Source organism: Nitrosospira briensis C-128 (assembly GCF_000619905.2).
GTDB classification, from domain to species: domain Bacteria; phylum Pseudomonadota; class Gammaproteobacteria; order Burkholderiales; family Nitrosomonadaceae; genus Nitrosospira; species Nitrosospira briensis.
This window is the reverse complement of record NZ_CP012371.1, coordinates 978,963-1,094,305: the sequence shown is the minus strand read 5'-3', so window position 1 is coordinate 1,094,305 and position 115,343 is coordinate 978,963. Positions and strand designations below refer to the sequence as shown.

The 115,343-nt window shown below is 52.9% G+C and carries 97 protein-coding genes (2 of these 97 cut by a window edge); 67 read left to right on the top strand and 30 right to left on the bottom strand.

Translation table 11 applies throughout. From position 1 onward, the window contains the following. The 5 genes from ligA to def form a co-directional block, all read left to right on the top strand. Positions 1–1,705, top strand: partial view of an NAD-dependent DNA ligase LigA gene (ligA, locus tag F822_RS05000; protein WP_025040336.1) — the 3' portion only. Its footprint begins 371 nt before the window's first position; 1,705 of the gene's 2,076 nt are visible here — the last part of the coding sequence; its start codon lies beyond the left edge, outside the window; its stop codon occupies positions 1,703–1,705. Between the two features lie 45 nt (positions 1,706–1,750). Further along, entirely contained in the window at positions 1,751–2,635 is an 885-nt protein-coding gene (gene galU, locus F822_RS04995) for a UTP--glucose-1-phosphate uridylyltransferase GalU (protein WP_025040335.1), read from the top strand. Positions 2,636–2,681: 46 nt separating this feature from the next. Next, the gene (locus F822_RS04990; protein ID WP_025040334.1) at positions 2,682–3,227 is read left to right on the top strand and encodes a hypoxanthine-guanine phosphoribosyltransferase; all 546 of its coding nucleotides are present in this window, start codon (positions 2,682–2,684) and stop codon (positions 3,225–3,227) included. A 155-nt stretch (positions 3,228–3,382) separates the two neighbouring features. Next, on the top strand, positions 3,383–4,129 hold the full coding sequence (locus F822_RS04985; protein ID WP_025040333.1) for an S-methyl-5'-thioinosine phosphorylase: 747 nt from the start codon (positions 3,383–3,385) through the stop codon (positions 4,127–4,129). Beyond that, complete coding sequence (gene def, locus F822_RS04980; RefSeq protein WP_025040332.1) at positions 4,119–4,652, top strand: peptide deformylase; 534 nt, start codon at positions 4,119–4,121, stop codon at positions 4,650–4,652. The genes F822_RS04985 and def overlap by 11 nt, the downstream gene beginning before the upstream one ends. Positions 4,653–4,758: 106 nt before the next feature. Here the strand turns inward: def and F822_RS04975 are convergent, their stop codons facing one another. From F822_RS04975 to F822_RS04955, 5 genes are all read right to left on the bottom strand, one after another. Further along, positions 4,759–5,319, bottom strand: a complete 561-nt coding sequence (locus F822_RS04975; protein ID WP_036575258.1) for a shikimate kinase — start codon at positions 5,317–5,319, stop codon at positions 4,759–4,761. A gap of 291 nt (positions 5,320–5,610) precedes the next feature. Continuing rightward, on the bottom strand, positions 5,611–5,907 hold the full coding sequence (locus tag F822_RS04970; protein WP_025040330.1) for an EF-hand domain-containing protein: 297 nt from the start codon (positions 5,905–5,907) through the stop codon (positions 5,611–5,613). A gap of 411 nt (positions 5,908–6,318) precedes the next feature. Beyond that, complete coding sequence (locus tag F822_RS04965; protein WP_025040329.1) at positions 6,319–6,666, bottom strand: hypothetical protein; 348 nt, start codon at positions 6,664–6,666, stop codon at positions 6,319–6,321. Then, positions 6,663–7,031, bottom strand: coding sequence for a phage holin family protein (locus F822_RS04960; protein ID WP_025040328.1), 369 nt, complete (start codon positions 7,029–7,031; stop codon positions 6,663–6,665). The genes F822_RS04965 and F822_RS04960 overlap by 4 nt, the downstream gene beginning before the upstream one ends. A 40-nt stretch (positions 7,032–7,071) precedes the next feature. Continuing rightward, entirely contained in the window at positions 7,072–7,482 is a 411-nt protein-coding gene (locus F822_RS04955; RefSeq protein WP_025040327.1) for an ElaB/YgaM/YqjD family protein, read from the bottom strand. A 479-nt stretch (positions 7,483–7,961) separates the two neighbouring features. Here F822_RS04955 and rpsB point away from each other — a divergent pair, with 479 nt between their 5' ends. The 13 genes from rpsB to F822_RS04890 all read left to right on the top strand — a co-directional run bounded on the left by rpsB (position 7,962) and on the right by F822_RS04890 (position 20,295). Then, positions 7,962–8,702, top strand: coding sequence for a 30S ribosomal protein S2 (gene rpsB / locus F822_RS04950; RefSeq protein WP_025040326.1), 741 nt, complete (start codon positions 7,962–7,964; stop codon positions 8,700–8,702). Between the two features lie 102 nt (positions 8,703–8,804). After that, a complete protein-coding gene (gene tsf, locus F822_RS04945) occupies positions 8,805–9,713 on the top strand; it encodes a translation elongation factor Ts (protein WP_025040325.1) in 909 nt (302 codons plus the stop codon). Between the two features lie 13 nt (positions 9,714–9,726). Further along, on the top strand, positions 9,727–10,443 hold the full coding sequence (pyrH, locus tag F822_RS04940; RefSeq protein WP_025040324.1) for a UMP kinase: 717 nt from the start codon (positions 9,727–9,729) through the stop codon (positions 10,441–10,443). 98 nt (positions 10,444–10,541) lie between these two features. Continuing rightward, a complete protein-coding gene (frr, locus tag F822_RS04935) occupies positions 10,542–11,099 on the top strand; it encodes a ribosome recycling factor (RefSeq protein ID WP_025040323.1) in 558 nt (185 codons plus the stop codon). A 106-nt stretch (positions 11,100–11,205) separates the two neighbouring features. Next, entirely contained in the window at positions 11,206–12,003 is a 798-nt protein-coding gene (gene uppS / locus F822_RS04930) for a polyprenyl diphosphate synthase (protein ID WP_025040322.1), read from the top strand. 48 nt (positions 12,004–12,051) lie between these two features. Continuing rightward, the gene (locus F822_RS04925; protein WP_025040321.1) at positions 12,052–12,873 is read left to right on the top strand and encodes a phosphatidate cytidylyltransferase; all 822 of its coding nucleotides are present in this window, start codon (positions 12,052–12,054) and stop codon (positions 12,871–12,873) included. Then, entirely contained in the window at positions 12,870–14,057 is a 1,188-nt protein-coding gene (gene ispC / locus F822_RS04920; RefSeq protein WP_025040320.1) for a 1-deoxy-D-xylulose-5-phosphate reductoisomerase, read from the top strand. The genes F822_RS04925 and ispC overlap by 4 nt, the downstream gene beginning before the upstream one ends. A gap of 146 nt (positions 14,058–14,203) precedes the next feature. Then, entirely contained in the window at positions 14,204–15,571 is a 1,368-nt protein-coding gene (gene rseP, locus F822_RS04915) for an RIP metalloprotease RseP (protein WP_025040319.1), read from the top strand. A 3-nt stretch (positions 15,572–15,574) separates the two neighbouring features. Next, positions 15,575–17,857 carry an outer membrane protein assembly factor BamA gene (gene bamA, locus F822_RS04910; protein WP_025040318.1) on the top strand — a complete coding sequence of 761 codons (2,283 nt, stop codon included), beginning with the start codon at positions 15,575–15,577 and terminating at the stop codon, positions 17,855–17,857. Between the two features lie 26 nt (positions 17,858–17,883). Continuing rightward, a complete protein-coding gene (locus F822_RS04905; RefSeq protein WP_025040317.1) occupies positions 17,884–18,414 on the top strand; it encodes an OmpH/Skp family outer membrane protein in 531 nt (176 codons plus the stop codon). 89 nt (positions 18,415–18,503) lie between these two features. Continuing rightward, positions 18,504–18,941: a 3-hydroxyacyl-ACP dehydratase FabZ gene (gene fabZ, locus F822_RS04900; RefSeq protein ID WP_025040316.1), complete on the top strand. Its 438-nt coding sequence runs from the start codon at positions 18,504–18,506 to the stop codon at positions 18,939–18,941. A 63-nt stretch (positions 18,942–19,004) separates the two neighbouring features. Beyond that, a complete protein-coding gene (rnhB, locus tag F822_RS04895; protein ID WP_025040315.1) occupies positions 19,005–19,595 on the top strand; it encodes a ribonuclease HII in 591 nt (196 codons plus the stop codon). Between the two features lie 220 nt (positions 19,596–19,815). Further along, positions 19,816–20,295 (top strand): FKBP-type peptidyl-prolyl cis-trans isomerase, encoded by a 480-nt coding sequence (locus tag F822_RS04890; protein ID WP_025040314.1) that lies wholly within the window; start codon positions 19,816–19,818, stop codon positions 20,293–20,295. Positions 20,296–20,561: 266 nt separating this feature from the next. Here F822_RS04890 and mutS read toward each other — a convergent pair whose 3' ends face one another. The 4 genes from mutS to F822_RS04870 all read right to left on the bottom strand — a co-directional run bounded on the left by mutS (position 20,562) and on the right by F822_RS04870 (position 29,175). Beyond that, positions 20,562–23,207, bottom strand: coding sequence for a DNA mismatch repair protein MutS (gene mutS, locus F822_RS04885; RefSeq protein WP_025040313.1), 2,646 nt, complete (start codon positions 23,205–23,207; stop codon positions 20,562–20,564). A 360-nt stretch (positions 23,208–23,567) separates the two neighbouring features. Continuing rightward, a complete protein-coding gene (locus F822_RS04880) occupies positions 23,568–26,267 on the bottom strand; it encodes an MGH1-like glycoside hydrolase domain-containing protein (RefSeq protein ID WP_025040312.1) in 2,700 nt (899 codons plus the stop codon). 6 nt (positions 26,268–26,273) lie between these two features. Further along, positions 26,274–28,316 carry an amylo-alpha-1,6-glucosidase gene (locus tag F822_RS04875; protein WP_025040311.1) on the bottom strand — a complete coding sequence of 681 codons (2,043 nt, stop codon included), beginning with the start codon at positions 28,314–28,316 and terminating at the stop codon, positions 26,274–26,276. Positions 28,317–28,365: 49 nt separating this feature from the next. After that, entirely contained in the window at positions 28,366–29,175 is an 810-nt protein-coding gene (locus tag F822_RS04870; protein ID WP_025040310.1) for an inositol monophosphatase family protein, read from the bottom strand. Positions 29,176–29,403: 228 nt separating this feature from the next. Here F822_RS04870 and F822_RS04865 point away from each other — a divergent pair, with 228 nt between their 5' ends. From F822_RS04865 to galU (F822_RS04830), 8 genes are all read left to right on the top strand, one after another. Continuing rightward, positions 29,404–30,186, top strand: coding sequence for an RNA methyltransferase (locus F822_RS04865; protein ID WP_025040309.1), 783 nt, complete (start codon positions 29,404–29,406; stop codon positions 30,184–30,186). A 280-nt stretch (positions 30,187–30,466) separates the two neighbouring features. After that, on the top strand, positions 30,467–30,937 hold the full coding sequence (gene iscR / locus F822_RS04860) for a Fe-S cluster assembly transcriptional regulator IscR (protein WP_025040308.1): 471 nt from the start codon (positions 30,467–30,469) through the stop codon (positions 30,935–30,937). 81 nt (positions 30,938–31,018) lie between these two features. Next, the gene (locus F822_RS04855) at positions 31,019–32,173 is read left to right on the top strand and encodes a cysteine desulfurase family protein (RefSeq protein WP_025040307.1); all 1,155 of its coding nucleotides are present in this window, start codon (positions 31,019–31,021) and stop codon (positions 32,171–32,173) included. 363 nt (positions 32,174–32,536) lie between these two features. Beyond that, positions 32,537–33,346 (top strand): MlaA family lipoprotein, encoded by an 810-nt coding sequence (locus tag F822_RS04850; protein WP_025040306.1) that lies wholly within the window; start codon positions 32,537–32,539, stop codon positions 33,344–33,346. Between the two features lie 105 nt (positions 33,347–33,451). Then, a complete protein-coding gene (locus tag F822_RS04845; RefSeq protein ID WP_025040305.1) occupies positions 33,452–33,859 on the top strand; it encodes a DUF4870 family protein in 408 nt (135 codons plus the stop codon). 361 nt (positions 33,860–34,220) lie between these two features. Then, complete coding sequence (locus tag F822_RS04840; protein ID WP_025040304.1) at positions 34,221–35,000, top strand: Crp/Fnr family transcriptional regulator; 780 nt, start codon at positions 34,221–34,223, stop codon at positions 34,998–35,000. Positions 35,001–35,400: 400 nt separating this feature from the next. Continuing rightward, the gene (locus F822_RS04835; protein WP_025040303.1) at positions 35,401–36,930 is read left to right on the top strand and encodes a cytochrome b6; all 1,530 of its coding nucleotides are present in this window, start codon (positions 35,401–35,403) and stop codon (positions 36,928–36,930) included. A 141-nt stretch (positions 36,931–37,071) separates the two neighbouring features. Further along, positions 37,072–38,112 carry a UTP--glucose-1-phosphate uridylyltransferase GalU gene (gene galU, locus F822_RS04830; protein ID WP_082204598.1) on the top strand — a complete coding sequence of 347 codons (1,041 nt, stop codon included), beginning with the start codon at positions 37,072–37,074 and terminating at the stop codon, positions 38,110–38,112. A 134-nt stretch (positions 38,113–38,246) separates the two neighbouring features. Here galU (F822_RS04830) and asd read toward each other — a convergent pair whose 3' ends face one another. From asd to F822_RS04805, 5 genes are all read right to left on the bottom strand, one after another. After that, positions 38,247–39,116, bottom strand: coding sequence for an archaetidylserine decarboxylase (gene asd / locus F822_RS04825; protein ID WP_025040301.1), 870 nt, complete (start codon positions 39,114–39,116; stop codon positions 38,247–38,249). A 399-nt stretch (positions 39,117–39,515) separates the two neighbouring features. Then, positions 39,516–41,351: an ABCB family ABC transporter ATP-binding protein/permease gene (locus F822_RS04820; protein WP_025040300.1), complete on the bottom strand. Its 1,836-nt coding sequence runs from the start codon at positions 41,349–41,351 to the stop codon at positions 39,516–39,518. A 186-nt stretch (positions 41,352–41,537) separates the two neighbouring features. Next, on the bottom strand, positions 41,538–42,497 hold the full coding sequence (gene cbbX, locus F822_RS04815; protein WP_025040299.1) for a CbbX protein: 960 nt from the start codon (positions 42,495–42,497) through the stop codon (positions 41,538–41,540). Positions 42,498–42,729: 232 nt separating this feature from the next. Beyond that, complete coding sequence (locus tag F822_RS04810) at positions 42,730–43,164, bottom strand: ribulose bisphosphate carboxylase small subunit (RefSeq protein WP_025040298.1); 435 nt, start codon at positions 43,162–43,164, stop codon at positions 42,730–42,732. Between the two features lie 25 nt (positions 43,165–43,189). Beyond that, positions 43,190–44,659, bottom strand: coding sequence for a ribulose-bisphosphate carboxylase large subunit (locus tag F822_RS04805; protein WP_025040297.1), 1,470 nt, complete (start codon positions 44,657–44,659; stop codon positions 43,190–43,192). Between the two features lie 143 nt (positions 44,660–44,802). Between F822_RS04805 and F822_RS04800 the strand changes: the two genes are divergently transcribed. Then, complete coding sequence (locus F822_RS04800; RefSeq protein ID WP_025040296.1) at positions 44,803–45,726, top strand: LysR family transcriptional regulator; 924 nt, start codon at positions 44,803–44,805, stop codon at positions 45,724–45,726. A gap of 86 nt (positions 45,727–45,812) precedes the next feature. On the opposite strand, the gene F822_RS04795 is transcribed toward F822_RS04800, so the two are convergent. From F822_RS04795 to F822_RS04770, 5 genes are all read right to left on the bottom strand, one after another. Continuing rightward, positions 45,813–48,986 (bottom strand): multidrug efflux RND transporter permease subunit, encoded by a 3,174-nt coding sequence (locus F822_RS04795; protein ID WP_025040295.1) that lies wholly within the window; start codon positions 48,984–48,986, stop codon positions 45,813–45,815. Beyond that, entirely contained in the window at positions 48,983–50,221 is a 1,239-nt protein-coding gene (locus F822_RS04790) for an efflux RND transporter periplasmic adaptor subunit (RefSeq protein ID WP_025040294.1), read from the bottom strand. Before F822_RS04790 ends, F822_RS04795 begins: the two co-directional genes overlap by 4 nt. A gap of 524 nt (positions 50,222–50,745) precedes the next feature. Continuing rightward, positions 50,746–52,143: an efflux transporter outer membrane subunit gene (locus F822_RS04780; protein ID WP_025040292.1), complete on the bottom strand. Its 1,398-nt coding sequence runs from the start codon at positions 52,141–52,143 to the stop codon at positions 50,746–50,748. Beyond that, on the bottom strand, positions 52,130–55,267 hold the full coding sequence (locus tag F822_RS04775) for an efflux RND transporter permease subunit (protein WP_025040291.1): 3,138 nt from the start codon (positions 55,265–55,267) through the stop codon (positions 52,130–52,132). The genes F822_RS04780 and F822_RS04775 overlap by 14 nt, the downstream gene beginning before the upstream one ends. A 12-nt stretch (positions 55,268–55,279) precedes the next feature. Beyond that, positions 55,280–56,485, bottom strand: coding sequence for an efflux RND transporter periplasmic adaptor subunit (locus tag F822_RS04770; protein WP_231623571.1), 1,206 nt, complete (start codon positions 56,483–56,485; stop codon positions 55,280–55,282). Positions 56,486–56,676: 191 nt separating this feature from the next. On the opposite strand from F822_RS04770, the gene F822_RS04765 reads away from it, so the two are divergent. The 23 genes from F822_RS04765 to F822_RS04655 all read left to right on the top strand — a co-directional run bounded on the left by F822_RS04765 (position 56,677) and on the right by F822_RS04655 (position 78,845). Beyond that, complete coding sequence (locus tag F822_RS04765; protein ID WP_025040289.1) at positions 56,677–57,321, top strand: TetR family transcriptional regulator; 645 nt, start codon at positions 56,677–56,679, stop codon at positions 57,319–57,321. Then, on the top strand, positions 57,322–57,612 hold the full coding sequence (locus F822_RS04760) for a hypothetical protein (protein WP_025040288.1): 291 nt from the start codon (positions 57,322–57,324) through the stop codon (positions 57,610–57,612). Positions 57,613–57,733: 121 nt separating this feature from the next. Next, positions 57,734–58,255: an Rrf2 family transcriptional regulator gene (locus F822_RS04755; protein WP_025040287.1), complete on the top strand. Its 522-nt coding sequence runs from the start codon at positions 57,734–57,736 to the stop codon at positions 58,253–58,255. 65 nt (positions 58,256–58,320) lie between these two features. Further along, positions 58,321–58,662 carry a HesB/IscA family protein gene (locus F822_RS04750; RefSeq protein WP_025040286.1) on the top strand — a complete coding sequence of 114 codons (342 nt, stop codon included), beginning with the start codon at positions 58,321–58,323 and terminating at the stop codon, positions 58,660–58,662. 96 nt (positions 58,663–58,758) lie between these two features. Continuing rightward, complete coding sequence (sufB, locus tag F822_RS04745) at positions 58,759–60,195, top strand: Fe-S cluster assembly protein SufB (protein WP_025040285.1); 1,437 nt, start codon at positions 58,759–58,761, stop codon at positions 60,193–60,195. Next, positions 60,192–60,980, top strand: coding sequence for a Fe-S cluster assembly ATPase SufC (sufC, locus tag F822_RS04740; RefSeq protein WP_036575118.1), 789 nt, complete (start codon positions 60,192–60,194; stop codon positions 60,978–60,980). Before sufB ends, sufC begins: the two co-directional genes overlap by 4 nt. Next, positions 60,977–62,293 (top strand): Fe-S cluster assembly protein SufD, encoded by a 1,317-nt coding sequence (gene sufD / locus F822_RS04735; protein WP_231623570.1) that lies wholly within the window; start codon positions 60,977–60,979, stop codon positions 62,291–62,293. Before sufC ends, sufD begins: the two co-directional genes overlap by 4 nt. A gap of 2 nt (positions 62,294–62,295) precedes the next feature. Then, positions 62,296–63,555 carry a cysteine desulfurase gene (locus F822_RS04730; RefSeq protein ID WP_025040283.1) on the top strand — a complete coding sequence of 420 codons (1,260 nt, stop codon included), beginning with the start codon at positions 62,296–62,298 and terminating at the stop codon, positions 63,553–63,555. Next, the gene (sufU, locus tag F822_RS04725) at positions 63,555–64,037 is read left to right on the top strand and encodes a Fe-S cluster assembly sulfur transfer protein SufU (protein ID WP_025040282.1); all 483 of its coding nucleotides are present in this window, start codon (positions 63,555–63,557) and stop codon (positions 64,035–64,037) included. Before F822_RS04730 ends, sufU begins: the two co-directional genes overlap by 1 nt. 253 nt (positions 64,038–64,290) lie before the next feature. Beyond that, positions 64,291–64,851: a NifU family protein gene (locus tag F822_RS04720; protein WP_025040281.1), complete on the top strand. Its 561-nt coding sequence runs from the start codon at positions 64,291–64,293 to the stop codon at positions 64,849–64,851. 307 nt (positions 64,852–65,158) lie between these two features. Further along, positions 65,159–65,572, top strand: a complete 414-nt coding sequence (hemJ, locus tag F822_RS04715) for a protoporphyrinogen oxidase HemJ (protein ID WP_025040280.1) — start codon at positions 65,159–65,161, stop codon at positions 65,570–65,572. A gap of 98 nt (positions 65,573–65,670) precedes the next feature. Beyond that, positions 65,671–66,771 (top strand): 3-dehydroquinate synthase, encoded by a 1,101-nt coding sequence (gene aroB, locus F822_RS04710; protein WP_025040279.1) that lies wholly within the window; start codon positions 65,671–65,673, stop codon positions 66,769–66,771. Next, a complete protein-coding gene (locus tag F822_RS04705) occupies positions 66,764–67,885 on the top strand; it encodes a deoxyguanosinetriphosphate triphosphohydrolase (protein WP_025040278.1) in 1,122 nt (373 codons plus the stop codon). The genes aroB and F822_RS04705 overlap by 8 nt, the downstream gene beginning before the upstream one ends. Positions 67,886–68,568: 683 nt before the next feature. Continuing rightward, on the top strand, positions 68,569–69,630 hold the full coding sequence (gene hemE, locus F822_RS04700; protein ID WP_025040277.1) for a uroporphyrinogen decarboxylase: 1,062 nt from the start codon (positions 68,569–68,571) through the stop codon (positions 69,628–69,630). 224 nt (positions 69,631–69,854) lie between these two features. After that, a complete protein-coding gene (locus tag F822_RS04695; protein ID WP_025040276.1) occupies positions 69,855–70,538 on the top strand; it encodes a response regulator transcription factor in 684 nt (227 codons plus the stop codon). Continuing rightward, entirely contained in the window at positions 70,498–71,793 is a 1,296-nt protein-coding gene (locus tag F822_RS04690; protein WP_036575112.1) for a sensor histidine kinase, read from the top strand. Before F822_RS04695 ends, F822_RS04690 begins: the two co-directional genes overlap by 41 nt. Positions 71,794–72,443: 650 nt before the next feature. Then, the gene (locus F822_RS04685) at positions 72,444–73,424 is read left to right on the top strand and encodes a sodium-dependent bicarbonate transport family permease (RefSeq protein WP_025040274.1); all 981 of its coding nucleotides are present in this window, start codon (positions 72,444–72,446) and stop codon (positions 73,422–73,424) included. Between the two features lie 128 nt (positions 73,425–73,552). Further along, a complete protein-coding gene (locus F822_RS04680; protein WP_036575107.1) occupies positions 73,553–73,882 on the top strand; it encodes a P-II family nitrogen regulator in 330 nt (109 codons plus the stop codon). A gap of 292 nt (positions 73,883–74,174) precedes the next feature. Further along, positions 74,175–74,381 carry a hypothetical protein gene (locus F822_RS04675; protein WP_025040272.1) on the top strand — a complete coding sequence of 69 codons (207 nt, stop codon included), beginning with the start codon at positions 74,175–74,177 and terminating at the stop codon, positions 74,379–74,381. 29 nt (positions 74,382–74,410) lie between these two features. Then, complete coding sequence (locus F822_RS04670; protein ID WP_025040271.1) at positions 74,411–74,917, top strand: winged helix-turn-helix domain-containing protein; 507 nt, start codon at positions 74,411–74,413, stop codon at positions 74,915–74,917. A gap of 1,100 nt (positions 74,918–76,017) precedes the next feature. Continuing rightward, a complete protein-coding gene (locus F822_RS04665) occupies positions 76,018–77,364 on the top strand; it encodes a SulP family inorganic anion transporter (protein ID WP_025040270.1) in 1,347 nt (448 codons plus the stop codon). An 80-nt stretch (positions 77,365–77,444) separates the two neighbouring features. Continuing rightward, positions 77,445–77,879, top strand: coding sequence for a universal stress protein (locus F822_RS04660; protein WP_025040269.1), 435 nt, complete (start codon positions 77,445–77,447; stop codon positions 77,877–77,879). 384 nt (positions 77,880–78,263) lie between these two features. Further along, positions 78,264–78,845 carry a gamma-glutamylcyclotransferase gene (locus F822_RS04655; protein WP_025040268.1) on the top strand — a complete coding sequence of 194 codons (582 nt, stop codon included), beginning with the start codon at positions 78,264–78,266 and terminating at the stop codon, positions 78,843–78,845. Between the two features lie 178 nt (positions 78,846–79,023). Here the strand turns inward: F822_RS04655 and rsgA are convergent, their stop codons facing one another. From rsgA to F822_RS04640, 3 genes are all read right to left on the bottom strand, one after another. Beyond that, positions 79,024–79,911, bottom strand: a complete 888-nt coding sequence (gene rsgA / locus F822_RS04650) for a ribosome small subunit-dependent GTPase A (RefSeq protein WP_025040267.1) — start codon at positions 79,909–79,911, stop codon at positions 79,024–79,026. After that, a complete protein-coding gene (locus F822_RS04645; RefSeq protein WP_025040266.1) occupies positions 79,908–80,249 on the bottom strand; it encodes a 4a-hydroxytetrahydrobiopterin dehydratase in 342 nt (113 codons plus the stop codon). The genes rsgA and F822_RS04645 overlap by 4 nt, the downstream gene beginning before the upstream one ends. A gap of 212 nt (positions 80,250–80,461) precedes the next feature. After that, positions 80,462–81,718: a M48 family metallopeptidase gene (locus F822_RS04640; protein WP_025040265.1), complete on the bottom strand. Its 1,257-nt coding sequence runs from the start codon at positions 81,716–81,718 to the stop codon at positions 80,462–80,464. A gap of 98 nt (positions 81,719–81,816) precedes the next feature. On the opposite strand from F822_RS04640, the gene orn reads away from it, so the two are divergent. Further along, a complete protein-coding gene (gene orn, locus F822_RS04635) occupies positions 81,817–82,362 on the top strand; it encodes an oligoribonuclease (RefSeq protein WP_025040264.1) in 546 nt (181 codons plus the stop codon). Between the two features lie 271 nt (positions 82,363–82,633). Beyond that, positions 82,634–85,186, top strand: a complete 2,553-nt coding sequence (glgP, locus tag F822_RS04630) for an alpha-glucan family phosphorylase (RefSeq protein WP_025040263.1) — start codon at positions 82,634–82,636, stop codon at positions 85,184–85,186. Positions 85,187–85,335: 149 nt separating this feature from the next. On the opposite strand, the gene glgA is transcribed toward glgP, so the two are convergent. Continuing rightward, positions 85,336–86,817, bottom strand: coding sequence for a glycogen synthase GlgA (gene glgA / locus F822_RS04625; RefSeq protein WP_025040262.1), 1,482 nt, complete (start codon positions 86,815–86,817; stop codon positions 85,336–85,338). Positions 86,818–87,186: 369 nt separating this feature from the next. Then, positions 87,187–89,400: a 1,4-alpha-glucan branching protein GlgB gene (gene glgB / locus F822_RS04620; protein WP_025040261.1), complete on the bottom strand. Its 2,214-nt coding sequence runs from the start codon at positions 89,398–89,400 to the stop codon at positions 87,187–87,189. A gap of 298 nt (positions 89,401–89,698) precedes the next feature. Between glgB and F822_RS04615 the strand changes: the two genes are divergently transcribed. The 10 genes from F822_RS04615 (at position 89,699) to F822_RS04575 (ending at position 104,726) form a co-directional block, all read left to right on the top strand. Beyond that, positions 89,699–90,052, top strand: coding sequence for a carbonic anhydrase (locus F822_RS04615; protein ID WP_025040260.1), 354 nt, complete (start codon positions 89,699–89,701; stop codon positions 90,050–90,052). Positions 90,053–90,294: 242 nt separating this feature from the next. Then, the gene (gene glgC / locus F822_RS04610) at positions 90,295–91,554 is read left to right on the top strand and encodes a glucose-1-phosphate adenylyltransferase (protein ID WP_025040259.1); all 1,260 of its coding nucleotides are present in this window, start codon (positions 90,295–90,297) and stop codon (positions 91,552–91,554) included. Positions 91,555–91,670: 116 nt separating this feature from the next. Then, positions 91,671–93,374, top strand: coding sequence for a glycoside hydrolase family 57 protein (locus F822_RS04605; RefSeq protein ID WP_025040258.1), 1,704 nt, complete (start codon positions 91,671–91,673; stop codon positions 93,372–93,374). Between the two features lie 179 nt (positions 93,375–93,553). Continuing rightward, the gene (locus F822_RS04600) at positions 93,554–95,374 is read left to right on the top strand and encodes an alpha-amylase/4-alpha-glucanotransferase domain-containing protein (RefSeq protein WP_331458282.1); all 1,821 of its coding nucleotides are present in this window, start codon (positions 93,554–93,556) and stop codon (positions 95,372–95,374) included. After that, entirely contained in the window at positions 95,352–95,588 is a 237-nt protein-coding gene (locus F822_RS15910; protein WP_407938229.1) for an alpha-amylase/4-alpha-glucanotransferase domain-containing protein, read from the top strand. The genes F822_RS04600 and F822_RS15910 overlap by 23 nt, the downstream gene beginning before the upstream one ends. Positions 95,589–95,841: 253 nt before the next feature. Then, the gene (fdxA, locus tag F822_RS04595) at positions 95,842–96,165 is read left to right on the top strand and encodes a ferredoxin FdxA (protein ID WP_025040257.1); all 324 of its coding nucleotides are present in this window, start codon (positions 95,842–95,844) and stop codon (positions 96,163–96,165) included. 25 nt (positions 96,166–96,190) lie between these two features. After that, positions 96,191–98,959, top strand: a complete 2,769-nt coding sequence (locus F822_RS04590) for a PD-(D/E)XK nuclease family protein (RefSeq protein ID WP_025040256.1) — start codon at positions 96,191–96,193, stop codon at positions 98,957–98,959. Beyond that, positions 98,956–102,567, top strand: a complete 3,612-nt coding sequence (locus F822_RS04585; RefSeq protein WP_231623569.1) for a UvrD-helicase domain-containing protein — start codon at positions 98,956–98,958, stop codon at positions 102,565–102,567. Before F822_RS04590 ends, F822_RS04585 begins: the two co-directional genes overlap by 4 nt. Before the next feature lie 186 nt (positions 102,568–102,753). Then, positions 102,754–103,749 carry a lytic murein transglycosylase B gene (gene mltB / locus F822_RS04580; RefSeq protein ID WP_025040254.1) on the top strand — a complete coding sequence of 332 codons (996 nt, stop codon included), beginning with the start codon at positions 102,754–102,756 and terminating at the stop codon, positions 103,747–103,749. An 8-nt stretch (positions 103,750–103,757) separates the two neighbouring features. Then, positions 103,758–104,726, top strand: coding sequence for a glycosyltransferase family 2 protein (locus F822_RS04575; RefSeq protein WP_025040253.1), 969 nt, complete (start codon positions 103,758–103,760; stop codon positions 104,724–104,726). A 65-nt stretch (positions 104,727–104,791) separates the two neighbouring features. Here F822_RS04575 and F822_RS04570 read toward each other — a convergent pair whose 3' ends face one another. Together F822_RS04570 and F822_RS04565 are read right to left on the bottom strand one after the other, a co-directional pair. Then, positions 104,792–105,577, bottom strand: coding sequence for a GNAT family N-acetyltransferase (locus tag F822_RS04570; protein ID WP_156304340.1), 786 nt, complete (start codon positions 105,575–105,577; stop codon positions 104,792–104,794). A gap of 470 nt (positions 105,578–106,047) precedes the next feature. After that, entirely contained in the window at positions 106,048–106,707 is a 660-nt protein-coding gene (locus F822_RS04565) for a thiopurine S-methyltransferase (protein ID WP_025040251.1), read from the bottom strand. A gap of 506 nt (positions 106,708–107,213) precedes the next feature. Between F822_RS04565 and F822_RS04560 the strand changes: the two genes are divergently transcribed. The 3 genes from F822_RS04560 (at position 107,214) to F822_RS04550 (ending at position 109,988) form a co-directional block, all read left to right on the top strand. Then, the gene (locus F822_RS04560) at positions 107,214–108,644 is read left to right on the top strand and encodes a sensor histidine kinase (RefSeq protein ID WP_025040250.1); all 1,431 of its coding nucleotides are present in this window, start codon (positions 107,214–107,216) and stop codon (positions 108,642–108,644) included. Between the two features lie 12 nt (positions 108,645–108,656). Further along, positions 108,657–109,313, top strand: a complete 657-nt coding sequence (locus tag F822_RS04555) for a response regulator transcription factor (protein ID WP_025040249.1) — start codon at positions 108,657–108,659, stop codon at positions 109,311–109,313. Positions 109,314–109,598: 285 nt separating this feature from the next. Further along, positions 109,599–109,988 carry a hypothetical protein gene (locus F822_RS04550; protein ID WP_231623568.1) on the top strand — a complete coding sequence of 130 codons (390 nt, stop codon included), beginning with the start codon at positions 109,599–109,601 and terminating at the stop codon, positions 109,986–109,988. Positions 109,989–110,106: 118 nt separating this feature from the next. Here F822_RS04550 and F822_RS04545 read toward each other — a convergent pair whose 3' ends face one another. The 3 genes from F822_RS04545 to F822_RS04535 all read right to left on the bottom strand — a co-directional run bounded on the left by F822_RS04545 (position 110,107) and on the right by F822_RS04535 (position 113,882). After that, complete coding sequence (locus F822_RS04545) at positions 110,107–111,183, bottom strand: ABC transporter ATP-binding protein (protein ID WP_025040247.1); 1,077 nt, start codon at positions 111,181–111,183, stop codon at positions 110,107–110,109. 14 nt (positions 111,184–111,197) lie between these two features. After that, a complete protein-coding gene (locus F822_RS04540; RefSeq protein WP_231623618.1) occupies positions 111,198–112,757 on the bottom strand; it encodes an ABC transporter permease in 1,560 nt (519 codons plus the stop codon). 138 nt (positions 112,758–112,895) lie between these two features. Beyond that, entirely contained in the window at positions 112,896–113,882 is a 987-nt protein-coding gene (locus tag F822_RS04535) for a Fe(3+) ABC transporter substrate-binding protein (protein ID WP_036575227.1), read from the bottom strand. Positions 113,883–114,212: 330 nt separating this feature from the next. Between F822_RS04535 and F822_RS04530 the strand changes: the two genes are divergently transcribed. Both F822_RS04530 and F822_RS04525 read left to right on the top strand, forming a co-directional pair. Beyond that, complete coding sequence (locus F822_RS04530) at positions 114,213–114,557, top strand: hypothetical protein (protein ID WP_025040244.1); 345 nt, start codon at positions 114,213–114,215, stop codon at positions 114,555–114,557. Positions 114,558–114,640: 83 nt separating this feature from the next. Continuing rightward, complete coding sequence (locus F822_RS04525) at positions 114,641–114,961, top strand: heavy metal-binding domain-containing protein (RefSeq protein ID WP_025040243.1); 321 nt, start codon at positions 114,641–114,643, stop codon at positions 114,959–114,961. Between the two features lie 132 nt (positions 114,962–115,093). On the opposite strand, the gene F822_RS04520 is transcribed toward F822_RS04525, so the two are convergent. Next, positions 115,094–115,343: the final stretch of an SDR family oxidoreductase gene (locus F822_RS04520; RefSeq protein ID WP_025040242.1), read on the bottom strand. 449 nt of this gene lie beyond the right edge of the window; only the last 250 of its 699 coding nucleotides appear in the window; the start codon falls outside the window, past its right edge; the stop codon is at positions 115,094–115,096.

The following is a 115,343-nucleotide window of genomic DNA, read 5'->3' as shown; positions in this document are numbered from 1 at the left end:
TCTGGCGGTAAGCCTGTGTTATGAAAACGGTATGTTCAGGACGGGCGCCACCCGGGGCGATGGCTACGTTGGCGAAGATGTCACCCTGAATTTACGCACAGTCCAATCTATTCCTTTGGCGCTTAAAACCGGCGCTGGTATCGGTGACACCCCTTCCTTTCTCGAAGTGCGTGGCGAGGTACTGATGTTGAAGGCTGATTTCGAGAAACTTAATCGGCAACAGCGCACAAAAAATGAAAAGGAGTTCATCAATCCCCGCAATGCCGCAGCAGGTGCTCTACGCCAGCTCGATCCCGCCATTACGGCAAACCGTGGACTGAAGTTCTTCGCATATGGCATCGGCGCTTTTGAAGGCGAAAGCGTGCCTCGTGATAAACATCATCATATAACGGACTACCTTGCGTCGCTGCGTTTTCCGGTTGCGCAAGAACGCAGTACCGTCACCGGTGTGGCGGCATTGCTGGAATATCACCAGGAAATACGGATGAAGCGCGAACGCCTGCCGTACGATATCGATGGCACCGTATATAAGGTCAACGATCTCGCGCAGCAGGAGAAGCTCGGGTTTGTGTCACGTGCCCCCCGGTTTGCCCTTGCTCATAAATTTCCGGCGCAGGAAGCGATAACGGAATTGCTGGGAATCGACGTACAAGTCGGTAGAACCGGCGCCATGACGCCAGTTGCGCGATTGAAACCGGTGTTTGTGGGGGGCGCCACCGTTACCAATGCAACGCTGCACAACGAGGATGAAATCAGGCGTAAAGATGTCATGATCGGGGACACGGTAACAGTGCGGCGGGCGGGCGATGTGATTCCCGAAGTGGTGTCAGTACAGAAGGAGAGCCGGCCGCCGCATGCAAGGCCATTCGTCATGCCTGATCACTGCCCGGTATGTGGCTCGAAAGCGGTGCGCCTGCCTGGTGAGGCGTTAACACGTTGTACGGGTGGACTGTTCTGTCCGGCGCAGCGAAAACAGTCAATTTTGCATTTTGCCTCACGCCGCGCCATGGATATCAACGGTTTGGGCGATAAGCTCGTGGAGCAACTGGTAGACAACGCCATTATCAGAACGCCGGCGGATCTTTATAAACTGGGTATAAGCGGACTTGCCGCCCTGGAGAGAATGGCCGATAAATCCGCAGGCAATACCATAAGCGCCATCGAAAAAAGTAAAAATACCACGCTGGCCCGATTTATTTATTCGTTGGGTATTCGTAATGTGGGCGAGACCACTGCCAAGGATCTGGCCCGGTACTTCGGCAGTCTGGACCGGTTGATCGCAGCGGATGCGGAAAGTTTGCGCCTGGTGCCGAACATTGGTCCCGTAGTCGCTGAGAGCATTGCCGATTTTTTCGGCGAAAGACACAATCTCGAAGTGATCGAGCAATTGCGCGCCAGCGGAGTACAGTGGAAAGAGGATGAGGGCATCCAGGCGAAGGCGAGTTCCGACAGTACCTCGGATATGGGCAAAGCCGGCGGCAAGATTTTCGTGTTGACGGGGAGTCTGCCGAATCTGACACGGGAGGATGCCAGGGAAAGAATAGAAGCCGCTGGGGGAAGAGTAACAGGCAGCGTTTCGGCGAAAACCGATTATGTTGTGGCTGGTGCGGACCCGGGCAGCAAGTATGACAAGGCTATTGAATTGGGAATAACGGCCCTTGACGAGGCAGGATTGCTACAATTATTGCGAGATTCACAGGGTTGATTCAAGTTCATTTTCCTGAAATTCCAACACTAAGTGAGTGCGTTCATGGCCAGAATAACTAAAGCGGTTTTCCCCGTGGCAGGGATGGGCACCCGTTTCCTCCCTGCCACCAAGGCGAGCCCCAAGGAAATGATGCCCGTGGTGGATAAGCCGTTGATCCAGTATGCGGTTGAAGAGGCTGTGGCGGCGGGCATAACAGAGATGATTTTTATAACCGGCCGTCATAAGCGTGCTATCGAGGATCATTTCGATAAAGCTTACGAGATGGAAGCAGAGCTGGAAGCGCGTGGTAAAACGGAAACGCTGGAAGTACTGCGAAATATTCTGCCGAAAAATGTTTCCTGCATCTATATCCGTCAATCGGAAGCGCTCGGGTTAGGCCATGCAATATTATGTGCTCGTCCCGCAGTGGGTAATGAACCATTCGCAGTACTGCTTGCGGACGACTTGCTTGTGGATGACGAACCGATCATGCAACAGTTGTGCCGAGTGTATGAACAGAACGGTTGTTCGATACTGGCCGTACAGGACGTCGAGTTGGAAGATACGGTGAATTACGGTATTGTGAAATGCGGGCCGGGGATGAACCGCCTGCACCCTATTACCGGTATTGTCGAAAAACCCGAGCCAGAGAATGCACCTTCAACACTAGGTGTTGTGGGCCGTTATATTTTGACTCCCAAGATTTTTGAGCATCTGGAAAAAATCGATCCCGGTGCGGGTGGGGAAATCCAACTGACGGACGGCATCGCCTCGCTATTATTGGAAGAGCGCGCGTTGGCGTATGAATTCTCGGGTACCCGTTACGATTGTGGAAGCAAGATAGGTTACCTCAAGGCCACTATCGCGCTGGCGCTAGAGCATCCGGAAGTGCGCCAGGAATTTTCCGACTATCTGGATGCCAGATGCCGCGACATTCCTTCTGTGTGATGATTTTTTTCTTTTCACGGTTTCAGCTGATATCCATATTGACCTGATGCTTTCTTGCGAAGAAGCAAAGAAGATCCTCGGTGCGGCGGAGCAGATATTTTCTGCTGACGTGGTATCCCAGACGGTCAAACACATGGCGGTTGAGATTACTGCGGCACTATCGCATCGGTATCCATTGGTATTGAGCATAATGGGCGGCGCTGTGGTGTTTACCGGTCAATTGCTGCCGCTGTTGGAATTTCCGCTCAATTTCGACTATCTCCACGTCAGCCGCTACGATAATGCTACTCGGGGTGGTAAAATCAATTGGAAGGTATCACCGCCCGAGAACGTGCGAAACAGGGTGGTGCTAGTGCTGGATGACATCCTTGATGAAGGGATCACGCTTGCGGCAATCCGTGAACGGGTTATGAGCCAAGGCGCAACGGCCTTCTACAGTGCTGTTTTTGCTGAGAAGGTCATAGGTAAACCCAAGCCCATCAGCGCGGATTTCGTGGGTGTCATGCTGCCGGATCGCTTTGTGTTTGGCTTCGGAATGGATATCTATGGCGCATGGCGGAATCTCCCCGCGATTTACGCCTTGAAGGCGTAGGGGAAACCTGAAAAAATATGCAGCTGCAAAATCGCTAACGTCGCTAATTCGCTAACACGCGACAAGAACGAAAACTGCGGAGTGAATGCTCGCGAACCATGGCTTTTTAAAAGTGGTCAAAGGCACTTTTCAATATCTCTGGATTTCTGAAAGACATGCTTGCAATCATCGGTGGCACAGGTATGGCCCAGCTTGCCTGTCTTGAGATATCGCATCGGCGCATTATGACGACACCCTATGGCGAACCGTCGAGCCCGCTGACTTTCGGCAAAATCAATGATCATGAGGTTGTATTCCTGGCACGCCACGGCTATGGGCACACCATTCCACCCCATGAGGTAAATTACCGTGCCAACCTCTGGGCGTTACACTCATTGGAACTGACCCGGGTGATAGCTGTCGCTTCGGTAGGCGGCATCCGCTCGGATTTAACACCCGGCGTGGTTGCCATTCCCGACCAGATTATCGATTATACCCACGGTCGCAAGTATACTTATCACGACAACACAGCCAAGTCGGTTACTCATGTCGATTTCACGGAACCCTATTGCCAGTTGACTCGTGGACGTTTGCTCGAGGCGGCAGGACGCGCCAATGAAAATGTGATTGATGGTGGTGTCTATGGCGCAACTCAAGGGCCACGGCTGGAAACCGCAGCCGAAATCAATCGCATGGAACGGGACGGGGTGGATATGGTAGGTATGACCGGTATGCCCGAAGCGGCACTCGCCAAGGAATTAGGCCTCTGCTATGCGTCTATCACGGTAGTGGCCAATTATGCCGCAGGACGTAAAACGAGCGCACATTCGATTCGTCTGGAAGATGCTCATGCTGTTCTGGAGAAAGCGATGGTGGGTGTCCGGAATATTCTCGAGCATGCGGTGGAGCTCGATGTCGATTAAGCCGGTCTTGAGAATGGGCGATCCCGGATTGCTCGAAGTGGCCCGCAAGGTGGAGGCGTTCGGCACCTCCGAGCTCGAGGCCCTGATTCGTGATATGCATGACACCATGGAAGCCCTCAACGGCGCAGGACTGGCTGCACCTCAGATTGGGGTCGACCTGCAAGTCGTGATCTTCGGGGTGAAGCGCAATCCACGCTATCCTGATGCGGAGGAGGTGCCTTATACCGTGCTGGTGAATCCGGTGTTAACGCCGCTCGCAACGACCCTGGAACAGGGTTGGGAGGGTTGCCTGAGTGTTCCAGGCATGCGCGGCATGGTTCCACGCTTTACCAACGTGCGCTATCAGGGTTCGGATCAGTATGGTGAATCCATAGATCGCAGTGTCGACGGGTTCCATGCCCGTGTCGTACAACACGAGTGCGACCATTTGAATGGCATTCTCTACCCCATGCGTATTACTGATTTTCGTACATTCGGTTTTACCGACGTTCTGTTTCCCGATGAGGCGCCAATGGACGAGTAAGCCGAGCTATCCGTCCCCATCCCTACTTATCAGCCTGTCAATTTATAGGACGCCGGGCCTAAGCAATGTACATCAATGTACATTGCTGCTGTGGCAACCTTTCTTTTCAAATTTCATCCATTCCCAAACCGGAGCAGGCCAGTTGCTGTGCCAGCAATTGCGCCAGGTGGCGTGCACTTCGTTTCCCGCTTTCAACAATGATATGCGCTGTCTCCCGGTAAAGCGGATCCCGTTGCGTATAAAGTTCAGTCAGTTTCGTGCGAGGATCCTGAGTCTGGAGCAATGGACGATTCTTGTCATGTCGCGTTCGACGCCATAAATCATCGATTGTGGCTCTCAAGTAGATCACGGTGCCGCTACGCTTCAGCATTTCACGGTTTTCTGCGCTCAGCACTGCTCCACCTCCTGTGGCAAGCACAATATTTCCGGTTTTCATCAGTTCGGAGAGCATTTCTGTCTCCCGCTTGCGGAAACCAGCCTCGCCCTCAATTTCAAAAATAAGGGGTATGCTGACGCCGGTTCGTTTCTGGATTTCCCGGTCCGAGTCATAAAACTTTTTTTCCAGAAAATTTGCCAGAAGCCTGCCAACCGTTGTTTTTCCCGCACCCATCATTCCGATCAGAAAAATATTTCCGCTTGTCTCGCCCAGGACGGGTTCGCTTACCATGTTATCCAGCGTCACTATTGCTTTAATTGCATACATTCGCGAATTGTAGCCGAAATGCCCGATCCACGTTAAATACAAGATGTTCAGGTTTTGGCTGCCAGGCTAAAACGATACCCGCTTGGTCAGACCGAGTATGAATGTATTTTGATGACAGTGCCCGACTACCGATCGTCCGCAAGTCAAGGGATGACTTCCAGCAGAACGAGGGAAACGAGGAGAACGAGGAGAACAAAAGCTACAACCGATGACCCACAGCCCAAGCGGCGTTCGGGTAAGTTCAGGTGGGGGATATCACTTCAACCTGATGCGAGGCGCCTTAGCGAACTCATCCCGATTCAGCCGTCCATCCCGGTCAATGTCCAGATCTTCAAAAGTCCGAGCGGACATTCCCTGGGCCGCTGTTTCGTCAGTGCTGATATAGCCATCCTCATTGGTGTCGTATAACTCCCATGGGGGCGCTACTGCCTCCGGTGTATTTTGGTTTGCCTCTGGAGGAGGTACCTCTGCAACAGCCGGCCCTGTGGCGCCGGCAATCAGCATTGCCAACCACTGCAGTTTGAAGATATGGCATGTTGAAAAATATCTCATGGGACCGCCTTATGATATGGCTCGCGCCCCAGCCGGAAGAAATACCTAGCTAGAGCAGCAATGCAGATCAACATCGCTCAATTCATCAAGAAGTAAATTATTATTGAACCCAGATAATCCATTAGGACGCGAGATGATGGCGAGGCAGGTTGCGGCCAGTTTTGCCGGTTGGGAGAAGTCCATAGCCTGGTCTATGGACGCCGAGCAAGCGGCGAAAATGGCCGCAAACTGACCGCCAGCACTCGCGTAGGCTCGCAGAGCCGCCTAATGAATTATCTGGGTTAAGACAAACGCGGGTACGCCCAGAATCCAGGCAAGAACATATTTACCCATGACAACTCTCCTCAAAAAAAGCAGAAGCGGCTTGTTTCGGTCACACCATATTCACATTCGCGTTTTTTCGTTGCTGAATCACGGGCGGCGGTTACGCGATCGCAGCGAGCTTATCACCGAGGGCAGGACCTGACGCATCACCAATGTTCTTGCGCTGCTGCCCAGTATTCCTGCCGTGAGCGCTATGCTGCCTTTTACCGCTTTGTTCAGCCGTCCGCGTGAAACCAGCGACAGCGCAACAAGCGCGCTGGAGACGTAATACGGATGTCGCGTTATGAATTTGAATGTATGGCTGCGTGGGAACGCATGCGTATCATGGACCTGCTCGTGTTCATCCTCATTGACAAACATGGCTCGATAATTTTTGCGACTGGCATCCATCCGCTCCAGTAGCGCTTTTTGTTCATTTTCGAGAGCGCTGCTCATACCACATCCTTCATCAGCTTTATATCCTGCTGCAATTCGTCACGCACGACATCGAAAGCTGGAACAGAAGCTGTCTGTTTTGGCGCTGCGGCGTAGACCAGAAAAGCTATCAAAGCGTAAATGCCGGCAACACCCCATGCGGAGAGTATGCGATAAGGGGTGTCCCAACAGGTGATGATGACGGCCAACCCCAGGAAGATCAGGCTCAAGGCAGAAAAAAGCGCTACCATCAGATAACTGATCGCTTGCTTCTTCCAATTCTGAACCTGAATCTCCGCTGATAACTTCACCAACTCGAGATAGTCGTCGACGCGCTCCAGGGCAAGTGCTCCGAGTTGTTTGGCTTTTTTGATGGACTCAAACATGGCGATTATCTCGACTGATGTGCTGGGGCTGGAAGGACGGTTAACGGCGCGTCATCAGCAAGCCGATCAGCAAGCCGATACCGGCGGCGTAACCTACCGATTGCAGGGGATGCTCCTTGATACACTCCCTGGAACATTCAACACCGTAGTCGAACTGTTCGCGCGCATCATGGGCCAGGTCCGCAGCCGCTTCACGGGTGGAGGCAACCTTTGCCATCAGTGTTTCCTTGGCTTCCTCGAGGTCAACATCCGATAAGCTGGGTATTCGTGAAATCAGGTCGTCAAGATCGGCTCTGAGATTGGCAAGTTCTTCACTCGCGACGTCACCCACCTGCTTACCAGCGGATTTGGCCGCATTTCCGACCCGCTGAGCTGCGGTGCCGGCCCGATCCGCCATGTTTTCCGCTGCGGCTTTTGCGTCATCAATCTTATCCGAAGTATTCTGTTCCATAATGGCTCCTTCAATTGTTAGTCAGAAGATATACGCAGTACCCGGTTGCGAGCGCCTTGTCATCAATGATCAGTTTCTCACAATTGTTGACATGGCTATGTACGTTGACACACATAATCCCGAGTCCGGCGGTTGACCGCTCACTCCACCCCGTCCAGTTGCCGAATTCAGGATAATTGAATCGCTATCAACGCGATCCTACTATTTCTCTTCTGTGATCTCAATATACAGGCCCTTCTGCGCCGGAAACGTAACACACGCCAGAGGTATATATTGTATTTCGCAGGTTCAAATTGAGTGAATCCCGGCAAAAATGATATAATTTCGCGCTAATCTGGCTTTGCGCCAAGTTCGTTCCCGAGTTTCGGGAGGCGTTTTTCGTAAGTCAGCTTAAATTCGCATATCCGTCTGTTTCAAATAGGGTGCTCTTGAGAAGAGCGACTATGGCGGATAGAGGCTCAACCCCAAAGGAGAAATTCATGTCAGTAACCATGCGGCAAATGCTGGAGGCAGGCGTCCATTTCGGGCATCAGACCCGTTTCTGGAATCCCAAGATGGCACAGTACATTTTCGGCCATCGCAACAAGATACACATCATCAATCTCGAAAAAACCCTGACGATGTACCAGGACGCGATGAGCTATGTGCGCCAGTTATCGGCCAACAAGGGCAATATCCTGTTTGTCGGCACCAAACGCCAGGCGCGCGATATCGTCCGTGAGGAAGCCCTTCGCTGTGGTGCGCCCTATGTCGATCAGCGCTGGCTCGGCGGGATGCTCACCAACTTCAAGACGATAAAGCTGTCGGTCAAGCGTCTGCATGATATGGAGGCGATGGCGGAGGATGGCACTCTCGACAAGCTTTCCAAGAAAGAAGCGCTGGATATTCAACGCGATCTGGAAAAGCTCGATCGCAGCCTCGGCGGCATCAAGAACATGAAAGGTTTGCCCGATGCCATGTTTGTGATCGATGTCGGCTACCAGAAAGGAGCGATTACCGAGGCCAAGAAGCTCGGCATACCGATAGTCGGCGTGGTGGACACCAACCACAGCCCAGAGGGATTGAACTACATTATCCCCGGCAATGACGATTCGAGCCAGGCGATACGCCTTTACGCACGTGGTGTCGCCGATGCGATTCTGGAAGGGCGTAACCAGGCTTTGCAGGAGATCGTTAAAAATGAGCTGGCAGAGTCGGATGAGGCAATAGTCGCGGAATAACAAGGGCTGCCGTTAGCTGGTCAGATGGACTTTCCTCTGCGAAGCGACGCTGGCGATATGATCCACGCCCGGCTACTTTAACAAATTATATCTGGAGTGAATATGGCGGACATCACCGCAAAAAGGGTGAAGGAATTGCGCGACATGACCGGTCTAGGCATGATGGAATGCAAGAAAGCGTTGACCGAAACCGGCGGGGACATTAAAGCGGCGGAGGATCTGCTGCGCATCAAGAGTGGCGCCAAGGCGAGCAAGGCCGCCGGGCGTGTTGCGGCGGAAGGAATGGTGGCGGCGTATATTACGCCGGATGGCAAGAGCGGCGCCCTGGTGGAAGTCAACTGCGAAACCGATTTTGTCGCCCGAAACGAAGACTTTATCGGTTTTGTCCGCGATCTTGCGCAACTGGCAGCGACGAAAAATTTAGCCGATACCGAAGCATTGGCGAGCGCTGCGCTACCGAGCGGGGAAAACGTGGATGCGTTCCGGGAAGCGCTGGTAATGAGATTAGGCGAAAATATCAGCCTGCGCCGTTTCGCGCGCCACGTAACGCAGGGGCATCTTGCGTCCTACCTGCATGGCGCAAAAATTGGCGTAATGGTCGATTACACGGGGGGTGACCAGACGCTGGGCAAGGATCTGGCGATGCACATCGCGGCCAGCAAGCCGATATGTGTGTCAACCGAGCAGGTATCGCCCGAGTTGCTGGCGCGTGAAAGGCAGATCTATACGGCACAGGCGGCGGAAAGCGGTAAGCCTGCTGATATCGTCACAAAGATGGTTGATGGGCGTGTTGTTAAATATCTTGCTGAAGTGACTCTTCTCGGCCAACCATTCGTCAAGAATCCGGATCAGACCGTGGAGAAACTGCTTACCGCAAAGTCTGCGAAGGTTAATGGCTTTACCTTGTTTATCGTGGGTGAGGGCATCGAAAAGAAAACTGGTGATTTTGCCGCCGAAGTGATGGCGCAGGTAAACCAGGCCAAAGAAGACAACACATCGCAGCCAAATTGATTATTCACTATTCATGACGATCGCCTCTTACAAGCGTATTCTGCTTAAGCTCTCCGGCGAAGCCCTTATGGGCGATGATAGCTATGGTATCAATCGGGCGATAATTGAACGAATCGTAGCCGAGATCGCCGATGTAATTCAGTTGGGCGTTCAGGTGGCCGTGGTAATTGGTGGCGGCAATATTTTTCGCGGAATAACGTCCGCTGAAGATGGGATGGATCGCGCCACCGCGGATTACATGGGGATGCTGGCTACGGTTATGAATGCCCTGGCCCTGCAGGATGCCATGCGCCGCGGCGGTTTGGTAAGTCGGGTACAATCGGCATTGCGTATTGATCAAGTCGTGGAGCCTTATATCCGTGGAAAGGCCATACGTTATCTGGAGACCGGGAAGGTGGTGATTTTTGCCGCCGGTACAGGTAATCCTTTTTTCACGACCGATACGGCTGCCGCGCTGCGCGGGATGGAAATGAACGTCGATATCGTGCTCAAGGGCACCAAGGTGGATGGCGTTTATACCACTGATCCCAAGACGAATGCCGACGCCATCCGCTATCAAAAGCTATCATTTGATGTGGCCATTGCTCAGAATCTCAAGGTGATGGATGCGACGGCATTGACCCTGTGCCGCGATCAGAAGTTGCCGCTCAATGTATTCAGCATCTTCAAGGCCGGTGCGCTGAAACGGGTGGTGATGGGGGAAGATGAGGGAACGCTCGTGCAGGCTTGAAATGGCCAATTTTTACTACTCAATTCCCATTGGAATCACCGTAAAATAGGGGCTGTCAACGAACAGCGCAAAATCCCGTTATTCTGTAAACGACAATCATGATCGCCGAGATAAAAAAATCCGCTGAACAAAAAATGCAGAAGAGCCTGGACGCGCTGAAACTGGATCTGGGCAAGATACGGACCGGCCGGGCTCACACGGGTCTGCTGGATCACGTTACGGTCGACTATTATGGCGCACCCACGCTCATCAACCAGGTCGCGAACGTCAACCTGGCGGACGCCCGCACTATTACCGTCGCGCCATGGGAAAAGAAAATGCTGGGTGCGATTGAAAAAGCGATTCGGAATTCCGATCTGGGGCTAAATCCTGTCACCGTCGGCGAGTTGATCCGCGTGCCCATGCCGGCACTCACCGAAGAGCGTCGTCGCGATCTCACCAAAGTGGTAAAGCATGAGGGTGAAACTGCGCGGGTGGCGGTGCGAAATATCCGCCGTGACGCAAATACGCATCTGAAGGATCTGCTGAAGGAAAAAGAAATAGCCGAGGACGACGAACGCCGCGGACAGGATGAGATTCAGAAAATCACCGACCGCCATATCGCGGAAATAGACAAACTTCTACAGATCAAGGAAGCCGAACTGATGGCGATCTGAGGTTAAGCAACGTAGCACAAAGATATTGTGGAGGTTAGCATCCGCTTTCGCGAACCGGTGCTGCGAATCACTGGATTTTAAATGTCCTTGACTCAACCGTATCCCCATGCCCGTTACCACCAGTTCAACCCGGGAAATACCTGAAACCGACCTGATTCCGCGGCATATCGCCATCATCATGGACGGCAATGGCCGCTGGGCGAAAAATCGCTTCATGCCGCGAATGGCTGGGCATAAACGTGGAGTGGAAACAGTACGCACGGCGATCAAAGCTTGTATGGAGCGTGGTGTGGAATATCTCACCCTGTTCGCGTTCAGCAGCGAAAATTGGCGCAGGCCAACGGACGAGGTCGCATTCCTGATGCAACTTTTCATCAGCGTGCTCGAGCAGGAGGTTACAAAACTGCACGAGAACGGCATTTGCTTCAAAGTGATCGGCGATTTGTCTAAATTTGATCCAAAAATAGTCGAATTTGTGCGTAATGGCGAGGCGCTTACAGCCGGGAACAGTCGATTTACACTTACCATCGCGGCCAATTACGGGGGGCGCTGGGATATGATGCAGGCTGTTCGGAAAATGCTGGAGCAAAGCCCGCAATTAATTGATTGTTTTGATGAAAATGATTTGATGAGGCATTTTTCTTTGAACTATGCTCCCGAACCGGATCTATTTATCCGCACCGGCGGCGAAAAACGCATCAGCAATTTTCTGTTATGGCAACTGGCTTATACCGAGCTTTATTTCACCGATACGCTTTGGCCGGATTTTGATGCGCGTGCGCTGGACCTCGCGATTCAGTCTTATCAACAGCGTGAACGCCGGTTTGGGCGCACCAGCGAGCAACTTCAAACGACGCCATCCGTTCATGGAGGAAGAGAAGCTGTCGTCAAAAAAACGGCATAACTTCTACGCCTTTCCAATCCGTGCCGTTTCTTCTTTACCTTCCCAGTCATGCTTAGGGCTCGGATTTTAACCGCCGTCGTTATATTATGCCTTTTCCTGGCGGCATTATTTTACCTGTCGCCTATTTTCTGGATGGCATTGCTGCTTCTCCTGACTGCGGCAGGCTCACTGGAATGGACCCGGCTCGCACAGTTTTCCCTCAAGCATTCCATCATTTATCTTTTATTTACCGTGTTGCTGACGGGTGAACTGCTGTTCCTGTTAAGCGGCGCCGTTTTGGCTGATCCATACACCACGTCATTTCTCTGGATTTACGTCGCATCACTGGTGTTCTGGACGCTGGGTGTTCCGTTTCTGTTGAAATCAAGACGTCCGATCGGAAATACGACCTTGCTGGCCTTGGCGGGTTGGTTGCTGTTATTGCCGACATGTTTTGCCCTGTACCAGTTGCGGGCTATCAGTCCGTTTCTCCTGCTGGGGTTCATGTCCACCGTCTGGATATCCGATACGGCAGCGTATTTTTCCGGTCGTGCCTGGGGAAAGCATAAGCTTGCACCCACCATCAGTCCGGGAAAGACCTGGGAAGGCGTGGCGGGAGCGCTGGCCGCGGTGTTTATTTATGCGCTGATATGGAGTTACGCCGGGGGAAACGAAGTTCCAGCCAGGCTACTGATACCACTGTTACTTTTACTTGCCGCAATGGGGATCATCGGAGATTTGTTTGAGTCTTTGATGAAACGTCATGCCGGACTCAAGGATAGCGGGAATATTTTGCCGGGCCACGGTGGTATACTTGACCGTATTGATGCGCTGACTTCAACCCTGCCCCTAGCCGTTTTGTCACTTCTATTGTTACAGTCCGAATTATGAAAGCAGTTCGTCACCTCACTATTCTTGGTTCTACCGGCAGCATCGGCGTAAGTACCCTTGACGTGGTTTCACGCCATCCTGACCGATTTCGTATCGTTGCCCTTGCTGCCAATAAGAGCGCCAAAAAAATGCTCGAGCAATGCCTTCGCTTTCAGCCGCGTTATGCAGTGCTGCTGGAGGAGGCGAGCGCTGAATGGCTGCGGGCAGAAGCGCATGCGGCAGGGCTTGCTACCGAGGTGCTCTGCGGTGTCGAGTCTCTGGAAAAAGTGGCGTCGCTAGCAGAAGTCGATACCGTGATGGCTGCGATCGTTGGTGCGGCGGGCATACGTCCCACGTTTGCCGCCGCCCGTGCGGGCAAGCAGGTACTGCTCGCCAACAAGGAAACCATGGTCATGGCGGGGCGGATTTTTATGGATGTGGTCAAAGAGAATAACGCCACCCTACTGCCGATTGACAGCGAACATAATGCGATTTTCCAATCGCTACCGCAGCATTTCAATGGTGATTTAGGCGCAATCGGCGTACGCCGCATTTTACTGACCGCATCCGGCGGTCCGTTTCGGCAGTCTCCGCTGAGCTCGCTGGAGCAGGTAACGCCGGGGCAGGCATGCGCTCATCCCAACTGGGTAATGGGGCGGAAGATTTCAGTCGACTCCGCTACCATGATGAACAAGGGGCTGGAAGTCATTGAGGCGCATTGGCTGTTTGAAGCCCCGCCGGACCAGATCCAGGTAGTGATTCATCCGCAAAGCATCATCCATTCCATGGTCGAATATGTGGATGGTTCGGTATTGGCACAGCTTGGTAATCCGGATATGCGTACGCCGATTGCACATGCCCTGGGTTTTCCGGACAGGATTGAAACGGGTGTGGCACCCCTGGATATGTTCAAAGTCGGCCGGCTGGATTTCGAAGCGCCGGATTTCAGACGCTTTCCCTGTTTGAGGCTGGCATACCAGGCGCTGGCAACCGGAGGCAGCGCACCAGCGATACTCAACGCAGCGAACGAAGTAGCGGTAGAGTCTTTTCTGGCATGTAAAATGCCTTTTACCGCGATCCCGGCCATGATTGAAGACGTCATGCAGACTATCGGTCGCCAGGATATCGCCACCCTTGACGATGTACTGGATGCGGATAGCATAGCGCGTGAAGCCGCACATGAGTGGCTGACGTGCCTGGCATAAAGTATCGGCGTTTCCCCCGTTGTGCCTGACGCCAATCTGATCATTTCTCACCGATCACGCTGCCATCCTGCCTTGCGGAAGACAGCAAGCCGTTTCTTCCGGATATTTGAAGCTCCCTTGGGCCGCGTTAGTCGCCGGCATGCCGCATGACATTCATTTTTACCATCGTTGCTTTCGTTGTCGCCTTGGGGCTGCTGATCGTATTTCATGAATTTGGCCATTTTCTGGTGGCGCGCTGGTGTGGAATAAAGGTGCTACGTTTTTCGATCGGCTTTGGTCAGCCTTTATTACGGAAGCGCTGGGGAAAAGACCAGACCGAGTGGGTAATAGCTGCCTTTCCTCTCGGCGGTTACGTGAAGATGCTCGATGAAAGCGAAGGCGCCGTTCCACCCGAGGAACTGACGCGAACCTTCAACCGCAAGCCCGTGGCACAGCGGCTAGCGGTTGTGGCGGCAGGGCCTATCGCCAACTTTCTTCTGGCCATCGTGCTTTACTGGCTTCTGTTCGTGCTCGGCGTCAGCGCTATGAAACCCGTCCTGGGGCCCGTGGTGCCGGCAACGCCAGCAGCGGTTGCAGGTTTCGAGAAGGGTGACACTATCATGAAAATCGAAGCTGAACCCGTCGCTACCTGGCAGGATGCTCGCTGGCTATTGCTGTCGAGTGCAGTGGAAAGGTCACCCGCCGTGACCGTGGAGATACTTGATACACACGGACAACTTGTCTCGCGGCAAATAGACTTCAGTGGCATTCATGCCGACGATCTGGACGGTGATTTTCTGAAGAAAGTCGGCTTGAGCAGCTATCAGCCCGCGGTGAAACCCATCATTTCGCAGGTGACGCCGGATAGCGCAGGTAGTCGCGCCGGCTTGCAGGCGGGCGATGAGATTCTGGCAATAGACGGTAAGCGGATTACGCTTTGGGAAGATCTGGTGCAAAAGATACGGGCCAGTCCGGGAATTCCACTAATGCTGGATATTCACCGTAATGACACGACGCTGAGTATGGAAGTCATTCCCGATGCGACTACCGACAGCGGAGAGAAAATCGGCAAAATAGGTATCGGACCCCGGATCGACCATGACGAACTGAAAAAGCTGCTTATAGAAGTCAGTTATCCGGCGGGCACAGCCATGGTCAAGGCCATGAGCAAGACCTGGGAAACGTCGATATTTACTTTGCATATGCTGTGGAAAATGGTCGCGGGTGAAGTATCCTGGAAGAATGTGAGTGGCCCCATCACGATCGCCGACTACGCAGGCAAGTCGGCGCAGATGGGCCTGTCATCCTATCTGGGTTTTGTCGCCCTCATCAGCATCAGTCTGGGTGTGCTGAACCTGTTACCTATTCCCGTACTGGACGGGGGGCATTTAATGTATTATGTGATCGAAATCGTCAAAGGCAGTCCTGTTTCTGCGAAAACCATCGAAATGGGTCAGCAGGTCGGGATGATACTGTTATTTGCCCTGATGGCTTTTGCCATATACAACGATATCAGTCGGCTTATCCCCAGTTAAAGTATGAAAGTCAGGTATCTCGTCGCGCTCGTTTCTGCCTTCTGCGCTTCGGTTTCATGGGCGCGTGAGCCATTCGTAGTGAGAGACATACGGGTGGAAGGCATACAGAGAACCGAGGCGGGGACAGTGTTCAGTTATCTTCCCGTGAAGGTGGGAGATACGCTTGACGATGAAAAGGCCGCGGCTGCCATCAAGGTGCTCTATGCCACTGGTTTTTTCAAGGATGTACGGCTCGAATCTGAAAACGGCATTTTGATAGTTGTGGTTGAGGAGCGTCCCGCTATTGCACAGATCAGCATTATCGGCGCGAAGGAATTCGAGAAAGATAAACTGAAAGAAGGGCTGAAACAGGCTGGGTTGGCGGAATCGCGGATATTCGATCGCTCAGTGCTGGAAAGAGCCGAACACGAACTCAAGCAGCAGTACATCAGCCGTGGTAAATACGGGGTAAAAATTACCACTACCACAACACCGCTTGAACGTAACCGCATCGGAATCAATTTCCATGTGGATGAAGGCAAGACCGCCAAAATTCGTAAGATCAATATCGTCGGGAACCGGGCTTTCAAGGAAAAAGAGTTGCTGAGCGCGCTCGTGTTGAGGACACCTGGTCTGCTCACCTGGTTCACCAAGGAGGATCAATATTCAAAACAGAAGCTCTCCGCTGATCTTGAGTCGCTACGATCCTATTATCTCAATCGGGGTTATCTGGAGTTCAGCATTGAATCCACCCAGGTTTCCATTACCGCCGACATGCAGGATATTTACATTACGGTAAATATCGTTGAGGGTCCCCAATATAAGGTTTCCGAGATAAAGCTCGCCGGTGAACTGCTGGTACCGGAAGAAGAATTGCGCAAGCTTATAAAAATTGAAGAGGGTGCAGTTTTTTCACGCGAGCGGTTGACTGAATCCATCAAGCTCATTACCGACCGGCTTGGCGACGATGGATACGCATTTGCAAATATCAATGCGTCGCCTCAACTGGATAAGGAAACGCAACAGGTAGCGTTTACTTTTTTTATAGATCCCGGGCGGAGGGTGTACGTAAGACGTATCAACATAACGGGCAATAACCGCACCCGTGATGAAGTGATACGCCGGGAAATGCGCCAATTCGAAGGAGGATGGTATTCGACCAGCAAGATAAATCAGTCCAAGACACGTATAGACCGGCTGAATTTTTTCCTTGCCGTTAACCTTGAGACCCCGGCGGTTTCGGGTACTACCGATCAGATTGACGTGAACGTCGAGGTTAAGGAAAAGCCCACTGGCGCGGTAATGTTTGGAGCGGGTTATTCCAATATGGAGGGACTGATACTGAGCGGTTCCATTGCCCAGGACAACATTTTCGGTACAGGTAAATTTGTCAATCTCATGATCAATACCGGTCGTGTAAACAAGACCTATTCGCTATCTTATACCGATCCTTATTTCACCCGCGACGGCGTTAACGCCGGGTTCGATCTTTATAAGCGAGTTCTGAATACAAGTTCGCTTTCGTCTGTGATGAACTTCAATACCGACACCACCGGTGCCGGTGTACGCTTTGGCGTTCCGATCAACGAAAACGACAGAATCATAGGTGGATTGGGGATCGAGAATACGGTGATCGATCTAGGTGCCAACAGTCCACAGCGTAACATCAATTTTGTGGAAAAATTCGGGCGGAGCACCATTAATATACCGCTAACGTTCAGCTGGCGGCGCGATGGCCGCAATAGCGCCATCTGGACGACTGAAGGCACCACACAACGGGTATTTGCGGAAGCAGGTTTGCCGGGAGGCGATCTGACCTATTATAAAGTGAGTTATGACCTCAGTTGGTATTATCCTATTACGGAACTCTTTACTCTTATGTTGAAGGGCGAATTCGGATACGGTGGCGGTTACAACGGCAAGGATCTTCCCTTTTTCAAGAACTTTTTTGCCGGTGGCAATACCTCGGTTCGAGGCTATAACATCAGCTCGCTGGGTCCACGTGACGCGACCAATAGGGCTCTTGGCGGCAATAAGCGGGGTGTAGGCAGCGTGGAAGTACTGTTCCCGATGCCCGGCATGAGAAACGATCGAACAGTGCGCCTGAGCGTATTTCTTGATGGCGGCACGGTCTGGGGTCCCGATGGAGAAAGGCCGCAGCAGGAAGGCTTGCGTTATTCCGCGGGGGTCGCAGTAATGTGGATTTCACCGATGGGGCCACTTAAAGTCAGCGCCGCACAACCGTTGAATGATAAACCAGGCGACAGTCTACAGCGGTTTCAGTTTCAATTTGGGCAGCAGTTCTAAATTAAATGAACAATCCGGAGATAAAATTGAAACAAAAGGTTCTAAGGCTAAGAACTTTAACGGCGGCAGCATGCGTGATCCTTGCATCTGCCTGGGGATCGACGGGTGCCCTTGCGGATGAGATCAAGATCGGCGTTGTCGATACCGAGAGAATTCTAGCCGAATCAGCGCCCGCGGTAAGAGCGCTGAAAAAAATAGAAAAGGAATTCTTGCCGCGCGACCAGGAAATCAAGAAGTTGGCTTTACAGGCCAAGGCGCTGCAGGACCTTCTTGAAAATGAGGGAAAAGCGATGCCGGAAGCGGACCGGCGCAGCAAGGAGCGCGAACTTGCCACCCTTAACCGCGAACTTCAGCGCGCTCAACGGCAGATGCGCGAAGACTTGAGCCTGCGCCAGAACGATGAAGTCGCCACACTTCAGTTGACCGCCAGTAAAGCCATTCAAATAATCGCGGAGGCAGAAAAGTACGACTTGATATTGCCCCTGCGTGATCTCGTCTACCGTAGTGCGCGTGTCGACATTACCGAGAAGGTGATCAAGGCCTTGGCGGACAAATAGCAGTCCGGTAGTTCCTCTGCGGAAATACGCGGGGTCGGCATTGCTTATCCAGACTGTTACCATTACGGACTCAGGAGATATTATCACCCATGGATATTCAGGAAATTCTAAAGTATCTCCCCCATCGCTATCCTTTTTTACTCGTTGACCGCGTTTTAACCTGCGATCCGGGGAAGAACATCACCGCGCTCAAGAATGTGACCATTAACGAGCCGTTCTTCGGCGGTCATTTTCCTCATTACCCGGTTATGCCGGGCGTTCTCATAATCGAGGCATTGGCACAAACGGCTGCCATTCTGACGCTCAAGACCGCGAATCTGGAAACCGACGAGAATTCGGTTTACTATTTTGTCGGCATAGATGGTGCTCGTTTCAAGAAGCCGGTAGTGCCGGGTGACCAACTGATACTCAAGGCCACGATTCTGCGCGAGCGGATTGGAATCTGGAAATATGCTGTCCAGGCGGAAGTGGAAGGCCGGACTGTTGCCGTGGCCGAATTGATGTGCACAATGCGCCGCAAGGAGTAATGGTGCCGAAAATATTTTGGCCAGGCAGTTGCCAGCATTGAGAAAGGGAAGCCGCAAGAAGTGATGGCAATCGAATCTAGCTGGGTTTGCGGCGTGGATGAGTCCGGCAGGGGACCGCTGGCAGGACCGGTATTCGCCGCCTGCGTAATACTCGATCCAGACTATTGCATTGAGGGCCTGGCGGATTCAAAAACGCTAAGCGAAGCCAAACGCAACAGTTTGACTGTTGCCATTAAAGCGCATTCCATCGCCTGGGCTATCGGTTTCGCATCGGTTAAGGAAATCGATCGAATCAATATTCTTCAGGCAAGTTTGCTGGCTATGAAACGTGCTGTAGAGAGTCTGTCTCTGGTTCCTTCCAGGGTATTGGTGGATGGGAACCAGAAACCTCGCCTGCGATGTCCCGTGACCACAATCGTCAGAGGCGATAGCCTGGTACCCGAGATCTCCGCCGCTTCCATACTGGCAAAGACGGCGCGTGACGCGGAGATGGTGGCGTTACACCAGCGCTTTCCACATTATGGCTTTGACCAGCATAAAGGATATTCCACAGAACGACACATTGCGGCGCTAAGGACTCATGGGATCTCGGTAGTGCACCGACGCAGTTTTGAGCCAGTCAGAGAATTGATTGGAACTTGTAAAAACCTGTGAACCTGCGGATAAGGCTGCATTGGCCATATACAGATTCCCTCGAGGCAGAACTTTATTCATTTCATAATTACTAATGCAATTATGGTTGCTCTCGATAAGCCACATTGATAGCATATGCGCATACTTGGGAGCGAGCGGTTTTCTTGAGAATAACGCAAGAAATATTATCGCTTATCTTTATTGCAACAATTAACCTATATTAACCTGTGGCCTTGATAATATGAGAATCGAAAAAGACAGCGTAGTGTCACTCAACTATAAATTATCTGATCTGGCCGGCAAGATCATGGAAGAGCCCGATGCGCCAATCAGCTACCTGCATGGAGGCTACGATGGAATCTTCCCGATGGTGGAAGAAGAATTGCATCGCAAGGAAGTGGGCTATAGTTGCTCAGTTTTGATGGAGCCGGAAAATACTTTTGGTGAATACGATAGTGACTTGGTGCGAGTGGAGCCTCGTGATCTTTTTCCGGACAACGTAACGGTCGGAATGCAGTTTGAAGGAGGCGAAGAAGGTTCTGACGATGCCTTTATCTATACCGTAACCGACATTGCCGAAGACAAGGTGGTAGTAGACGGCAATCATCCATTCGCGGGCGTGACACTGCGCTTCGATTGTACGGTTACCGCAGTACGGCCCGCCACCGCAGAGGAACTGGCTCACGGCCACGTCCACGGTGCCCATGGGCACGAACATTGAACCTAAATCCGGTAGTTGACCGCTCATTTAATAGATCAGTGTTATGATTAATAACAATATTTCATATTATTTGACGCTTACCTTCCGGGTGAGGGCGCTACGGGGTGAATTGCACAGTTTTTGGGGCACATGGCTGCGTTGCAACTCCTTGGAATGGAACGACCATTCCGCGTCGTTGCGTCTTGCCCTGCACCCCAAAAACCGTACACTTCACCCCGTCCAACTACCGGATTTAGGTTGAAGAGAAATCCGCGAACCCGCAGTAACTAGAACCGGTCTTTCTCTGCGGCTTTTTTCAACGCATAGAGTTCTTCCAGCGCTTGCTTCGGGCTTAGCTCGTCCGGGACGATGGCGCGTAGCAGTTTGAGTACGGAGTGTTCGGGCAGGGTTTGCGGGTTTTCTTTTGCGGTGGCCGATGCTGCCGCGAACAAATCCCGTTGTGGGTGTCTGCCAACCGCTTCTTCCTCAAGTTTCGCCAGATATTTTCTTGCGGTTCTGATCACTTGCTCCGGCACCCCGGCCAGCGCAGCCACTTGAAGCCCGTAGCTCTGACTCGCAGCCCCCTCATCGACCGAGTGCAGGAATACAATATGATGCTTGTGTTCCACTGCACGCAGGTGCACGTTGGCAGCCTGCGTAAAATCCTCCGCGAGCCTCGTCAGTTCAAAATAGTGGGTCGCGAACAATGTGTAACAGCGGTTGTACTTCAATAGATATCTGGCAATCGCAAAGGCCAGCGCCAAGCCATCGAAAGTAGAAGTTCCCCGTCCTATCTCATCCATCAACACCAGGCTTTGTGCAGTGGCGTTATGCAGGATATTGGCGGCTTCCGTCATTTCCATCATGAAGGTCGAGCGCCCCCCGGCCAGATCATCCGAAGCGCCGATACGGGTAAAAACCTGATCCAGCGGACCGAAGCGCGCATTTTTTGCCGGTACGTAGCTGCCGCAATGTGCGAGTAACGCAATCAGTGCGACTTGTCGCATATAGGTGGATTTTCCACCCATGTTAGGGCCGGTAATAACGAGCATTTGCCGTCCGGCATCGCCGTAAGCGCCGAGCCGAACATTGTTGGCAATGAAATTTTCCACCTGTTTTTCCACCACCGGATGACGGCCCGCTTCAATTTCAATAACGGCTTCATCGGTGAAGGTCGGCACGATATAGTCCAGAGCCAGTGCGCGTTCGGCGAAGGCGGCTAATACATCCAGTTCGGCAATACTGCGGGCGACCTGCTGCAAATGACTGATATGTGGCAAAAGCCCTTCCAGCAGCTCATAATATAAAAGCTTTTCCCGTTCCAGCGCGCGGTCCTGCGCGGAGAGCGCCTTTTCTTCAAAAACCTTGAGCTCTGGCGTAATATAGCGCTCGGCATTCTTCAGCGTTTGCCTTCTACGGTAGTCCTCCGGGATTTTCTCGGTGTGCGCGTGCGTCACTTCGATATAAAAACCGTGCAGCCGGTTGTATTCCACTTTGAGATTCGGAATGCCGGTGCGTGCTTTTTCCTGTGTTTCGAGTTGCAGCAAAAATTCACCGCAATTGTTCTGTATGGCGCGCAACTCATCTAGCTCGGCGTCGTAGCCATCCGCGATCACGCCGCCTGTGCGCAGCACAACCTCTGGCTCTTCGCGCAAGGACGCTTCCAGAAGCCCGACAAGCTTGGTATCCGGGGTCATCGATCGCGCCAGCGCGGCAATATGTTCGCCAATGCCGTTCATGACTTCAGCAATAGCGGCGATATCAGCGATAGCCACAATCGCTTCCGGCAGCCGTTTGAGACTATCGCGCAATCCGGACAAATCCCGTGGACGGGCCGATCCCAGCCCGATACGGGCGGTGATACGCTCGATGTCGGCAACCCGCTTGAGGCATCCTCGAACGGAAAGGTAGGGTCCTGAGCCCGCTTCGCCGATTAAAAACGATACGCTGTCAAGCCGGTTCTGAATCGCTGCCCGGTCGCGCAGGGGATGATGCAGCCAGTGCCGCAACAGACGGCTGCCCATATTGGTCGAGCAGGTATCGAACAGGGATAACAGAGTGGGCGACGCACCGCCAAGTATGGTTTCGGAAATTTCCAGATTGCGGCGAGTGACAGCGTCCATGCGCAAATAGGCGTTGTCCCGCTCCACCCGCAATGCCTTGATATGGGCGATACTGCTGCCTTGCGTGAGGCGGGCGTATTCCAGCAACGCACCGGCCGCGCCCAGCGACGAATGCAGGCCTTCGCAACCGAAACCGGAAAGGTCATGGGTTCCCAGTTGGCGAGAGAGAATGCGAACAGCAGCCTCGACGTCGAACTGCCAAAAAGGCAGACGCTTAAGAGACGTTTTGGATGCACCCGCACCATTGAGCCCGACAAGCGTATCCAGCGAATCCGGCAAAAGAATCTCCGCCGGCTTCAGGCGTTCAAGCTCGTTTGCCAAATTATCGAGCGATGTTTCCAATACCCAGAATTGCCCCGCCGCCAGATTGAGCCATGCCAGCCCCAGCGTTGTTTCATGCACGCACAGGGCAAGCAAAATGCTTTCCCGTTTTTCATCCAGCAACGCCGAATCGGTCAGCGTACCGGGCGTAAGAATCCGCATGACCTGGCGTTCCACCGGGCCCTTGGACGTAGCGGGATCGCCGGTCTGTTCACAGATCGCCACCGATTCGCCAAGCTTGATGAGTTTTGCCAGATACTGCTCGGCGGAATGATAGGGCACGCCCGCCATCTTGATCGGCTCGCCCCCCGAGGTGCCGCGCCGGGTAAGGGTAATGTCAAGCAGCTTGGCCGCCTTTTCCGCATCTTCAAAAAACAGCTCGTAGAAATCCCCCATTCGATAGAACATCAGCATGTCGGGATGTTGCGCCTTGATGCGCAGGTATTGCTGCATCATGGGAGTATGTTTTTCTATCCCCGGAGTTTTCATCTTTGATCTCTTTTCGGTTCTTCAAAAGAGGAGGATTATATGGGAGACCACTTCAGAAACCCATTTCGCGGAAGTATCTGCTGATAGCTTCGTAAAAACCTGATTCCTAACCAGCCATTCAGCCATTTGTTGTTTCCGGCATGATCGAAGTCGGCGGAGCAAGGTAATGAGAGGATGGTTGTTCAAATATTGGTTCGATGCTTCGCATCCCTTCCAGGCTCGGCCTGGGTGGCGCCAGGATAAGGAGTATTACTATCGGCTGCTTCACGGTCGGAATGAGCAACCGCTGTTTTCCACGTATTACAGAAAGGGCGTATCAACGCAACAGGGGTGATCTGCTTGATCCTGGTTGTTGCGAATTTATCGTTTCGACGGATCAGCAGTCTGCTGTCTCCAGAACTCCGGTATGTCTGAATGATAGCGGCGCATAATCAAGTTCGCCACCAGCCCGCTCCAGCCGGTTTGATGGGCAGCGCCCAGGCCTTGGCCCGTTTCCCCATGAAAATATTCATGAAACAGCAGCAGGTCACGCCAATGGGGATCGGTTTGATGCGGACTATCGACAGGAAAGGCTGGAATCAGGTCGGATTCGTCGCGGCGGAAGATATCTGCAAGCCGCTCGGCCAGCAAATTGGCGGCGTATTTGAGATTAATCTCGTAGCCGTTCAGACAGGGTGCCGGAAAAGTAAAGGCATCGCCCAGGTAACGATACATTTTTTCGATAGCCTGAACCAGTAAATAGTTGGTTTGCATCCATATCGGCCCACGCCAGTTTGAATTTCCGCCGAATAGTCCAGAGTCGGATTCCCCCGGCACATACCGGATGACGGCGTTGCCGATACCGGGAATATGGCCCAGATTCCGGTCCGTGGCATGGCGTTTGGAGACGCTGCGCATGCCAAACGGGGAAAGAAACTCCGATTCGTTAAAAATACGCGGCAGCATTTTCACCAGCATGGAAGGGGCCACCACCGACAACAAGTGCTCCCCGCGCTCATTCGTATCTGTCGGGCAGGCGCAGATGATGCTTCCGTCAAACATGCCGCCTTTATGCTCCCAGAGGAGCGCATTGAAGCGGGCACAATTTGCAAGCAGCCGCGCGTCTATCACCTCGCAGGCAAATAGTGGAATGATGCCAACCCAGGAAAAAACATCGATACGATGTATGTCGCCATTCGGTTCGACCACGAGATCCTTGAAGAAGCCATCTACATTGTCCCATAGCGATACGCCCGCACCGGTATGACCGGCAATCGTATTGGCAATCGCCAAAAACTGGCTGTAGGACTGAATTGCAATATTTTCATAGGCTGGGTCTTCAACGGCGATTTCTAGTGCCATCACCGTGAGTTGCAGGGAAAACATCGCCATCCAGCCGGTAGCGTCGGCTTGCTTCAACGTATAGCCGGGCGGCAACGGTCGGGAGCGATCGTATACCGAAATGTTGTCCAACCCGAGAAAACCGCCTTCGAACACGTTTATGCCAGTGGCATCCTTCAGGTTAATCCACCAGGTGTGATTCAGCAATAGCTTGTGCAGCACGCGTTTGAGAAAAGCAGTATCGCCTTTGCCGCGCTGTACCCGCTCCGCGCGAAATACCTTGAGCGCGCCCATCGCCTGCACTGGGGGGTTCACGTCGCCGAACGCCCACTCGTACGCCGGGATCTGGCCGTTGGGGTGCAGATAGTTTTCATTCAGCAGCAGTTCGATTTGCTCTTTCGCAAAATCAACATCGACGAGCGCCAGCACTGCGCAATGGAAGGCGAGATCCCAAGCGGCAAACCAGGGAAATTCCCAAGTGTCCGGCATGGAAATAACGTGGCTTGCCTTGAGATGACTCCAGTTGTGATTGCGTCCGTGCTTCCTCGACGGCGATGGGGTTGCTCCGTCGCCTTTCAGCCAGTCGGAGACATCATAGTGAAAGAACTGCTTGTTCCATATCATGCCTGCTAATGACTGGCGCAGGATGCGCTTATCCTGACTGGTAGCATCGGGTAGCAAGGTCTTGAAAAAACCATCCGCTTCGGCGCGACGTTGGACAAAAATCTGATCTTGGTCTGCGAATGGCTGAGGCAGGGGTGCGGCCGACAGCACCAGGTCGATCATTCCGGTCTTGCCTGGCTCAATAGTGAGTCTGTGCATTGCACCGAACTTGGTTCCCTGCTGTGCCGGATTCACTGCCGTATGTTCACCATCCACCAGGTAGCGATGAAATGCGTCTTTGACATAAGGCCCTGCATTGGGCGCGCCCCACAAGCGGGAGCTGTTGCTCTCATTTTCGGTATAAAGGACGTTGGCGCGCTGTTGCCCGTAGAGATTGTAATTTCCGAGTGCCGGATGCTCGGCCATGACTGCCCAGGCAGCGCCGTCGGGTGCGGGCATGGCGTGCAAGACCGGTTTCACTTCGTTTTTTCCCGACCACGACCAATAATTTCGAAACCAGAGTTGCGGCAACAACCACAGGATAGCTTCATCTGGTCCGCGATTACTGGCGAGTATGCGGATGCGTAACTCGTCGGGAGATGCCTTTGCGTAGAATACTTCCACGTCCCAATAGCGTCCGTCGGCGAAAGCGCCGCTATCGATCAGACTAAAAGGGGGATCTTTGCGGGAACGGCGAGCGTTTTCATCCACCAGTCGAGCATAGGGGAATGGAGACTGGGGATATTTATAGAGGTAATGGAGCCAGGAATGCGAAGGCGTCGCATCAAGATAGAAATAGCATTCTTTTACATCTTCGCCTCGATTTCCCTGGTTTCCGGTAAGGCCGAAAGCGCGCTCTTTGAGAATGGCATCCTTGCCATTCCAGAGCGCCAGTCCGAAACAGAGATGCTGTACCTCGTCCGAAATCCCGCCGAGACCGTCCTCATTCCAGCGATAGGCTCGGGAACGGGATTGGTCGTGATCAAAATATTCCCAGGCGGTGCCATCCGGACTATAGTCTTCGCGAACCGTGCCCCAGGCGCGCTCGGACAGATAGGGTCCCCACAAACGCCAAGCTTCTCTGCCTTGCCGCTGATTCTCCAGCCGTTGCCGTTCGGCATCCAGTTTCGTGGACATTGACCATTACTCCTCTTCTTTTGCCGTGCTTTCTTTCCCCACCGATCGAGCACGCTCCAGCTTGACCCAGGCTTCTAGTACGCAGGCCACGCTCCATGCTTGTGACGGGGCGCCACGCGAAGCATGAGGTGGTTCGCCGTCGAAAATTTCCGATATTGTACCCAGCCCCGCATCCAGCAGGTGATCACGAAAGGGAGCCAGGCGGGATTGAGCCATCTCGGCATCGCCCGTGACCCGATACTCCGCCATCGCATAATGAGGCAGTAACCAGCTCCAGACCGTACCCTGATGATACGCGGAATCTCGCTCCCATACACCGCCTCCATAGCGGGAACGGTAACCGGGATATTCCGGGGACAACGAGCGTAAACCGTAAGAAGTGAGCAAATGCCGCCTTGTCTCGGCCACCACCCGCGCCTGTGCCTGTGGCGCAAGCGGGGAGTAGTGCAGGGTCACCGCCATGATCTGGTTGGGGCGCACGCTGCCGTCATTTCCATCCGGGCCGTCCAGCACATCGTACAAACCCGCGTCCGGCTTCAGAAAACGGGAGAAACCGGATTGCGCATGCGCAGCCAGCGTTTTGAAGACTTGATTCTTTCTTTCCAGCAAGCGGCTGAACTCCGTCATGCACATGAGCGCGTTGAACCATAGCGCGTTGATCTCCACCGGTTTTCCGCACCGCGGCGTGATCACCTGATCGTTCACCTTGGCATCCATCCAGGTCAGTTGCATGCCGGGTTCGCCCGCACGCAACAGGCCATCCGCGGAGTCGACAATAATACCGTGGCGGGTGCCTCGCACATGCCACTCCACCATCGCCTGGAGTAAGGGATAAATTTCCCGCAGTGCCGCGATGTCATGGCTGGCGGCGATATAGGCGCGCCAGGCCTCGAAGTACCATAGCGCACCATCGACAGTATTGTATTGCGGTAGTCCGCCACTATCCGGGAATGTATTCGGAAGCATGCCCTGATCGATAAAACGGGCAAACGTCATGAGGATGCTCCGGGCAGAAGCATGGCGTCCGGTAACAAGCATCAACCCTGGCAGCGCGATCATCGCATCGCGCCCCCAGTCGCTGAACCAGGGGTAGCCCGCGATAATCGACTCTCCGCGCTTCTGTTTGTTTCCCTCTTCTTCCTTCAATGGCCGTACTATCGGAAAACTGTCTGCGGCCACGACAAGCTGATGGATCCACGGCGGCGCACAGCGTAATTCCGATGTTTGCGCCACGGCGGTTGCCAGCCGCGCGGCATCATGAGCGCGGCGGCGCAGCAGCAGGGTATCGCAGTGCAGTGGAGAACCATCCGCCAAGGTCGCGATCAGGCCGCTCCATTCAATGCTTAGCTGCAAACGCAAATGCGCAGCACAAAAGTGCGCGTCGCGGTCTGGAAGCCCCCGCTCGCGTTCCTGCGGAAGGTCGAAATCCTTGATCCACTGATGCCTGCGGAAGAGTTGGCCATCATGGGTGTGAAAATGTAGTGGCGGTCCACCGGGGTGCCTGACGCTGATATGCTTTTCATCGCCTTCAATAAGGGGGGCGAATTCCTGTGGCTGGCTTTCGCCATGATGATCGCGGCTATTCACGAGCAGGTCGATGCCGAGATGCACGGGACGCTCCACGGCCTGAATCAGGCGCCAGGCAATACAGGTCGTCTGCTCCGCCCGTTCCATCCAGATGCATTGCTCCAGGATCAGATCGCCAACGGCAAAGCGCCAGACCGGTATACCGCCATCCAGTCGGAACGATTCGATATGTATGAGTCCCTGGGGCTCAACCGCACCACTGCCCCAGCAATTGGTGAACAGCGGCCAGCTACGCTCGTTGTCATGCAAGGTGGCGTCGGCCTTGGCAAAAACCAGGCGACGGCCGAGAGGAGGATGTGCGGCAGCGATCAGGAGACCGTGATAACGACGAGTCAGACATTGCGCAATCGTGCCGCCAGCATACCCGCCGAGGCCATTTGCGAGCCACCATTCGCGCCGGCTGGCTTGGTCAAGATCGCAGCAGATGGCACGGCCGAAGTGAACGAATTTGGGCGGCTCCATTTTCGCTACTTCAAATCAAATGCATGAAAATTCCTTTCCGCTTGTGTCTTTAGTTCGTTTTCAGTTCGGCTGTCAGATGCGGTGCAATCACCTGCAACAGTTGTCCGAAAATTCTCGGATTTCCCGCAAGCACGTTACCGCTCTGCAAATAAGAGTCGTTACCTTCCATGTCACCCACGAGTCCGCCGGCTTCGGTAATAAGAAGGCAACCGGCAGCCATATCCCAGGGAGAGAGACCAAATTCCCAGAAGCCGTCATAGCGGCCCGCGGCTACGTAGGCCAGGTCCAGCGCGGCCGAGCCGGGGCGACGAATGCCGGCGACCCTGGGCATGATATCCTTGAACATCGCAAGATACGCTTCAGCATGCGTAAACTCGCGGAACGGAAAGCCCGTGCCAATCAGGGAATCAGCGAGCTGAGCGCGCTTGCTCACACGTAAACGATGATCGTTCAGATAGGCCCCCGCACCACGGCTGGCGGTAAATAGCTCATTGGCGGCCGGGTTGTAGACAACCGCCTGAAATAGTACATTTTTATGCATCAGTCCGATGGATACCGAATAATGCGGAAAGCCATGGAGAAAATTGGTGGTGCCATCGAGCGGGTCGATAATCCATTGGTACTCGGACTTGCCCGGATCACCTTGAGCGCCGCTTTCTTCTGCTAGAATGGAATGATTCGGGTAGGCATCCAGCAGTACCCCGATAATGGCTTCTTCAGCCGCACCGTCCACTTCACTGACAAAATCGCTGTGCGCTTTACGCGAGACATGCAGCAAATCGAGATTCTGCGCGGCACGATTGATGATACTGCCTGCGCGGCGTGCGGCTTTTACCGCAATGGTGAGCATAGGATGCATTGGCTGGATTCAGAGTGGATGAGCGTGAATCTTAACCTAAATCCGGCAATAAGGCGGGGTGGAGTGCTCGATCTGTCCTGTAACGGTTCAGCCCACCGGGCAAAGTGAAGGTCAAGTGGCACAAAAAGTCTTTGCTCTGCACCCCAAAAACCGCCCACTCCACCCCGTCCAACTGCCGGATTTAGGTTGAACTGAAATGAGCGATCAATTGCCTTATCCGGACTTGATATGAATCTTACCGATCCACTTGACAATGTTCGCGTGGTATTAAGCCATACCAGCCATCCGGGCAATATCGGCGCGGCGGCGAGAGCAATGAAGACGATGGGGCTGGATTCGCTCTATCTGGTGAATCCCAGATCGTTTCCAGACAAGGAAGCGGAAAGACGCGCCGCCGGCGCGTGGAGCGTGCTCAATAATGCCAAGGTTTGCCGGGATCTTGACGAGGCTCTAAGCGGCACGGTTCTGGCGGCGGCAATTACCGCACGCCAGCGCGATCTTTCGCATGAAGTTTTTGATGCCCGCCGGGGAGCGCAGGAACTGCTCTGTCATGCTCGGCAAAATCCGGTAGCACTGGTTTTTGGTACAGAAATGTCCGGTCTCACTACGCCGGAAGTAAGCAAGTGCCAAATTATCCTGCATATTCCCGCGAATCCCGAATATTCCTCCCTTAATCTCGCCAGCGCTGTGCAATTGATGGCGTATGAATTACGTATGGCGCTCCCATCGATCGAGCCTTTATCAACGACTGGCGTGCCAGCAGGCTTTGATGAAATCGAATTACTTTACCATCACCTGGAGCGGGTCGCGATCAATAGCGGTTTTCTGGATCCGCTGCAACCAAAACGGTTGATGCAGCGAATTCGACGGATGTTTGCCCGCACCCACCTGGAAAAGGAAGAAGTCAATATTTTGCGTGGTATGCTGGGTGCTTGCGAAAAACAGATGCAGGCCGCGCATCAGCGTATTTCTTCAAACAGTTCGACCGCTACTCCGGAAAATCTGGATTAGAACCTGTAGTTATCTGGCAGCCTGTCGGATTTCCCTATCTTTGCTTTCACCCTCATCATCCAATTACTTTTGCCGCAACGCGCTCCGCAAGAACCAAGCCAGAGGTTATCAGGCCGGTAAAGCGGAGAAAAGTTGACAACGGTCAAGTTTGATTCAAATTAGCTGAACAAAATAGTTGACCGGGATGGAGGGGATTCATATACTTGACTAACGTTGTCGGGTATTAAGCCGATAACTCCGGCAGATGTTAATTTGGTATAAATCCTATTGGGAGCGAAAAATGCGATTAACGACTAAGGGGCGTTTTGCGGTAACCGCGATGATTGATCTTGCGTTGCACAGTGCGCAGGGGCCGGTTACGCTGGCGGGTATCAGCGAACGGCAGAAAATTTCGTTGTCCTATCTGGAGCAATTATTTGGAAAACTGCGTCGTAATAAGCTAGTGGGTAGTGTGCGCGGACCGGGCGGCGGCTATCGCTTGACGAAACCGATGAACGAGGTATCCGTAGTAGACATCATTTTTGCGGTGGATGAGCCGATCGATGCAACGCAATGCGGGGGCAAGGAAAATTGCCATAACGATCAGCGTTGTATGACCCACGACCTGTGGGCCACTCTTAATGCCAGGATACGAGATTATCTGGCGTTGGTTACGCTGGATCAGCTCGTGGCAAATCCAAAGGTAAAGGATATTGCTGTACTGCAAGACATGAGGGCCTGCAAGAAATCTCATGAAACGGTTCTGGCTTGAGTGAGGGCTCATATCGACAAACGGCTCATATCTATCCAAACCAGATGTTCCAAAAATCAGTATTTGCCGGGAGCGGAGAAAGTGACTTACGCTTATTTCGACCATAACGCCACGACCGCGGTTGATGACGCAGTGCTGGATGCAATGCTGCCATATTTTCAAAAAGAGTACGGCAATCCTTCCAGTCGTCATGCGCCAGGCGTGGCTGCCCGCCGCGCAGTGAATCAGGCGCGGGAGCGGGTGGCGGATTCGGTAGGTGTGCAACCGGCGCAGGTTGTTTTCACGAGTGGCGGGTCGGAAGCGAATAACCTGTTCATCCAGGGAGCGGCAGGTTACCTGAAGCCGGCGCGAATTGCCGTGAGCGCGGTTGAGCATCCCTGTGTGATGCGATCCGCCCAAGCACTGGTCCGGAACCCGTATGGCTGGAATTTGCATCGGTTGACAGTAGATAGCCTGGGGCGGGTAGATGTGGCCGATCTGGATAATGCCTTGTCGGAACGGCAACCCGGCCTGGTATCGGTAATGCTCGCAAACAACGAAACGGGTGTTATTCAGGATGTAGCGGCGATTGCCGAGAAAGCGCGATCACTTGGCGCTTGGGTCCATACTGACGCAGTACAGGCGTTCGGCAAAATACCTGTGGATTTTGCTTCGCTCAATGTGCATGCGCTGACGTTGTCCGGCCACAAGATTTATGGACCCAAGGGCGCGGCGGCGTTGATTATCGATAAACGGTTATTACTTAAGCCCCTTATCTATGGTGGCGGTCATGAGAATGGGCTGCGCTCCGGTACTGAGAATGTTCCTGCCATTGTGGGACTTGGCGTGGCCTGTGGATTAGTCAAGGCAAGGATAGCGGAAAGAACGGGGCACATTTCGGCGTTGCACGTCCGACTGGAGCAAGGGTTGGTTGAGATGGGCGCTGTTATTTTCGGGTTAGGCGCCGCGCGTTTGCCCAATACCTGCTATTTTGCATTGCCTGACATCGAAGGCGACACGCTGGTCGTGCGCCTCGACAAAGCAGGTTTTGCAGTCGCAAGTGGAGCGGCTTGCTCCAGCGTAAATCCCGGCAGAAGCCATGTCCTGGACGCGATGGGGGTGGAATCCGCCTTGGCGCGCTGTGCGGTGCGTGTAAGCTTGGGCGGTGGCAATTCAGCGGCACAGGTGGAGGATTTTCTTAAGGCCTTAAGTAGCGTGGTTCAGGAATTAAAGCAAATGAACATGGCCTCGATTTGAGCACTACCTTGATTATGGATGGGCTCCTGGTGGGATTTATGGTCGAGCGCGGATCACGGCATTTGTCTTGAATGCCGGTCTCTTCCGGGTCCGCCCGTATCGTAGTCTTACAACTGCAAACTGCAGAATGAGTCGATGCTTAGCCTATCAGTCGAAAAGATGATTGACGGTATATTTTCCGTTCTCGCCGGAGGCACCAGGAAGCGTTAAACGGGGAAATATTGTCTTCCGGGAATAATTGAATAATCTTATCCGTTATCTGACTGTTTATGGTTATACTCTGATCTCATCCAGAGGGAATCGATGCCTCAATGATTCTCGGAAGTTCTAATCAACCGTGTCATTTCACTTAATTATCCAATCGTGAGACATAATTATTCTACTTCCCTCCTGTTGTTGATATGTATAGCGCTGCTATCGGGTTGCGCTACCACACGCCCGCACGATCAGAGTACAGAGTCGTTCGATCCGATCGATCCTTACGAAAGAATGAACCGCAAGTTCTATACGTTCACCGATGTACTTGACCGAAAGATCATGGAGCCGGTTGCCAATTTCTATATCGATTACCTGCCCAATCGTGCACAGCGGTCCGTCGGGAATTTTTTCGACAATCTCCAGTATCCGAATGTCATTCTGAATGACTTCCTGCAAGGCAAGGTACGGCAGGGATTTCGGGACAGTCTTCGTTTTGCCATCAATTCGACCATTGGCGGCGTTGGACTCTTCGACATGGCGTCACCTATGGGTTTGGCGCAGCACGACGAAGATTTTGGGCAAACACTGGGTGTATGGGGTGTTGATGCAAAAACCTATCTGTTTGTTCCTCTGCTTGGCCCCAGCAGTAACCGCGATGCACCGGGGATTCCTGTCACCGCCCTTACCAATGTTCTCTTTTGGACCGGTATTTTCGTAATCGGCGCACCTGTTACCGTGCCGCTTGGCGTTCTCGGTGCCATTGACAAGCGGGCGAGGCTGGCCGGCCCCATGCGCATTCGTGACCAGGCAGCGCTGGAGCCTTATCTCTTTGTGCGCGATGCGTACTTGCAGCAGCGCAAGCACGTGATTTATGACGGGGAGCCGCCACCCGAAGCTTACGATCAACCCGCCGAGGATCAGTCTGAGGATAAATCTGCCGATAAATCGACGGATAAATCTGTGGATAAATTATAGTAGCACCAAAGGTACCCAAGGGTGTTTGCGCGATGATATCGCAAACACCTCATCTTCCAGGCCGGGTTTCGCGCGATTATTCACCCGGAGGCGGATATTCAAAACATGAGCGAATTCAACCCCCGAGTTGTGCTTACCGTCCCTCCGGCGGGCCTCGTTCGTCTTACGCACATCATTTATTTATTGTATGGTTTCAGCGTCCTGATGGGTATTCTAGGGCCGGCGCTTATCATTGCGACATTTCTCAGCGGCTGGCCTTCAATTATCGCTGTGATCCTTAACTATCTGAAGCGTAAAGAAGTACGCCACACTTATCTTGATTCCCATTTCCGCTGGCAAATACGGACGTTCTGGTATGCCTTGCCCTGGTTGGTCATTGCGGCAATGCCTTTTGCAACAGTCATCGGTATCACATTTGCATACATACTCGCGGTAGGTACGGGTATCTGGGTCATCTACCGCGTCAGGCGCGGCTGGATGGCTCTTAATGAAGGCAGGTCCATGCCGCTCTGAACCGGCATCCCATCGGATCGAAACATTCCCCGATCCGCTACACGTCCTCAATTCAAGTTTGTACGGTGGGCTGGGTATGCTCGACTCGTTTATCCCATCCATTGATGGTTTTACTGCCATCATGGTCACCCCGAGCTTTCTTCCACTGATTTGATCCACGAGGCCTCGTACCTATGTGTGTCGCCGTACAGAACCACCTGTTCTCGGGCATTAACATCTCACCAGCCTAAGCTTTCAATAGCAGAGATGGTGTCCTGGAAACGAGCCTAAAAACGTCAATACATCGCGGCTAAACGCACACTCTCGGCTATGCATTGCGAGACATATTCTTCCGATACGACAACCGATACTGGGATTTATCATGCCTCCGCCTCAAAGCCCCAAGCAGAACAGAATGCTGGCAGCACTTTCCCTTGCGGACTACACACATCTGCTACCTCTCCTTGAGCTGGTATCGATGCCGGCGGGTTACGTAATTTATGAGATTGGGCTCCCCATAAGGTATCTATATTTTCCGACGAGCTGCATCGTCACGCGGCTGTATGAGACTGAAAACGGCGCGTGCACCCAGATCGGCATCATCGGTAATGAAGGCGTGGTCGATATTTCTGTTCTTTTTGGCGGCGAGAGCAGCCACGCTCGCGTGATAGTGCAGAGCACAGGTGAAGCTTATCGGATCAAAACTGGCTTATTAAAAAGTGAATTTGAGGCGGGAACCGAGCTACGACATTTCCTCCTGCGTTTTGCACATGCGCTGATGATCCAGACGGAACAGATAGCGGTTTCAAATCGATATCATACTGTCGATCAGCAGCTTGCCTACTTTCTGCTGATGAGCCTGGACCGCCTCTCGGGCAATGAGCTTCACATCACGCATGAACAGGCTGGAATTATGCTGGGAGTACGCCGGGAAAGCGTAACGGTAGCAGCGAACAAACTACACATGGCCGGTGCGATTCATTGCAGACGAGGCCACATCGCGATAGCGGACCGCAATCAACTGGAAGCCAGCGCGGGCGAGAACTACAAGATCGTAAAAGAAGAGTATGAGCGGTTGCTGGAAACTTATCTATCGTCCGCCACCTATTTTGGACGGCTTCCCGAGAAACAATTCAAGCGGTTTTTCCAATCAATCGAGTAGGTCACAACTTTTCCCGAACATGACAGTCGCCTTGAGAAAGGAAACAAGGCGAGGCGTCTACTGTCGAGCGTGAGATCGGAAGAGAGAATGCTCAATCCCCAGCAGTCTGTCGGACTTAAAGGAAATCGGTTGCAAAAGCGTCTGGGCGGTTCATATTTCGCCGCTTTTTCGGCCAATAGAATAACTATTAGCCTTCAAAATCCTCAAAATCTGCCCTCGCCCAGTCACTTTTTCGCTGTGATTCTTCAAGCCTGACAGGCTGCTAGTGTGCGGTTTCGCACAGACCTGTTACCTGAGGCATGGGACTATTCACGCTGATTAATTAAACGTGTGGGATATCCGAAAAAAATGAACGTGAAGAGCTGATAACGCTTCCCGCGATCAAGAATGGAGATCTACCATGAAAAGACTGGGTTTTCTGATGTTTGGCTTAGGGTTGACCACGGGAAGCGTTTTCGGCCAGAACGATTACGACACCCGCTCGGCAGATCCGCAATCGCAGGATGCTGTCGTTCGCGCTCAGACCGTGCGCGAAACACGCGTTACCCGGCCAGAACAGCAGAAGAATGAGCACGACCGTTCCAGCGAATTTGCTGCCCCGAATGCGATGCCTTCTTCGCCCGCTTTTGAAAATCAGCCCGACAAGGGAAAGACATTGGGATTCGAATTTTATCGTGATCCCCTGAACGCGAAAAAGCCGATGCAGACCTTCGAGGAAACCATGAAAGCCGATGTGGCCGCTCGTCCCAAGGTCATGAAAACACAGCGAGAACTCCTCTTGCGGCGATACGATTTAACTCCCCGGCTTGATAGAGAAGCGAAAATGTCGCGTGGAAAACCTCTGGCTGTTGGGCCGACAGCGCGTCTACCCGCGGGAATGACCTGGCAAAAATTAGCCGACATGTCTCCACCGGAAATACGGGTAAAAAACATGTTCCCGTATCCGGCGTTACCTCACCCGAAGCAATCCCCAGGGGGACAAGTCTTCACCCAGGCTCAGATCGACATGTTTCCACGCCTGGAGCGGTTTGACGTCGAACATGATTTGCCCGAAGCATTTCTTCCGGAATTCCCTCCGGCCATGTTTCTTCAGAACCGGCCTGAACTAGGAGACGTCTCGCGGGGCGAAGTAGTATCGATCAACAATTATTATCGCCTGTTCAAGGATATCCTGACACCAGTACAACTGGATGGTCTGAGGATGCTGCTCACCCCTTTCCCGCAGGAAGAATTCAACCCGACGGACGATCGCAAAAGTGCCCAACCCAGCCTGGGAGTGACTTGTCTCGACTGCCATGTAAATGGTCATACGACAGGGCAGTTTCATCTCAGCCCCGATATCCGGCCCGAGGAGCGGCGTTTTCGCCTCGATACGGTCAGCTTGCGCGGGTTATTCAACCAGCAGATTCATGGTTCCAAGCGCAGCCTTCGTTCGGTGGAAGACTTCACCGAGTTCGAATTCCGTACCGCCTACTTCAATGGAGACGCGATCCATTCGATGAAAAAGGGCCTTACGATATTCGATCGAATTCACGTGAGTCATATGGCGCAGCTTCAGAATATGCTGGATTTCCCCCCCGCGCCAAAACTCAATACGCAAGGTCGGCTCGATCCGTCCAAAGCGACCGCACATGAACTTCGCGGTGAAAAAGTTTTTTTCGGGAAGGGTCAGTGCGTGAGCTGTCATCAGCCGCCCTCTTTTCTTGATCAGCAAATGCACGACCTGAAACTCGAACGCTTCGTAAACGAGCCAGGAGACGGACCAATAAAGACCTTCACGTTGCGAGGCATCAAGGATAGCCCCCCTTATCTGCATGATGGCCGTTTGCTGACCCTCGAAGATACGGTTGAATTCTTCAATCTCGTGTTGCAGCTCAAACTGACAGATGAAGAGAAATCCGACTTGGTAGCTTATATGCGCCAACTATAGTTAACGCTTCGCAGCTTCGGCGCAAGAGAAAAAATGGATTTATATGTATTGAATGAAACACAGTGAACACATCCTTAGAATTTTATGACTGGAATATAAACGATCGATGTAAAGATGACGACATAATCAGGGAGAGGACTCATGAGTATTTCCGCTGCAACTGCAACTCCAAACCGAAAAGAAGTCGTGTCATTTAGTGGCGCATCTATTCGTAAATCGACAAAATTGGTGCGAAAGGCCGTATTCCCCGTCGCGGGGCTCGGCACGCGTTTTCTGCCTGCAACCAAGGCGGTAGCTAAAGAAATGTTGCCAATCGTGGATCGGCCACTGATTCAATATGCGGTGGATGAAGCAGCGGCGGCAGGTATCGAAGAGATCGTTTTTGTCACTCATCGCAGCAAGCGATCTATTGAAGACCATCTCCATCGTGCGGTGGAACTGGAAAACGAACTGGCTTCACAAGAGAAACATGCGTCATTGAAGATGTTGCGGCAACTCACACCCAACGGGGTCCGTTTCACTTTTGTGCGCCAGGAAGAGCCCAGGGGACTGGGACACGCGATTTTATGCGCTCAGCATCAAATCGGGAACGAGCCTTTTGCTGTGCTGCTTCCGGATGATCTGATTGATGCCCAACCCCCTGTACTGGCGCAGATGATTTCCCAGTACGAGCAAGCACCGAGCAGTCTCGTGGCTGTCCGGACGGTGCCCCGCGAAGACACCTGTCATTATGGAATTGTGGACGCTTTCGGGGAGGATGCCGAAAGCCGCACCATGAAAATTCGAAACGTAGTGGAGAAGCCTTCGCCCGATGTGGCCCCGTCCAACTTGGCTATCGTAGGTCGTTATATTCTTTCGCCCACGATTTTCGAATGCCTCGCAAATCTGGACCCTGGGGTAGGGGGAGAAATCCAGCTTACGGACGGCATCGCGCGTCTTCTCAAACTGGAATCCGTGGTGAGCTACCGTTACCAGGGCAGGCATTATGATTGCGGCAGCAAGATAGGTTTTTTGGAAGCCACGGTAGCTTATGGTTTGCAGCATCCCGAGGTAGGCAGGCAATTCCGGGAAGTGATACTGCGAGTAGGGCGTGAACTCGCGTCCGAACGTTCCTATCCATCGAATCTCGCTATCGACAAGCCTGTTGCTCGTTCGGTAGTGTTGAAGAGTGCCTCAGCCTGAACAATCCAGACTAGGCTTCCGGATCAGTGCTGAGTTGGGGGGCGCCGTGCTTCTGATGTAGTTTGTTTCGGGACTTTTAATAACAGTGGGATTTCAAGAAAGCGGTCCATCTCATTTCATGGAACCAGGTGTGACTACACATCCCGATTGTTGTCGCTGGTTCCGATGGCCATCATTTCGCCGAAACGTATGGCTCGCATGGGCGTCCAAAATGAATTGAATTGCATTGTATTTTTGGGAAATAACATCACCACCGTTGAGCCTAGCTGAAAACGGCCCATTTCATCGCCTTTTCTGAGGATCAGGTTTTGCGAATCGTACCGCCATTCGCGAACACGTCCAGGGCGTTTAGGATTCACGACACCATGCCACGTCGTGGCAATACTTCCAACAATGGTGGCGCCTACCAGCGCTAGCACAAATGGCCCACGCTCCGACTCGAATACACAAATGACACGCTCGTTGCGGGCGAAAAGGCTTGGAATGCCGCGGGCTGTAAGAGGATTTACGGAGAACAACACGCCTGGGACATATATCATACGAGTCAATCGGCCATCGCAAGGCATATGTACCCGATGGTAGTCCTTAGGGCTCAGATACAGCGTCGCAAACTTACCTCCGCGAAATTTCTCAGCCAACTCGCTATCGCCGCCGACCAACGCGGTCGTAGAATAATTATGCCCCTTGGCCTGAAATATTTGATCGCCGCGAATAACGCCTAGCTGACTTATACTGCCGTCGACCGGACAAATAAAGTCCGCTTGGGCCAGGGGCCGCTTCCCGGGGAGCAACGCGCGAGTAAAAAAATCATTAAAGGTCCTATAACTGTGAATATCCGGATTAATCGTTTCGTCCATATTCACATCGTAGCGCTTGATGAACCAACGAATCAAAAATGCCGTCAGACGACCCGCGCGGGCGCTTGCAACCTTTCCGGCAAACACGGTAATTGCCTGCTTGGGTAGCAGATATTGCGGAAGAACCGAAAAAGACGCCTTGGACACTTTGGGTACCTTTGGAAGCCGGACGGTAATTATATTAGGTTGGGTAAATTAAGTCTTGCTAAAACGCCTTGTGGATTTCGTTTGTGCTCTATGGATCAAAAATATTTTGACCGCTCAATATTTTTTCGACACGAGTAGGTCATAAAAAATTCCCACCGGATTCCACACAGCGATATCGTACACCGGGCAAGTCATTTACCGTAAATGACTTGTACTATGCTTAATAGGAGAACCTTTTCAGGTACATCGTATTTTTTCCAGTAGTAGGGATTGGAGCCACGCTGATTTTTGGAAGCGCTTCAGCCGTTATCCGAACTGACCAATGGCGTGCCCGATATTGTCCGGATACATCTGGCGCCATCTATCCTCGACAATAGCGAATGATGGTTGACGGAAAAACTAACCCGAGCTCGCAATGGTATCCACGTGCGCTTCGGTACCATCCAGCAGTTGTCTTGTTTGTTCTTCCTGCTGTTGCAGTTCCCACATGTGGGCATAGGTACCGTTTGCTGCAAGCAGCTCCCAGTGGGTGCCACGTTCAATAATACTACCGCTGTCCATGACCAGAATCTGGTCGGCATCCGCGATAGTGGACAATCGATGCGCAATGGTCAGTGTAGTCCGATCCACGGCAATACGCTTCAACTCTGCCTGGATGGCTTTTTCCGATTTTGAATCGAGTGCCGACGTGGCCTCATCGAAAATAATAATTTTGGGATTTTTCAGAATTGCGCGTGCAATCGCGACACGTTGTTTTTCTCCACCCGAAAGTTTCAATCCTCGTTCTCCTACCGTAGTTTCATACTTTCCCGGCAGGCTTTCGATGAAGTCGTGAATGTGCGCCAGCCTGGCGGCTTCGAGTACTTCTTCGCGGGCAGCATCCGGGCGCCCGTAGGCAATATTGTAATAAATACTGTCATTGAACAGCACGGTGTCCTGGGGCACGATGCCCACCGCTGCACGCAGGCTTTGTTGAGTGACATCGCGAATATCCTGATTGTTTATCAAAATACGGCCGCTGTTGATATCGTAGAAACGGAACAGCAGGCGGGCCAATGTCGACTTACCGGATCCGCTATGTCCGACCACTGCTACGTTACGCCCAGCCGGTATGTCGAAGCTCACGTTAAACAGAATCTGGCGATTGGGCTCATAGCTAAAATTCACTTCCTCAAAGCGAACCGCTGCATGTTCGGGAATGAGATCGGCTGCGTCTGATTTGTCTTTTATCTCCTCATTCTCCGCCAATAAGCTGAACATTTTTTCCATATCCGCCAGGGAATGCTTGATTTCGCGATAAACGAATCCCAGAAAATGCAGAGGCATATATAGCTGGAGCATAAAGGTGTTGACCAGTACGAGATCGCCTAACGACATGGTGCCCTCGATGACGCCATCCGCTGCCAACCACAGCAGCAGGGTGACACCGACCGCGATGATGGCACTTTGCCCGGAATTGAGCGCTGCCAGCGAAGTCTGGTTTCGCACGGCCGCAGTCTCCCACTTTTGCATATGCTCGTCGTAGCGCCGCGCCTCCCATGACTCATTGCCAAAATATTTGACTGTTTCATAGTTCAGCAAACTGTCTATGGCCTGGGTATTGGCTTTCGAATCCATGTCGTTCATGGTGCGACGAAAGATCATGCGCCACTCGGTAACGATCAGCGTGAGTGCAATATAGGCAGCCAGCGTCGCAAAAATAACCACGGAGAACCAAATGTCGTATCTGGAGAGAAGAATAGCGGCTACCAAGCCGATTTCCAGCAGCGTAGGCAGAATGTTGAACAACATGAAGTTAAGCAAAAACGAGATACCTCGCGTGCCGCGTTCGATGTCGCGGGAGACGCCGCCTGTTTGACGTTCCAGGTGAAAACGCAGCGACAATGCATGCAAGTGGTTGAACACTCTGATTGCTACCCGCCGAATGGCGCGCTGTGTCACCTTGGCGAATACGGCATCGCGCAGTTCACCGAACAGCGTGCTGCACAGGCGCAAGATACCGTAACCCAAGAGCATCAGAGCCGGCAGAACCATCAGCGCGCGCGGACGGTCAAGCGCGTCTATGATTTCCTTGAGAATCAGCGGTACAGATACGTTGGCGAGCTTGGCCAGGATCAGCAGTGTCAGTGCCGTGATTACCCGGCCTTTGAATTCCCACAGATAGGGCAGCAAAGAACGAATAGTCTGCAAATCGTTGCGATTGGCGGATGGTTTTTCCAGGCGGGTGGGACGCATCAGTTATTTTTTTGAATGAATGTCAAATGGTTGAATAAGTATAACGTGGTGCTGTCGCTAATGACGTGGCAGATGACCCGCAGGCATGTCGTTCCGCTATGCAAAAAAAAAGGGCGCCCGAGTGGGCGCCCTCATGTCACGCTTTGATAATTTCAGTGTTGTTTTATTATGAATTGATATATCAGATCAACCGATTGACGGTATCACATTCGCTCCCTCATCGCCATCCAGATCTACCGCGCCTTCCTTGAACACCCGGCTTGCGCGGATGTCTTCGGCTTCGATAGTCATCAGATCTATTCGCGAAAGGTTTTTCTTCGCCCCGGCGAACAGGCGATTGGCTTGGCGCAGCCGCGCTCGATCAAGCGCATTGCGAACGGAACGGGCATTCGCAAAATGCTCCAGCTTCATTCTTAGCCCGATATATTCGCGAAAAGCTTTCTCGCCCTCCGGGCTGAAGCGGTAGTTTTGCGCAGCCAGCATGAGCTTGGCGATGGCGACCAACTCATCGGCGCCATAGTCCGGGAAGTCGATATGATGCGCTATGCGCGAACGCATGCCCGGGTTGCTATGGAAAAATTTATCCATCCGGTCTTTGTAGCCAGCCAATATTACAACCAGGTCTTCCCGGTTGTTCTCCATGGCCTGTAACAGAATCTCTATCGATTCGGCACCATAGTCGCGTTCATTCTCGGGTTTATAAAGATAGTAGGCTTCGTCAATGAACAGGACGCCGCCCATTGCTTTCTTCAATACCTCTTTGGTTTTAGGTGCGGTGTGGCCGATATATTGACCCACCAGGTCATCACGTGTGACCGAGACAAGATGCCCTTCACGCACATATCCCAGGCGGTGCAGGATTTCGGACATGCGTAACGCCACGGTTGTCTTCCCGGTACCGGGGTTGCCGGTGAAACACATGTGCAGGCTGGGTGCGCCGGCGGTCAGATCCAGTTTTTTGCGCAGGCGATCGACAAGCAACAGCGCAGCTGTTTCGCGAATACGCGTTTTAACCGGCTTAAGGCCGATCAACTCGAGATCCAGCTTGTCCAACACCTCCTTGATGTTGGAGTCGCGAAATTCCGCAGCCAGATCGACCGGATTATCATCATCCGAAGAAATGGGTTCTTTTGAAGGTTTTTTCACGTTTGATCCATACAAAATAGCCATACAAAGCTTGTACGGGGAAAATTATAAAGTTATTCGCGCCCGCCAGACACCATAGGTGTCGCGTGTGCCGCCTTGCTACTAATTGAAATCAGGGTAGTGCTAAGAGCAACCAGGGAAGAGGCAGAAGGCGATTGAGCGCTGTTGGCTACCCATTCGTTTCCTGCCCCCAATCAACCCCTATCCGTCAAAAGGGATAGGGGAGATCTGATTAATACCGCTCGGCTTCCGGTTTGTCGGTTGCGTAGGAATGAATGGTGTAGCGAATGCAGCGACCTTCCGTTTCCTGACGTACCACGCCAAAGCCCGGTTCGGTTTTGGGACGGTTGACGATGTACGACATGGTTGGACTCTCGACTCCACGAGTGGAGTTGAATGCCGTTACCCGTATGTAATGATTCGGATAGGTTTTACGGCAGTCATTGATCTCGCCCAATATGCCGGCGGGATCCTTCAGATCGAACATCGGATTGCCAAACATCTCCCAATAAGTGTTGCGTGGATGCGGGTCATCGGTATATTCAATGCCTATTGCCCAATTGTTCTTCAGCGCATATTTAATTTGCGCCGAGATTTGTTTGTCCGTCAATGGGGGCAGGAAAGAAAACTGCCCCTGCGTGACGAGATTTCCTACATTGGTCATCATGGTTTATATATCTCCTTGAATATGATTAAACGCTGGCCGTGGTGGACGGCACAAAATCGGCAGTATCAGTGGATTCGTAGTTGAAGGTGATGTCTTTCCAGGTATCCAGCGCTTGCTTGAGCGGCGTGCACCATTTGGCTGCGGCTTCGAGAATCTTGGGGCCTTCATTCACGTAATCGCGACCTTCATTACGCGCCAGGACCATCGCTTCCAGCGCAACACGATTGGCAACAGCACCGGCCTGTATGCCCATTGGGTGACCGATCGTTCCACCGCCAAACTGCAATATCACGTCTTCGCCGAGATAATCAAGCAACTGGTGCATCTGACCCGCGTGAATGCCGCCTGAAGCGACCGGCATGACCTTGTTCAGAGAAGCCCAGTCCTGCTCGAAGAACAGGCCGGTTTCGAGATTCTTCGGAGTATGCGTGTCGCGCAATGTGTCGTAAAAGCCTTTGATCATGAGTGGGTCACCCTCAAGCTTCCCAACGACCGTACCCGCATGTATATGATCCACGCCCGCCATACGCATCCATTTGCAGATCACGCGGAAATTCATGCCGTGATTCTTCTGGCGCGAGTAGGTTGAGTTGCCGGCACGGTGCAGGTGCAGAATCATGTCGTTCTGGCGTGCCCATTTGGCCATCGACTGGATGGCCGTGTAGCCGATCACCAGATCAATCATGATGATGATCGAGCCCAGCGATTTAGCGAATTCAGCGCGCTCGTACATTTCTTCCATCGTGCCTGCCGTGACGTTCAGGTAGTGGCCCTTGACTTCACCTGTCGCAGCGGACGCCTTGTTGACAGCTTCCATGCAATACAGAAAACGGTCGCGCCAGTGCATAAAGGCCTGAGAATTGATATTCTCGTCGTCTTTCATGAAGTCGAGACCACCCTTGAGCCCTTCATAGACTACGCGCCCATAATTACGTCCTGATAAACCCAGCTTCGGTTTGGTGGTGGCGCCCAGCAACGGACGTCCGAATTTGTCGAGGCGTTCGCGTTCTACCACGATCCCGGTAGCGGGACCCTGGAAAGTTTTCAGGTAAGCGACCGGAATGCGCATGTCTTCCAGACGTAGTGCTTTTACGGCCTTGAAACCAAATACGTTGCCAATGATCGATGCGGTCAGGTTGGCAATGGAACCGCCTTCGAACAAGTCCAGATCGTAGGCGATGTAGGCGAAATACTGAGGCTCGTTCTTGGTGCCTGGCCCGGTGTTGGGCACCAGCTCGGAGCGATAGGCCTTGGCGCGGTAGAGCTCGGCGGCGGTCAGCCGGTCGGTCCATACCACGGTCCAGGTTGCGGTGGAAGATTCGCCGGCAACAGCGGCGGCGGCTTCCTCATGGTCCACCCCTGGCTGAGGGGTAATACGAAACACAGCAATGACATCCGTATCTTTGGGTACGTAATCGGAATCCCAGTAACCCATTTTTTTGTAGGGCAGTACGCCGGATTTGTAGCGTTCCTTGCCGGTTAATTCTTCACTCATGTCGATTCTCCTCATAGGGGTAGATAAAAGTACTACAGGGTGCATTGTAACCGGAATTATCATAAACAACAGTCACGTGTTTTGATTGTTATGATAATCTTTATCTTATATTATTCCTCAAAATCGACCCCGGCAAAACGACCATGCTACATCTCACTCTGAGGCAATTAAAGGTTTTCGAATCCGTGGCCAGCCACCTGAGCTTTTCGCGTGCGGCCGAAAGCCTCTTCCTGACCCAACCCGCGGTCTCGATGCAGATCAAGCAGTTGGAGCAAAGTATCGGTCTGCCGTTGTTTGAACAGATGGGCAAGAAAATCTATCTGACGGATGCCGGACGCGAACTTTATCATTACAGCCGCGCGATCTCCCAGCAACTGGCCGATATGGAACTGGCGCTCGATGAGTTGAAGGGCCTGGAGCGAGGCAAACTGAATATCGCGGTAGTGAGTACTGCCAATTATTTTGCCCCGCACCTGCTCGCAAGATTCTGCCAGCGCTATAGCGGTGTTACCGTCAGCCTGAATGTCGCTAATCGGGAGACGGTCCTGAAGCAATTATCCGACAATGCGGTTGATATGGCCATTATGGGGCAACCACCGGATGGCCCCGACATCGCTTCTGAGTCTTTTATGGAGAATCCGTTGGTGGTCATTGCGCCACCGAATCATCCCTTATGCAAGATGCGCCGTATTCCCGTAAAACGGCTGGAGCAGGAAACTTTCCTCGTGCGTGAGCCCGGTTCGGGCACGCGTGGTGCAATGGAACGTTTCTTTGCGGCGCATCATATTGCCATTAACCGGGGGATGGAAACGGATACCAGCGAGGCGATAAAGCAGGCGGTACAAGCGGGGATGGGGCTGGGCATCATGTCGTTGCATACCGCTGAGCTGGAACTGGAGACAAAGCGTCTCTCGATTCTGGATGTGCAGGATTTTCCAATCATTCGCCATTGGCATGTGGTGCACCGAAAAAACAAGCGGCTTTCTAGCGTAGCGCAAGCATTCAGGGAGTTTTTATTGAAGGAGGCCCCAGCGCTGATGCCGGAAATAACAGGAGTGAAACACTGAAGTAGCAGTGTTGTTATCCACCTGTTTTATTGAGTCTGATTCCGGCTACCCTCCGCTGCCATTCGATGCGGTATTCGCATTGGACGCTATGATTTTTCTTCAGGATATAAATCGCCAGCCTCAATCTGTTGAGGCTCAGCGGTTGGTTGCTTACCTCGCCGAGTGATCTTGCCTATCATGACAAAAAAGAGCGGTACAAAAAAAATGGCCAGGAATGTGGCGGCCAGCATCCCGCCGAACACGCCCGTGCCGATGGAATTCCGGCTTGCTGCGCCTGCCCCCGACGCCACCACAAGCGGAAACACCCCCAGGATGAAGGCCATGGAGGTCATGATGATAGGTCGGAAACGAAGGCGTGCCGCTTCGAGCGCGGCATCGACCAGCGGCACGCCTTCAGCATATCGCTGATTCGCAAACTCGACAATCAGGATTGCGTTTTTTGCCGTGAGACCGATCAACGTTATCAATCCGATCTGAAAATAGATGTCATTGGTTAACCCGCGAACCCATATGGCCAGTAGCGCTCCCAGGACCCCGAAAGGTATCGCAAGAATGACTGCGAAGGGAACGGACCAGCTTTCGTACAGCGCGGCCAGCACCAGAAAGACCATGAGCAGAGCGAAGGCAAATACCATGATGGACTGTCCTCCAGCCTTCTGCTCCTGAAATGATATCCCGCTCCAGTCGATCGTATAACCGCGAGGTATCAGGATTTCATTTGCTGCTTGCTCCAGCGCTGCCAGCGCCTGTCCCGAGCTGTATCCCGGCGCGGCGCCGCCCAGTACGAGCGCGGTATTGAAGCCATTGAAATGCGTAACCGGGTCCGGGCCGCTGCTGAATTCGGTTGACACGACCGAGTCCAGCGGGATCATAGTATGTTCCGTACCATTCTGGGCGCGCACATATACTTTGCTGATGTCGTCCGGGCGGGAACGATACTCCGGTAGCGCCTCTGTTTGCACCCGGTAGACGCGGCCGAATTTCACAAAATCGTTGACATACAGATTTCCAAAATAAGCCTGCATGGTATCGAAGACTTCAGAAATGGGCACCCCCAGCGCTTTAGCCCGCTCACGGTCTACCTGGGCATACAGCCGTGGGGTGCTTACCCGAAAATTTGTATTGGCAGCCGCGATCGCAGGGTATTCCACCGCCTTGGCTACAAACTCCTGAGCGACGGCGGCGAACTCGGTAAAATCGCCGCCGCTGGGATCTTGCAATTGAAGCGAGAAACCTCCTGTGGAACCCAGACCCGGGATGGAAGGCGCATTAAATGCAAGAATCAAGGCCTCGGGGATTTTGGCAAATTCCCCGAGAGCCGCCGCAATAAGACCCGGGACCTGGTCGCTGGGATCTGTTCGCGTATCCCAATGTTGCAGCGGCACGAACATCGTTGCTTGATTCGTTCCCCGTGTGCCGAACACAAAATTCTGACCCGCCAGGACATCCGTCGAATGGACCGCGGGATTTGCCCGGAAATAGGTTTCTATTTTTTTCAGGACCTCGATCGTCCGTGTTTTGGATGCGCCCTCCGGCAATTGGACGATCGTAATAAAATAGCCTTGATCTTCTTCCGGAAGGAAACTGCCCGGAATGGTTTTGAACAGCCCGAGGATGACGATTATCAGCGCTCCGAAGATGGCCAGAGCAATCAAGGATCGCTTCAGGATCGTCCCGACGGTTCCAACGTAGCGGCCCTGAATCCAGTCAAACGACCGGTTGAAAATATTCCAGAACTTATTGGCCGAGTCGTGACCTGGCTTGAGGACCAGTGCGCAAAGCGCGGGGCTGAGCGTAAGCGCCACGAACCCGGAAATGGCCACGGACAGGGCAATGGTGATGGCAAACTGTTTATACAGCTCACCGGTAATTCCGCCTAGAAAAGCGACCGGAACAAACACGGCAGCCAGCACAAGGACAATTGCAACCACGGGCCCCGTTACCTCGTCCATGGCTTTTTTGGCTGCGTCCCTGGGTGACAAACCTCCCTTGGTCATATGCCGCTCGACATTCTCCACCACAACGATCGCATCATCCACCACGATGCCGATTGCCAGCACCATGCCAAACAAGGTCAGCGTATTGATCGAGAATCCCAGCGCTTCCATCCCTGCCAGCGTTCCAATGAGGGAAATTGGAACGGCGACGGCCGGGATGAGCGTCGCACGCCAGCTCTGCAGAAAAAGAAAGACGACCAGGATGACCAGGAGCGTCGCTTCAATAAGGGTTTTCACCACTTCTTTGATAGAGACATCAATGAATGTGGTCGTGTCGTAGGGAATATCATAGGACACGCCCGCCGGAAAGCTTCTGGCCAGTTTTTCCATTTCCTGGCGAACATGCTTGACCGTCTCGAGCGCATTGGCGCCCGGAGAAAGAAAGGTCAGCAGGAACGCGTTCGGCTGCCCGTTCCATCGCCCTTCAAGGTCATAGGATTGAGCACCCAGCTCCACCCGTGCGATATCCCTCATTCGGACCATGGAACCGTCCGGATAAGCTCGAACGATCATATCCTCGAATTCCTTGACCTCGCTCATTCGGCCACGCGTAATGACGGGAATGGTAAGCTCGGTGCCTTTGGGCGTGGGTTCGCGACCTATTCTCCCGGCTGGGAAATCCCGATTCTGCTCGCGAACCACAGCCGCAATTTCGGTCGGCGTGATATCGAGTTGCGCCATGCGGACGGGATTGAGGATCAACCGCATCGAATAATTTTGCGCGCCGAAGATGATGGCGTCGCCGACACCGGGGATTCGTTTGACGTTGTCGAGAACGCGAAGCAGGGCATAGTTCGAGAGAAAAACCGTCTCATGCCTGGGATCGGTGGAGCTCAGCATGATGACCGCCAGCAGATCCGGCGACGTCTTTTTTACGGTCACCCCCTGACGGATGACTTCATCGGGCAGTTGGGGTTCGGCAAGGCGTTGCCGGTTCTGCGTCTGGACCTGCGCGATATCCACATCAGTTCCGATCTCGAACGTGAGCCTCATCGTCATGTGCCCATCATTCGTACTGGTGGAGTCGTAGTAGAGGAGATTGTCGATTCCGGGAAGCTGTACCTCGATCGGACGCGCTACCGCTTCGGCGACAATTTCCGCGCTTGCGCCGGGATAATCCGCATCAATCTGCACCATGGGTGGCGTAATTTGCGGAAATTGCGCTATCGGCAGCTTTTGCAAAGACACCAGACCCAGCACGACAATAATGATGGACAGGACCGAGGCAAAAATTGGACGATCGATAAAAAAATGGGAACTCATGGTGCGTTCTGCGTGGGTTTTTCCTCCAGACGACTATTTGGAGTCTTTCCATCCTGGAATGGGACAGCGGTCACCTGAGCCCCTGGTCGAACCCGATGGAAGCCCTCCACCACCACCCGTTCTCCTGGCCGGAGGCCGTCGTCGATCAACCACTCGTTTTCGTACCATAAACTTGCCTGAACCGGGCGAAGCTCCGCCTTGTCACCCTCGCCGATCACATAGACAAACGATCCGGTAGGCATCTGTTGAACGGCTCGTTGCGGGATGAGGATCGCATCAGGTCGGATATACCCCTTGAGGCGAATTTTGACGAACTGCCCAGGATAAAAATAGGACTGCCCCGGCGCAAAGCCTCCTTCCGGATTGGGAAATGTGAATCGCGTCTGTAGCATGCCTGTCTCGGATCGTAAGTTGACATCCGCAAAATCAAGTAGTCCTTCTCCCGGGTATACGCTCCCGTCGGAAAAGGTCATCACGCCCCGTAACTGAAAAATACTCGGTCTCTCGATCCTGTGTTCGGCAAGATCGCGGCGCCGCCGGAGGAGATAGCTTTCCGGGACGCTCACATTGACGTACATGGGGTCCAGCTGATCGATAGTCGTCAAAAGGGTCGTCTGTGCGGAGACGAGCCTTCCTTCGTAGAACTGGCTACGGCCGACTCGGCCGCTTACCGGCGCCGTGATCAGCGTATTGTCCATATCGAATTTTGCCTTCACCAAGTCGCTGCGCGCCGCTTCCAGCGCGGCTTTGGCCGCCAGTGTCTCGGCTACGGCATCGTCGACGTTTTTTTTGCTGACAGCCTGTTCCTCGAGAAGGGGCTTTACACGGACCAGATCCTGCTCCGCCTGCACCAGGCGCGCCTGAGCCTGGGCCACGCGTGCGCTGGCGCTGAGATAAGCGGCTTTGAAGGGAACAGGGTCGATAAGGTACAACTGTTCACCTTTGCGAATATTCCGGCCTTCGGTAAAAAATATTTTTTGAATGATGCCGGTAACCTGCGGCCGAATCTCCACCGGGCGGAAAGCCTCCGTTCGTCCGATAAACTCCGGTTCGTCCGGGACCGTTTGCGTGGTTACGGTAATCACTTCTACTTCAGGGGCAGGCTGGGCCGAGCTGGGCGGTGCTTTCTCCGAGCAAGCGGCGAGGACGATCAGGAGCGACCCTACGCTCATGCGAATGATGCGGGTTCCGTCCCGGATGACTGATGCTGTTAACCGCTGAATTGTCAGATTCATATCCCGGCTCTTGGGTTGCCCTGAATAGAGGACAGGTTTCCAGGGCTGAGTTACCCGGCGATCGGATTTTTCCGGGAATTCAGCTGCTGAATGTGCATTTCTGTTTCGGTTGAGGCCGCGATCGACGCATAGCGGGAAGCCATGGCTATGAATGTCGTATTGTTCAGCCTTGCTACTCTTGATTTTCGCTGCGGCTCACGCCGCAATTGACTGTGAAGCTTGGGTTGGCCGCAAATGCGGATTCAACTGAAGAAAGTTCTGGATAAAAACCAAACGTTTCCTTGCATCTTCTTCCATTATGAGCGATCCACAGCAGAGCAGTGAAGCAATATAACGTGAAGCATATAAAATGTATCGCAGCTTGCCAACGGTACTGATGGGCGAAACGTCTGGCCGGTGCTTGAAATATCGGACCGGCCAGTTTTTGCAAAAAAAAACGGATATGGAGAAAATACGTTCAGAACTGAAGCGGCGGTGCCATCCGCCAACCGCCAACCGCGACGACCTGGTGCGGATGATGCTCGTTAGGCTGGCAACCATCCTCCGCCCAGCGCCTTATAGAGTTGAATGACGGACACCAGATGCATCCGGCGTGTTGCCGAAAGCCCAAACTCGGCATCGAACAGGTTGCGCTTGGCAAGAAGTACGTCCACATAGCTGGTAATGCCGCCCTTGTAGCGGAGGTCTGCCACGCGTAAAGCCGAGCGCAACGCTTCGACCTGTTCTTGTTGTGCCGTACGTTGATCATTAAACGTACGAACAGCCACCAAGGCATCTTCAACCTCCTTGAAGGCCACAAGAATGGTCTGTTCGTACTTGGCCAATACCTGTCTTGCCACCGCTTCAGCCGCCCGCTGTTCGAACCCCAGGCTTTGCGGATTCAGCAACGGGCCTGCCAGCCCGATTCCCGCTGCCCCAAATTCGCTTCCCGCAACGAGTAGCTTGGACAATGCCGGACTGGCCACGCCGAGAAAACCGGTGATCGTAATCCTGGGAAAGCGTGCCGCTTTGGCCATTCCAATCCTCGCGGTAGCTGCTGCCAGCGTTTGTTCGGCTTGCAAAATATCCGGGCGCCGCTGCAACAACTCGGAGGGAAGGCCGGCAGGGACTGCGGGCGGCAACAGTTGTTCTGTCAGCGAAATGCCTCGCCCGATCGGCACCGGATTCTTGCCTAACAACACGCTCAGCTCATTCTCTTTCTGAACCATTTGACGCTGGATCTCCGCCACGCGCGTGGCCGCGTTGGCCCGCTCTGCCTCGAACTGATCCAGATCGAGCCGCGAGATGAGGCCTCCACGCAGTTGTGCCCGAGAGAGGGCAACCGATTCCTCCCAGGACCGCAGTGCATTTTGCGCAATGTCCAACTGCATGTCGAATTGCAAAAGATCGAAATAGGATTGTGCTACCGAGCTCACCAGTGTGAGGACAACGGCCCGGCGATTTTCCTCGCGCGACATCAAGTCCGCACGAGTGGCCTCGTTGGCGCGGCGGAGCCTGCCCCAGATATCTATTTCCCAGGCCAGGTTATTTTGTGCGAAGTAGCTGTACGGTGTGGGAAACCCGGGGAAAAGGAATCCGCCGAGGGTGCCGAATGCAGGCGCGTTGATGTTGTAGTCCAGCTTCGGGAGCAGGTCAAAACGGCTGATGGCACTGCGGGCCTCGAGTTCCTCGACGCTTGCCACGGCCTGCTTGAGATCCTTGTTTTCCGCTAAAGCCTGCCGGATAAGCTGTTGAAGCACATCGTCGTGAAGCAGCTCCCACCATGGAAGATTGGCAATGGAGTGTCCTTCGTTTTCAGCCATGCGAAACGCATCAGCGGTGTCGATGTGGGGCCGGACATAGTCGGGCCCCATGGCGCAAGAGGTTACGACCAGGGTCGGGAGTAAGAACAGTATTCTGATCCATGCATTATAGTGGCGCATTTGCCCTTTCCTCTTGTACATGTTGTACATCTTCAGCCCGCTTTCCCGAGTTCTTGCGAGTAAGCCAGGTGAAGAACAACGGAATGAATATGGTTGCGATAAAGGTCGCGAGCAGCATGCCGCCAAAGACACCGGTTCCCATTGAGCGGCGTGCGGCGGCTCCGGCCCCGGTCGCGATGACCAGCGGTACGATCCCCAGCACGAAAGCCATGGAAGTCATGACGATGGGACGGAAACGCAAACGCGCAGCTTCAACTGCGGCTTCTGCAACGGGCATGCCTTCCCTCATTTTCTGACTGGCGAATTCCACGATCAGGATTGCATTTTTTGCCGCCAAGCCTATCAGTGTAATCAAGCCCACCTGGAAGTAAATATCGTTTGGCATCCCGCGTACCAGCACTGCCAGAAGCGTACCCGTCAGCGCAAAAGGCACGGCCATGATAACGGCCAGCGGCAATCCCCAGGTTTCGAATTGCGCAGCCAGAATCAGAAATACCATAATAATGGCAAAACTGAAAGCGAGAGTTGCTGCGGAACCGGTACGTTTCTCCTGGAAGGCCTGTGCCGTCCAGCTAATCTGATAATTATCCGGCAGGTTTTTTGCCGCGATCTCTTCCACGAGTTTAATGGCGTCACCCGAGCTTACGCCGGGTGCGCCACTTCCCATGATTTTTGCGGCAAGAAGCCCATTATAGCGTTCCAGTTGTTCCGCACCGACGATGCTTTTTATCGTGCTCAGCGCTGACATGGGCACCATCGCGCCGGATTCGGAACGCACGTACACCCTGCCGAGATCTTCCGGCTTCATACGGTATTGAGGTTCCGCCTGCAGTTGCACCCGGTAGGTACGGCCGGACTTGTTAAAATCGTTGATATAGAGCGAACCCATGGTGCTTTGCAAGGTGGCATACAGGTCGGCGATCGATACTCCCTGCGAAATCGCCTTGGCCTCATCCACTTCAATGAAAAATTGCGGTACTGTAGGACGAAAGAAAGTATTGATGCCGGCGAGGCGCGGTTCCTGGTTCAATGCGTCGATGAGGTTGCTCACGACACCTGACAATCGTACGGGGTCCGATCCGCCGCGGGCTTGCACATACACTTCAAACCCCCCCGCGGTTCCCAGTCCACGGATGGCGGGGGGATTAAATGCTATCGCGATGCCATCAGGTTGCTGCATGCCGATACCGAACAGTTTGTTGACAATATCCTCCGCAGTGGCAGTCCGTTCGGACCAGTCTTTGAATGTCACGAACATGGTTGCGGAGCTTGTCTTATTTCCGCCGCCGATAAGATCGTAACCATTAACCACAAACTGGTGGGAAACTGCCGGGTCTTCCGCAATGGCAGCGCGCACAGCTTCAGCCGTCCTGGTTGTTCGAGACAGCGTTGCACCATCAGGCAGAATCGTTGCGGCCACCACATACCCCTGGTCTTCAGGTGGCACGAAGCTTTCAGGAACCGTTTTGCCCAGATAAATTGCCACGCCGACGATCCCTGCGAATACGAGCGCGCCAATAATGGGATGATGTAATGTCAGGTTGACCGTATGCGTATAGAAATTAGTCAGGCCCTTGAATCCGCTGTTGAATTTCCGGAAGAACGCAGATTCGCCATGAGTGGTTTTCAGGATGATGGCACACAACGCAGGCGTGAGCGTCAGCGCTACTATGCCGGAAATTACCACGGCGACGGCAACCGTCACGGCAAACTGGCGATATAGCTCACCGGCGATGCCGCCCATGAAGGCTACAGGCACAAACACTGCACACAGCACCAATACAATGGCTACAACGGCCCGTGAAACCTGCTCCATGGATTTGATGGCAGCTTTCATCGGTGATAATTGTTCCTCGTCCATCAAGCGCTCGATATTTTCCAGCACGACTATCGCATCGTCCACCACAATGCCGATAGACAGCACCATCGCAAACAGCGTAAGCGTGTTGATCGAGAAGCCGAACAACCATAATCCCGCAAACGAGCCAATGAGAGAGATCGGTACCGCGACAAGGGGAATGAGCGTGGCGCGCCAGCTTTGCAGGAAAAGGTACACAACCAGTATCACCAGTACCATCGCTTCGCCCAGCGTTTTAACGACTTCCCAGATCGAGGCGGTAACGAACAGGCTGGTATCGTAAGGCACTACATAGTCCATTCCATCAGGGAAATGAGTCTTCAATTCCTCCATCTTGGCGACGAGGGCTTCTTTCGTCTCCAGCGCATTTGCACCGGGCTGCAAGAAGATGGGGATGCACGCGCCGGGTTGACCGTTGAGCGCGGTGCGCACATCGTAGCTTTGCGCGCCCAGTTCGATACGGGCGACATCCTTGAGATAAAGCGCACCGCGCGGCCCATCGGCGCGCAGGATAATATTACCGAATTGCTCAGGTTCCAGCAGGCGGCCTTTGGCGTTAACGGTATAAATCAGCTGCTGATCCGCAGGTGCAGGTTCCTGTCCTATCTTGCCGGCAGCATATTGCGCATTTTGAGATCGAATGGCTGCGGCAATATCCGTGGTAGTAACGCCTAATTGAGCCATGCGGTCAGGGCGCAGCCAGATACGCATGGAATAATCCTGTCCCCCGAAAACTATCGCGTCGCCAACCCCCTTGGTGCGCTTTAGCTCGTCCAGCACGTTAAGCGTCGCATAATTGCTCAGGTACAACGGGTCAAACTTGCCCTTCTCCTTGGAGACGAGCATAAAAACCAGAAGAATATCGTTGGAACGCTTTTGTATTATCAGACCGGTGCGGCGGACTTCCTCCGGTAAGCGCGGCAGAGCAATATTTACCTGGTTGCTTACATTGAAAGTTGCCTGATCGACATCCGTGCCGACTTCAAAGGTCACGGTTATTGTCAGCGTACCGCTCGAATCGGCGCTGGAGTTGAAATACAATAGATTCTCGACACCGCTCAACTGCTCTTCAATCGGCGCCGCGACCGTTTTAGCCAAGGTATCGGCACTGGCGCCTGGGAAGGTCGCCGTGATCAGCACGGTCGGCGGCGCAATTTGCGGATACTGTGCGATAGGCAATTGCATCGCGGCTGCTAACCCGGCAAGCACGATGATAATGGATACTACGGACGCAAAAATAGGTCGCGTGATGAAGAATCTTGTCATGATGATTTCCGCCTAAGTCTGTTTCTCTGGGTCGGGCCGAGCAGGAGTCTCAGCAGGCGGTGATCCCGGAGCATGGGTCGCCACGGGTGTCTCTGAACGAAGCGGGTTAGGCGCCACAGCGGCCCCGGGGCGAAGCTTGATGATATTGTCGACTATGACTTTATCACCCGCTTTGAGACCGCCCAGGATGACCCACTCCTTGCCCAACCAATGGCCGGTTACTACCGGTTGTACGGTGGCTTCATTTTTGTCATTGACGATATACACGATATTTCCCAGATCGGACGTCTGCACCGCAACCTGGGGTACAAGAAAAACGCCATCACGTTCGCCTGTGGTTACGCGCGCACGCACAAACTGCCCCGGCAAAAGCCGCTGATCCACATTTTCGAACGTTGCGCGCAATTGCTGTGTACCCAGCATCGGATCGATTTCACTAGCTGCAAAATTCAGTTTGCCCTTTTTACCGTATTCCGAGCCATCCGGCAGTATCAAGGTTACCTGCTGCACGTTTTGTTCATGCAGCGGACCGCCGATCTGCGCCAGTTCGTTATCCGATAAACTGAAGCGTACCCAGATGGGTGATAATTGGACTATCGTCGTCAGAAGACTGGTATTGGCCTCAACCAGCGTCCCCTCGGAAAATTGGAAGCGGCCGGATACTCCGGTCACCGGGGCCGGCACGGAGGTATAAGAGAGATTCAGCTCGGCGTCGCGCACGCGAACTTCCGCCTGCTCCAGGGAGGCGTTTGCGATTGCGTTATCGGAGACGGCATTATCGTACTCGCGCTGGCTGACGGCCTGCATTCCAAGAAGATCGTGCAAGCGCTTTTCTTCGCGCTCTGTCTGAGCAATGCGGGCTTTCTGTTCAGCAAGTTGCGCTTTTGCTTGCGCCAGGGCGTTTATATAGGGTACAGGATCGATCAGAAACATGGGTTGACCCAGTTTTACCGCCGCCCCCTCTTCGTACAGGCGTTTGAGCAAAATACCGCCGACGCGAGGCCGTATCTCGACTTCCTTGGCGCCTTCGGTTTGTGCGACCGCTTCGGCACTGATCGGCACGCTGGTGGGTTGTACTTCGATCACGCTTACCGGCAGCGCCATTCCAGCGGGTGGTTGATTGGCTGCCTGGTCATTTTTGCCACAGGCGGCCAATGCAATGTTCATGGCAATGCCAATGACAAGTGCGATGGTGGCTTTCGAATGCAAAGTCGCCATCAGATTGCCAAGTCTGTTTTTATCATTTTTATAATATCTGGCAGCTGGCATCTTTAACCCCATGGCGGTAAACGAAAACAGTCAAAAAGAAAAAAAGAAACATCTTGCATACATTCGTGTATGTATGTAAATTATATACAAAAGAAGAACGGCAATGTAAATAAATTAATGACTGAAAAGAAACTGGAGCCATGGCCCGGAAAACAAAGGAAAATTCGGAACTGACCCGGCAACGCCTGATCGAGGCGGCGCGCCAGGTATTTTTGACGCGTGGTGTCAGCCGCACAACGATGGAGCATATCGCCGTCCAGGCCGGGGTTACGCGGGGTGCGATTTATTGGCACTTCAGTAATAAAGTCGATTTGTTTCAGGCAATGCGTGAGCAAGTACTGCTGCCATTGATCGATCGCATGGACGATACTTTGCTGATCGAAGGTTGTGAAGATGCGCTTACTTGTATAGAAAATTTTTTATGCGGAACCATTCAATCATTGGTTGACAGCGCTGAAACGCGCCAGGTTTACGGGATCCTGATGATCAAGTGCGAATATGTAGACGAGTTCGCTACTGTTTTGCAACAGATTCTATGTAATTGTTCCAGCATCGAGGAAAAATTACGGCTGATTTACGAGCGGGCGGAAGCTCAGGAGCAACTGCATCCATTGCGCGACCCTGCTCAGTTGGCGATGGATACGCATCTATTCTTTATCGGCCTGTTGCATATGTGGGTAAAAGATACGGATGGCAATCAGTTTCGACATCAGGCGATCGAGTTGGTAAAAGCACATATGAGCCTCCGTCGCCGCAAGAGTATCCTGATGCAACCCTCCAGTTAGGTGGATTCCCGAGTCAACTTTTCCCACCTGTATCAGATCTTCGGTCTTCTTTTACCAGAATCATTCCTGAACCTTGAATCCGTTTCCTTGAATCCGGTTGATCGTAATCGTGAGCTTCATCTTCCTGGTGAGCTCGCTACAACTGCCGGATTCAGGTTAAGGCAAGCTGTAATTGGCGCGCTGCGTGCATCCGGTGTTCCTGAAGGGGGCCTGCCAGAAAACCTCATTTACATCCCCCTCGGTATTCTTGCGGCAGATATTGACCCTTCTGCAGGAGATGTTTTGTTATAGTTGACTAAATCGATCAGGTATCTTATAGTTGACTAAATCAGTCATGTATTGGCGATGACTGAACCGGTTTATGATCAATATCCCTATTTGATTGAATCACAAGAGTAAAGAGGAGTTTATCATGCGGCTAACAACCAAAGGACGGTTTGCGGTAACAGCACTCTTGGATCTTGCAATGCAACATAGCACTCACCCCGTGACGCTCGCCGAAATTAGTCAGCGTCAGCAAATATCGCTATCCTATCTTGAGCAATTGTTTGCCAAACTGCGCCAGCGCAGGCTTGTCGACAGTGTGCGAGGGCCCGGAGGCGGTTATTGCCTGGCGAAGGATACGGCACATGTGTCGATAGCGGAGATTATCCTTGCTGTCGACGAGCCGATCGACTCGACGCAATGCAACGGAAAGGAAAATTGTCACAACGATAAAAAGTGCATGACTCACGACTTATGGGTGAAGCTCAATGAGCTTATTTTCGATCACCTTGGCGCGGTGACATTGAAGCAATTGGTTGATGACCAGAAAGCAAGAAGTGATGCGCACAAGGCGAGAGAGAGTGGCGTTATGCAAATACTCGATATGCGAAACGTGATTCCGTCGGAAAAGGTTGTGCCTGAGCTTGGACATGCCGCATTTTCGGCGTGATACCGATTGCGGAATCCACCTTTGTTCTGGTCACTCTATTTTGCGAATGGTAATTGGAGAATAGCATGGCAGTCACATTAACCGAAAACGCGGCAAAACAGATCCGGAAGCAGCTCGCAAAGCGCGGCAAGGGATTGGCGCTGCGCATCGGTTTGAAAAAGGTGGGCTGCTCCGGGTTCGCTTATACGTTCGACTATGCTGACGAAATTCTTGTTGGCGATCAAATGTTCGAGTCTTATAACGCTCACGTAGTGGTTGATGCCGACAGCCTGCCCTTCCTTGATGGTTCCCGCGTGGATTTTGTCAGGGAAGGGCTCAATGATTCGTTCAAATTTGAAAATCCCAACGTCGACAATACATGCGGCTGCGGTGAAAGCTTCAGTTTAAAAGAACCAGCCAAAGTTTAATTGTGTCAAAGATCTCGGAAGTAAAAAAAAGAGCCGTATACGGAGCGGCAGGAGCCTCGATGTATCATCGAGGCAAACGACATTGGAGCAATCGACATGAGTGCAGTATTACAAAAACTGGTCAATCAGCCTTATAAGCACGGCTTTGTTACCGAAATCGAGTCCGATATCGCACCAAAAGGACTTAACGAAGACATCATCCGCCTTATTTCGTCAAAGAAAGAGGAGCCCGAATGGCTGCTTGAGTTTCGGCTGAAGGCATATGAGCAATGGCTCAAGATGGAAGAGCCACGGTGGCCTAATGTCAAGTATCCGAAGATTGATTTTCAGTCAATCAGCTACTACGCGGCGCCGAAGCAGAAAAAGAAGCTGAACAGCATGGACGAGGTCGATCCCGAATTGTTGCGCACTTTCGAGAAGCTCGGGGTGCCGATGCACGAGCGGGCAGCGCTCGCCGGCGTAGCGGTGGACGTGATTTTCGACAGCGTGTCAGTTGCGACGACCTACAAGCAGAAGCTTGCCGAGGTGGGCATAATTTTCTGCTCGATCTCGGAAGCCGTTCATGAGCATCCCGACCTGGTGAGGCAGTATCTTGGCACGGTGGTACCGGTAGGCGACAATTACTACGCGGCGCTCAACTCGGCCGTTTTCACGGATGGGACATTCTGCTTTATTCCCAAAGGCGTAAAATGCCCCATGGACCTGGCTACGTACTTCCGAATCAATACGGAGGAATCGGGACAGTTCGAGCGCACTCTGATTATCGGCGCGGAGGGTTCGTCGGTCTCCTATCTCGAGGGTTGTACCGCGCCCAAATTCGATACTAACCAATTACATGCCGCAGTGGTTGAGCTGGTCGCGATGGACAACGCCGACATCAAGTACTCCACGGTGCAAAACTGGTATGCGGGCGATGAAAACGGCATGGGTGGCATTTATAATTTCGTTACCAAGCGTGGCTTGGCCAAGGGCGTTAATTCGCGCATTTCGTGGACCCAGGTTGAAACCGGCTCGGCTATTACCTGGAAGTATCCTTCCTGTATTCTTCAGGGCGAAAACTCGGTAGGAGAATTTTACTCGGTGGCTGTGACCAATAACTATCAGCAGGCAGACACCGGCACCAAAATGGTTCACATTGGAAAGAATACGCGTAGCACCATAGTCAGCAAGGGTATCTCCGCCGGCCATTCCAATAACAGTTATCGCGGATTGGTCAGAATCGCGCCTACCGCCACTGGGGCGCGCAATTATTCGCAGTGCGATTCAATGCTGATCGGCGACAAATGCGGAGCCCATACCTTTCCTTATATACAGGTTCGCAACCAGGAAGCCAAAGTCGAGCATGAAGCATCAACATCAAAGATCGGTGAAGACCAACTATTTTACTTTGCCCAGCGTGGCATCGGCAGCGAGGAAGCGGTATCGATGATCATTAATGGATTCTGCAAGGATGTTTTTCAACAGTTGCCGATGGAGTTTGCGGTCGAAGCGACCAAGCTGCTCGGGTTCAAGCTCGAAGGGAGCGTCGGATGATTTATCAGGATAGCAAAACGTTACTTGAAATACGTGGGCTGCGGGCGACTGTCAATGGTATCGAAATCCTCAAGGGTATCGACCTTACGGTTAGATTCGGTGAAGTGCACGCAATCATGGGAACAAACGGCTCGGGTAAAAGCACCCTTGCAAAGGTGCTGGCCGGCCACGACGCATACCAGGTAACCGGCGGTTCGGTAGCGTTTGAAGGAAATGATCTGTTTGATCTGAAACCGGAGGAACGTGCGCGCGCTGGCGTATTTCTTGCCTTTCAGTACCCGGTCGAGATCCCCGGCGTTGCCAATAGCCATTTCTTGCGCCTCGCCTACAATACAGTACAGGCGCAACGCGGCAAGGACGAGCTTGATCCGCTCGAATTTGATGACCTGGTGCGTGAAAAAATGAAATTGCTGGACATGAACCCCGATTTTCTCGATCGTGGCGTCAATGAAGGTTTTTCCGGCGGTGAGAAAAAGCGGAACGAGATATTGCAAATGGCGCTGCTCGAGCCACGGCTGGCAATTCTCGACGAAACCGACTCCGGACTCGACATCGATGCGCTGAGGATTGTCACCAAGGGCGTGAACCAGCTTGCCAACAAGGATAATGCGATCATATTGGTCACGCACTATCAACGCCTTCTTAATTACATCGTGCCAGACTACGTGCATGTAATGGAGTCGGGTCGCATCATCAAGACAGGCGGCAAAGAGCTTGCGCTCGATCTCGAAAACCGTGGGTATGACTGGGTCGGCGCCGAGCAACGTGCTGCGGTCGGGGCATGAGCATGAACATGGTTGCCGGCAACAGCTATCTCGAAAACCTGCTTCAGGGCCAGCCACAACTGCCGCCCAGCCCTCTCGCATGGTTTAATCAGTTGAGAGCAAATGCGGTTGATTGTGCCGGTAGATTAAAGGTGCCGACGACTCGCGACGAAGAGTGGCGCTTTACCGATATTTCACCGCTTGCCAAGTTGTCCTTCCAGCCGCTGCGGGGTGCATCGACGGTGAAAGCAGCCGACGTGGAACGTTTCCATCTGGACGAGGCGGCGGTCAGGCTCGTGTTCGTCGATGGCACGTACATGCCGCAGTTTTCCACGTCGCCGAACAGGGCCAGAGAGCTTGGTTTGGTAGTCACGGATCTCTCAACGGCGATATCCACGCATGGCAGGGCGATAGAGCCGCATCTCGGACGTCATGCCGGGTTTGAGCATAACCTGTTCACCGCACTCAATACCGCGTTTCTCCATGACGGGGCGCTGGTCGTGGTACCGCGTGATACGGTAGCGGGGGAACCGGTGCATGTGTTGTTCATTGCAACACAGCCAGAGGCGGCAAGTCATCCGCGTTGCCTTCTGATTGCCGAACCGGGTAGTTCAGTCACGCTGGTCGAGGATTATATTACGCTTCATGAAGGCACCTATGTCACCAATGCGGTGGCGGAAATCGCGCTGGGAGATAATGCCGAGGTGAATCACATCCGGGTGCAGCGTGACAGCATCCACGCGTTTCATATCGCAAACTGTGCGGTATCGTTAGCGCATGCAAGCCGCTATCGATCGATCAGCGTTGCGCTTGGTGCGCGTATTTCACGATATGATTTAAATGTGCTGCTAGCGGCGGAGGGAGCCGAGTGCGCGATTGATGGGCTGGCCTTGATTACGGAACGCCAGCTTGCCGATACCCATTCCTGCATTGATCATGCGGTACCGAATTGCACAAGCCGCCAGTTGCATAAATGCATCGTCGATGGCGCTGCACACGCCGTGTTCAACGGTAAGATAATAGTACGCCCAGGGGCGCAGCGCACCGATTCCACGCAATCGAGCCGCAACTTGCTGCTGAGTGCGAAGGCGCGTATCGACACCAAGCCACAGCTTGAAATCTTCGCGGATGACGTAAAATGCGCGCACGGCGCAACTGTTGGTCAGCTCGCCAGCGAGGAACTGTTTTATCTCAAGAGCCGCGGGCTATCCGAGGTAATGGCGCGCAATCTGTTGACTTATGCGTATGGTGCCGAAATTATCGACCGCATTTCTATTGTATCTCTCAAGCACCGGCTTGAACAAATGGTACTTGAGCGGACTCAACGAGATTGACCATGAAGATCATAGATTCCACTCTAAAGCCGCAATTCGCTTCGACGTTCGACATTGACCGCGTTCGCGCTGATTTTCCGATCCTCGAGCTCCAGGTTGAGGGCAAACCACTGGTCTATCTCGACAATGCGGCGTCCAGCCAGATGCCGCAACCGGTAATCGACCGCTTGGTACGCTACCAGACGACCCAGCACGCCAATATCAATCGCGGCGTGCACTATTTATCCGAATTGGCCACTGCGGAATACGAGGGGTCGCGCCGCAGGCTGCAACGTTTCATCAACGCGCGCGAAGACAGGGAGGTCATTTTCACCAGTGGCACCACCGATGCGATCAATCTCGTAATGCATGGTTACGGCCGAAAATTCATCGGTGCGGGTGACGAAATCATTCTGACTACGCTTGAGCATCATTCCAACATCGTGCCTTGGCAGATGCTCGCGGAAGAGAAGGGCGCGAAGATCCGTGTCGTGCCCATCAATGATGCCGGGGAGCTCCTCATCGATGAATACGAAAAACTGTTTACCGAGCGAACCAAATTCGTAGGTGTGTTGCATGTGTCGAATGCACTGGGTACCGTCAATCCCGTCAAGGAAATGATTGCGTTCGCGCATGCGCGCAATGTACCGGTGCTGATCGATGGCGCGCAGGCCGTGCCGCACATGACAGTGGACGTGCAAGATCTCGACTGCGACTTTTATGCTTTTTCCGGCCACAAGCTGTGCGGCCCGACAGGCATAGGCGTGCTCTATGGCAAGGCTGAGCTACTTGAGCGTATGCAGCCGTTCAAGGGCGGCGGGGACATGATTTTGTCGGTGACTTTCGAAAAAACCACCTACAATTCCATACCGCACAAATTTGAAGCAGGTACACCGCCGATCGCGGCTGCGATCGGGCTCGGCACCGCGGTTGATTATTTATCCTCGATCGGTTTGGATGCAATCGCCGCGTACGAGCTCGATCTTCTCAACTATGCGACTGAACAGATGAGCCGCATGCCGGGCGTGCGTATTATCGGCACGGCCGCAACGAAGACCGCGGTACTGTCGTTTGAAGTCGAGGGCGTGCATCCGCATGATATCGGCACGCTCCTGAATCAGGAAGGGGTTGCGGTACGGACCGGTCACCATTGCGTGCAGCCGGTAATGCTGCGCCTCAAGGTACCGGCGACGACGCGTGCTTCGTTTGCTTTTTACAATACGATGGCCGAGGTGGACGCATTTATCGCGGGCGTTCGCACCGTGCAAAAAATTTTCATGTAATGATCACGAAATCGCTCTATCAAGAAGTTATTCTCGACCACAACAAGAAGCCCCGCAATTATGGCACGCTGGATAAAGCGAGCCACCACGCGGTTGGCCATAACCCATTATGCGGCGATCACCTCGACATTGCGCTAAACCTCGATGGAGAGCGCATTGACGGCATCGCGTTCCACGGTGAATCATGCGCGATCTGCAAGGCATCGGCCTCGATGATGACCACCGTCGTGAAAGGCAAAACGCGCGCGGATGCAGAGACGCTGATCAAGGAGTTTCGTGATATGGCGACCGGCACGCTCGATCTCGAGGGTCAGCATCACCTGGGGCGGCTCACGGTATTTGCGGGTGTGCGTGATCTGCCAACGCGTGTAAAATGTGCTATTTTGCCGTGGCACACGCTGCATGCTGCGCTCAATGCCGTTACCACCACCTCGACCGAGTCCGAGGATGATCCGATGCATGCTCCAATAGGTGATGCTTGAACCTAAATCCGGTAGTTGACCGCTCATTTAATAGACCAGTGTTATGATTAACAACAATATTTCATATTATTTGACGCTCACCTTCCGGGTGAGGGCGCTACGAGATGAATTGCACAATTTTTGGGGCACATGGCTGCGTTGCAATTCCTTGGAATGGAACGACCATTCCGCGTCGTTGCGCCTTGCCCTGCACCCAAAAAACCGTACACTTCACCCCGTCCAACTACCGGATTTAGGTTGAAAGGAACAGGAAATGCCAAAAATAGCGGAAATAGAAGGTACCCCGAATCGAAATGCGCTGAAGTTCATCCTGAAGGAGCCATTGACCTGGGGGGTGACATGCTCATATGACAATGCCGAGCAGGCGAAAGACGATCCACTTGCCACGGCATTGTTCGACATCGATCATGTGACTAACGTCTTTTATGTCGATCGCTGGATCACGATAACGCAAGATGGCGGCGCCGACTGGCAAGACCTTGCGCGCGAGGTGGCCGATCCGATCCGCGCCGCGCCTGCAGCCGATGCGCAATCAGCCGCAACAGTCGCCGCGGCAACCAGTGCAATTGCCGGTTTAAGTCCGGAGGACCAGCAGCGGCTCGATACCATCAATATCATGCTCGACGAGGAGGTTCGTCCTTATCTCCAAAGTGACGGCGGCGACCTGCATGTGCTCGGGCTCGATGGCAACAAGCTCAGCGTTCATTATCAAGGTGCTTGCGGCACATGCCCGAGCTCGATCTCAGGCACGCTGCGAGGTATTCAGAATATGCTGAGATCAATAGAGCCCGATATCGAGGTCGTCGCACTATAACAACCGGGTTCCATATGCTTTTTTATAGCATGTAGATTTCCCCCCCGGCTTCCTGCTGCGCCAAGATGCGTTCTCGATGATATTCCTTTTCCCATCCCGGGGTGATCAGCTATAGTATGCTCGATTTCTGCAAGGTGCTGGCTTACAGCCACCCGATGAAATAATCGGCTGCTGGGTTTTTCGCTGTTTTTGTGGTCTTGCAGGGTGGGTCACCCGGTTCTCGTGGCAGATGCCCGTGCTCGCTCTCCGCGCCATAATCACCCCCGACCTCATATAGATGCCTGGTGCAGGTTAAAAAGAATCACAGATGCTCTGGATAAAATCGCTACACATCATTTTCATGGTGACCTGGTTTGCGGGATTGTTTTACTTGCCGCGCCTGTTTGTCTATCACGCGATGAGCGATGATATGCCGGGTGTCGAACGCTTCAAGGTGATGGAGCGCAAACTTTATTATGGGATCATGACGCCCGGCGCCGTGCTGACAGTTCTCTTTGGTCTTTGGCTCTGGCTGGGTTATGGAATTTCTGGTGGTTGGTTGCATGCAAAACTTGCGCTAGTGATCGTGCTGATCGTGTATCACCTCTACTGTGGAAAACTGCTTGCAGATTTCAAGCATGATCGCAATCGGCGCAGCCATGTTTATTACCGGTGGTTCAATGAATTTCCAGTGGTGATCCTGATTGCGGTGGTAATCCTGGTTGTGGTAAAGCCGTTTTGAGAGATCGCTTGCTATCTCATCATGAGTTCCTCCGAACAAAAACCTGTTGATCATCAGGTAGACAAGAATTGAGATCGTACGTCGCGAACCACTAAACCATGCAAACAATCACGGTAGATTTTGCCTCTACGCCAAGTGAGCGTAGTTACCCGATCCATATCGGCAATGGCATTCTGAGCCATTCCGAAATTATCCTCGACCTCTTGCCGCGAAAGCGCGCCGCAATCGTCACAAACACTACGGTAGCGCCACTTTATATGGAAAGGCTGCGTAGTGCGCTGGAAGACCAGGGCGTGGCGACTGTTCCCATCATTCTCCCTGATGGGGAAGCGCACAAGAATTGGCAGACGCTGAACTTCATATTCGATGCGCTTCTTCGTCACCGCTGTGAACGGAGCACGCCCATCATCGCCCTTGGCGGCGGAGTCGTGGGTGATTTGGCCGGGTTTGCTGCCGCAACCTATTTGCGGGGCGTGCCGTTTATTCAAATTCCAACGACGCTTCTGGCACAGGTGGATTCTTCGGTCGGCGGCAAGACAGGTATCAATCATCCGCTTGGCAAAAACATGATCGGTGCTTTTTATCAACCTCGGGTCGTCCTGGCGGACACAGCAACGCTCGATACGTTGCCGGAAAGGGAACTGCGGGCAGGCATTGCCGAGGTCATCAAGTATGGCCTTATCCGGGATCTCGGCTTCCTGGAGTGGTTGGAACAGAATATGGACAAGCTCCTTACCCGCGATGCTGATGTGCTGGTCGAAGCAATACGCCGAAGCTGCGTGAACAAGGCGGAAGTTGTGCAAGCAGATGAACGCGAAAGCGGTGTTCGGGCATTACTCAATCTCGGACATACCTTTGGTCACGCAATTGAAAATGCGATGGGTTACGGTGTCTGGTTGCATGGCGAAGCAGTTGCAGCCGGTACGATGCTGGCTGCGGAACTGTCTAAGCGCATGGGGATGATCGGTGAGGCCGAGGTAGAGCGAATCCGGAAAATTTATGCGCAAGCAGGGCTTTCTGCCGTGGCGCCCAATCTCGGACCGGAAAAATACCTGACCCTGATGGGGCTGGACAAGAAGGTAGAGGGAGGGAATATGCGTTTCATTTTACTCCGGCATATAGGCGAGGCCGTGCTCCATTCCGACGTGCCGGCAGAGATATTGGCTGAAACGCTTATGGAATGTACTGCCGATGCATGAGCTGGCGCCTTATGCAGTAACCCCGGCCAGTTCGCGCGGCCGCCGCATCGCGGAAGAATCAGCACCGGGACGTACCGCCTTCCAGCGTGATCGCGATCGCATCATTCATTCCACCGCATTTCGCAGGCTTGTATACAAAACTCAGGTTTTTGTAAATCACGAAGGCGACCTGTTTCGCACGCGCTTGACGCATAGCCTGGAGGTAGCGCAAATCGGCCGCTCGGTCGCGCGCAATCTGCATCTCAACGAAGATCTGGTTGAAGCCATTGCCTTGGCGCATGACCTCGGTCATACGCCATTTGGTCATGCCGGGCAGGAAGCGCTGAACGACTGCATGAAAGATTACGGCGGCTTCGAGCACAATTTGCAGTCTCTGCGTGTGGTAGATGTGCTGGAAGAACGTTATGGCGCATTTGACGGTTTGAATTTGTGCTTTGAAACGCGTGAAGGCATCCTCAAGCACTGCGCCAGAAAGAATGCCGTTAAACTTGGAGATGTGGGCGAGCGCTTCCTTTCGGATCAGCGACCGTCGCTGGAGGCACAATTGGCCAACCTCGCCGATGAAATTGCCTACAACAACCACGACGTAGACGATGGCTTGCGCTCCGGCCTGATTACGCTGGAGCAGCTTGTGGAGGTCAAAATATTCGCGCGGCATTTGTCGATGGCAAAAAGTCATTACCCTGAGATCTCCGGGCGGCGTTTGATCCATGAAACCGTCCGGCGCATGATCAATACGCTGGTGGGGGATCTGACCAGACAAAGTGCCGCCAATATCGCGCATAACTGCCCGGATAGTCTTGAAGCTGTGCGGGCGGCCCCGTACCTCGTTGGTTTCAGCGAGGAAATCTGGCAGGAGCAGCAGGAACTGAAAAAATTTCTGCGGGACTATCTGTACCGGCACTACAAAGTGGCGCGCATGAGTGCCAAGGCGCGACACACGATCGAAGCACTTTTCAAGGCGTTTTGCTCGGATATCCGGTTGCTTCCTCCAGTATTTCAGTCAAAGTATCATCACGATAAACATCAGGCAGTTGCCGATTATGTTGCCGGCATGACGGATCGCTATGCAATTCGGGAATATCGGCGATTATTTGCCATCGAGGAGAGCTGACGCTTCTGCTATGCCTTTGCTGCTGCTGAACCTTCAACCTAAATCCGGTAGTTGGACGGGGAGAAGTGTACGGTTTTTGGGGTGCAGGGCAAGGCGCAATGACGCGGAATACGACCGCGCAGGGCGGAGCAGTGCCTTCCGCAGGAAGGTGCGACTCCGAAGCGGGATGCGGGCGCCCCCTTGCGTGTGGAGCGCGATCGCGGCATCCCCTGCGCTGCCCGATCCCCGCTTCGCGGGGTCCCTCGGGCGAAGCTTCGGGGCGCCGTTCCATTCCAAGGAGTTGCAACGCAGCCATGTACCGCAAAAACTGTGCAATTCACCCCGTAGCGACCTCCCCCGGAAGGTGAGCGTCAAATAATATGAAATATTGTTATTAATCATGATACTGATCTATGAAAGGAGCGGTCAACTACCGGATTTAGGTTCAATACCCTTATTCATATTTGTGATCACTGTACAGGCCGGCGCCGGCAAGGATAAAAGCGCCGCAACAATCGCCACTGGCCGTGAGCATGTACCCGGAAGCCAATAGCTGATAACATTAGCAGGTTAAGCTCATGAACAACCTGTCTACAGGAAGATAAGTTCTAACGGCGTATGATCCGGGATACAAGCTGTTACCCGGCAACTGGCGCATAAACGATGCTGTGTCTTGCTGAGTTTGTACGATTAAACTGGAGTCGATGACAAGATTGAAGAACGATACCCTGCTGCGGGCTCTCCTGCGGCAACCTACTGAATACACCCCGGTGTGGATGATGCGTCAGGCTGGGCGATATTTACCCGAGTACAACCAGACGCGCGCTCGTGCCGGCAACTTTCTCGCTCTGTGCAAAAACCCCGATTTCGCGACTGAAGTTACAATGCAGCCCCTGGCGCGGTTCCCGCTGGATGCCGCGATATTGTTTTCGGACATTCTAACCATCCCCGATGCAATGGGGTTGGGACTCTATTTCTCGGATGGCGAGGGGCCCAAGTTCGAGCGGCCGTTACGTGAAGAATGGGAGATTCGTGCACTGACGGTACCTGATCCCGGAGTACACCTGCGTTACGTGATGGATGCGGTTTCACAAATCCGAAGGACGCTGGACAACCGAGTTCCGCTGATCGGCTTTTCCGGCAGCCCTTTCACGCTTGCCTGTTATATGGTGGAGGGCTGCGGCGGTACCGATTTCCGTCAGATCAAAACCATGTTGTACCAGCGGCCGGATCTGTTGCATCACATTCTCGATATTACCGCGCAGGCGGCAATCGCTTATCTGAATGCACAAATCGAATCCGGTGCCCAGGCTGTGATGATTTTCGATACCTGGGGCGGCGCCTTGTCCCACGCAGCCTATCGGGAATTTTCCTTGCGTTATATCAGTCAGATACTAGCGGGACTAAAGCGGGAGCATGGCGGCGAGCGCGTGCCTAACATCGTTTTTACGAAGGGCGGCGGGCTATGGCTGGAGAGCATTGCGGATAGCGGTTGTGATGCGGTTGGGCTCGACTGGACCATGGATATCGCCGAGGCGCGCCGACGGGTTGGGCACAAGGTTGCCTTGCAAGGAAATCTCGACCCCGCGGTGCTATTCTCGACACCGGAAGTGATTGCTGCTGAAGTGGAAAAAATTCTTTCCGGTTACGGAAAAGGCAACGGTCACGTTTTCAATCTTGGTCATGGCATTTCGCAGTTTACTCCACCGGAGAATGCCCTGACACTGGTGGAAGCAGTTCATGCCCTCAGCCGAAAATATCGCTAGCACCCAATTTTATAAATAAAAAAGGCACTAAATACCAACAAAACATATCGAACTGTGCTAGATTCTCAACGAAGCCTCAGGTCGACCAAACGCGAGTAGCGACCTGGATCGACGTTGATTTATTTCTACCGGAATCAGCTACATTTTTCAAATCGGGCATATTCTCCAGGTGTTGTTAAAACCGATAAGCCGCTTTATCTTATAATTTTTTAGTAAGCCTTCCCGTGCATATACTTATTATTGAAGATGATCCGGCTATCGCCACAAACCTCTACGATTTTCTCGAGGCCCGCGGTCACAGTGTCGATGCCGCCGCTGACGGTATCACCGGCCTGCATCTCGCGGTAACGCAGAAATTTGATGGGATTCTGCTTGATCTTGGTCTCCCTGCCATGGACGGCATTACATTATGTCGGAAACTTCGGCAGGAAGCTGACCTTGACACACCCGTGCTGATGCTGACAGCGCGGGATACGCTGGAAGATAAACTCAAAGGATTTGATCACGGCGCCGACGATTACATGATCAAGCCGTTCGCGCTGAAAGAAGTCGAAGCCCGCCTCGTTGCGATGCATAAACGGCATGGTGGCAAAGTGACCAGCCGCATGCTGGAAACCGGGGATCTGTCATTCGATCCCAAATCGCTATCGGTGCTTTTTGCCGGCACACCCGTCAAGCTGCCCCCCAAATGTATCCGGCTGCTCGCACTCATGATGAGCGAGCCTGGCCGCGTGTTCAGCCGCAGGGAACTTGAATCGGAAGTCTGGGGCGACACGCAGGGAACCAGCGATACATTGCGCAGCCACATGCATGAACTACGCCGTTCCTTGAGCCGCGCGGGCGGCTACGATCCGATCGAGACAATTCATGGACTTGGGTACCGCCTCATTTCCCGTGCCAGGGATTAAACGTGGCCTACGCCGACGAGTTGCGCTGGCCTTTGCGGTATTCTGCATAGTCGTCGTCGGAACGCTCGGTATCAGCCTGTATATTGCTTCTGACGATATCGAAGAGGCGCATATCGAGCAGATCATGGAAACCGAGATGGACTATCTGCTCGAGCGCTATCGCCAGAGTAGCGATTTCGTCCCCCAGGTAGGCTCAAATCTCGAAAAGTACATCATCCATGACCCCGCCGAGGAATCCAGGCTCCCACCGTACTTGCAAGGGCTCAACTATAGGCGCCACAAGGTTTTCAGGGGCCCGGAGGAGATTCGGGTCGCGGTACGCCATGTCGATGGCGTCAAGTTTCTTGTTGCCTATGAAATCGGGCTCCATGATCAGCGGCAACAGGAACTCAGGCTTCTTATCATTTTATCGCTCCTTTCGGTGGTCGGAGTTGCGTTACTGGTGGGATATCTGCTTGCGGGAGTACTCGTCAGGCAAGTTACCGATCTTGCGGAGCGAGTAAGGCATCTGGCGCCCGGTGCGGGGCAGGACGCAACAATGATCCAGCCCGGCCAGGACGAGGAAGTGGCGCAACTCGCCCGTGCACTGGACGACTATCAGAACCGTATCACGCGCATGCTGCGGCGCGAGCAGGAGTTCACCGCGAACATAAGTCACGAGTTGCGTACCCCGATCACCACCATCCTGACGAGTTGCGAACTGCTCGTTACGGAACCGGGCTTCTCCGAGAGGGCACGGGCGCGCATCGGAATGATCGAGGTCGCGGCGACTCGCATGGGAGAACAATTGCAGGCATTGTTATTCCTTGCTCGCGAACAGGCGCTGGGCATCATGGAGCCGGTCGCAATCGCCGAGTGTGTTTACGATGCAGTAGAGCCTGTATGCACTGAAATATATCGAAAACGCCTCATGTTCGAGGTTGCAGTAGAGCCGAATGCCGTTCTCACGCTAAACCGGCAAGCATTGCACACGGCTCTTGTGAATCTGCTTCGCAATGCGGTGCAATATACAGAGCGTGGTTTCATTCGCGTGAATTTCAGCCGGAAGCGTCTTTCAATCTCCGATTCCGGCATCGGTATCGAACCTTCTTATCTGCCCCTCCTTTATGAGCGCTTCTTCCGCGGGTCGACGAAAGGCGAAGGCCTGGGAATCGGCCTTGCGATTGTCAAGCGTATCTGCGACCACTATGGCTGGATTATAGAGGTCGACAGCACGCCGGGAAAAGGCGCAACTTTCCACATCACCTTTCCGTAATCCCCTCTGCATTTGCGGTTTCCACAAACATCACGCTTCGTGATCGTTCTTTTTTTGCCTTTCACAAATTAATCACAACCCCGCGACAGGTTCTTCACATGGGTTGTGGCAATCTGTGTTTCATGGCAGCACAACTATAACGTTTGTTTCGTAGCCATAAAACAGCGAGTTGTTCCATGATTTCACTGATATTAAAAAAACTATTGTTACCGTTGCAGCTTTCGACATTCTATACATTTTCGATTTACAAGTAAGGATAAACCAATTTTACAAACAAGGATAAACCAATGCGAATCCACCAAGGAATCGTTACCGGTTCCGTCACCGTTCCAGAAACCTTCATTCACCTTCGGAGGGCTATATGACAGTCATATACTTGAGAGATGCAAAAAAGTCCCGTGCTGAGAACAGGCCCGCGAAAAGTGCGAACCCCACCACCGTGGAAATATTGCGGAGATCTTCATTGGCGGAAACTTCCACACGCTTGCGGGCGCGGCTGCTCTCCCGCCAGTCGGTGAAGTACTCTCCATCGAGCTCCTGGCCGCTCGAACATACGAGCCAATGGCTCGAGTGCGCTCATCCCGGCTGGTCCTGAAGGCCGGGTGATCGTAATCGTAGGTAAGTTAATAACTACATAAGGAGGGTTTACCATGTCAATTTCCAGTCTTCTCGTACCGGCGATACTGTTTTTCGCGCTCGGTATGTTTGCGCAGGTGATCAAATCGGATCTTAAATTTCCGCCCGATATGCACAAGATGATCGTTATCTATCTGCTGATAGGTATCGGGTTGCATGGCGGGAAGGCCCTGACTCAGGGGTCGATGGCTGATGCCCTGCCTGCCGTGGGAGCGGCTTTTCTGTTTGGTATTGGCTTGCCTATCGTCGCATACGTTATTTTGCGGGGCCTCGGAAAGATCGATCCGCTCAATGCCGCGGCAATTGCGGCGCACTACGGCTCGGTGAGTGCCGGCACTTACATGACGGCAGTGGCTTTCCTGGGCGGCATCGGTGTGACCTTTGAAGCCTATCCAGTCATCATGCTGGCAATCATGGAGTCTCCCGCCATCATGATCGGCCTGGTGCTGGCCGGCTACTCGCGCAAGATAATGGGAGGGGCTACCAAGGGCGAGAAGGGGATGTATATGCACCTGCTGCGCGAAGCCTTTACCAATGGCAGTATTTTGCTGCTGTTTGTCTCCATGGGAATCGGCGCAGTAGTCTCGGAGCCAAGCTATCACAAGATCGAGCCGTTCTTCGAAACCATATTCATGGGCGCCTTGTGCCTGTTCCTGTGCGATATGGGCATGGAAGCGGGAAAAAGGCTGGCGGAATTTAAGGCGGTAGGGGTCTTCCTTGTCTGTTTTGGTGTCGCGATGCCTTTGATCGGTGCGATTTGTGGCCTCATGGTAGGTCACTTCTGGCTTGGCTACTCGGTGGGTGGAGTGACGCTGGTTACGGTGCTCGCAGCGAGCTGTTCCTATATCGCGGTACCCCCGGCGATGCGGCTGGCTGTTCCGGAGGCCAACCCGTCTTTTTACCTGACTCTGTCACTCGGCGTGACTTTTCCGTTTAATGTGGTAATCGGTATTCCCATGTATTACGGTGCCGCCCAGTATCTAGCGGGTGTGTAGCGAAAACGGATGCCGCTGTTATCTGGGGATGATTCATCAATTTATTGAAATCCTTTCGAGATGTATTTCGGCCCGGCTGAGTATTCAAATCCGACTATCAACGCATAAATATTCTGGGGAGAGAAACCATGTTTAATAGAGCAGACGTTTTAATTTCGATGATTCGCATCGAGATCGTCATCGATGAAGAAAAGCTCGGTGATCTGATTGCCTTGTTACGAACAGCCGATGTGCGCGGCTACACGTTCATGAGACATGGAGGTGGCCTTGGGTCGCGCGGCGAACGGCGCCCGGATGACATCGCTCTGGAAGAAAGAAATGCCATAGTGATTCTAGCTTGTGAAGAAAAGCAGGCTGAAAGAGTGGTAATGGCGATTCGCCCAAAATTGAAGGAATATGGTGGAATGTGCCTGATTTCGGACTGCAAATGGATCATAGGGCCTGCTGCTTCCTACTGATCCGTCTATTAGTGTGGCGCTTCAAGGATATGAAGTAAGAAGAAAGAGAATGCGCCTTTTTGAGTTTTTAAATCGACCATTGCCTGTTTCTAATAACCTGAGGAGTTGATTATGCCAAAACATCAATTTCCCGAAAAGACGTCGCTGGTTGGCTTTGCGCCTCTACCGCCGTCCGGCTTATTAATTACAGCAACTATTCTTGAGGGAGTGCCATTTAAGTTCCCCGGTTTTTGCCAAACGCAACATCCGGGGAACTGATCCGTTCCATCCTCCTAACGTGAGGAGCGGATTTATGGATTTCGCACTTCAATCCCAAGGATATGAAAGACAACAAGGCAGCATTCCCGGTGAAGTTGGCCTTGAGCGGCTTGAATCGGAGGATGGCGATGAAGGCCAGCTTGATTCAAAAGCTGACTGTAGCTTCTGGCTCGAGTTTAACGTCCAACTAATTGATCAATCTGCTGACGAAATTGAATTGTGGCTGAAATTAACCGAATGATTCGGTATAAACCCGAGCTGAGAATACAAATGGCGAGACCTGCGACAGGACGGGAATTTGTGGAAGCGGCGAAGGAAAAAATCGCCTCAGCCAAAACAGTCGAGGCGTTGCGTGCTGCTCAGGCATTACTCCTTCCGCTGGAATTTGGGCTGTCATTGGAACAGACAGCCGTCATCATCGGTTTATCTAAAAGTAGAACAGGAAAACTGCGGACGCGGTTTCAGCGTATCGAGACCGGCGCTGAACAGGTCAAAACAAAAAAGGGCCTTCGCAATCATGCACGGATGAGCCTCGATGAAGAAGTACAGTTTCTGGCTCCATTCATTGCCCATGCCCAGGCCACGGGCATTCTGCCGATACACCAGCTGAAAGCCGAGCTTGAAAGGCGCGTAGGCAGATCGGTGTCGACATCGACGGTATATCAGTTGCTTCGCCGCCACGGATGGTCAAAGCTGGCGCACCACGCAAAAACGGATGCAACGGCCACGCACCCATCGCAAAGAACGGCTCAGAAGAAAAATAATCCGGAAGCGTGAAGTCCGGATCGTGCTAGCGAAATGCCACGGCCGCGTTCCGGGTGCCGACTCCTCCTGGGTAATGCCATCCCTTCGGAGACGCTGCTCCGCCTCGATGGGTAGTCCTTCGGTATTACCGGCGTCTCTCGTCTACCAGCATCTATCCAGATTCATGCTATGCCTGACCTTGTCTCCGCGCGCCTTTGAGCTAACAGGGGAAATGCGGTTCGGCTCAACAAGGAACAGCAAAGAACAGGCAGTATCCGCCACTGAGCAAGCCCTCCCCTAAACCTGAATCAGCCAGTTGGGCGGGATAGAGAAATCCCTTTCGGCCATGGCGCTTAGTTGAAAAATGGGTGGTCAGCTGTCTCATTCAGGTTAAATGCGTCACGCCCCAAATCATCGTGAATGGGAAATACGGTCCGCGTGACTATCGCCAGCTTTTCCAGAATCCAGATGATGTTCAAGCTGTTCCGCAGCACTGTCAGCGGCGCAAATCGCCGTGCCAGGCATGGATAGAAGCATGGCCGGCTTTCGGTCTGATTGCTATCTCAATTTTTGCTCGATTGACGCACACCTCCTGAATCAATTGACTTAAGCACACGATTTAACTATCCAAACGGGCGTTCCAGCTTACCTACATAAAATTGACATATGTCACTAATACACCGATCTGTTGCTCATCGTATTCATAGGTTTAAATTATCTAAGCAATTGTTTATACGTAAATTAAGTGCAAAATGGCGCACACTTGAACATACCCGTTTTGGCATGATGTGAAGTAAATATTGCAGACTTCACAATTTCTTGACATTTAACATACATATTCTTCACATCGCTAATGCTATGTTAGCGTTGCTTTTAATGCCTTAATGAATTTGTAGGGATTCGAATGTTGAATCCATTGCGAAAGCGGCTGCTAAAGCCGGTTGAGCAAATGCTTCAGCATCTGATTGTGGGCGAGCCAGTCAAGGACTTGAGGTTACTTCCAGATCAGCTGTTTTTTAACTTATGACGAAATTGAGCAGACGTCGAACAACCACCGGAAAGCAGGTCACCCTCTCGGTTTCTTCTTCGTTTGAAGTTATGTTTAAATTTTTTAAAAAGGAAGGATAGGTACCATGAGTTCATCTACTTTAGATAAACCGCTGTCAACCGATGATCATGCACCCGGCGCCACCGCGGAAGAAGTGGTCGCGCCAGGATCGGCGGGGTTTCAGGCCAAGTATCTCGCTCGCGACATTCAGGCTGGAATTATAACTGGAACCATGGCGGTCCCGCTATCGATCGGCATTGCCATGATGTCGGAGTATCCTATCAAAGTAGCGCTGGCGACGGTCGTTTTTGCCTGTTTCATCGGATGGGTCAATGCATTTTTCAAGCCCGGCAATTTTATCGGCGTGCCGGGGGTGGCAGCCGGTCTCGCGCCTGCCCTGGCGATGGGCGTTCACACCTTCGGTATCGAGAATATGGCGTTTGTCATTTTCCTGACAGCCAGCATGCAAGCGGTCGTATGGAAATACAACTGGCAACGGTATATCTTGCAGGCGGTACCGGTTTATCTCGTAGAAGGGCTATTGGCGGGAGTGGGCCTGAAGATAGGCCTCAAATTTGCCACATTTTGCTATGAGATACCGGCAGAACTGGAAACGGCCGATGTATTCTGGAACGAGGCACGAATCCAGATCGTGCTGATATCGATAGTCGGTTTCGCCGCGTTTGTATACCTGTTTTCCAAATTCAAGGATACGAAACCCGCAATTCCTTATTTCCTGTTGATAATAGCAAGTATCGTGCTCGCTCAATACATGCCGATGTCCATGCTATTCGTGGAGGATGTTCCGTTTGTGCTTGCCCTCCCGATACCGCATATCGAGAGCGCAATGATGTGGGTGTACATCGTGGGGTTCGCGGCAATGCTCGCCACGATCGATGTGATAGAGCAGGTAATGAGCAACGCCGCGATCGAAAAAATAGATCCGCTGGGGCGCAAATGCAACACCAATAACAGCTTGTGGTCTATCTGGATAAGCAATATGGGCGCGAGTTTTTTTGGCGGCATGACCAACCTGGACGGATTGGCTAAAAGTACCACCAACAGACTGGCTGGGGCATATACCAAGTTTTCGAATGTTGTCGTCGGTTCGGTCGTTCTCTTCTTCTTCTTCAATTCGCACTATCTTGAATATCTGCCGAAGTTCTCGCTGGCCGCAATCATGATTTTCTCCGGCTGGAAAATGGTCATGGGATTGTGGCATGTTGCCAATTACGGGCAATACGCACTGATACTTTCAGTTCTTACCGCCTTGCTGGTCTTCAAGATAGGCATCTTCGAAGGCATGCTGGTGGCGCTGGCGATTCACGGGCTTATCAATTACCTGGTCTTTCATCAGGCCGGCAAGATACCCAGCAAGGTCATCATCAAAAAATATTTCGAGAAATTTTCGACAGGCGGCACCGCTGACTAGCTGACCTGGGGATACTATCCTAATTGAGGCGGGCACGTGATGCCCGCCTCTTTTCATGAATCACTATAGGAGGAGTTCTAATGTACAAGAAGATCATGGTAGCTATCGCCGACGATGAAATTTCCCGCAGCGCATTGGAAGAGGCCCAGTATATCGCAGCTACCGATGGAGCCGTACTGTGCATCGTCCATACCGTGACGAAAGGGATGAAAGGGATCGACGATGACGGGGCTGATAACCGAAAAGCTGGAGCGGCGCTGCTGGAACGTGCCAGGACTACGGCAACTACCGATGCGACGCCAATAGTGGAAACCCGTTTACTGGACGCGGAAGAAAGATATGGCCGGACTGCCATCATGGAGGCCATCGCTGCTGCCGTCACGGAATGGGGGGCAGATCTGGTCGTTGTGGGTACGGAAGGCCGTCGGGGTCTGGAGCGTTTGGTCACCGGTTCTGTGGCAGAGCAATTGGTAAAAACTGTCGAAATTTCAATTTTGCTGGTCCGTCCCCACTAGGACCATCTCAAAAGGCAGAAAAAATTTTATCCATGATGTGAAGAATCTGTGGTGAATACATAAAATAGTTGTGAATTTGTGAAGAATGTGTATACTTCATGTTAAGTATTTGTGAAGTAGTTAAATACCCTTAGTCCGCTTAAAAATGTGTCAACAAGCGGTTCAAGAGGGGAAAAAATGTCAGGGAAGTGCGATTTAGTGGTCGAGCTTCTTTATAAGATGGACAAAGCAGTGTTCATCTCGGTGTAAAAGATCGGCATGAAAGCGTAATTCTTACCCTGGTTGTCATACAGTCAGTAACACATTGTCATTGAGTGACAAGTTACACATGCAGAACTTGGGCGTTTTACTTTTAACCAGCTAACCTATTTATAGGCATCCATCATGCTAACATCGACTAACACATTTCTTTATTTCGCATACGGCGCGAACATGTTCTCTCGCAGAATAAACGCCTCGAATATCGCGCCATCAGCGGTAGCAGTAGACATTGGCTTCATTGAAGGACGCAGGTTTACCTTTGGAAAGGTCAGTCGTGACGGTTCCGGGAAAAGCAATATCGAAGCAACCGGTAATCAGAGAAACCGGGTTTATGGCGTGCTCTATAAGATCAACGTAAAGGATAGAGAAAGTCTGAATCAGGCGGAAGGCCTTGGAACAGGCTATAGCGAGCTGAATATACCGGTCGTTACGTCAACCGGCACGCACACCGCATTGACTTTTGCCGGGAGCTACAAAGAGGCGGTTCTCCGGCCTTACCACTGGCATAAAGCGATGGTTATCCTGGGCGCCATCGAGCATGACCTGCCGAGCGAGTACATCGAATGGCTGCGGATATTTGAAGCGCAAGGCGATGCCAACGTAGAGCGTTGTGCCGAGAGAGAAGCGCTGCTGTACGGTGATTTGCCTCTAGCGCGATTCGAGGTCGATACGGATGTGCGTCGGGCGGCGGTCAACGAGGTCTAAGACGAAAGCGGTTTCCGTTTCGGGAACATTAATTCTGCGGGAGGTACTTGTTAAAGTACCTCCCGTTGTTTTTCCAGAATACCTGCTCTTTTCATTTAGATCGATGTTGCACCAGTTAAGCCCATCCTGCTCACGGGACCCATCCTGCTCACGATATGGGATGAAGTTATAGGGTGAGTTATTTAGCCAGCTTTTGATAAAAAGCAAGGCGTCGAGCGCTGATTTTGCCTTCCTGAACAGCCTGCACAAGCGCGCAGCCAGGTTCATTCGCGTGGCGGCAATTATTGAACCTGCATAGCCCCATGTACTGGCGAAATTCAACAAACCCCCACGCCAACGCATCCCTGTCAATATGGTGAAGACCGAATTCCTGCATGCCGGGAGAATCGATTATCCGGCTATTGTCGTCGAGGTGGTAGAGTCGCGCATGGGTAGTAGTATGTCGTCCGGTATCGAGCGCAACAGAAATACCGGAAGTGGCGCGCTCCGCCGCGGGGATGAGCGCATTGATAAGAGTAGATTTGCCCATTCCGGACTGACCTACCAGGACGCTGAGATGACCGTGCAGATGGGGTAATAGCGGTTCGATATTTGTCTTCGCGCTGAGTTGCAGCGACGAATAGCCAAGTTCCCGATAGAGGGAAAGGATGTTGGAAGCAGTGTTTGTGGGCTTGATCAGGTCAGCCTTGTTAAGTACGATCAGTGCTTTTATGCACTGGCTCTCAGCAGCGGCAATGCAGCGATTGATCAATTCTTCGCTAAAACTTGGCACCGCAGCCACCACGATAATAACCTGTGTAATATTGGCGGCGATGAGTTTTTCGCGGAAAGCATCGCTACGATATAATAGGGCGCTACGAGGCATTATGCTTTCAATGACGCCTTGCCCCGATTCAGTCGGCTGAATCTCCACTACATCGCCGCATGCCACGCCGCCTTTTTTTCCACGCATTACACACGACAGCGCTGCGCCGCTTGCGGTTTTAACGAGAAAAGATCTGCCGAATGCAGCGACTATCTGTCCGGTAATCGGCGACGCGATTGGAACCTGCCGGATTGTTCTCAAATGTTGAACAGTGTATCGATTTTCGCTGCGCAAATGAAGTCATTCTCAGATAACCCATTGATTGCATGGGTGGTATACTCGACCCTGCATCTATTGTAACCAACCATGATGTCCGGGTGATGATCTTCGCGATGGGAAATCCAGGCAATGGCATTAACAAAAGCCATGGTCTGATAGTAGTTCTTGAAATTATAGCTTTTTCTAATTATCTTATCGAAAAACTCCCACCCCTCGAGCTGCTGCATCAGCAGCGTTATTTCATTGGGAGAAAGCGGAGGCATGTTGCCCTCGCAGGGTTTGCATTGCTTTCTGGTGAGATCGTTGGCAGTGGCGTTCATTGTTACTCCCGCTGGTCAGTTTGAAAAATAGCTAGCCTGGATGTTTAATAAATTCGCGTGATGATTGCGCAGGATTTTGTTTCTTAGGGAGATTTCGTGAAAGAGTGGCGTAGTTATTTATACGTCCGACTGAACGAAATTCTCATACGAAACAAAAGACCAGCAAGGGCGCGCGTCAATTTATGAAACATCCAGCCTAATACTCCAGAAGTTCAATTATGCGCCAGGTTTTGCAGACGCGCTATTCTCATTGCGGCGGGCGGATGGGAATCATAAAATGCCGAATGCAAGGGATCCGGGGTCAACGTCGCGGCGTTATCCTGGTAGAGTTTTATCAGTGCGCGTATGAGGTCGGTGGCCGAGGCATTACCTGCAGCATACTCGTCAGCCTCGAACTCATGCTTGCGCGAATATAGACTTGCCACCGGTTGAAACAGAAAAGTGAACGTGGGCATCACTAAAAAAAACAGCAGCAGCGCCATGGCCGAGGAAGACACGTGTGAAACGGAAACGCCTAATCCCGCGTAAAACCAGTCCTGCTGCATCAAGTAGCCCAGCGTCCATAAAAATATAAGGCTCATGGCAAACGTCCATACGATACGTTTGATAACGTGGCGTCGTTTGAAATGTCCCAATTCATGCGCTAGCACCGCCTCGATCTCGGGCGTATCCAGACGAGAAAGCAACGTATCGAAAAAAACGATCCGCTTCGTCCTGCCGAAGCCGGTAAAATAAGCGTTGCCGTGGTTGCTGCGGCGCGAACCATCCATTACGAAAAGACCGCTGGATTTAAAGCCGCACCGACGCATCAATTGTTCAATACGTGCCTTGAGCGGAGCATCCTCAAGCGGGGTAAACTTATTGAAAAGCGGCGCGATCCAGGTCGGGAAGATGGCGAGAAGCACCACGTTGAAACTCATCCATGCAAGCCAGGCATAAAACCACCAGCTCGGCCCCATTTCCTGCATCAACCATAAAATACCGAGTAGCAGCGGGAAGCCCAGCAGTCCTCCCAGTAGCGCGCGTTTGATCAGGTCGAGAAAAAACATGCGAGGACTCATCTTGTTGAAACCAAATTTTTGTTCAATAACAAAAGTACGGTAATAACCAACCGGAATTCCTGCTACGCTCATCAGTAGCGCCGCGCTGACAATGAGCGCTATGCCGTGTATCAACGGGTCGCTAAACCAGTTTGACCAGAAATCCGCCAAGGCATTTAACCCGCCGCCCAAGGTAAGTATCAGCAAAAGCAACGTATCGAGCGTTATGCTGATATATCCCAACCGTGTTTTGGCACAGGTGTAGTCAGCCGCTTTTTGATGTGACGCTAATGTAATTCGCGAAGAAAAATCGTCAGGCACATGATCGCGATGGGCGAGAACATGATGGATGTGCCGTGTTGCCAGCCATATCCGCGCTAAAAAAGTAAGCGTCAGGGCGGCAAGAAAGAGGGTCGTGAACGTTTGCATGGTCTATAGGTGGGCGAAGCGGCAACGCAATGAAAGGTGACGGGTCAGTATCGATATGACACAATTACACGTTGAAAATTCAGTAAAGTGATCTGATTATGGCACAAGACAACAACAACCTCATCTGGATAGATATGGAAATGAGCGGGCTTAGTCCGCAGGATGATCATATCCTCGAGGTGGCTCTCGTGATAACTGATTCTCAATTGAACCTGGTGGCGGAAGCACCGGTGCTGGTTCTATCTCAGCCCGAAGCGGTGCTCGACGGCATGGACAACTGGAATAAGTCTACGCACGCAAAATCCGGCCTCGTGGACAAGGTGAGATCTTCCAGTCTGAACGAAGCTGAGGTAGAGGCGTCCATGATCACGTTTCTGCAAGAATATGTTGCCATGGGAGTCTCTCCCATGTGCGGCAATTCGATATGCCAGGATCGGCGTTTTCTGGCGCGCTGGATGCCGCAGCTTGAGTCCTATTTTCACTATCGTAATCTGGACGTAAGCAGCCTGAAGGAATTGGTAAAGCGTTGGAAACCGGAAATCTCGGCAGGCTTGACAAAGCAATGCAAGCACGAGGCGCTGGCGGATATTTACGACTCCATTGCCGAGATGAGATACTATCGCGAGCACTTTCTCCGAGCATAGCGCTAAATAAGCCTGAATCCGGTAGTTGGATCGGGGAAAAGTTTTCCATTCCAGGAAGTTGCAACGCAGCCCTGTGCCGCAAAAACCGTGCAATTCACCCCGTAGCCCCCTCACCCGGAAGGTGAGCGTCAAATAATATGAAATATTGTTATTAATCATAACACTGATCTATTAAATGAGCGGTCAACTACCGGATTCAGGTTAAATCCGGCTACGCGATTCCCCCTCGGCTTTCGGGTTGAGGCAACTCTTCACTTATCGAGAATTACCCATGCCCGGCACCGTATTTACTATTGCTGTCAATCCAAAAATACCTCCCCGTCTGGCGCGGCTCGAGGAATTGGCTAATGATCTCTGGTATAGCTGGGATCGCGCTACGCGCTCGCTATTTTCCCGACTGGATCCCAGTCTTTGGGCGACAGTGGGGCACAACCCCAAAGATTTTCTCAAGCGCGTGGATGAGTCGCTGCTGCTGAGAGCCGCCGAGGACCAGGTATTTCTCGCCAATTACAACAGCATTCTTTCAGCTTATGATTCATATCATTCGGAACCGGTGCGAAACGGCGCAACGACAGGTTTGCACCCTGATGATCAGGTGGCATATTTTTGTTTCGAGTTCGGTTTCCATGAGAGCTTTCCAATCTATTCGGGTGGCCTCGGTATCCTGGCAGGCGACCACTGCAAGGCAGCGAGCGATTTGCGCTTGCCATTGGTCGGCGTGGGTTTGCTCTACCGTCAGGGATATTTCTTCCAGACCATCGATAATTTGGGTAATCAACGAGTTATCTATACTGATTCGGATTTTGAGGATTTGCCCGTAGCGCCCGTGTTGGGCAGCAATGGTTCGGAAATACGAATCGAAGTGGAAATGCCGCAACGCAAGGTCGTCGCCAAGGTCTGGCAGGCGAAGATCGGTCACGTTACACTTTACCTGCTCGATACGAACTTAGCTGAAAATTCGCCGGATGACCGCGATATCACGCATCAACTCTACGGCGGCGACCGGAACCTGCGCATCAAGCAGGAAATCCTGCTTGGCATTGGTGGTGTCCGGGCGTTGAGGGAGGTGGGAATCAAGCCAACGATATGGCATATCAATGAAGGACATGCTGCGTTCATGATGCTGGAACGTATGCGTAATCTGGTGCAGCAAGGGCTGGATTTCCCGAGTTCGCTGGAGGCAGTGGCGGCAAGCACGGTATTCACAACCCATACCTCGGTACCGGCGGGACATGACCACTTCGGTGATGACATGATGGCTGCCTATTTCGAAGGATTTTACCGCGATCTTGAAATTACCCGGGAAGAATTCATGGCGCTGGGTCGTGTTCGCGGCAGTCACGATTTCAACATGACAAATCTCGCCATTCATGGCTCGCGCTTTCAGAACGGCGTGAGCAAGATACATGGCAACGTTTCCTCGCGAATCTGCAGGGATTTGTGGCCACAGATCGAGCCGGAAGAAAATCCGATGGGACATATCACGAACGGCGTGCATGTGCCGACCTTCCTGGCTCAGGAATGGCCGGATCTATTCGACCGTTATCTCGGCTATGAATGGCGCAACCATATGTGTGATATCGATTACTGGTCGCGTATCAATGCCATTCCCGATCACCTGTTCTGGAGCGTGCGGCAAACACTGAAATCGCAGATGCTATATAGCATACGTGCTCGTCTCGCCGTCCAGATTTCCCGTAATCATGGTTCTGAAGCGCATCTCGACCGCCTGCTGAGATTCACTGATCCTATAAACCCGAATATTCTGACACTCGGCTTCGCCCGCCGTTTTGCCACGTACAAACGCGCGACGCTGCTATTTGACAATCTCGACTGGTTGCGCAGGATCATGCTCGATCAGGACCGCCCAGTTATCATAATTTTTGCAGGCAAGGCACATCCTGCCGATGTTCCGGGACAGGACCTGATTCGTCATATCAACCAGGTTGCCCAGATGCCGGAATTTCAAGGACAACTTCTGTTGGTCGAGGATTACGATTTGCGTCTCGCCCGGCGGTTGGTGGCCGGGGTCGATGTGTGGCTCAACAACCCGGTATATCCGCTGGAAGCAAGCGGGACCTCAGGCATGAAAGCAGGTATAAATGGTACGCTCAACCTGAGCGTACTCGATGGCTGGTGGGGCGAGGGCTATAACGGCAGGAATGGCTGGGCGATCAAGCCCGGGCCGGAAAATATGGATCTGGCACGGCGCGACAAGGAAGAAAGCAGGGATTTTTACGAAACGCTGCAGGACCACGTGGTGCCGCTCTACTATACCCGCGACAAATTGGGTTACTCCTCGGGTTGGGTAAAAATGGCGAAGGACTCGATGATGTCGTTGCTGCCGCGTTACACGGCCGCGCGTATGGTAAGCGAGTACACCCAGAAGTTTTATGTACCGGCAAGTACGCAGGGGGCGCTCTATGCCGCCGATGACTTCAGCGGTGCGAAGAAAGTCGCGGCCTGGAAAGCCTTCGTGCGGAAAACATGGGAAGGCGTAGCGATTCGTCGATTGAATACGCCACGCAAGCGTATCAGTTTTGGTGATGCCGCGCAGTTTGATGTCGCGGTAAGGTTGAATGGTTTACAGTCTGAGGACGTGATAGTGGAAATGTTGATTTGCCGTCAGCGCAATAAGGCCACGCTGCGCGAGTTCAATCATATCAGGTTTGAATTCAGCGGCATCGAAGAATCGGGCGAGCATCTGTATTCATTGAGCCTCACTCCGGATTTATGCGGAAAGCTGGACTATTACATACGCGTTTATCCATATCAACCTTTGCTGACGCATCCATTTGAAATGGGCATGATGGTGTGGGTGTAATTTTTCTTTTTTTCAATTTGGTCCAAGGGTCTGCCAGTTCCATGCCTTATACCGCCCAATGTGGTCATGAAATAAAAACCCTCCCCGTGATTCAAAACGCTGGTTAAGTCTCCAGGTTTCCCCGTGATTGTTCTATCTCGACCGGGAGCTCAGGAGAAAAGCGACAGATAGATTTGCCGGTACGCAGCAGCGCTCGAATGCCAGCTGAAATCTTTTGTCATGCCATTTTTCTTCAAGCGGCACCACACTGATTTATCGTGATAAGCAACGGCAACCCGCCGTATCGCACTGAGAAAACTGTCGGCGGTCATGTCGTGGAACAAAAAACCACTGGCGCTTTTATCGGCCAAAGTTGCGGGCGTGCAATCGACTACGGTATCGCGCAAACCGCCGGTCGCGTGAACCAACGGAGGCGTACCGTAGCGCTGGCTATACATCTGATTCAGGCCACACGGTTCGAAGCGGGAAGGCATCAGGAAGCTATCCGCGCCCGCTTCTATCAAGTGGGCAAGTTTTTCTTCGAAGCCGATACGGACCGCCATTTTCCCCGGATAATTTTTCGCCAGCCTGGTGAACTCCTGCTCCAGCGCGGTCTCACCGCTACCCAGAAGCACAAGCTGGGCAGGTATTTCGGTCAACCGCGCTGCAACTTGCAATAAAATATCGTAACCTTTCTGATAAGTAAAACGGCCGACGGCGCCGAATAATGGAATATGCGGATCGGCAGCCAACCCCAGCAATTGTTGTAATGCGGTTTTGTTGTGCGCTTTGGCTGCAAGATTGGTAATAGCGTAATTTTGCGTAATATAGCGATCAGTAGCAGGGTTCCATTCTGAAGAGATACCATTAATGATTCCACTGATGTGCCCGCGTCGCGCAGCCAGCAGACCTTCCATGCCGAAGCCCAGTGGTGTCGTCTGAATTTCTTCCGCATATGTCGGGCTCACGGTAGCGATATGGTCGGAATAATGGAGCCCCGCCTTGAGAAACGACATATTGCCATAATATTCCATGCCATTTATATCGAAACTTTCGGCAGGCAAACCCAGTTGAGCCACCGTATCGGGCGGAAATATGCCCTGGAAAGCGAGATTGTGTATAGTCATCAGCGATGCCGCTTTTTTCCCTCTATGGAAATGCAGATAAGCCGGTACCAGGCCGCTTTGCCAATCGTTGCAATGAACAACGCGTGAGCGCCAGACGAGCGGGCTCGCATCACTCGCCAGAATTGCGCCAATTTTCGAGAGGAGTCCGAAACGCAAGGCATTATCCGGCCAGTCGCGCCCGGCATTATCCACGTATGGCCCCCCTTCCCGCTGGTACAGTACGGGGCAATCAATGATGAAAATGGGAAGAGATGCGGATGCGCCCAACGGCAGCTTTGCGGATAGCAGCGTCGACGGCGGAAATGGGGATTGATCCCTGAATTCGGCTATCTTTTGCTTTTTTTTGAGACCCGACAGCACTTGCGGATAGCCTGGGATGAGTACACGTACGTCGATCTTCAATTGGCGCAACGCCAGCGGTAGCGCCGCGCTGACATCCGCGAGACCCCCGGTTTTACTCAGAGGATAAATTTCCGGCGTGATAAACAGAACACCGGGGTTGGGATTTGATAAAGCTCGTGGCATTGCGGTCCACTCATTAAGATTTCTTGGAAAGAGTGAGGAATGAGGATCAGTCCGAATTTCACTGACTTCCATCCGACACCGGCCGGTCGAGTAAAGCGCATCGTCTTGATGCTGCTATTCATCAGAAAAGGAATAGGCGGGCGCAACCCACTGCAAGTTATCCCTCGCGGTTGCTGTGCCAAATGAACTCGATTGCTCGGTACGCTTTACTACAGCCGTGTTGGCACGGTGGACGACCGGTGGCGCCTCGTTAAATGAACGTATCTTCCCGAAACCGAATCAAGCATCTGTCGGGCGATTATCGATGAGAAGCGTGATGGGCCGTACGGCAAACTCCACCTCATCCATTCATATCACGCCGGGGGAGCATTATTCAAGCGAAAGAATGATCCCTGCAAGTGGCGGGAGGCTGATAACGATCGAGTCGGGCCGACCCATCCAGGGTTCGCCGGTCGTATCGATGCGACCCATGTTGCCCAGATTGCTGCCACCGTAGTGTATGGAATCGCTATTGAATAATTCATGGTACATGCCTTTCGCAGGGACGCCGATGCGATAACGTGTGCGCGGCACAGGCGTGAAATTGAGAACGATCAGGACGAATGAACCATTGCATGCGCGGCGCAGATAGCTGATGACGGAGTTGTCGGCGTCATGGCAGTCTACCCACGCGAAACCATCAGGCAAGAAATCGAGTTGGTGTAATGCGGCGATATTGCCATACAAATGGTTGAGGTCGCGCAGCGCAGCCTTGACGCCGCGGTGCTGTTCATCGCGTAATTGACCCCAGTCCAGTTCCCATCCCGAGTTCCATTCACGTCCCTGGGCGAAGTCGCTGCCCATGAAATTGAGCTTTTTACCGGGATAAGTCATCTGATAAGTAAATAACAGGCGTACGTTTGCAAATTGCTGCCAGGCATCGCCCGGCATTTTGCCCAGCAGCGATCCTTTGCCATGCACTACTTCGTCATGTGAAAGCGGCAGGACGAAATTTTCCGTATACGCATACAATTGGCCGAAAGTAAGCTGGTCCTGATGGAAGCGCCGATAAACCGGATTATTACGCATGTAGGAAAGCGTATCGTTCATCCAGCCCATATTCCATTTCATGGAAAATCCCAGACCGCCAGTATAGGCGGGACGAGATACCGCCGGCCATGAAGTGGATTCTTCCGCCAGCGTCAACGCACCCGGAAATTCCTCGTGTACCATAATGTTCAGTTCGCGCAGGAAATTTATAGCTTCCAGATTTTCCCTGCCGCCGTATTTGTTGGGTAGCCATTCACCCGGCTTGCGTGAATAGTCGAGATAGAGCATGGATGCAACAGCATCCACGCGCAACCCATCAAGATGAAATTCCGCTAACCAGAAATGGGCGCTGGACAATAGAAACGATTTTACTTCGTTGCGCCCAAAATTGAAGATATGCGTTCCCCAGTCCTGATGTAGTCCAATACGCGGATCCTCGTGCTCATACAATGCGCTGCCATCAAATCGGGACAACGCAAATGCATCTTGGGGAAAATGCGCCGGCACCCAGTCGAGCATTACGCCGATACCCTCCAGATGACAGGCATTGATGAAATATTTCAGGTCGTCCGGTGAGCCAAAACGACTGGTGGGCGCGAAATAGCCGGTCGTCTGATAACCCCAGGATTCATCGAGCGGATGCTCTGAAATTGGCATCAACTCAATATGGGTGTAGCCCATTTCACGCACGTAAGGAATCAGATGCCGGGCGAGTTCACGGTAAGAGTAAAAACGGCCATCAGGATGTCGCTTCCAGGACCCGGCGTGAATTTCGTAAATATTCAGCGGTGCGTGCAACCAATCCCACGTTGCACGGTTTATCATCCATTCGGCATCATCCCATGCTGTTTCGCCGACCACCGGTGTGCGCGCCGCATTGTTGGGGCGCAATTCATAGCGCCTGGCATAAGGATCGGTTTTAAGAAGGATTGCGCCGCTGTCGCGGTTGCGTATTTCATATTTGTAGAGTGAATCGGGGGGGAGGCCGGGTATAAAGAGCTCCCAAACGCCACTGAAACCGTGAACCGCCATCGGATGCACTCGGCCATCCCAACGGTTAAAGCCGCCTACCACACTCACGCGCTCGGCATTAGGCGCCCATACCGAAAAAAGTACGCCAGCGATGCCCCCTCTTTCCGCAATATGCGAACCCAGTGTTCGATAAGCTTGCCGTAACCGGCCTTCATTGAACAAATAGACGTCATAATCGGAAATTTGCGGCTGGAAGGCATAGGCGTCATAAGTTTCGTACAAGCATGCTTCCGGCCATGCGTTACCATCTTCGACGCGCAATAGATATGGCATGGGCGGCAATGCGACGCCGCGCCATTCGAAAACCCCGGCAGGATGTGCCCGCTTCATCACCTCGAAGCTGTCTTCTATATTGATCCATACATTTATCGCATATGGATAAAATACCCGAATCAAGCCATGGCCGTGCTCCATGCGAGCACCGAGATAACTGAAAGGATCATGAAGTCGAGCAGCCAGCAGCGCTTCCAGGGACGGGTTGACCTTGACCGTTATGCCATGATGTGTCGGATCGGATTGCATAAGTCGATTATAGCTCGCGCAAGGATACGGCGATACGGCGGAGTATGGTCGTGAATTGAAATTCAATGCAGGCAATCGCATCTGCCGAATCTCCTGCAACCATCTTGTCCGTTTCATGCTCCTCTCCTTCGCGATAGCATAAAACCGGACAGATCATTTGCTACAGATCCGGACACTTTATTTGTTCTTTACAAACGGAAACGGATTACTTGACGGGGAATATGGAGAGGGGCACAATCTGATTCCCTTCATTGATTCGCTCCAGTATCTTGGGCATAAATAAAATAAGGAAAAACAAATGCATACATGTTCTCACGCTGTGTTTGGATGTATGGACTTTCGGATTCAGGGCACAATTGAAAAATTACTTGAGCACCTGAATGTTAAAGAGGGAACGTTTGATCGGGTGATATGCGCCGGCGGCGCGGCAAATACGGAACAACTTGAAACGCATCTGGAGTTGTCGAAGAGGCTGCATGATAGCCACGTGGCTGTGCTCTCCGTTCACGAGGATTGTGGTGCCGGTGCGGTAAAGGAGGACCTTTACAAGGCGGGGGATACTGCCCGTTCGCTTGGGTTCGAGCCAAAACTGTTCTATATCAAACTTGATGGAACCTGGGAAGAAGTTCAGCCACAGGGAGTCTCTGGATAAGCATCCGAATGGATGCGAGGCAGCCTTGGGCTTTTACAGAGAAGGGATTTCCTGAGACGTAAGAGCCCGCAAATAGCGTCCCGTGTAAGGGGCTTCCTGCCACGACGCTTCTGGAGGCGGTTCTTTTCGGTTTCTAGCCTGCACAACAGGCAGCTCAATTTGAATGGTGCGATTCAGCCATTGATGAGTGCGTCACCGTGAACTTCTTCAGAGGTGAGATTCTCTAGACAAAAGGAGCTGACTTGCGTTATATCAGCCAGATTACGCGTAATTCGGTAGCGATGATACTGGCTGGCGGGCGCGGTAGCCGCTTGCGACAGCTTACAGACTGGCGTGCCAAGCCTGCCATGCCGTTTGGCGGCAAATTCCGCATTATCGATTTTCCTCTCTCCAATTGCGTTAATTCCGGCATTCGCCGTATCGGGATCGCAACACAGTACAAAGCGCAGAGCCTGATCAGTCATATCCAGCACGGCTGGGGATTTCTCGATGGGCGATTCGATGAATTTGTCGAGTTATTACCAGCTCAACAGCGCATTGAAGAAACCTGGTATCAAGGAACCGCCGATGCGGTCTATCAGAATATCGATATACTTCGAGTTTATAATCCGGATTACGTGCTGATTCTGGGTGGTGATCACGTTTATAAAATGGACTATGGCAAGCTGCTCGCCGACCATGTCGAAAAAGCCGCCGAGATGACAATAGCCTGCCACGACGTGCCCTTGGAGACGGCAAGCGGACTTGGGATCATGAGCGTCGATGACGAATGGCGCGTCAACGGTTTCGAAGAAAAGCCTTCAGTGCCTACCGCGATGCCCGGCCAGCCCGGGCATGCGCTGGCGAGCATGGGTATTTACGTGTTCAATGCTGCATTTCTTTTCGAACAATTGATTCATGACCATGACGACGAGCAGTCGTCCCATGATTTCGGCAAGGACATGATCCCGTACCTGGTGCCGCGTGGAAGGGTGTTTGCCCACCGTTTCGTCCACAGTTGTGTCAATATGGCGTCGGGTGTGCCGTATTGGCGCGACGTCGGCACCATTGACGCCTATTGGGAGGCGAACCTGGATCTCACCCGTATTACGCCGGACCTCAATCTATATGACAAGGATTGGCCGATCTGGACTCACCAGGAACAATTGCCGCCCGCCAAGTTTATTTTCGACGATGATGACCGGCGCGGGCAGGCGCTGGATACAATGGTTTCTGGCGGATGCATCATCAGTGGATCAACCGTGCGCCGCTCGCTGTTATTTTCAAATGTACAGGTACGCAGCTACAGCAGTATCGAGGATTCAGTGATATTGCCCAATGTGGATATCGGTCGCAATGTGCGACTGAGACGCGTCGTTGTCGACAAGAATTGTATAATTCCTCCTGGGCTGATGGCTGGTTTTGACCCGGAGCAGGACCGCGAGCGCTTTTATGTCACCGAAAATGGCGTTACGCTTATTACTCCGGAAATGCTGGGGCAGAAAATACATTATGTCAGATGATAAGCAGGATGAAATAAGACAGTGAGCGCATAAAGCGAACAATTTGTGGCGATCGACAGGTTCCGTGCCGAACGCAGGGCTTGTCCAGACGCCTACTTCCATCGGGTCAGATAGAAATGCAACCAATACATTTAGTCTTGCTGTGGCATATGCACCAGCCTGATTATCGCAATTACGAAACTGGCGAGTTTACGTTGCCATGGGTGTATCTGCACGCCATCAAGGACTACAGCGACATGGTGTCCCACCTTGAAGCGCATCCGTCCATAAAAGCGGTGGTGAATTTCGTGCCGGTACTGCTGGATCAACTGGAGGATTATGCGGCACAGTTCGCGTCGGGTCAGTTTCGGGACCCGCTCTTGCGCTTGCTGGCGGCGCCCGATCTGGAACAGGTTTCCGCGCGAGATCGCATACGGGCGTTCGACAGTTGTTTTCGCAGCAATCACGTCACCATGATGCAACCGTACCCGACCTGCAAGCGGTTGCATGATATGCACGAAACATTGCGGGCTCGCGGTGAGGCGGAACTGTCCTATCTTTCGGGCCAGTATCTGGCGGACCTGATCATGTGGTATCACCTGGCATGGACAGGAGAGAGCGTACGCAGGACCAATGAGGCGGTAGTGCGATTGATGACGCAGGACAGAGGCTTCAGCCATGCCGACCGGCTAGACTTGCTCAATGTGATCGGGGACTTGATACAGGGATTGATTCCTCGCTATCGCAAGCTGGCTGAGTCCGGCCAGATCGAATTGTCCACCACGCCGCATTACCACCCCCTGGCTCCGCTATTGATAGACTTTTCTTCCGCGCGCGATAACATGCCCGACGTGCACCTGCCGGTGGAAAGCTGTTATCCCGGAGGGAAAGGCCGTGTCGCGTTTCAGTTGACATCAGCTATCGAGAGTCATGCGCGTCGCTTCGGGATAACGCCCTGCGGCGTATGGCCCGCGGAAGGTGCGATATCAGCGGCCATGCTCGAGATTCTTGCGGACCACGATTGTCAATGGAGCGCCAGCGGTGAAAACGTGCTGGCGAATAGCCTGCGCAAATCGTATGGGGGCAGACCCTTGCCGGAACGAGGCCGCTACCTCTACAAGCCCTATCATGTGGAAGGTAAGGCCAATAGCGTCACGTGCTTCTTCCGCGACGAAAGACTATCCGACATGATCGGCTTCGAGTACTCGAAGTGGTTTGGGCGAGATGCTGCCGAGCATTTGGTGCACTCTCTCGAAGATATCGGCCGCAACGCATTATCCGGGGAAAATCCAGTGGTAAGTATTATTCTCGATGGCGAGAATGCGTGGGAATACTATCCTTACAACGGCTATTACTTTCTCAATGATCTCTACGGAATTCTTGAAAATCACCCCGCAATCGAGGTGACTACTTATAAGGATTATCTGGGAACCATCCAGCAGGCTGATGTCGCCCACTTGCCGGTATTGACGGCAGGGAGCTGGGTGTATGGAACGTTTTCCACATGGATCGGCGATCAGGACAAAAACCGTGCCTGGGATTTGCTCTGTGCGGCCAAGCACAGTTATGACCTGGTGATGCAAAGCAAACGCTTGACCGACGAGGAAAGAGCTAAGGCCGAACGTCAACTCGCTTCCTGCGAAAGCTCCGACTGGTTCTGGTGGCTAGGTGATTACAATCCGCCGAGCGTAGTGTCGAGCTTTGATCAATTATTCCGGGACAATCTGGCTAATCTCTATTCTTTACTGAAATTGCCGGTACCCGTATCCGTACATCAGCCTATCAGCCACGGCGGCGGCGTTGTGGCTCAAGATTCGGGCACAATGCGGCGCGCCTCTTGAAGAAAACCTGCAGCGCACTATTGCCGGCGCAAGCCCGAGAGCGATATTTCGACCAGGAAAAGCCAAGTTGGTTTTCCAGGCCACATAACGCAACATGATACATTTCACCTGACCAGCGCCAGCCTGGGCCGGAAGTAGCGGCGCTAGCGAGTGGCTAAGCTTTCTCTGAGGAGAACTCGATGTCCCGATCCGTCTCCCTGCTTTTCGGCGTTCATGCTCACCAACCGGTCGGCAATTTTCCAGAGGTGCTGGCTGATGCCCACCTGCGTTGTTATCGGCCTTTCCTGCAAGTCCTTCACCGATATCCCAGCTTTTGTTTTGCGGTGCATATTTCCGGCTGGTTGCTGGACTATCTGTTTGATCACTATCCGGAAGACATGGCGCTGCTTCGGGACATGGTGATGCGCGGTCAGGTCGAGCTATTCGGTGCGGGCGATACAGAGCCGGTCCTGGCTGCGATTCCAAACCGCGATCGCATCGGGCAAATACAGACATTTTCCGATAAGCTGGAGAGGAAGTTGGGGCGGCGCCCGCAAGGTGCGTGGCTGACCGAGCGCGTGTGGGAAGCAACGGTAGTTCCGGCGTTAGCGGATTGTGGCATCCGCTACGTGATCGTGGACGATTATCATTTTCTTTGTGCTGGCAAAACAGCGGCGGAACTGGACGGTTATTTCACTACCGAAGAGGACGAGCGCAAACTCGATCTGTTTCCCATTTCCGAAGCGCTGCGTTACCGGTTGCCGTTTTCTCCGGCGGATGAAGCAATAGCGTACATAGAGTCTCTGGCTGAAAACAGTACAACCGGCCATGGCAACGCCGCCGTCTATTTTGACGATATCGAAAAATTCGGTATCTGGCCGGAAACTTATCAGTGGGTATATGAAAAAGGCTGGCTTGATACCTTTATCCAAGGGGTGCTGGCGTCACCCATAATTCGTCCCCAGCACTACCGGGACTATCATGCTGCCGAGAAAACCCGGGGTGTAGTGTATCTCCCAACCACTTCATATATGGAAATGAACGAGTGGACACTTCCTGCAGGGCCCGCCAATATTTATGCCGACCTGGTGCAGCAGGCCAAGGCAGTGGGTTGGTATGACGGCAACAAGGCGTTCCTGCGCGGTGGTATCTGGAAAAATTTTTTTTCGCGCTATCCCGAATCCAACTGGATGCACAAACGCATGCTGGGCCTTTCCCGGCGGCTGGCCTCGCTGCCGGAGCGGCAACGTAGCGTTGCCATGAAGCATAAGCTGTATGAGTCCCAGGCTAATGATGCATATTGGCATGGCTTGTTTGGAGGCTTGTATCTCCCTCATCTCAGACGCGCGGTATTTAAAGCCATCGTCGAGCTGGAAGCGATGCTTGACGCCTGCGCCCCCCGCCCGGCAAGATTTCTGGAAGATACCGATCTCGATGGGATCGAGGAAATGTATCTGCAGACCGGTAAAATCCAGGCGGTGTTGAAGATGAATGACGGAGGCATCATTTGCGAACTGGATTCCTATCTGCTGACGCATAATTTTGGCGATACGTTGCGGCGCCAGGCTGAGCATTATTATCGAAAAATCCATCAACGCGAAGATAGCCCGCATGGGCACAGCGGTGCCGGGATCGCCTCGGCGCATGAACGGCTCAGCTTCAAGAATAAGATAACTGCCGGAGATATGGTGGCCGACGACCACGCTCGTGGGTTGTTCGTGGATCGCCTGAATGGCGAATTCATAACCTATCGGCATGAGCCATCCAGTGCTGATGATTCAATTTGCCAGACGGAGGTGTATTCGCAATACGTAAAAAAAAGTATTGCACTTGCGGGCAACTGGTTGCAGGTGTCATATTTTTTCGCCGCTGAAGCGGAGGGCGTATTCTGTACCGAGATCAACCTTGCAATGCCAAGTTGCGATGGCTGGGGGGGGGCGCTATATTTACCGGGGACAAATTCCGGGTGGTTTCGGTCAACTACTCGAGTTGTCCGCCATGACCGATATAATGCTCGATGATGATGTGCTGGGAGGAAGTGTCGAGCTGAAAGTATCTGTTCCAGCCGAATTACACGCACAGCCTTATTACTCGGTATCGCAGTCGGAAGAGGGATTCGAGAAAATCATGCAGGCTGTGACACTGAAATTGCAATGGCCGGTGATAGTTGGCGCATTGGTTATCTCGTTGGCGATCAATGCAAAACAAAATGTCGTGGCGGGACACCTTCCGTAGCCGCGGCGGATAGGTCGGAATTATACAAACGCTCAAGTACAAACGTGCAAAAAGAAAAGGCGGCCGGGCCGCAGCCCATCCTGTAGGGCTATTATATACAGTGTGGCATACTCCGCTTTCAGCAGTGGTATCCCAGCTTGCTTCGCACCTTAAACCCATACTGGCAGGCTGGTCTGGGTTGTAGAGTTATAGCGGCATTCGTAAAATTTCTGGTAAAATTGCGAATTCTCAAAGAGCCCAGCAAGGATCCGTCATGACCTATGTAGTAACTGAAAGCTGTATCAAGTGCAAATACACTGATTGTGTAGATGTGTGCCCGGTGGATTGCTTTCGCGAGGGGCCTAATTTTCTGGTAATTGATCCGGATGAATGTATTGATTGCACCCTGTGTGTAGCTGAATGTCCAGTGGATGCAATTTATGCCGAGGATGACGTGCCGACGGATCAGCAGCATTTCACCGCACTCAACGCTGAGTTATCGAAAGCATGGAAACCCATCATCGAGAAAAAAGATTCTCCCCCCGATGCCGATGACTGGGCAAAGGTAACCGGGAAACTGGACAAGCTGGAACGCTGATCCGGCAGCGGTCGTTTTCTGCCGCATGTCCTCCATTCTGAATTTTCCCCAAGTTCTTCTGACGGAAATTTTTGCGAGCCGTGACGTCGGCCTAGTAGATGGCGTCACGATCGTCACGCCTAATCGGCGACTCGCAGCCGCGCTGAAACACGAGTTCGATGGAGCGCGGTCAGCCGAAGGCATTTCTGCCTGGGATTCGGCGGATATCCTGCCGATCTCCACATTCATCGAACGTATCTACGAGGACGCGCTTTACTTCGCGCAAGCCTCTCATCTGCCCGCGTTGCTCAGGCCCGCTCAGGAGCAGGTTCTATGGGAAGATGCCATTGCCCGTTCGGATACGGGCACGGTTTTGCTTGCCGTCGCGGAGGCCGCACGGCTTGCTCGTGAGGCGTGGCAGCTCGCCCATGCATGGCACTTTATCCCGCGGCTCGGGAATTTCCCGCTGAACGAAGATGGCAAGGCATTTCGGGATTGGTCGCGATACTACGAGGAAACAACCCGCCGCGCACGGCAGACCGATCGCGCACGGCTTTGCGATCTCGTAGCCGGGCTGTGCCTGCGGCCTGAAATCAATAAGCCGAAGCGCTTGATCTGCTATGGTTTCGATATCATTACACCGCAACAGGCAGCCTTGTTGGTCAAGCTTGAGGATGCGGGCTGTGAAGTAATGCTGGCGCAACCGCAGCCGCAACAGTCGCCGCAAAATCCCGGTTCGCGACGTGTGCAATACGACGACGCCGGTGAGGAGATTTATTGCGCGGCGGCTTGGGCACGGGCACGAATCGAAGCAAATGGCTCCGCTCGCATTGGCGTTGTCGTTCCGACCTTTTCAGAGCATCGAAGTGCCATCCTGCGCATCTTCAGTTCGCTGATGGAGCCCGATGTCCAGCGATCACTACCGGGTGCGGCCAAGCGCGTATTGCCGTTTAATGCATCGCTTGGCAAGGCTCTGGTTTCGTATCCTCTGATAAACGCCGCTTTCCTGATACTCGAACTCGGCGAGGGAGAAATCGGATTCGAGCGCGCGAGCCTCTTGCTCCGATCGCCCTTTCTCAGCGGCGGCGAAACTGAAATGGCGCAGCGCGCAAGCCTCGATGCTCAACTGCGCAATCGTACCGAGTCTACAATTACACTTGAACGGCTGCTTGCTCTTATCGAGCGCGAATATGGCGGTGAAAGCTGCCCGGTTCTAGTGGAGGTTCTGTCGGCCTATGCCGAGCTCCGCAAAGTAAAGCTGCGCGGTTCGCAAGCGCCCTCAGCGCTGGCCAGGGTTATTTCCGAGGTTTTGAGGATCGCCGGTTTTCCTGGCGAACGCGCTCTGGATTCAGCGGAATATCAGACATTGAAGAAATGGCATGAGGTTCTCGCCGACTTCGCCGCCCTCGGCAGCGTCATGCCGTACGCCAGCTACGGCAAAGCACTATCGCGTTTGCGCCATATGGCTGCCGAGGTGTCGTTCCAGCCTGAGACGCCGAATGTTCCCATCCAGATACTCGGCGTTCTCGAAGCCGCCGGCATGACGTTCGATCATCTTTGGGTAATGGGCTTGTCTGACGAAGCCTGGCCGCCGCAACCACGTCCCAATCCTTTTCTGCCGATCGAACTTCAGCAAGCCGCCGGATTGCCGCGAGGTTCAGCCGGCGCTTCCCTGGCGCTTGCGTCCCGGTTTACCGATGCATGGTTGTCGGCAGCGAACGAAGTCATCCTGAGTCATCCACGGCATGGCAACGGCCGCGATGGGCGGGCACTCGCGCCCAGCCCGCTGATAGCGGATATTGCCGTTTGTGAGCTTGAGCTACCCGATTATGCAAGTCACCGCGACCTGATCCATCGCGCAAGCCGGCTTGAATGCATAAAAAATGACAAAGCACCGGCAATAGGTGCAGGCAATGGCGCTAACGGTATGGCCAGTGGCGGCATGGCGGTGATAAAAGATCAGGCCGCCTGCCCATTCCGGGCATTCGCTGTCCATCGATTGGGCGCATCCGGAACGAAATTGCCGGGCACCGGGCTGGATGCAATACAGCGCGGCATACTGGTGCATCATGTGCTCGCACAGGTTTGGAGCCAGCTCAAAACCAAAAATGTGCTTGATGCCATGAGTGATGACGATCTGGAAGCGATGCTCATGCAGGCCGCGAAAGATGCGATCGCGCATATCCATCGCGACCGTCCAGCTATGCTTTCAGGGCGTTTTGCAGTGATCGAGCAGCGGCGCCTGGTGCGGTTGGCACAAGAATGGCTCAACGAAGACAGGAAGCGGAATGACTTTGCGGTCATTGCTATCGAAGACAAGCGCAGCATCGAAATCGGCGGGCTTGAACTGACGACGCGGCTCGATCGTGTAGACGAGCTCAGCGACGGACGCCGTATCATCATCGATTATAAAACGCGGGCGCCATCGGTAAGCGCCATGCTTGGCGAGCGTCCGGAAGAACCGCAACTGCCCCTGTATCTCGTCACTGCCGAACCCGCTGCGGTTGCGGTCGCATTTGCGCAGGTTAAAACGGGAGAGATGCGGTTCACGGCACTTGCGCGTGATGGCAATCTGCTGCCGGGTGGAAAAGCGCTGGGTGAATCACGCCAGGCTGATCAGTACGGATCGTGGGAAGACCTGGTTGCGGCCTGGCACGCCGATCTTGCCCGTATCGCGGCCGATTTCATCGACGGAGATGCCAAAATCGATCCCAAGATCTATCCGCACACTTGCCGCTACTGTGACGTGCGATCCGTTTGCCGTATTCATGAACGTGCAGGAAAGGAGTTTACCGAGCAGGAAGAGGAAGGATGAGCAGCACATCGCCTATGTTCTCTATGCCGGAACTCGCGCCTCGCCAGGGACTCGGCTTGGCGCCGGACTTTGCCGAGCGCCGCCGTGCGCTTGATCCGACCCATTCCTTTATCGTTCAGGCACCGGCCGGATCAGGCAAAACCGGACTTCTGATACAGCGCTATCTCAAGTTGTTGACGCTTGTGGATGAGCCGGAAGAAATCGTTGCGATTACATTCACGCGAAAAGCGGCTGCAGAGATGCGTGAACGCTTGATGGCGGCGCTTGTGCAGGCACGCGATACGTCCTCTTATCCGTCTGAAACGTTTCAAACCGAGTACGAAAGGCTGACGCGAGAGCTGGCTGGCGCTGTTTTGCAGCGGGACGCCGGCGCTGGCTGGCATATTCTCGATAATCCGGCGCGATTGCGTGTCCGGACATTCGATTCGCTGTGCGCATCGTTGACACGGCAGATGCCTGTGCTGTCGGAGTTTGGTTCTCAGCCGGAAACCATCGAGGACGCGTCAGATTTATATGCCGAAGCAGCGCGTGCCACCGTTGGTCTTGTCGAGAACAATGATGCCGTGGCGCAGGATGTCGAGCATTTGCTGGAGCATCTCGACAATGATGTGGCACGCGTCGAGATATTGCTCATCGGAATGCTGGCTCGACGCGATCACTGGCTGCGGCATATTCACGGCAAGGACCGCGATGAGCTGGAAGAGGCGTTGAAGAACGCACGCCGTGATGCGCTTCGGCGCTTGTGTTCACTGTTTCCTGTCTCTAGCCGGGACGAACTGGTTGAGCTGATGCGCTACGCTGCGCGCAATCTGGCGGATAGCGGCAGGGATTCGCTTATAGTCGACTACGCGCAACTTTGCGAACTCAGCACGTTTCCTGGCGATGACGAGGGGGATGTTCCCTGCTGGCATGCCATTGCCGAGCTGTTGCTGACAAAAGTAAAAGAAGGCGCCTGGCGCAAGCAACACACGGTGAAAGAGGGTTTTCCTCCCGAGCCCAAGGCCAGGAAAGGCATGGCGGACTCATGGAAGGACAGGGCGCGGGCATTGGTTTCGCATCTGGCTGAGCAAGACGACGGCGCGCTTCGCCAGGCGTTATATGACATTCGTGAAAAGCTTCCGCCTCCTGCTTACACCGAACGGCAATGGCAAGTGCTCAGCTCGATAATGCGGCTGCTCCCACGTGCGGTGGCGCAGCTCAGGCTCGTGTTTCAAATCCATAACAAGGTGGACTTTACCGAAGTCGCGCAAGGTGCCCTGCGAGCGCTCGGCGAACCCGAAATGCCTACCGATCTTGCACTCGCGCTCGACTATCGCATTCGGCACTTATTGATAGATGAGTTCCAGGATACATCGATCAGCCAGTATGATCTGGTCGTGAAATTGACCGCCGGATGGGAACCGGGGGATGGCCGCAGCGTGCTGGCGGTCGGCGACCCCATGCAATCCATCTATCGATTCCGCGAGGCTGAGGTTGGGTTATTCCTCCGAGCCCGTGCAGAGGGGATAGGCAATGTAGCATTACAGCCGAGCGCTCTTTCCGCTAATTTCAGATCGCAGCGCGGCATCGTCGATTGGGTCAACGCCACGTTCTCGCAGGTGATGCCGGAACGGGAGAATATCGCCCTTGGCGCGGTATCCTACGCACAATCCATCGCAACGCGCAGCTTGCTGGAGGGCACAGGGGTCGGCGTACATCCGTTTTTCAATGATGACCACGCAGCCGAGGCAGTAAAAGTGGTGGAGATTGTCGCGCAAGCGCAGCGCGATGATCCCGGCTCCACTACGGCAATCCTGGTGCGCAACCGTAGCCATCTCGGTGAAATCATACCTCGGCTGAAGAAAGCCGGCATTCGTTTTCGCGCGATAGAAATTGAAGGGCTGGCACGCATGCCCATCGTTCAGGATCTGCTGGCGTTGACCCGCGCACTGGCGCATCCCGCCGATCGAATGGCGTGGCTCGCTTTGCTGCGCGCTCCTTGGTGCGGCCTCACGCTCGCGGACATGCACACGCTCGTATCGGTGCGTTCCGAACCCGCTTCTGGCGATGTTACTGATGTGGTCGCTGGCGATGCCCAGGCAGACAGAAGAGATGGCGGAGCGAAGCCACCTGATCGTACAGTGTGGGAATTGATCAACGACGACGCCCGCATGGCGTCGGTTTCCGCCGATGGCTATGTCCGGCTTCTACGCGTGCGGGAAGTGTTGGCGGAATGCATGGCTAATCGTTGCCGCCAATCGCTGCGGAACACTGTTGAGGCAGCATGGCTTGCGCTGGGAGGCCCCGCCTGTATTGAAGATGCGACAGACTTTGAAGATGCCGCGGCCTACCTCGATTACCTCGAAGCAAACGAAAACGAAGGTAGCGTTCTCACCGTCGCTGCCTTGGAGGAAGGGCTCGTCAGGCTTTTCGCGCTACCTGACGTAAAAGCCGACGATACCCTGCAAATCATGACGATTCACAAGGCCAAGGGCCTGGAATTCGATCATGTGATCGTACCCGGTCTTGGCCGCTCATCGCGCGGCAACGATAAGAAGCTATTCATGTGGATGGAGTATTTACGACCTGCGCTCGCTACGGAAGAGCCAGGCGAAGGTAACGACCTGTTGCTCGCGCCGATTCAGGAAACGGGTGGGGAGGCCGACCGCATTTATTCATGGCTGGAGAAACTCGAGGGTGAGAAGGAATGCCTGGAGGATGGGCGTTTGCTCTACGTGGCTGCGACACGTGCCAGGCAGCGCCTGCATCTGCTGGGCAGCGCGGGTATTCGCGAAGGGGAAGACTCTTCTGAACCTTTTGAGCTGAAGCCGCCAGCGGGAAAAACACTGCTGAGTAAAATCTGGCCAATGGTGGAGCATATTTATGCAGAAGCTGCAGCACAAGCGCTGTCCTCAGGCGGGTTATTTGCCGTTGATGATAAAGAGCAGCGCGCGGCGGGCGAATACGCTATCGATCAGTCTTTGCGGCGCCTTGTCTCAGGGTGGACACTGCCGGTCGCGCCGCTCTCGGTACAGTGGAAGGCTCAGCAGCAGGGATCGACGATTCAGGGCGAGATCGAATATTCATGGGCAGGGGAAACGGCACGCACTATCGGAAACATCGTACACCGCTGGCTGCAGCGCATCGCCGAAGATGGCGTGGGGAACTGGAATGCGCCGAAAATTTCCGGGTTACGGGATATCTTCAAGCATCAGCTCGCCGCATGCGGCATGGCCGGCAATGAGGGCGATACCGATGCGGCTGTCAAACGGGTAATAACCGTGCTTACCCAAGCGGTGAGTGATCGGCGTGGACAATGGCTGCTCGGCCCGCAGCGGGATGCTCGCAACGAATTGCGCATGACAACGATAGCCGAAGGCGAGTATATCGATCTCGTCATCGATCGTACCTTTCGTGATGAGAGCGGCCAGCGGTGGGTGGTGGACTACAAGACCAGCAGTCATGAAGGCTCGGACCTGGAAGGCTTTCTCGACAGCGAGCAGGAGCGCTATCGCGCCCAGCTCGACCGTTACGCGGCGTTGATGCGCTCAGTCGATGGCCAGCCGGTGAGGCGAGGGCTTTATTTTCCGATGCTGAAGGGATGGCGGGAGTGGGGCGATACGCGGTAAAGTATTTTTCCGGCAAGCCATCCTGCAAGCCGCCGTTGCGTCCCTGCGAAGAAGAGAGTTAATTCAGCGTTTTTTGAAAAGCGATGAGTTTGCTGAAGAGAATGAAGCCGATCGAGAATTATCGATCGTGTGTATCAATAGTGAAAAGATAAACAGCTTTCTGTACCTGCAAATTAGGGAGAATTCATGCGACTGTTACTCTATGCCTTCGGATTTCTGACGCTCGCTGGGTGTGCGGCGGGTACGACCGGCGCAACCGCGGCAGCGCCACCACTGCGGCCGGAGCTCAAAACGTTCATCGACCAGATGGTGGAGCGGCATGGATTCGCCCAGGCTGAACTTGAAAGTATTTTCCGTTTGGTCCAGTTTCAGCCTTCCATCGTCAATGCAATTTCGCGCCCGGCGACTTCCAAACCATGGTACGAATTCCGCCCAATGCTTGTTACCCCCCAGCGTGTCACCGATGGCGTTGTCTTCTGGAACAGCCATGCCTCGACCCTGGAGCGGGCGCGCAAAGAGTTTGGTGTTCCTGAAGAAATCATTACTGCCATAATCGGTGTCGAAACAAACTATGGCGTACAAACCGGCAAGCATCGCGTGCTGGATGCATTGACTACGCTGGCGTTCGATTATCCGAAGCGTGCCGCTTTTTTTCGCGACGAACTGGAACATTACTTGCTGCTGGGGCGGGAACAGCGTTCAGACCTGTTGAACATCAAAGGCTCGTATGCGGGGGCTATCGGCATCCCGCAATTCATGCCCAGCAGCTATCGGCGATATGCCGTGGATTTCGATAACGATGGCAAGGTCGATTTGTCCCGCAGCACCGTGGATGCGATTGGCAGCGTCGCCAATTATCTGAAGGGCTACGGCTGGGAAACAGAGCAAGCGATAGTCGCATCCGCGCTCGTCAACGGCGAGAGTTACCGTGAGGCAATATACGCAGGGGAAAGACCGGCATATACCGTGGAGAGAATGAGAAAATTGGGCATTGCGCCGCAAGTCGCTCTACCGGTTGACCGCCAGGCTACGCTGATCGAACTGGAAAATAAAACCGGAAACGAACATTGGCTGGGTTTCAATAATTTCTACGTCATCACACGCTATAACCGCAGCGTGAATTACGCCATGAGCGTGCTGCAATTGGCTGACGAGATTCGTGCGGCAAGAAATTCCAATTGAAGTCGCTTGTGCAAGATTTTGACTCTCCCTCCATATCGGTAGTTATCCCGGCATTCCGCTCGGGGAAAATGCTGCCTGAATTATGTAATCGATTAGGGAAGATACTTCAACATATAAACGCCGAGTATGAGGTTATTATCGTTGAGGATGGCGGTGGAGACCAGACTTGGCAGGTCATTCAGACTCTAGCCGCGGGTGATAACCGGATTCGTGGCCTGCTTCACAGCCGTAACTACGGCCAACACAACGCTATTCTAAGCGGGATTCGAGTGGCACGTTATGAGGTCATCATTACGATGGATGACGACCTCCAAAATCCCCCGGAAGAGATTCCGGCTTTATTAGCCAAGCTGGCTGCGGGATTTGATGTTGTCTACGGAACACCCATGCAACAGAAGCATGGTGTTCTCAGGGATGTCGCTTCACAGGTTACCAAGCGCATGCTTGAAAGCGCAATGGGTGCCGAGGTCTCCCGTCATATCAGCGCCTTTCGTGTATTCAGAACGCATCTTCGCGGCGCATTCACGGATTACCGCAATCCTTTTGTCTCAATCGATGTTCTGCTAACCTGGGGAACTACTCGCTTTGCCGCGATCCCGGTCCGGCATGATTCGCGTACTGTTGGTACTTCTGGCTATACGTTGTCCAAGCTGGTTAGACACACGTTGAATATGGTAACAGGCTACAGCGTTTTCCCACTTCAACTCGCGAGCTGGATTGGTTTTCTGTTCACTTTGTTCGGCATGGGCTTGCTTGTGTATGTTGTTGGAGGCTATTTTTTTTATGGCAGCAGCGTGGCAGGGTTTCCGTTTCTTGCCTCCATAATCGCAATTTTTGCCGGAGCACAGATGTTTGCACTTGGGATCATGGGCGAATACCTGGCTCGCATGCACGTCAATAGCATGGGTCGGCCATTGGCAGTGGTAAAGGAAGAAACCTTTCCGTTACACAATTCGGTTAATAGGGAGATGTTATGAATTATATAGAGGTAAGCTTAATTTGTAGCCCAGGTTCAATCAGTTAGCAAACGCTTGGCTAAAAATCAGCCAAAACGGAACTCATTAACAGCCTGAAGCTTGATATCGGACTTAAACCATTTATGAAACGTATACTCATACTTTATGGGAAAAAATCCTTGCGTTATCCACACCCTCTGAACGGTTAAATTGATTATTTGCGTCGAGGTAAAAACTCTTTTAAACCCGGCGGCGATTGCATATTCTATTCCCTGCCGAATCATGCGGCGATAAACGCCTCGTCCCTCAACTCGCTTCGCCACACCGCTCAAGACTAATTCGAGTTGCCTATCATCATGCACTTTCATAGTAAGAAATCCACAGATGCCGATAACATCTTCGGCAATAATTATCTTGTTCACTTCTCCCCTGTTTTGGATGGTGGCCTCGCACCATGAAACATAGGTCGCATCGCAATCGCGCCTGTCAAGCCGCGAATCCGAATGGTAATGGCCGTAGTATCCCGAAAAGGCGGTGCGAGCAATATGAATAACTGCCTCCTGATCTCGCGCCGTCATTTCCCGCAACTGGAATGTTTCGTCATCCTTATCAATTGCACGTACTGAATTTTTTGCGTGATGACAACGCAGTTCATAATAAATAAGTGTATCGCATAAAATTCCACCTGATGCTTCAACCCACTGAACTGCTTCAAGTCTGCTGGCATCCAGCCTCGCAATGAGTAATTCAGCGTTATTGTTGTTGCTGAAGGAAATACATTCATTTACATCTTCAATCGATTTGAGTCCTTCTGCTTTCACGGTAACGAAACCGAAGCGGTCGAGATCGAGCTTTGACACGTACTTGTTCATTTCACACTTCTCTTGGATTATTACATCGATTAACAGCCGTCAATTTATCCATTCATCATGAAGCTAATGAAAGGGGCAGGTCAAATCGAAGCTGGCGCGTGGAAGAAACATGCCGTTGAGCTGATTATTCCATCCCACCCGCTGAGAGTTGCTATTGCCGAGGATGGGCCAGAAAAACGGGTTCATCCATCTTGCCGAATTTAGAAGGCGTTGCCCATTGGACCGAAGTACACCTTGAGTAGATACCGCAGAAAGTAAGAGAGGATTGATGCAGGTGCTGAAGAAAAAATACGATACGGGCAGATCGATATGGGGAAAGCGCCGAAGTCTCTCCTCTACCCTGCTGGTACCAATGCTAAGCAGGTAAGCTTTGCTATTAGACGCGTTCCATGGCGGCGATTTATCTAAAATACATGGATTTCACACGAGGCTTAATTAAATGAGAGGCGATAGAAAAGCCGCTCGTTTCGCTATCTATGCGGTGCCAGAAGGAAGATGCTTTCCTGTAACCGGTTCAAGCCGCGTTCCTCAAAGCGTGGTTCTTGCGCAAGCACGTCCAATTGCGACAGTAGCCGTATCGTGAACCGCTCGTGGTAGAGCGCTTCGACTTCGTTCGCAGAAACTGCAAATGGTGGGCCCGCCATTTCCTGTTGGGGATAGTCCAGAGTGATCAGCAGGATTTGCGCTGCAGGCGGCAGGATGCTCAACAGGTGACCTGCATAACGTTCGCGCATTTCCGGCGGCAGCGCGATTAGTGATGCGCGATCGTATACTGCGTTTGTTTTTGCCAGGTCGTGTTTGCTCAGGTCAAAAAAATCCCCGCACAGGATTCGGACGCCGCTTGCATCGTAGCGGTCGAAGCTTTCGCCGCTTGTTTGATTCGGGATGTAGCCGTTCTCTTTGAAGAATGCTTGCACGGCGACGGCGCTGGTTTCCACCCCTAGCACCGCATATCCCTGTTCACTTAGCCATAACATGTCGCGGCTTTTGCCGCACAGCGGCACGAATACCTCGCTGTCGGCGGCAAGATGCAACGCCTGCCAGTATTGGCACAAATACGGATTAACCTCGTTTTGATGAAAACCGGTTTCTTCCCGCTTCCAGCGCTCCAGCCAATAATCTTTTTCCATTTTTATATCCCGACCACTCGTACGGCGCAATACTACGCTTATTGCTGTCTTACACATTATGTCGATTAAAAGTAACTTTAATCTGCGAGTTACTTTCCTGAATATGCAGAATATTCACGCTGCGATTATGATTGTGCAATCATGGTGCAGGTTGACCGAATGCCACGACCGATCCGCCTCCGACATGATACCGATTTTTTTGCCTATCGCGTGATTATGATAATTGGGTATCGGCGGCAGCGCCGTGCCACCGCTGGGCCGGTGCTGGACGCACGCACATGATGTCGGTGACGTGGAAAGTCTTTTGCAGACGAGGCTTGAAGGAGCCTGGCGTCATCATGCGCGATGTCATCCGCGCGCATGAGTACATTTTCGGGATTCCCCACGCGGTATAGCGATGGACTCACCTGAAGCGTATGACTGATATAAACTAAGCGGAATATTCAAGTTCATTTCATGGACGGGCGAAACGGTAGATTGAATTGATCGAATGATGAAAGCCTTTAATGACCAGCCAGGATAAAAGACACGTGGATGCGGCCCAGCATCCCATTGATGAGCATGCAAATGCAGGTCAGGCGCTGCGCGAGCGTCTGAAAGAAATTACCTGTCTCTACGAAATTCGCCGTGGTATGGGGCCGGAACTATCGGTGGATAATGTCTGCCAGCAGATTTTTGAGCACCTGATACCCGCCATGCAATTCCCGGAAATCGCTACCGCCGTGATCGAACTCGATGGCAGGCGCTTCGCTTCTGATAATCACGGCCCGGGCCGTAAGCACGAACTGCACTCGAAGATTAACGCCAACAACGAGCTCTGCGGCCAACTGCGTGTTTTCTATCCGGAAGACACGCGATTCCTGGTGCCGGAGGAGCAGCGGCTCATCGACGCGGTCGCGACTGATCTGGAGAGGTGGTTTGAGCGGAAACAGATCGATGAGGCGCTGAGCGAGCGCCTGAAGGAAATCACCTGTCTCTATGAGATTCGCCGAGGTATGGGGCTGGAATTATCGGTAGATAACGTCTGCCAGCAGATTTTCGAGCACCTGATACCCGCCATGCAATTCCCGGAAATCGCTACCGCCATGATCGAACTCGATGGCAGGCGCTTCACTTCTGACAATCACGGCCAGGGCGGTAAGCACGCACTGCATTCGGAGATTAACGCCAACAACGAGCTCTGCGGCCAGTTGCGTGTTTTCTATCCGGAAGACAAGCCATTCCTGGTGCCGGAAGAGCAGCGGCTCATCGATGCGGTCGCGACTGATCTGGAGAGATGGCTTGAGCGCAAACGTCTGGAACAGACACTGGTTTCCATAGCGGAAGAACATCAGCGTTCGATCGGACAGGAATTGCACGACAATCTTGGGCAGCAGATTGCGGCGATTGGTTATCAAGCCAAGGCATTGGAGAAAAGAATATCCGCGTCGGGAAGTGGGGATGCGGCGACGATTGCTGCCTCCATTGCCACCCAAGCGCAGGTTGCCGTAATGCAATGCAAGCAGCTTGCACAGGGATTGCTTCCATTTGAACTGGAGACAAATGGCCTCATGGGCGCATTGCGGGCATTTGCATCGAGAATCGCAATTACCTATAAGATTACATGTGATTTCGTATGCAAAAGTGAAGTCGTTATCGAGGATAAGAATTTTGCACTTAATCTTTACCGGATTGCCCAGGAAGCCACCAATAATGCGATACGGCACGGCTGCGCGCGGCAAGTGACAATTTTGCTGTTTTCAGAGGAGGGAATGCTCCACCTGTCGATCCGCGATGACGGCAGTGGTTTTGCCGATTCCAAAAAAAAATACGGCGCAACCCCGGGAATGGGCATTAAAATTATGCAATATCGTGCCCGGCAGCTTGGCGCGAGGTTGGAATTCCTGTCGCACCCGGAAGGAGGAATGGAAGTGCGGCTCGCAATGCGAATGGTGTAGGAGTTTCCTGATATGTCAGCCTTGAAAGCACGAGTAATGCTGGTGGACGATCACGCCATGTTGCGGCATGGCATGGCAATGCTCATCAATCTCGAGCCGGACATGGAGGTATCGGGTGAAGCGGGCGACGGCGAAGAAGCGCTTGCCGCCCTCAAAGCGGGGCATCACGTCGATATCGTTTTAATGGATGTATCTCTCAAGACCCTCTCCGGTTTTGAGGTCATAAAAAGCATACATATTTCGATGCCGACATTGCCCGTACTCGTCGTCTCCATGCACGACGAAGGCGTGTATGCGGAACGCGCTTTGCGGGCAGGCGCGCGTGGCTACGTGATGAAGCAGGAGCCGGGTGAAGTGCTGATAACTGCTATCCGCGAGGTGTTAAAGGGAAATATTTATCTGAGCAAGCCCATGTATGCCAGGCTGTTGAATCGGGTGGTGACCGGAAATTCGGAGTCTGAACCGTTGGTCAACAGTCTGACCCCGAGCGAGTTTGAGGTGCTGCACTTGATCGGATCCGGGCATAGCAGTCAGGAAATTGCCCGGTTGCTTAGCCGCAGTATTAAAACTATCGAAACGCATCGCTTCCACATCCGTACCAAATTAAACTTGAAAGACGGCGCGGATTTGATACGTTATGCCACCCACTGGATTTCCGAACCGCAATAGCAGGCATTGCCCTCAAGTTTTACGTCAGATTGTCCGGATGTTTTTCGTCCGGTCTTCTTTAGAACTGCATCGTACTATCAACATTTATATCAGCCACTTCCGCCATATAAAGTTGCATAAAGGTTTCCCTTAGAAAAAAAACAGGGTTTCCCCAATATATTCAGTAGCGTGAACCGAGTTAGCATGAAGCCACTTTCATCCTACCCGGGTCCCATCGTGAAAACAAAATCAGGAACATTCGTTGCGATCTTGTCTGCCCTTGGTTTGTTGGCCTCCTGCGCGCAAATGAGTCCTCTCGAAGCGCAGAATGACAATATCAACAGGGCTGGAAAGAGTGCGAAAACTTATGCTGATCACGAAAAACTGGCAAAGCAATATCAAAATACCGCCAAAGAGATGCTGAGAAAAGCGGAGGAGCAAAAGAAACTGCTTCAGCATTATGAAGAAAAAAGCTACCTTTATGGCAGGCAGGCACAAGATAAGCAATCGCATACTTCGGCTTTGCTGCACAAATATGAGCGAACCGCCGAGGAAGACATAAAGCTGGCTGCTTTTCACCGGCAAATGGCGTCAGAACTTGCCCCGCGCGATCACGCCACCCCGGCGGAAAAACGGCAGGAGCGAAACCACGAGAATAACGCCAAGGTCGAATCTGATCCCAATGAGCAGATTTGAAGTTTCGGCAATTCCTTATAAGAAGGTGGGGTACACGCTGAATCAGGGAATATATGATGCGCGTTTCGCTTGAGTGCTGCAGGAACCGGTAAGTGATTGACGCGAGTGCGTTGAGGCTTCAGCTGGATGCAGATTGGCTGAATGCCACAACGTGATCCGCCTCCAGTTTGATACCGATTTTTTCGCCTATTGCATGGTTATGGTGGCTCGGTACCAGTGATAGGGCGATGCCACCGCCGGGCAGGCGCAGCGTATACATGATGTCGGCGCCACGGAAAGCCTTGTGCATCACGGCGGCTTGAAGGGGGCTTGCGTCATCGTGCACAATATCATCCGGTCGTATGAGCACATCCACGGGATTTCCCTCGCGGCATAGTTGGCAGTCCGGCATGCATTGATGCGGCACCTCTCCTGCCAGAGTCCCCAGCTCGATTTCCACGTGATGTGGATCCAGTATTTTGCCGGGGAGAAAAACACCCTGGCCGATGAAATTTGCAACGAACCGGTTGGCGGGCCTGTGATAGAGGTTGTAGCCGGTATCCCATTGCTGGATTTCGCCCTGGTGCATGACGCCGATTTCATCCGCTATGGCAAAAGCCTCGTCCTGGTCATGCGTTACCAAAATGGCGGTAGCATTCTGGCTCTTGAGAATGTCGCGCACCTCCAGGCTCAAGCGGCCACGCAGCGTCACATCCAGATTGGAGAAAGGCTCATCCAGCAACAGTAAGTCAGGCTTTGGCGCAAGTGCTCTCGCCAGGGCGACGCGTTGCTGCTGGCCGCCCGAAAGCTGGTGTGGATACTTGTCCGCCACATCAGCAAGACCTACGGTTTTGAGCATTTCAGCGGTACGTGCCGCACGCTCCGTTTTTTGCATGCGGTGCAGGCCAAAACCAACATTGGCCTGAACGGTCAGGTGAGGAAATAATGCATAATCCTGAAACACCATGCCGATGTGTCGCCGTTCCGGCGGCAAGCTAAAATCCGCGTTACTTATCACTACGCCATTGAGTGTAATCTCGCCGGCCGAGATGGACTCAAACCCGGCGATACATCGCAATACCGTTGTCTTGCCGCACCCGCTCGGTCCCAGCAGGCAGCCGATTGCACCTTTTTTTAGCGCGAGCGATAAGTCGTTCACCACTGTTTGCCGGCCATAGGCATGCCGGATATTTTTGAGCTCAAGCAGCGTATTCATGGCAGTCGCTCAAATCAACTTTCGGTTTGCCGCATAAAAAATATCAGGGGAAGCAGGCCCGCCAATACCAGCGTCACGGCAGGTAACGCGGCCTGCTCCCATTGGCCTTCCGTCGTCATTTCGAAAATCCGCACCGAGAGGGTATCCCAGCCGAAAGGCCGGGTCATCAACGTGATGGGCATCTCTTTCATGACATCCACGAATACCAGCGCAGCGGCGGTGAATATGCCACCCTTCAGAATGGGCAAGTGTACGCGGCAAAGTGTCGCCCATCCGCTTAAACCAAGCCCCATGGCGGCCTCATCGATGCTGCCGGTTACACGCTGCATGGCACTGTCTATGGGGCTGTGGCTGACCGCGAGAAAACGCGTCATATAGGCAATCAGCATCGTGACGAGGGTGCCCTGGATGAGCAAGCCGGTTTCTATATGAAATAGCTGCATGGCCATTTCGCTCAGCCAGCCATCCAGCCAGGCTATGGGGATGAAAATTCCAACCGCGAGAACGGCGCCGGGCAGAGCATATCCAATAGTGGAAATGTGCACTGCGCCACGAGTGGCGGAGTCCGGGCAGCGTCGTGCAGCGTAGACCATGAGCAGCGCAACGGTGCAGGTGAGCAGGGCGGCAAAAGCGGATAATAGCAGCGAGTGCCAGAGAAATTCCAGGTAACGCTGGTCGAAATCACGTTCGACAACGGCCACTGCCCAAATGCCCAGTTGCATGACGGGTAACAGGAACGCAAAAAAAAGCGTGCCTGACGCAAATCCTGAGATCAGCCATGCGCGCCAGCCGGTAAGCGGGATGGGGATCGCCTTCGCACTTTGCCTGGTTTCGGCATAGCGCATGCGTGAACGAAATTGCTGCTCCACGATTATCACGGCAAAAACGATAACGATCAGCAGGGAGGCGAGTTGAGAAGCCGCGGTCAGGGAAAACATGGCAAACCAGGCTTTATAAATAGCAGTGGTGAAGGTGTCGTAATTGAAGACCGCTACCGTACCGAAATCGGCAAGCGTTTCCATCAGCGCCAGCATTGTTCCGCCTGCAATCCACGGGCGCGCCATCGGCAACGCCAATTTGAAAAATCCTTGTGTGCGATTAAAGCCTAACGACTGGGCAACCTCCAGCGAGCGTTTCCCTTGAGTAAGAAACGCATTTCGCGCCAGCAAATAGACGTAAGGATAAAACGCCAGAACCATGACAATGATAACGCCCAGCCTGCTGCGTATATCCGGAAACCAGAATAGATCGGGCCCCAGCCAGGTGCGTAGCGCCGTTTGCACCGGGCCGATGTAATCGAACAGGCCCAAAGCCACGAACGCGGTAACATATGCGGGAATGGCAAGCGGCAGCAATAATGCCCACGAAAAGAATTTACGGCCGGGGAACTCGCACACCGCAGTAAACCAGGCCAGGCTTACTCCCAATAGCGCGGAACCTGCGGCCACGCCCACTGCGAGCCAGAACGTATTGACCAGCAAGCCGGCCAGTGTCGTTTCTACCAGATGTTGCCAGACATCGCCCGCCGGCACGAACAAGGACGAGATGACCGTACCAACTGGCACGAGCACCACTGCAGCTACCAGAAAGGGGATTAGACGCCAGCCGTTTGAGGTCCGGTAGGCGGAGCTTGAGGCGCTTAAAAACCCATTTTTCGTGCCTGAATCAGCCTCCGCTGAGCTAAGCGTTTCATCTCTCACATCCTTGACGCCTTATCGATAGCCCGCGCGATCCATCAGTTTTACCGCCTCTGCCTGCAATTCCCCGGCTGTGGTTACGTTTATCGTATTCTGCTTGAAGGTGCCCCAGGCGGCGACAGCCGGGTCGGGTTTTACCCTGGGATTGACCGGGTATTCCATATTCACGTCGGCAAAGAGATTCTGGGCTTCTTCGGATGACAGAAATTCGAGCAATCTGGTTGCAGCCGGTACGTTATGCGCGTATTTTGTAATCCCTGCCCCCGAGATATTGACGTGAACGCCGCTGCCTTCCTGGTTAGGCCAGAAAATCGCAAGTGGCAATGCCGGATTTTTTTGCATCAGGCGGCCATAGTAATAGCTGTTGGCTATTGTGACATCGCATCGCCCTGCGGCGACGAATTCCATTGCCTTGGTTTCGTCGGATAGAGGGTCGATAGCGAGATTGGCGACCCAGCCTTTGATAATTTCTTCGGTCCTGGCCGCGCCATGCTCAGCGATCATCATCGCGACCAGCGACTGGTTGTATACTTTCTTGGAAGTGCGCAGGCACAACCGTCCTTTCCATTGAGGTTCAGCCAGCGCTTCGTAGGTAGAAAGATCCGAAGGCTTTACTTTCTGTGTGTTATATATGATAGTGCGTGCCCGCACGGATAGGCCGAACCACTGATTCCGGGGATCATGGAGGTAGGCGGGAACATTTGCCTGGAGCGTTTTTGACTCGACGGGCCTCAACAGTCCTTCCTGGGCGGCCTCCCACAAATTGCCCGCATCCGAGGTGATCAGCATGTCGGCAGGTGTGTTTTTCCCTTCCGCCTTGAGGCGCGCCAGCAACGGGCCTTCTTTGTCAGTGACGAATTTTACATTGATGCCGGTATCTTTAGTGAAAGCGTCGAACATTGGTTTGATGAGCTGTTCGATCCGAGCGGAATAGACTACTACCTGCTCCGCGTGAGATGCGCTGGGGCCAAAGAAAATGGCAAAGCAAAATATTGCAGTAATATATTGATTGAAGACTCGCGGAATAAGCCTCCGAGTTTCCCCACCAAGGCGCGACGGCGACCTATAATGTATTGTGTCGGGAAAAGCGGGCGCTCCCTGCATTGTGATTTCCGGCCGTGGCATCGTCGTACAAGCGTATGTTGCGGGCCTTGTCGTCTTCCCGATTCTTCCGGTAGAGTTACCAGCCAAGCGCTGCATGCGAGTCTTGTTCAGATATTTTTTTAACCAGGTATTTAACATTATTATTTACTCCGGATATCAACAGTGAGATCAACCAAATACCATTATAAATGATAATAATTATCAGTAGAGCATCGCATTAAATATACTATGGATAAACTACAGCCGAGTCCGCCTAATATTCGCCTGCAAGAGCTTCTTGCTATTCCGGAAAGACAACGTACCGAAGCTGAATGGGATGAGATCAACGAGCTTGAGATTACGCTTACTCCTGCCAATCGCGCTATGACTTCCGAGCGGGGCACCTCGGAGCGGCACAACGCAGAGCGAAACGCTTCGGAACGAAACGCCTCGGAGCGCAACTCTTCGGCTGAGCGAAACGTGCGGCGCAAGGGGATGCCGACACCCGATCAGTTCAAGTCCCGTGACGGTACGCAAGGAAAGCGCCCTCTGAAGAAGCTTCGTAAAAGACCCAAACCTGCTGCGCCGCAGTAACAGTGCCTTGCCATGGATAAGCGGTACAGGTAGCCCGCTATGGCTTGTTACTTATTTTATTGAAGAACGTCAATGGGAGGCTTATGCAACTTACCACTACCCCGAGCATTGAGGGAAAGCGCATTACGAAATACTGCGGAGTCATCGCCGGCGAAGCGATCCTCGGCGCCAATTTGTTTAAAGACCTTTTTGCCGGAATCCGTGACCTCGTGGGAGGACGCTCCGCAACCTATGAAAAAGAATTGCAGCGCGCGAGGGAAATCGCGCTTGACGAGCTACAGCGGCGAGCACAGGACCTCGGTGCAAACGCGGTAATCGGCATCGATATCGATTACGAGATAATGGGCAAGGAAAATGGAATGCTGATGGTTTCGGCTAGCGGGACGGCGGTAGTCGTAGAATAAGGGCTGCTAAAGCGCACTCTCCGAATTGATCAAGCCGCTATCGACGAGAGTCGGAGGCGGGCTCACGAGCCAACATCCGGACCGACAAGATCATATCGAATGGCAGCGGCTGCTGCTGCGGAGAGCGAGCACTTACCACGGAATCGGCTTGCCATCATAGGCGATGAATTTACCTGAATCCGTCAACGTGAGGCCGCTGATGACATGCCGCATGCCGGACACGCTTTTTGCCGTGGATATGAGCGCATTCTTGCCGCCCATATCGGTCTGCACCCATCCGGGATGCAATACCACTGCAATGATTCCCACTGTTTTCAGGTCGATGGCAAGGCTTTTGATAACCATATTTACGGCTGCCTTGCTGGACCGGTACAGGTAGCTG

Excerpts from the sequence above, each read along its gene's own strand:
- galU (WP_025040335.1), top strand. The coding sequence starts at position 1,751 with ATGGCCAGAATAACTAAAGCGGTTTTCCCCGTGGCAGGGATGGGCACC.
- F822_RS04990 (WP_025040334.1), top strand. The coding sequence starts at position 2,682 with ATGCTTTCTTGCGAAGAAGCAAAGAAGATCCTCGGTGCGGCGGAGCAG.
- F822_RS04985 (WP_025040333.1), top strand. The coding sequence starts at position 3,383 with ATGCTTGCAATCATCGGTGGCACAGGTATGGCCCAGCTTGCCTGTCTT.
- def (WP_025040332.1), top strand. The coding sequence starts at position 4,119 with ATGTCGATTAAGCCGGTCTTGAGAATGGGCGATCCCGGATTGCTCGAA.
- F822_RS04975 (WP_036575258.1), bottom strand. The coding sequence starts at position 5,319 with ATGGTAAGCGAACCCGTCCTGGGCGAGACAAGCGGAAATATTTTTCTG.
- F822_RS04970 (WP_025040330.1), bottom strand. The coding sequence starts at position 5,907 with ATGAGATATTTTTCAACATGCCATATCTTCAAACTGCAGTGGTTGGCA.
- F822_RS04965 (WP_025040329.1), bottom strand. The coding sequence starts at position 6,666 with ATGAGCAGCGCTCTCGAAAATGAACAAAAAGCGCTACTGGAGCGGATG.
- F822_RS04960 (WP_025040328.1), bottom strand. The coding sequence starts at position 7,031 with ATGTTTGAGTCCATCAAAAAAGCCAAACAACTCGGAGCACTTGCCCTG.
- F822_RS04955 (WP_025040327.1), bottom strand. The coding sequence starts at position 7,482 with ATGGAACAGAATACTTCGGATAAGATTGATGACGCAAAAGCCGCAGCG.
- rpsB (WP_025040326.1), top strand. The coding sequence starts at position 7,962 with ATGTCAGTAACCATGCGGCAAATGCTGGAGGCAGGCGTCCATTTCGGG.
- tsf (WP_025040325.1), top strand. The coding sequence starts at position 8,805 with ATGGCGGACATCACCGCAAAAAGGGTGAAGGAATTGCGCGACATGACC.
- pyrH (WP_025040324.1), top strand. The coding sequence starts at position 9,727 with ATGACGATCGCCTCTTACAAGCGTATTCTGCTTAAGCTCTCCGGCGAA.
- frr (WP_025040323.1), top strand. The coding sequence starts at position 10,542 with ATGATCGCCGAGATAAAAAAATCCGCTGAACAAAAAATGCAGAAGAGC.
- uppS (WP_025040322.1), top strand. The coding sequence starts at position 11,206 with ATGCCCGTTACCACCAGTTCAACCCGGGAAATACCTGAAACCGACCTG.
- F822_RS04925 (WP_025040321.1), top strand. The coding sequence starts at position 12,052 with ATGCTTAGGGCTCGGATTTTAACCGCCGTCGTTATATTATGCCTTTTC.
- ispC (WP_025040320.1), top strand. The coding sequence starts at position 12,870 with ATGAAAGCAGTTCGTCACCTCACTATTCTTGGTTCTACCGGCAGCATC.
- rseP (WP_025040319.1), top strand. The coding sequence starts at position 14,204 with ATGACATTCATTTTTACCATCGTTGCTTTCGTTGTCGCCTTGGGGCTG.
- bamA (WP_025040318.1), top strand. The coding sequence starts at position 15,575 with ATGAAAGTCAGGTATCTCGTCGCGCTCGTTTCTGCCTTCTGCGCTTCG.
- fabZ (WP_025040316.1), top strand. The coding sequence starts at position 18,504 with ATGGATATTCAGGAAATTCTAAAGTATCTCCCCCATCGCTATCCTTTT.
- rnhB (WP_025040315.1), top strand. The coding sequence starts at position 19,005 with ATGGCAATCGAATCTAGCTGGGTTTGCGGCGTGGATGAGTCCGGCAGG.
- F822_RS04890 (WP_025040314.1), top strand. The coding sequence starts at position 19,816 with ATGAGAATCGAAAAAGACAGCGTAGTGTCACTCAACTATAAATTATCT.
- mutS (WP_025040313.1), bottom strand. The coding sequence starts at position 23,207 with ATGAAAACTCCGGGGATAGAAAAACATACTCCCATGATGCAGCAATAC.
- F822_RS04880 (WP_025040312.1), bottom strand. The coding sequence starts at position 26,267 with ATGTCCACGAAACTGGATGCCGAACGGCAACGGCTGGAGAATCAGCGG.
- F822_RS04875 (WP_025040311.1), bottom strand. The coding sequence starts at position 28,316 with ATGGAGCCGCCCAAATTCGTTCACTTCGGCCGTGCCATCTGCTGCGAT.
- F822_RS04870 (WP_025040310.1), bottom strand. The coding sequence starts at position 29,175 with ATGCATCCTATGCTCACCATTGCGGTAAAAGCCGCACGCCGCGCAGGC.
- F822_RS04865 (WP_025040309.1), top strand. The coding sequence starts at position 29,404 with ATGAATCTTACCGATCCACTTGACAATGTTCGCGTGGTATTAAGCCAT.
- iscR (WP_025040308.1), top strand. The coding sequence starts at position 30,467 with ATGCGATTAACGACTAAGGGGCGTTTTGCGGTAACCGCGATGATTGAT.
- F822_RS04845 (WP_025040305.1), top strand. The coding sequence starts at position 33,452 with ATGAGCGAATTCAACCCCCGAGTTGTGCTTACCGTCCCTCCGGCGGGC.
- F822_RS04840 (WP_025040304.1), top strand. The coding sequence starts at position 34,221 with ATGCCTCCGCCTCAAAGCCCCAAGCAGAACAGAATGCTGGCAGCACTT.
- F822_RS04835 (WP_025040303.1), top strand. The coding sequence starts at position 35,401 with ATGAAAAGACTGGGTTTTCTGATGTTTGGCTTAGGGTTGACCACGGGA.
- galU (WP_082204598.1), top strand. The coding sequence starts at position 37,072 with ATGAGTATTTCCGCTGCAACTGCAACTCCAAACCGAAAAGAAGTCGTG.
- F822_RS04820 (WP_025040300.1), bottom strand. The coding sequence starts at position 41,351 with ATGCGTCCCACCCGCCTGGAAAAACCATCCGCCAATCGCAACGATTTG.
- F822_RS04810 (WP_025040298.1), bottom strand. The coding sequence starts at position 43,164 with ATGATGACCAATGTAGGAAATCTCGTCACGCAGGGGCAGTTTTCTTTC.
- F822_RS04805 (WP_025040297.1), bottom strand. The coding sequence starts at position 44,659 with ATGAGTGAAGAATTAACCGGCAAGGAACGCTACAAATCCGGCGTACTG.
- F822_RS04800 (WP_025040296.1), top strand. The coding sequence starts at position 44,803 with ATGCTACATCTCACTCTGAGGCAATTAAAGGTTTTCGAATCCGTGGCC.
- F822_RS04795 (WP_025040295.1), bottom strand. The coding sequence starts at position 48,986 with ATGAGTTCCCATTTTTTTATCGATCGTCCAATTTTTGCCTCGGTCCTG.
- F822_RS04790 (WP_025040294.1), bottom strand. The coding sequence starts at position 50,221 with ATGAATCTGACAATTCAGCGGTTAACAGCATCAGTCATCCGGGACGGA.
- F822_RS04780 (WP_025040292.1), bottom strand. The coding sequence starts at position 52,143 with ATGCGCCACTATAATGCATGGATCAGAATACTGTTCTTACTCCCGACC.
- F822_RS04775 (WP_025040291.1), bottom strand. The coding sequence starts at position 55,267 with ATGACAAGATTCTTCATCACGCGACCTATTTTTGCGTCCGTAGTATCC.
- F822_RS04770 (WP_231623571.1), bottom strand. The coding sequence starts at position 56,485 with ATGGCGACTTTGCATTCGAAAGCCACCATCGCACTTGTCATTGGCATT.
- F822_RS04765 (WP_025040289.1), top strand. The coding sequence starts at position 56,677 with ATGGCCCGGAAAACAAAGGAAAATTCGGAACTGACCCGGCAACGCCTG.
- F822_RS04755 (WP_025040287.1), top strand. The coding sequence starts at position 57,734 with ATGCGGCTAACAACCAAAGGACGGTTTGCGGTAACAGCACTCTTGGAT.
- F822_RS04750 (WP_025040286.1), top strand. The coding sequence starts at position 58,321 with ATGGCAGTCACATTAACCGAAAACGCGGCAAAACAGATCCGGAAGCAG.
- sufB (WP_025040285.1), top strand. The coding sequence starts at position 58,759 with ATGAGTGCAGTATTACAAAAACTGGTCAATCAGCCTTATAAGCACGGC.
- sufC (WP_036575118.1), top strand. The coding sequence starts at position 60,192 with ATGATTTATCAGGATAGCAAAACGTTACTTGAAATACGTGGGCTGCGG.
- sufD (WP_231623570.1), top strand. The coding sequence starts at position 60,977 with ATGAGCATGAACATGGTTGCCGGCAACAGCTATCTCGAAAACCTGCTT.
- F822_RS04730 (WP_025040283.1), top strand. The coding sequence starts at position 62,296 with ATGAAGATCATAGATTCCACTCTAAAGCCGCAATTCGCTTCGACGTTC.
- sufU (WP_025040282.1), top strand. The coding sequence starts at position 63,555 with ATGATCACGAAATCGCTCTATCAAGAAGTTATTCTCGACCACAACAAG.
- F822_RS04720 (WP_025040281.1), top strand. The coding sequence starts at position 64,291 with ATGCCAAAAATAGCGGAAATAGAAGGTACCCCGAATCGAAATGCGCTG.
- hemJ (WP_025040280.1), top strand. The coding sequence starts at position 65,159 with ATGCTCTGGATAAAATCGCTACACATCATTTTCATGGTGACCTGGTTT.
- aroB (WP_025040279.1), top strand. The coding sequence starts at position 65,671 with ATGCAAACAATCACGGTAGATTTTGCCTCTACGCCAAGTGAGCGTAGT.
- F822_RS04705 (WP_025040278.1), top strand. The coding sequence starts at position 66,764 with ATGCATGAGCTGGCGCCTTATGCAGTAACCCCGGCCAGTTCGCGCGGC.
- hemE (WP_025040277.1), top strand. The coding sequence starts at position 68,569 with ATGACAAGATTGAAGAACGATACCCTGCTGCGGGCTCTCCTGCGGCAA.
- F822_RS04690 (WP_036575112.1), top strand. The coding sequence starts at position 70,498 with ATGGACTTGGGTACCGCCTCATTTCCCGTGCCAGGGATTAAACGTGGC.
- F822_RS04685 (WP_025040274.1), top strand. The coding sequence starts at position 72,444 with ATGTCAATTTCCAGTCTTCTCGTACCGGCGATACTGTTTTTCGCGCTC.
- F822_RS04680 (WP_036575107.1), top strand. The coding sequence starts at position 73,553 with ATGTTTAATAGAGCAGACGTTTTAATTTCGATGATTCGCATCGAGATC.
- F822_RS04675 (WP_025040272.1), top strand. The coding sequence starts at position 74,175 with ATGGATTTCGCACTTCAATCCCAAGGATATGAAAGACAACAAGGCAGC.
- F822_RS04670 (WP_025040271.1), top strand. The coding sequence starts at position 74,411 with ATGGCGAGACCTGCGACAGGACGGGAATTTGTGGAAGCGGCGAAGGAA.
- F822_RS04665 (WP_025040270.1), top strand. The coding sequence starts at position 76,018 with ATGAGTTCATCTACTTTAGATAAACCGCTGTCAACCGATGATCATGCA.
- F822_RS04660 (WP_025040269.1), top strand. The coding sequence starts at position 77,445 with ATGTACAAGAAGATCATGGTAGCTATCGCCGACGATGAAATTTCCCGC.
- F822_RS04655 (WP_025040268.1), top strand. The coding sequence starts at position 78,264 with ATGCTAACATCGACTAACACATTTCTTTATTTCGCATACGGCGCGAAC.
- F822_RS04645 (WP_025040266.1), bottom strand. The coding sequence starts at position 80,249 with ATGAACGCCACTGCCAACGATCTCACCAGAAAGCAATGCAAACCCTGC.
- F822_RS04640 (WP_025040265.1), bottom strand. The coding sequence starts at position 81,718 with ATGCAAACGTTCACGACCCTCTTTCTTGCCGCCCTGACGCTTACTTTT.
- orn (WP_025040264.1), top strand. The coding sequence starts at position 81,817 with ATGGCACAAGACAACAACAACCTCATCTGGATAGATATGGAAATGAGC.
- glgP (WP_025040263.1), top strand. The coding sequence starts at position 82,634 with ATGCCCGGCACCGTATTTACTATTGCTGTCAATCCAAAAATACCTCCC.
- glgA (WP_025040262.1), bottom strand. The coding sequence starts at position 86,817 with ATGCCACGAGCTTTATCAAATCCCAACCCCGGTGTTCTGTTTATCACG.
- glgB (WP_025040261.1), bottom strand. The coding sequence starts at position 89,400 with ATGCAATCCGATCCGACACATCATGGCATAACGGTCAAGGTCAACCCG.
- F822_RS04615 (WP_025040260.1), top strand. The coding sequence starts at position 89,699 with ATGCATACATGTTCTCACGCTGTGTTTGGATGTATGGACTTTCGGATT.
- F822_RS04605 (WP_025040258.1), top strand. The coding sequence starts at position 91,671 with ATGCAACCAATACATTTAGTCTTGCTGTGGCATATGCACCAGCCTGAT.
- F822_RS04600 (WP_331458282.1), top strand. The coding sequence starts at position 93,554 with ATGTCCCGATCCGTCTCCCTGCTTTTCGGCGTTCATGCTCACCAACCG.
- F822_RS15910 (WP_407938229.1), top strand. The coding sequence starts at position 95,352 with ATGACCGATATAATGCTCGATGATGATGTGCTGGGAGGAAGTGTCGAG.
- fdxA (WP_025040257.1), top strand. The coding sequence starts at position 95,842 with ATGACCTATGTAGTAACTGAAAGCTGTATCAAGTGCAAATACACTGAT.
- F822_RS04590 (WP_025040256.1), top strand. The coding sequence starts at position 96,191 with ATGTCCTCCATTCTGAATTTTCCCCAAGTTCTTCTGACGGAAATTTTT.
- F822_RS04585 (WP_231623569.1), top strand. The coding sequence starts at position 98,956 with ATGAGCAGCACATCGCCTATGTTCTCTATGCCGGAACTCGCGCCTCGC.
- mltB (WP_025040254.1), top strand. The coding sequence starts at position 102,754 with ATGCGACTGTTACTCTATGCCTTCGGATTTCTGACGCTCGCTGGGTGT.
- F822_RS04570 (WP_156304340.1), bottom strand. The coding sequence starts at position 105,577 with ATGAACAAGTACGTGTCAAAGCTCGATCTCGACCGCTTCGGTTTCGTT.
- F822_RS04565 (WP_025040251.1), bottom strand. The coding sequence starts at position 106,707 with ATGGAAAAAGATTATTGGCTGGAGCGCTGGAAGCGGGAAGAAACCGGT.
- F822_RS04560 (WP_025040250.1), top strand. The coding sequence starts at position 107,214 with ATGACCAGCCAGGATAAAAGACACGTGGATGCGGCCCAGCATCCCATT.
- F822_RS04555 (WP_025040249.1), top strand. The coding sequence starts at position 108,657 with ATGTCAGCCTTGAAAGCACGAGTAATGCTGGTGGACGATCACGCCATG.
- F822_RS04550 (WP_231623568.1), top strand. The coding sequence starts at position 109,599 with ATGAGTCCTCTCGAAGCGCAGAATGACAATATCAACAGGGCTGGAAAG.
- F822_RS04545 (WP_025040247.1), bottom strand. The coding sequence starts at position 111,183 with ATGAATACGCTGCTTGAGCTCAAAAATATCCGGCATGCCTATGGCCGG.
- F822_RS04530 (WP_025040244.1), top strand. The coding sequence starts at position 114,213 with ATGGATAAACTACAGCCGAGTCCGCCTAATATTCGCCTGCAAGAGCTT.
- F822_RS04525 (WP_025040243.1), top strand. The coding sequence starts at position 114,641 with ATGCAACTTACCACTACCCCGAGCATTGAGGGAAAGCGCATTACGAAA.